Origin of the sequence: Halopseudomonas sp. MFKK-1 (assembly GCF_027474385.1) — a bacterium.
In the GTDB taxonomy this organism is placed as follows: Bacteria; Pseudomonadota; Gammaproteobacteria; order Pseudomonadales; family Pseudomonadaceae; genus Halopseudomonas; species Halopseudomonas aestusnigri.
Map to the genome: position 1 here is coordinate 2,970,232 of NZ_CP114836.1, position 115,343 is coordinate 3,085,574.

The window sequence follows — 115,343 nt, forward strand, 5'->3', positions numbered from 1 at the left end:
TGACTTCGGCTTCTTTGACCCGCCCGCCGTTGCTCAAGCGTCGGACGAGGCCGGCTGGGGCCTGTTCGAGGCAGCCGATACCGACACGGCCGCGTTGAGCGCGGCGCAGGTGGCAGGCGCGTCGGGAAGGGATGGCAACCCGGTCAAAAAGGCTGCAGCAGGTGAGTCGTCCACCATTCGCGTCGATGTGGAGAAGGTTGATTCATTGATCAACCTGGTCGGCGAACTGGTTATTACCCAATCGATGCTCAAGGTACTCGGCGACGATCTGGGTGGCAGCAATTCGCGCCTCGGCTCAGTGCTGGCGGAGCTTGAACGCCATACCCGGGAGATACAGGAGTCGGTCATGTCCATTCGGATGATGCCGGTTTCCTTCGTTTTTAATCGGTTTCCGCGGGTGGTGCGTGACCTTGCCCGAAAGCTGGAAAAACAGGTTGAACTGGTGCTGGAAGGCGAGCACACGGAACTGGATAAGGGGCTGATTGAAAAGCTGGTAGATCCGCTTACCCATCTGGTGCGCAACAGTATCGACCATGGCATTGAACGACCGGATGTGCGTCGCGATCGTGGCAAGCCGGAAACCGGCACCATCACCATTAGTGCAGCCCAGCGGGGCGGCACAATTCAGATTTGCATTGACGACGATGGTGCGGGGCTGAATCGCGAACGGATTTTGGCCAAGGCTCGCGAAAACGGTCTTAGCGTCAATGATGACATGAACGACGCCGATGTCTGGGATCTGATATTCCAGCCCGGCTTTTCTACCGCCGAAGTCGTTACCGATGTGTCCGGTCGTGGCGTCGGTATGGACGTGGTTCGACGCAATATTCAGCAACTGGGTGGACGGGTCAATATCGCCAGCCGTGCCCTGCAAGGTTCCACTATCACCATCACTCTGCCGCTGACGCTGGCGATTGTCGACGGCATGGGCGTCATGGTTGGTGACCAGACCTTCATCATTCCTCTGGTCAGCATCATCGAGTCCATGCGTCCCTATCCTGAAAACATCGAACAGCTGGCCGGTAGCGCGCTACTCCATGTGCGTGATCAGTTTTGGCCGGTGCTGCCGCTGTATCAGGTTATGGACGCCGTGCCGCAGCACACCTCACCGGCAGACGGCATTGTGGTACTGATCGAAACCAGCAAGCGGCGCTATGGCCTGCTGGTTGATGAGCTGGTTGGCCAGCAACAGGTTGTGATCAAGAGTCTCGAGCAGCACTACAAGCGGGTTCCTGGCGCGGCCGGAGCCACGATCATGGGCGACGGCAGCGTCGCGCTGATTCTCGACGTCGAGTCGCTGGCCGATGTCGTACCGACACTGGACGAGGAGATCGCATGAGCGGGCAGAAAGATCAGGCTGCTGGCAAGGCGGACAACGACGGTCCTGCCAGCGAGTTTCTTACCTTCGTGCTAGGTGACGAGCATTACGCCATCGACATCATGGCAGTGAAGGAAATACGCGGATATGAGTCCGTGACCAAGATTGCCAAGGCCCCGGCCTACATCAAGGGGGTCATCAACCTGCGCGGGGACATCGTGCCCATCGTTGACCTGCGTATCAAATTTGATGTCGGTGAGGCGACGTACAACGAGTTCACCATCGTCATTGTTCTGCAGATCAATGAGCGAATGGTTGGCATCGTCGTCGACAGCGTATCGGACGTCATTGCGCTGACCGCATCTCAGCGGCGGCCGCCACCGGAGTTTGGCGTTGCCTTTGATAGCCGCTTTCTGATGGGGCTGGCAAAGGTAGGCGGCCGTATGGTCATTCTCGTCAATATCGAGGCCCTGGTTACCAGCAGCGAGCTGGGACTGGTCGATGCTGCGCTGAAGAAAATGGAAACCTGAAACAACGATTGCGTCTGCCACAACCAAGGAACAGGACGTCCGGGGCATTGCTCGGTAAGCCTGGCACCTGGAGGAGAGTTACATGCAACAGTTACCTTCGTTTCGCGTTGTCATGCTGTCAGCGGTACTACCCAGTGCTGTGACAGCCGTTGCCGCCTTGCTGGCGCTGGCAGGCGTCGGTGGGCCACCTGCGCTGACCGCCTGGTTGGTGATCGCATTGGTTGGTGGGTTGGCTGGTATTGCCGTTGGGCTGGGCGGGCTAAACAGCATTCGCATGAAGCTGGGTGCTGAGCCGAGAGAGCTACGCAGCTTGATCTGTCAGATACTGCAACGGGTTCAGGCCAGTGCAGAGGCGTCTGACAGCGTCATGACCTTGCTTGAACGCTTGCAGGAAAACGTCGCTGCGCGGGTTGATCGGGACTCGTTCAACACGCGTATCCGTCAGGCGGTTGATAATGCCAACACCAACATCATGATTGCTGACGGCGAGCGCAACGTGGTGTACATGAACGATGCGGTGCTGCAGATGCTGCGTGATGCCGAAGACGAGATCCGCAAGGACCTTCCCGGCTTTTCCGCCGAAACCGTGCTGGGTGGCAGCATCGACCGCTTTCACAAGAATCCGGCACATCAGATGGGCATGCTCAGTCGTTTGCAGGACACGCATCGTGCGCAGATTACCCTCGGGCGTAACACGTTTGGTCTGATCGCCAATCCGATTTTCAGCGAAACCGGCGAGCGTCTGGGGACGGTGGTTGAGTGGAAGGATCGGACCCGGGAGCTGGAGGCCGAGAAGCTGGCCATCTTCAACACCCGCATTCGCCAGGCGGTAGATAATTCCAGCAACAACATCATGATCGCCGATGAGAACCGTGATGTTGTGTACATGAACAAGGCTGTGGAATCGATGCTGCGGCGCTCTGAAGCGCAAATAAAACGCGACTTGCCAGCCTTTGCTGTTGATAAGGTACTTGGGGGCAGTATTGACCGCTTCCACAAGAATCCGTCACATCAGATGCATCTGCTCAGCAGCCTCCAGGGCACGCATCGCGCACAGATAGAGCTTGGTGACAACACCTTTGGGCTGATAGCCAATCCGGTCTTTGCTCCGGATGGCAGTCGCCTTGGTACGGTAGTGGAGTGGCTGGATCGAACAGACGAACTGAAAGCCTCTGATGCGGTAACCAGTCTGGTGGCTGCAGCCGCTGCCGGCGACTTTTCCCAGCGCATTGCCAGCGAGGGCAGGCAGGGGTTTTTCCTCGAACTGGCCAACGGTCTGAATCAGTTGATGGAAACCTCGGACAAGGGCCTGAAGGATATTGCCCGGGTACTGGGCGCCATTGCCGAAGGCAACCTCACCGAGAAGGTCAGCGCTGAGTACGAAGGTACCTTCCTTGAACTGAAAAACTTCTGTAACCGCACAACAGACAACCTGTCCGCCATGATTGGCGAAATTCGCGGCGCCTCGAGCACCATCATGACTGCCTCAAGTGAGATTGCCCAGGGGAACGCCGACCTGTCGAGCCGTACCGAGCAGCAGGCATCCAGCCTGGAGGAAACGGCGTCCAGCATTGAGCAACTGACCTCGACGGTCAGGACCAATACCGACAATGCCAAGCAAGCCAATGTGCTGGCCGAGCAGGCAACTGATATTGCGACTGAAGGCGGTGACCTGATTCGTCAGGTAGTCACCACCATGGAATCCATCAACGAGTCGGCGCGCAAGATCAGTGACATCATCGGGGTCATCGACGGCATTGCCTTCCAGACCAACATCCTCGCACTCAATGCTGCTGTCGAAGCTGCGCGAGCTGGCGAGCAGGGCCGTGGGTTCGCGGTGGTCGCCACCGAAGTGAGGACTCTGGCGCAGCGCTCGGCTGAAGCGGCCAAGGACATCAAGCAGCTGATTTCCGACTCCGTGTCCAAGATCGAAGGTGGTAATACCCTGGTTAACAAGTCCGGTGAAACGATGACTGAGATCGTAACCGCCATCAAGCGGGTTAATGACATCATGGCGGAAATCGCCGCGGCCTCGGTAGAACAGGCCAGCGGGATTGAGGAGGTCAACACGGCGGTTAGCCAGATGGACGAGATGACCCAGCAGAATGCCGCGCTGGTCGAGCAGGCCGCGGCGGCCGCCGAGAGTCTGCGCTCGCAGACCGAGGGGCTGCAGCGTCAGATCGGTGCGTTCAAGCTTGACCAGAACGAGAGTGATCAAGCGCCTTTGGTGCACATAGCGCCGGTGCGTAAGGAAATGGCCGCGGGCAAGCAGTCCAAGGTTGCTGCTGAACGCAAGACCGACGACAGGAGCAGCAAGCCCAGATCCGGGAAAAAACTGAATGCACCGGAGCGCGATGATGACAGCGACTGGGAATCCTTCTGACAGGGTGATGCGCCGTGACGACAAGGACGGATCAACCCGAGCGCGAGTTCGAGTACTGCCGGGAGGACTTCGAAGCTGTGCGCAAAATGCTGTATGCCCGAACTGGCATCAGTCTGGCCGACAGCAAGTTTCAGTTGGTCTACAGCCGCCTGGCCAGGCGTTTGCGTGCGCTGCGGCTGAATTCGATAGGCCATTACTTGCGTTATCTGCAAGCACATGACGAGGAGCAAGAGCACTTCGTCAATGCCCTGACCACGAATCTGACGTCGTTCTTTCGCGAGCCGCATCATTTTGTAGTGCTGGAGCGTTTTCTGCGTGAGAAGGCCGGGCAGGGGCGCCGCTTCAGGCTGTGGTGCGCGGCTGCCAGCACAGGCGAGGAAGCATATTCGATGGCGATGGTCGCGCTGGAAGCGCTGGGCAGCAATCCGCCGGTTTCGATTATTGCTACCGATATCGACAGCCAGGTGTTGCAGCACGCGCAGCTGGGCATATACACCCAGGAGCGCTGTGCCGGCTTGTCGGCCGAGCGACTCAAGCAGTTCTGCCTGCGTGGCAAGGCAGGTTCAGGGCAGGCCGGGATGGTCAGGATGCGCAGGGAGCTGCAGCGCCTTATTGAGTTCAGGACACTCAATTTGCTGGCTAGCCAGTGGTCGGTTCAGGCGCCATTCGACATTATTTTCTGCCGTAATGTGATGATTTATTTTGATAAACCAACGCAGGGAAAACTGCTGGAGCGGATGATCCCCATGCTCACCGATGACGGGCTCTACATAGCCGGCCACTCGGAAAGTTTTACTAATGCAGGCAGCCTGGTCAGGCTGGTGGACAGGACCGTTTACGCTCCGGTTGGGAGAAGCCGATGAGTTTGGCAGAGATGGCGATAAATCAGTATTACGATCGTCATTTTGAGCGGCAGGCGACCAAGATTCTGCCGGGAGAGTATTACTCTACCAGCCAGCCTGAGGTGATTGTCACCGTACTGGGCTCCTGCGTCGCCGCATGTATCAGAGACCGGGTCAACGGTATCGGCGGCATGAATCACTTCCTGTTGCCTCTGGATGGCTCGGCCGAGCCTGGCAACCCCACCCAGTCGGCTCGATATGGTGCCTATGCGATGGAGTTGCTGATCAATCAGCTCCTCAAGCTGGGCGCCAGGAGGGAGCGTTTGGAAGCCAAGGTCTTTGGCGGTGCCGCTGTGCTGCGCGGGATGAAGCTCAACGACGTAGGCAAGCGTAATGCGGAATTTGTAACGCGCTATCTGGATAACGAGCGCATTCCCGTTATCGCCTCCGATCTGTTGCAGGATTTTCCACGTAAGGTCTATTTCTTTCCGGAGACCGGGCAGGTCTGGGTCAAGCGGATTGTCACCATCAAGAACGATACGATTTTCGAGCGGGAGCGTGAGTACCGTATGCGGGTCAAGCAGGAAGTAGCCTCAGGCAGTGTGGACCTGTTCCGGGAGTAGATGATGACGATATCGGTTCTGGTGGTCGATGATTCTGCGCTGATACGCCAGGTCCTCGGTGAGCTGATTCGGACCGCGCCAGGTTTCAGGTTGGTCGGGACCGCAAATGATGCCTACGCCGCGCGTGATCTGGTTAACCAGTTCGCGCCGGATGTGATCACCCTCGATATCGAGATGCCGCGGATGGATGGTCTGACCTTCCTGTCCAAGCTGATGAAAGCCAGGCCGACGCCGGTGGTGATGGTGTCTACGCTGACCGAGGATGGGGCTGACGCGACCCTGCGGGCACTTGAGCTGGGGGCGGTGGATTTTATTGCCAAACCCAAGCTGGATATCCGCAAGGGGCTGGAAGAGTACCGCGACACCTTGCTGGACAAACTCCGGGCCGCTGCGCAGGCTCGGGTGAAGCGGGCTGGCCCGGCCTCCAGCGGCAAGGCGGCCTTGCCCAAACAGATTGACTATCAGGGCACCGAGCATGTCATCGCCATTGGCGCATCCACTGGCGGTACCGAAGCTATTCGTGCGGTCCTCGAACGGCTGCCAGTGGGGATGCCGGGTATCGTGATGACCCAGCACATGCCGCCTGGTTTTACCACCTCCTACGCGGCCCGCCTTGACCGGCTTTCTCGCCTGCGGGTCCAGGAGGTAAAGGGTGGCGAACGGATTTTGCCAGGGCATGCGTATCTTGCGCCCGGTGACAGGCACCTGCTGGTCGAGCGTTACGGGGCGGATTTGGTGTGCAAGCTTTCTGACGCCGAGCCGGTGAACCGGCACAAGCCATCGGTCGATGTGATGTTCGACTCGGTGGCGCAGACCTGCGGTGCCAGCGCCACCGGCGTGTTGTTGACTGGAATGGGCAAGGATGGAGGGCAGGGGATGTTTACCATGCAGCAGCGCGGCGCGCTGACCATCGCTCAGGATGAGGACAGCTGTGTGGTGTTTGGGATGCCGAAGGAAGCGATTCGGCTAGGGGGCGTCACTGAGGTTCTGCCTCTAAATGACATCGCCGAACGCCTTGTTGCTCATGTCAAACAGGTAGGGCGTGGCAACCGGGTATAACGCCAGGCTGTCGCGCATTACAGAGCGCCGAATACCTTGCGTGCCATGCTGGTGGCCGCCGCTGCCGGGTTGCTGCGAATAGTTGCTTCCTGTTGGGCAATCATCTCGAACAGGCCGTCCAGCGCCTTTTCGGTGACGTAGGTCTCGACGCTGGTCGCGTTGGCGTCGACAACGCCAAACCCTGCTGCCTGAGAGGCAAATGCGTTGTATTGCTGGGCTACGCCAACCTGGTCGGTGGCCTGCTTTACCACCGGAAGGAACAGGGCGCGAATTTCTTCTCGGCTGCTGCGTTCGAGATACTGGGTTGCCGAGTCGTTACCGCCGGTGAGGACACTCTTGGCGTCTGTCAGGCTCATCCGGCTGATGGCGTTAACCAGAATGGATTGCGCCTGGGGCACCGCGGCCTCTGCGGCCTGATTCATGCTGTTTTCCAGCGCGATGATCTGGTTCCCCATTCCCATCATTTTCAGCGTGCGTGCAGCGCTACCCAACTTGCCGGGCAGTTCGATGCGCACATCCGGGTTGTTGCTGAACCCGCCGGGCTTGCCAAGTTCGCTGACGGCCAGCTGCGCGCCTTGGGTCAGCGCCTCCTTCATGGCGGTTGCGGTGTCCTGTTGGGTAAGGTCGGACAGCGACAACGCCATGGCCTGAGCCGAAAGAAACAGGCTGGTGAGCAACAAAGCAACGTGTTTCATGGCTGTCTCCGCTCCAGTGGTGTTCCTTCACTCTAGACGATGTCTGCCAGTGTGGGCGTTTTCCGTGTATTCAAGGCTTACTGCCCAGGGCGTGTCTTTAGTCTAATAGGTTGGTCATTTTTATTTCTTTATTTATTAAAGACAATAAAAATCAGTGCTTTATATTTATAAGTTTATGTGTTTTCAAGGTTATGTTTTGCGATCCTGAACGTCCGTTCTACCAAAGTCTTACTCTTCACCAGCGCATCCCGGTGCTACCGTTACTGGCGTAATAACAACAATGGAGACGCTAATGTCCATGTCAAAAGAAGAGGCAGCGCGCGGTTACTGGCGTGAAAACCTCAAACTCATGCTGACCCTGCTGGTCGTCTGGTTTGTGGTTTCCTTCGGTGCCGGCGTGCTGTTCGTAGACCAGCTCAACGCCATCCAGTTCTTCGGCTTCCCGCTGGGGTTCTGGTTTGCCCAGCAGGGTTCCATCTACGCCTTCGTGGTGCTCATCTTCGTGTACGTCTGGAAGATGAACCAGCTCGATCGCAAGTACGACTTCCACGAAGAATAAGAACAGGATCCCTGCGATGGATACCCAAACTCTGATCTATCTGTTCGTCGGCGCGACCTTCGCGCTGTATATCGCCATTGCCATCTGGTCTCGTGCGGGCAGCACCAGCGAGTACTACGTGGCGAGCAAGGGCGTGCACCCGATTGCCAACGGTATGGCTACCGGGGCTGACTGGATGTCTGCGGCATCCTTCATCTCCATGGCCGGTATCATTTCCTTCACCGGCTTCGATGGCTCGGTCTACCTGATGGGCTGGACCGGTGGCTATGTGCTGCTGGCTATGTGTCTGGCACCCTACCTGCGCAAGTTCGGCAAGTTTACCGTGCCGGAGTTTGTTGGCGAGCGGTACTACTCACAAACCGCGCGGGTGGTGGCGGTGATCTGTGTGATCTTCATTTCCTTTACCTACGTGGCAGGCCAGATGCGCGGTGTTGGCATCGTGTTCTCCCGTTACCTGGAAGTGGATATCAACACCGGCGTCGTGATCGGCATGGCCATCGTGTTCTTCTACGCCGTTCTCGGCGGCATGAAGGGCATCACCTATACCCAGGTGGCGCAATACTGCGTGATGATCTTCGCCTACATGGTTCCCGCCATCTACATCTCCATGCTGATTACCGGCAACCCGATCCCGCAACTGGGCTTTGGCAGCGAGGTTACCGGAACCGGGCAATCGGTGCTGGAACGCCTGAACGGTCTGGGCGCTGAGCTGGGTTTTGGGGCATACACTGACGGGTCCAAGTCGACCATTGACGTGTTCTTCATCACCATGGCGCTGATGGTTGGTACTGCCGGTCTGCCCCACGTTATCGTTCGTTTCTTCACCACACCGACCGTGCGTGATGCCCGTAAATCGGCCGGTTACGCGCTGCTGTTCATCGCGATTCTCTACACTACTGCGCCGGCGGTTGCTGCGTTTGCTCGCACCAATCTGCTGACCTCGGTGCCGAACGTCGCTTACGAACAGGTGCCGACCTGGCTCAAGACCTGGGAAAATGCCGGTCTGATCGCGTGGCAGGACAAGAACAACGATGGCGTGATTCAGTACGGCCCGGGCGCGCCGTTCGTTGGCGCTCCTAAGTTTACTGATGAGCGTGGTGCCAACGGTGAGCGTCTGATCAGCAACGAGCCGACTGCTGCTGCCACCGAGCTGTACGTGGACCGCGACATCATGGTTCTGGCCAACCCGGAAATTGCCGATCTGCCCGGTTGGGTGGTTGCGCTGATTGCAGCGGGTGGTCTGGCTGCGGCGCTGCCCGGGTTGCGGCGGGTGTCGCCATCGCCATTGCCGGTCTGTTCGGGATCTACCCACCGGCCTTCGTGGCGCAGGTGGTCGCCTTCGCGTTCGGCCTGGCGGCGGCCTCGTTCTTCCCGGTCATCGTCATGGGTATTTTCTCGAAGAAGATGAACAAGGAAGGCGCTATCGCGGGGATGATTGTCGGTCTGACCTTCACCTTCAGCTATATCGTCTACTACAAGTTCATCAACCCGACTGCGACCGCAGACGACTGGTGGTTCGGTATTTCTCCGGAAGGTATCGGTACCCTGGGTATGATCTTCAACTTCGTCGCTGCAGTACTGGTTGCATCCGTAACCAAGGCGCCGCCGGAGAAGATCCAGCACCTGATCGAGGATATTCGTATCCCGCGTGGAGCAGGCGCTGCGGTTGATCACTGATCAGCAGCACTGAAACAAAAACGCCCCGCATCATGCGGGGCGTTTTTTATTGCCTGTCGATCAGAAGCGCCAGGTGGCCTGAGTTGCCAGGCCGTGTGCCTGGTTGCGGAACTCGGCGGTGTAGTCCGCGGTGTTGATCTCACCCTTGGCTTCACGCAGGTAGGAGTACGCGATATCCAGCGTCAGGTCTGGTGTAACATCCCAGCCGGCGCCTACCGAGAAGACCTTGCGGTCCGATACCGGGATACGCACGGTGCGGTGGGTGTCGTTGGTTGGTGACGGATCGGACGTGAAGCCGGCACGCAGAACCCATTGCGGGTTCAGTTGGTAGGATGCACCAACCGCCCAGGAGACGATGTCGTCCCACTTCATTTGTTCTTCAATGCTGCCGAAGTTAGGCTGGTAGGGTGCCAGCAAACCGCTGTTCTCAACCACGATCTTGTCCAGACGGCTCCAGCGGGTCCAGGTGCTGCCGGCGTAAACGGTCCAACGGTCATCCAGTTCCCAGGTGATGGAGGTGTCGATCGATTCGGGCATGGTGATGTCCAGCGCGGCGTCGTAGCTGCCGTCAGGCCCGATTTGCGGGTTGAAGCCGCTGAACCGAGTGCGGCCTTCGAGGCCGAAGTCGATGGCCGAGTGGTAAGTCAGGCCCCAGCGCACCTGATCGGTAACCTGCACCAGCACCCCAGCGTTGAAGCCGTAGCCGGTGTCATCACCCTTGATGTTGACTTTGGCATCGCTGCCCAGCGCCGCAAGCGGTTGGCTGGTCAATTTGCCACTGATACGGTTGATGGTCGGGCCAAAGCCGACGGATACACGGTCGTTGACCTGGTAGCTCAGAGTGGGCTGCAGGGTAACGACCTGAACCATGCTATACAGACCATGCGAGCGTCCCTGGAAGCCTTTCTCATAATCGCTGATCACGCCGAAGGGGGCGTAAACGCCGATGCCGGCGTGCCAGTGGTCGTTCAGCGGGGTTACCAGGTAGGCGAACGGAATGGTTGCCGTCGGAACCATGTCGCCCTTATTGGTGCCCGAGGCGAAACCCTGAGCGTCATCAATATCGGTAGAAGCGAAAATGGTAGCAAAGCCACCACTGACCTCGGTTCTGTCCAGCCTGGACATGCCGGCCGGGTTACCAAACAGGGTGCTGGCGTCTTCGGCGGCGGATGAGCGTCCTGCAAATCCAGTTCCCATGCCGCTGGCGCTTTGTTCGTTGATGCTCAGGCCATTGGCGCTGACGCTGCTGGCGGCGAGGGTGACGGCCAAGGCAACAGATGACTTCAGCCAGGCGTGTCTGTTCATGGAATGCTCCGGATAGGGATGGGTGATTCGGTGAGGGCGCGCACGCTATCAAGAATCAGTGCCATTTGCCAGAGCTGCTTGTCGATAAAAGCGGATTTAGTGGCGCAAAATGACGGCAAAATACCGGTTGTCGCGCTACATCGCGCCGATTCGAGCCTGTCGCAAGCGGCGCCAGTGACGCAGGCGGGAATCCAGGTCTGCCAGGGTTTCAAGTTTTTCCCGGCGTGCCAGTGACAACAGAATCAGCATCAACTCGGCCGTTGCCAGTGCATCAGCAGCAGCATGATGACGTTGCTGATTGACGACCTTGAAGTGCTGTTGCCACTCGTCGAGGCTTTGCCTGCGCCCCCCGGCAGGGCAGAGCATGGGGGCCAGCTCGGCAACATCAACAAAGCGGTGTCGCAACCGGTGGCCCAGCTCGTCACGCAGGCCGCGCTGCAGCATGCGATGGTCGAAGGCGGCATGGAAGGCCACGAAGATGCAGGTGCCGGCAAAGTCCATGAAGTCCAGCAGGGCGTCAGCAGGCGCTACGCCGTCTGCCACCGCACTGGGGGCGATGCCGTGAATCAGTACCGACTCGGTAACACGGTGGTTTTCCTGGTAGAGGGTGCATTCGTACTGGCTGCCCAGGTCAATCAGGCCATGTTCGATCACCACTGCGCCGACCGACAGAATACGGTCGCGGTTGACGTTCAGCCCGCTGGTCTCCAGATCCACCACCACAAAGCGACAATCATCCAGCGGGGTATCATCCAGTGGTTGCGGGGCAGGCAGTGCGTCGAGCCGCTGCTGCTGTGCTGGCGATAGCCCGCGGCGGCGAATGCCCAGCCAGGAGAGAGGGTTCACAGGTTATACCTCAAGGCCAGACTGGCCTGCAGCCGCTTGGCCTGGCGGAACGATTCACGAAGAATGCGACGGTCGAGCTGGTTGAGCGTGTCCGGGTCCAGCCGGTTGCTGAATGTCTTGCCATCGCGTTCCTGCTGCTGGTGCTGCTGCATCCGTACCAACTGAATGAACTGATAGCCCTCGATATAGGCGTCGGCATCCTGGGGGTCGAGCACCCTGCGTTCGCGCAGTTGCTGCAGGCGCTCAAGGGTGTTTGTGACGCTGATACCATTGGCCAGTGCCAGCAGTCGGGCGCCATCCACAAAGGGACTCAACCCCTGCACCTTGGTATCCAGCGTGTCTTTCTCGGCGCCGCTGCGCGCCACTACAAAGTCACGCAGGCGGCCAATAGGTGGCCGGTTGAGCAGGGCGTTTTGCGCCATCTGCTGTTGGAACAGCGTGTTGCCGCCGATCTGGCGCAAGACTTCGGCAAAGAGCTGTTCCGGGCCGCGTTTATCGCCCCATACGACCCGGAAATCGAAATAAATCGAAGAGCTAAGGAGGTTGGCCGGCGTGGTGCTGCGTACCAGACGTGAAAACTTGTCCCGCCATTCCTGGGCGGACAGACACAGCTCCGGATTGCTGGCCATGATGTTGCCCTTGCACAGGGTAAAGCCGCATTCGGCGAGTGCATTATTGATATGGCGGGCCAGCGGCAGCAGACGTTCGCGGTGCGCATCGGCCTCTGCGCCCGATGCTGCGCTGAACAGCATGCCGTTATCCTGATCGGTATGCAGGGTCTGCTCCTGGCGTCCTTCGCTGCCAAAGCACAGCCAACTGAACGGTATACCAGGATCGCCGTGTTCCTCCAGGCTGAGCTCGATGACACGACACACCGTGTGATCGTTGAACAGGGTGATGATGCGGGTGATCTGCCCGGAGGATGCGCCGTGTGCCAGCATGCTGTCGACCAACTGGTGAATGTCGCTGCGCAAGTCACGCAGCCGTTGGATGCTTTCGGCCTGACGCAGCGTGCGGGCCAGGTGCACCAGGTTGACCCGTTGCAGCGAGAACAGGTCCCGCTCGGAGACAACGCCAACCAGCTTGCCATCATCGACCAGACAGATGTGTGCAATATGCCGTCTGGTCATCGCGATGGCTGCGTCGAACGCGCTGGCGGAGGAGGGGAGCGCAGCTGGTTGCGGTGTCATCACGGTCGCAATGCTGTTGTTCAGGTCAGCGGCATCATTGGCAATCAGTGCGCGCAGGTCGCGCAGAGTGAAAATACCCGCCGGCGCCTGCTGCGGATCTATGATGACGATACTGCCGACCCCGGCTTCATGCATCTGCTTGACTGCATTGCGAATGCTGGTCTCTGGTGGGCAGCAGATAGGTTCGCGCCCGATCAGGCTGTCCAGCCTGGTATCCAGGGAGTAATGCGCTCCCAGGGTTTCGCTCGCCTGTTTCTGAGCCTGTTGATTCACCTGTTCAAGCAGGCTGCTGACACCGCGCAGGGCGAAGTCCCTGAACGGCATTGACTGGCTGAAAAGGGTAACGAAGTCGTCGCGGTTGATCGTCAGACAGAAACTGTCCTCTGCTGCGCGGTGAAGGGTGCGCGTAGCCCGCTCCCCCAGAAGGGCCGCCAGCGGAAAGCACTCGCCGGTACCGATTTCAAATGTGGTATCGGGCTCGTCGTTGCCGGAGATTACGCGTTCACCGCGAATCAAACCCTGCTTGACGATGAAGAAGTGTTGAACGGGGCCATCCTGGGGCTGGAGAATGGGGTCGCCAGCGGCAAAAAAACGCAGCTGGGCGTGCTCCACCAGCCAAGCCAGATGACCCTGCTCCATCAGATTAAAGGGCGGGTAGCCAAGCAGAAAGCCGATGATGCCCTGAATGTTCTGCATGACCGCTGTTTTGCCGGCCTGGGTAAACTTGTCGTTTTGGTTCATGGGCTATGCGCCTGTTGTTTGCCGCCAGTGTTGCGTGCAGTACCCAAAACGTCCATCAGACCATGGTAGCTGAGTCATTGGACAGGTACCGGCAGTTCGCGCAGCTGGACAAGTGATTTCATCTGGCTGGTCGTTTTGGTATCGTTGCGCCTAAAACACGTCGATCATTGTCTGACAGAGCATTTCCTTGTCGGGCAGGATGGTGCGTTCGCCCATTATAGTAAGGCTGCGTGTCGGGATGCTGCCTCCGCTCCCGGTGGGATAGCTCGGTTCGGTTTGTTCAAGGGGTAGGACTTGATCAAGGTACTGGTAGTCGATGACCACGACCTGGTGCGCACAGGCATCAGTCGCATGCTGAGCGATGTCCCGGGCCTGTCTGTCATAGGCGAGGCCGATAGCGGAGAGACTGCCGTTGTTCGCGCCCGCGAGCTTAAGCCTGACGTCATCCTGATGGACGTGCGCATGCCGGGTATCGGTGGCCTTGAAGCTACCCGCAAGCTGGTCCAGCATGACAAGCACATAAAGGTGATTGCCGTAACCGTTTGCGACGAAGAGCCCTTTCCGACGCGTCTGATGCAGGCTGGGGCCGCCGGTTACGTTACCAAGGGGGCGGCGCTGGACGAAATGGTGACGGCAATACGCCAGGTTCACGCCGGACTGCGCTACATCAGCCCTGATATTGCGCAACAACTTGCCCTGAAGCAGTTCAACCCGGGCGGCAATTCGCCCTTTGATTGCCTTTCCGAGCGCGAGATGCAGATCGCCTTGATGATTGTCAATTGCGAGAAGGTGCAAAGCATTTCCGACAAGCTTTGCCTCAGTCCGAAAACCGTCAACACCTATCGCTATCGCATTTTCGAGAAGCTGGGCATCACCAGTGATGTCGAGTTGACCCTGCTGGCGGTGCGCCACGGCATGGTTGATCCGTCCCGACAGTGAGCAGCTCACCCGTATTCGATGCCAAGGCCTTTCTGGCCTCGGCCAGCAGCAAGCCCGGCGTGTATCGCATGTTCGATGCCGACGGCGAACTTCTGTATGTCGGCAAGGCCGGCAATCTGAAAAAGCGCCTGTCCAGCTATTTCCGCAAGACCGGGCTCAGCCCCAAGACCGAAGCGCTGGTCGCCCGCATTCAGCAGATCGATACCACGATCACAGGTAATGAAACCGAAGCGCTGTTGCTGGAACAGAGCCTGATCAAGGCTAACCGTCCGCCTTACAATATTCTGCTGCGGGATGACAAATCCTACCCTTACGTGTTTCTCTCCAGTAACGATGACTTTCCTCGGCTGGGCCTGCACCGTGGCAGCAAGCGCGCCAAGGGCCGTTATTTCGGCCCGTATCCGAGCGCCGGTGCCATTCGCGAGAGCCTCAACCTGCTGCAAAAAACCTTTCTCGTGCGTCAATGCGAGGACAGTTATTACCGTAACCGCACGCGGCCCTGCCTGCAGTATCAGATCAAACGCTGCAAGGCGCCGTGCGTTGGGCTGGTCGATGCGGCGGAGTATGCCGAGGACGTTCGCCATTCGGTCATGTTTCTGGAAGGACGCAGCAACGCGCTCAACGACGAACTGACCGCGGCGATGGAGAAGGCAGCCACCGCACTGGATTTTGAGCGGGCCGCTGAATTGCGTGACCAGATCGCCTTGCTGCGCCGGGTGCAGGATCAGCAGAGCATCGACACCGAGCAGGGGAGCGCCGATATTGTTGCCGCAGCGGTCGCCCCGGGTGGCGCCTGTGTGCACGTCATCATGGTGCGAAACGGTCGAGTGCTTGGCAGCAAGAACCATTTCCCGCGGGTGCCGATCGAGCAGCAGCCTGGTGAGGTGCTCGCTGCGTTTTTGCCGCAGTATTACCTGGGCAGTGCCGAGCGCGAGGTGCCGGCGGAAATTATCGTTAACGCCGAGCACGAGGACTTTGCTGTCATTACCCGTGTGTTGAGCGAGGCGCGCGGCTTCAACGTCAGCATCAGTCCGCGGGTACGTGGTACTCGGCGACGTTGGCAGGAGTTGGCAAGCAGTAATGCCGAGCAGTCACTGGCCAGCCTCCTGAGCAACCGTCAGCATGTCCAGCAACGATTTGAAGCCTTGCAGCAGGCGCTGCAGCTTGACGACATGCCGACGCGGCTGGAGTGCTACGACATCAGCCACTCCAGCGGAGAGGCGACGGTCGCTTCCTGTGTGGTGTTTGGGCCCGAGGGGCCGATCAAGAGCGACTACCGCCGCTTCAATATCGAAGGTGTTACCGCAGGCGACGACTATGCGGCAATGCATCAGGCTCTGATGCGCCGTTTCTCGCGGATCAAGGACGGTGAGGGCAAGATGCCGGATATCCTGCTGGTCGATGGCGGCAAGGGCCAGATGAACATGGCGCGTGATGTGCTGCAGGAGCTGGCTATCCATGATCTGACGCTGGTTGGCGTTGCCAAGGGTGTAACGCGCAAGGCAGGCATGGAAACCCTGTTCCTCAACACCCCGGACAATGAACTGGTATTGCCCGGTCACTCGCCTGCGCTGCACCTGATCCAGCATATTCGTGACGAGGCACACCGTTTTGCGATCACTGGCCACCGCCAACGGCGGGGTAAGGCCAGAACCAGTTCCAGTCTTGAAGGTATCGCGGGCGTCGGCCCCAAGCGCAGACGAGAGCTGCTTAAACATTTCGGCGGTCTTCAGGAGTTGAAGCGCGCCAGCGCAGCCGAAATTGCCAAAGTACCGGGGATCAGTAAAAAACTCGCAGAACAGATTTATGCTGTTCTGCATAGCGATTAGAATGGCCTTTCGTCCAAGGCTGCGGAACCCATGAACATTCCAAATATCCTGACCCTGCTCCGGGTCGCGCTGATACCCATTTTTATCCTGCTGTTTTACATGCCGTTTCACTGGAGCTACCTTGCGGCAGCACTGGTCTTTACCATGGCCAGCGTGACCGATTGGCTGGATGGCTATCTCGCGCGAAAACTGCAGCAAAGCACACCATTTGGGGCTTTTCTGGACCCGGTTGCTGACAAGCTCATGGTAGTTATCGCGTTGGTCCTGCTGGTTCAGCACCATGCCAACTTCTGGGTTACCGCTCCGGCCGCCATCATCATCGGTCGTGAACTGGTGATTTCTGCATTGCGTGAGTGGATGGCGGAAATGGGCGCGCGAGCACATGTCGCGGTGTCCAAGCTCGGGAAGTACAAAACAGCGCTGCAGATGGTGGCGCTGGTTGTGTTGCTGGCCAACCCCCCGGAGCTTACGCTGTGGGTTATTGTGGGCTACATATTGCTGGCGATGTCGGCGGTGCTGACCTTGTGGTCCATGGTGGTCTATCTGATCGCGGCATGGCCCCATCTGCGCCCGGACAGTGATCAAAATTCCTCCAAATAACTTTTTTTGAATCAATAACTTGACAGGCCGGCGCAGATGGATAGAATGAGCGCCGTCCGATGCAGTGAGCAGTCTGGCAATCTCAGGCAGCAAGCGTTAAGGCATTGCAAGGCATTTAGCGGGATCAGCTCAGATGTTAGAGCACGACCTTCCGAGGTCGGGGCGGGGCGCGTAGCTTCGCGAGGTCTCGCGACCAGATGGTCAAGTAGTAAAGGTTTTTAAGCGGGAATAGCTCAGTTGGTAGAGCACGACCTTGCCAAGGTCGGGGTCGCGAGTTCGAGTCTCGTTTCCCGCTCCAGTTTTTGTTGCGCTGACGTCATCCACAGCGCAGCGTATCTCTTTTGAGGCCGGGTGGCAGAGTGGTCATGCAGCGGATTGCAAATCCGTGTACGCCGGTTCGATTCCGACCTCGGCCTCCAACTTTTCTTTCGCCCGGATGGCGAAATTGGTAGACGCAAGGGACTTAAAATCCCTCGACCTTTAGGTCGTGCCGGTTCGACCCCGGCTCCGGGCACCAGTTTCCATGCGGGCTTGCGTGATACGTAAAAACCTCCTCTGATCTGTAAGCCGGTTGCGGTCCTTGATGGTTTGCACTCCTTTTCTGTTCTCGTTATTGCGTCCCTATGTCGATGCGTTTGCGCGAGCGTTCATCTGCGCATGTTCGAGTTAATCGGTCATTTGCGCACTAGCCAATCTGATTTACTCCCGTTGCCAAAACCTTTCTCAGCGAATTGCGTTTCACGCTTTGCGCTCTCCGCAAGATTGCGTTTGCACAACCTCCTGTCAGCTGATGTGAATCAGGATTGCCGGGGTTTGTCCTGCGATATACTCCCAACAAATCAACGCAGGAGAGCGCGCATGAGCGGTGAACAGTTCTGGGTCACGGTAGCCATCTTTACGTTGGGGGTCCTGCTTATCGGTGGCGGCTTCTCTCGCTCACAAACGCCGACCGGCATGGCGTTGATCTGGGGTGGTGCGCTCTGCATGCTGGCTCTGGTTTTCTACTATATTCCCCGAAGCGTTGCGCTCTAATCGGTCGCAGGGATCTGCGAGCGTATTTCCCCGCTATAGGCAACCACTCGGTTACGCCCGCTTTTTTTGGCCTGATAGAGTGCGATATCTGCGCACCTAAGCAATTTGTCTGCATCCTCAGCCTGCTCGGGAAAGCTCGCGACACCGGCGGACAAGGTTGCGCTGATCTGCTGGCCTTGCCACCGAGCGCCGGCATCGGAAAACCCTCTGGCATATTCCTCGGCACGAGCTGCTGCGGTGGCACAGTCGGTGTCCGGCAGTGCAATTAAAAATTCCTCCCCGCCAAACCGGCAAATAATGTCACTGCCGCGAGAGTTGCGTTTGAGCAGGTCAGCCAGTGATATCAGTAGTTGATCGCCAGCCTGGTGACCGTAGGTGTCGTTGACTGATTTGAAGTGATCGATGTCGATCAGAATTAGTGCCAGGGAGGTTCCGTGGCGTCTGCAGTAGCTCAACTCTCTTGCAATGGTGACGTCGAAGTAGCGGCGGTTGTATGTGCCGGTGAGCGGGTCCCGGTCGGCGAGCTCGCGCAGCTGGTTCTGCAACTCGGTGTTCTCCTGCAGTTGCTGCTGGAGTGCCCGGTTGACCTGCTGCAACGTCTCCTGGCTTTCGTGCAGTTGATCGCGTGCTTCGCGGATGCGCTGATTTCGCGTAAATGCCACGTTACCGACCATCATCAGATAAAGACTCAGACCGGTGATGCAGAGGAGGTTGGATATCCAGTTGCTGTACAGCGTGAGGTGCAAAGGCTGCAGCCAGGCCGAGAAGGCGATGCCGCAAGCTAGCGCGAAGAGCGACTGCAATAGCCCTCTGGGCCCGCGAAACACCATAAGGTTAATGGTGACGCCCATTAGCATGGTGTAGCTCAGCCACAGGGGGAAGCCAAGCCAGCCTATCCAGACTCCAAACAGCACAGAATCACATAACAGACTATTCAGCTCTGTTGCCAGGGGAGCGTCAGAGCGCCTTGCTCGCAGGTACATCAGGTGTGGATACAGCAGGAACTGGAGAGCAAGCAGTGTCCAGGCGAGCCATCCATGCTCAAGCCCTGCAAAGTGAACTCCGATGGCCGCGAACAGCAGTGCGAACGAGCCGGTACGATTGCGGTAATTGAGTTGCACGATCCAGTGCGAATTTTCCGGCGTAGTGCCTTTCATGGGGTCTGCCGCTGGTGGAGTGTCCTGCACCGATTGTAGCCTGCACGTTGCCATGGGGGTAGGGCGTGTCGTGGTAACAATGCTGGCACGTCATCAAGGCTTAACCTTGGAGTAATCCGTCTGTCACGCCGTCATGGCGCAATCCTCGTTGCACATCATTGAGGAGACGGGTATGCAGATCACGGTTATTGGATGCGGCTATGTTGGTTTGGTGACGGCTGCCTGTTTTGCCGAAATGGGTAATCGGGTTGCGTGCGTGGATGCTGATGAGGAGCGTATTGCGGCGCTTCAGCGTGGAGTATCACCGATCTACGAACCCGGAATAGAAGGGTTGCTGCAGACCAATCAGCGTGCGGGACGGCTGACGTTGCACCCTCAACTGGGCCCAGGGCTCAGCCACAGTGACGTTGTCTTCATTGCGGTTGGCACACCTCCGGCGCTGGACGGCTCTGCCGACATATCCCAAATTCTTGGGGTGGCAGCGCAGCTCGGGGCGCTCTTGGACAGCCCGTCCATCGTTGTCTGCAAATCAACGGCGCCGGTTGGTACGGCCTGCCGGGTGCAAGCGATTCTAGACCAGCTTTGCCAGCGCCGAGGGTTGGGCTGGCAGCATCGTGTGGTGAGTAATCCGGAGTTTCTCAAGGAGGGGGCCGCCATCGACGACTTCATGCGGCCTGACCGGATTATCCTCGGTACCGAGGATGCCGGCGCCGAGCGAACCATGCGCCAACTGTATGAGCCGTTTGTCCGCAACCATGACCGCATTCTTTGCATGCCGCGGCGTGCGGCGGAAATGACCAAGTACGTGGCCAATACCTTCCTGGCGACCAAGATTTCGTTTATCAATGAAGTCGCCAGCCTGTGCGAGCTGCTTGGTGTCGACGTAGAGGAGGTGCGCAAGGGGATTGGTGCTGATCCGCGTATCGGCCACCATTTCATTTATGCCGGTTGTGGCTATGGCGGATCGTGCTTCCCGAAGGACATCCGCGCGCTGCTGCACATGGCGCGGGAGCATGATACGGAGTTGCCGATTCTGACCGCTGTTGAACAGCGAAACCAGGCGCAGAAGGGCTGGCCGCTGCGCATGTTGCGCAAGGTCTATGGTGAGCGTTTGACCGGTTGTACCGTCGCTGTTTGGGGGCTGTCGTTCAAACCTGGCACTGATGATATTCGCGATGCGCCCAGTCGCGAGCTGATTGATGAGTTGCTGGCCGCCGGCACGATGGTGAAGGCGTTTGATCCGGTAGCCGGTGACAACATCGCCCGAGCCTATCCGGCAGCTATTGCAAGGGGTCAGCTGCAATTGTTCTCCGACCCCTATGTCGCGCTAAACCAAGCTGATGCGTTGGCGCTGTTGACCGAGTGGAAGCAGTTTCGGCAGCCGGATTTCGCACTCATGGCCCAACTCATGCGTGCACCTGTCATCATTGATGGCCGAAACCAGTACGATCCGGCAGTGGTCGGAGCGCACGGCTTTCGTCATCTTGGTGTCGGCCGCTTGCCGGTAGACGCGCCTGCGCCACTGCTGCGCAAGGTAGTCTGAGCCAATGCCTGTTTTGGGGTATGCTTGAGCAATTACTCAAGTCCAGGCAGGAATACAGCCCATGTCCCAGTATGATTTTGATCTCTTCGTTATTGGCGCCGGCTCCGGCGGTGTGCGTGCCAGTCGAATGGCAGCAGGATTCGGAGCCAGGGTGGCTGTAGCCGAGGATCGCTATCTGGGCGGGACCTGCGTCAACGTAGGCTGCGTGCCGAAGAAGCTGTTTTCCTATGCGGCACATTTTGCCGAGGACATTGCCGACGCGGCCGGGTATGGCTGGGATGTTGCTGCCCCCGGTTTCGATTGGCCGCGTCTGGTCGCCAACAAGAATGCCGAGATCAGTCGGTTGAACGGCATCTACCGCAACCTGTTGCTATCCGCTGGCGTGCAGTTGATTGAAGGACGGGCAAGATTCATCGACTCGCATCACGTAGAGGTAGATGGTCGGCGTTACAGTGCCGAGCGTGTTCTGATTGCAACAGGAGGGTGGCCGCACGTGCCGGACTTCCCGGGCAACGAGCACGTTATCAGTTCCAACGAGGTGTTCTTCCTCGATGAGCTGCCAAAACGGGTGCTGGTCGTTGGGGGTGGCTATATTGCCATCGAGTTTGCCGGCATTTTCCATGGTCTTGGTTGCGAAACTACCCAGCTCTATCGTGGGGAGCTGTTCCTGCGCGGCTTTGATCGCAGCGTGCGGGAACACATGGCCTCTGTGCTCGCCGAGAAGGGAGTCAGGCTGCGGTTCAACGGCGACGTCGCCCGCATTGAGCGTAATGCTGATCAGTCACTGAGCGTGACCCTCGCCAGTGGTGAGCAGATGGAAACGGATCTGGTGCTCTATGCCACGGGGCGGCGCGCGCACACCGATGATCTGGGGCTGGAACACACAGGTGTGGAGCTGGACGATAAAGGCAACATTCGGGTGGATGAGCACTACCAGACTACCGACCCGGCGGTGCTGGCGATTGGGGATGTGACCGGCACCGTGCAGTTAACACCGGTGGCGTTGGCGGAAGGCATGGCGCTGGCGCGTCGGTTGTATCGGCCGGAGGAGTATGTACCGGTTGACTATAACGACATTCCGACGGCGGTGTTCTGCATTCCCAATATCGCGACGCTTGGTCTATCGGAAGAGCAAGCCCGTGCCGATGGGCATCGTCTGCGTATCTATGAAAGCCGTTTTCGTGCCATGCGCAACACTCTGGCTGGCCGCAGCGAGCAGAGTCTGATGAAACTGGTGGTCGACAAGGACACCGATCGGGTGCTCGGGGTGCATATGGTCGGGCCCGAGGCGGGCGAGATCGTGCAGGGGCTGGCGGTTGCGATCAAGGCAGGCGCAACCAAGGCGGTGTTCGATGCCACGCTGGGTATTCATCCCACAGCAGCCGAGGAGTTTGTGACCATGCGCACTCCCAGTCGAGAGGATTGATCAGGGCCACTTCGGAGTGCTGCCTGAATGAGCTGGTTCTACGTCTTCGATCTGTTTGGTGTAGCGGTATTTGCCATTACGGGCGCGCTGATGGCCGGGCGCAAGTCGATGGATCTGTTTGGCGTGCTGGTCATTGCGATCATCACTGCCCTGGGTGGTGGCACTCTGCGTGACGCCATACTCGGTAATCACCCGGTAAGCTGGATTCGCGACGACGTATACATCCTTGTTGCCACGCTGGCAGCTGTCGGCACGGTGATCTGGGTCCGACTGACCCGGCCCATCAATGAAACGGGGCTGCTGGTTGCAGATGCATTCGGCCTGGCAGTATTTACCGTGATAGGTACTCAGGTCGCGCTAAATTGTGGCGTGCCGGTCAGTGCTGCCGTGATCATGGGGGTAATGACCGGGGTCGCAGGTGGGGTCATGCGGGATATCATCTGTAATGAAATCCCGCTGATCTTTCAAAAGGAAATATACGCCACTGCGTGTATTGTCGGTTCCCTGGCTTATATCGGCCTGCAGTCATTGGGATTGCACGAAGACCTCGGCATCGCCATCTGCATTGCTCTGGTGCTGACGATCAGGCTGGCTGCCATCCGCTGGCATCTGGAACTGCCGCGCTTCCATCTGCTTGATCGCGATCGCCCCGATCAGTGATGCATGTGACCCGTGTCGGCGTTCGAGGATGCTGGCTCATCCTCTGCCTGTACATTCACCATTACTTGTACGTCGCCGGCCCGATCAAAGTGCAGGGTTAACGGAAACTGCTCGCCTGCCTGCAAGGGTTGCTTCAGATTGAACAGCATCAGGTGGTACGAGCCGGGCTTGAAGAGAACGGTCTGACCGGGGGCAAGCTCCAGGTGATCAACACGCTGCATTTTCATCAGTCCGTCAGCGTGGACGTGTTCATGAATCTCCACTTTTTCTGCGGCCGGGGTATCGGCACCCAGAAGCGTGTCACTTTGCTCTCCCTGATTGCTGATCTGCAGGTAAGCGGCTCCGGTTGGTGCAACAGGCGGCAGAGCGCGCGACCAGGGGTGGTCAATGTGTAACGATCCGGCTTCAAACTCGTGGGCATTTACCAATTGGGCCATTGCGCAGCCGATCAGGAGCAAGGAGAAACGATTGAATCGCATGTCAGATTCCTTGGTATACGGGTGTGGTATCAGAACAATACCCCGAAACAGCAGGTTGCATGAAGTGACAATGCGCCGCTGGTGGCTTCTTCAGGAACAATGATGGAAATGTGGATTGGTTAGATAAAATGGGTGTCGATATAGCTTTTCGCCACTATTTTTTTCCCGCAAACTGGGCTTGCTGAAGTGACCTTGTCACCGGCAGTCTCCCCTGAGAAGTTGAGTACGACATGACAGAGCGAAGGCGATTGGAACGGCATCAGATGAGCAGCAGTCTGGAGGTTTTTGACCTGGATACCGGAGACCACCTTGGTCGTGTGGTAGACCTTCATGAGGAGGGCCTGATGCTGCTCAGCAATCGTCCGGTTGATCTGAACCGGGCCTTTTCTCTTCAGGTCAATCTGCCGATGACCCTTAATGGCGTGAATGAATTTCTGCTTGATGCTGAAAGCCTGTGGAACCGTGTCAGCATCAACGGCGAGCAGTTCTGGACCGGTATGCACTTTATCGACCTGCCGGAGGAGTCCCGGCAATGTATATCCAAAATGGTCGCCAGCCGCTGAGCGGTGGCGACCGGGTTTCTTCTGGTCAACTTGCCAGGTACTGCCCCGGCGTGAGGTGATTGTCCCAACGCATGGGATAGGTTCCACGCAGCAGTGCCTGATCGCTGTCTGCCGAAAGCTGATATACGCCCCCCATCCCTGAAGATACGATAAATCCGTTCTTGCCGTGGGGCAGGGCACCTGCAACGTCCGTCACCGGTATGCGCTGAATGACCTTGCCCGAGTGGTAGTCAATGATCAGCGCCAGGCCACCGAGAGGGGCCGTGACAACGGCACAGGGGCTTTGCCGACTGATTGCGATGCTGGCGGTATAGTTCCTGAGTGGCAGCAGTTCCTCTACTGGCCAATCCAGTTCGCTGAAGACGCCGGTGGCCGTGTCGAGACGTGCGACCAGCGGGGGTGACTCCCATTCCGGCCCTTCATACTGATAGCCGGCGATGACGATACCATCAGGGCTCACATCCAGATGTCGGCAGCTGAGTTGATGATGTGAGGGGGTGTAGCGTGCGCTGATTGCTCCGGTACGTCGGTCCATCAGTATCAGCGCGGGCGCCATTCGGTCGAGGTTAAGCTTGATGCGGTCGTAGTCCGGGTGGGTTTCGATACCGCCAAGGGCGACAACCAGCGTAACGCCATCAGGATGCAGGCGCAGCTCGTGCGGCCCGATGCCGGCGAGGTCGTAGTCGGCTACGGCGCTGTAGCCGTCAAACGCATCGTAGACTCGTACCAGACCCGCAGCGGTGCGGTAATTGTTCATGGTGACATAGAGGTAACGTGCATCCTGGCTATACACACCATGGCCGTAGTAGTGGTAGCCGTCGCCTGCCTCAATGGTGCGCTCCAGCTCGCCCCGGCGCGTGTTGAGTACATGCATCAGTCGTCCGGGCCGGCGGGCAAAAACGACGACATGATCTCCGTGTGGCTGCGCACATCCGCCGTGACAGCGCTCTGGAACAGGTATCTGCAAGCGAGCCTGGCCGGCAGCATCGACGGCGCCGATATAGTGCTGCCCGGCTTCATCGTCTACGGCACTGACCAGGGTCAGCGGCGGCGCATTGTTTGATGGCCAGCGCGTGCTGCAGGCTGTCAGTGCTGCGAATGAGCCGGCTGCCAGGGACGCTTTGAGAAAGCGGCGTCGATCAAGCATCGATCAGTCTCCATCACTGGAGTTGAACCCGCGTACCACATTGAGTTCGGCGGCGATCGGCCCGGTCAATAGTTGGCCGGTCGCACGTACGTCGGCCAGCAGCGCGTTCAGACTGGCGATCCCTTCCTCGCTTTCAAGCAGCGGTGTGATATCGGCAGGCAGAGTGTCGAATCGGGCCAGGGTTCGGTTCAATTGAGCACTGAATTGTTCGGCCAGAGGCAGGGCATCATTCTCGGCCATCAGGGCATTCAGCCCGGGAACGAAATAATCGGCCAACCCCTGCAGTGACGCCTGGATCATGTCCAGTGATTGCCCCGAGCGCCAGGCGTCTGCCAGGTAGGGGTTGGGCTTGCCGTTGCCTCGTGCCCCCAGGGGCGCTGCCAGACGCCAGTCGGCCATGATCTCCAGGGCGTGCATGGCTGCAGTCAGGGTGCCGTTGTCATAGTCCGCGACCTGCAGATAACGCGCCTGCAACTGTTGCCAGTCACTGCTGAGGCCGCTCGCGTTGGTTTGCAGGTTGTGCGCGATTGCCGTCAGTAACTGACAGGAGCGCGCATCTGGCAGCGCTTGCTCGCCATCGGCTACCTGGGCATCGAACAGCAGATACTCGGCGGCCGGAAAGCCCTGGATGGCAACGCTGTCGCGGGCAAGCGCCTGTTCGGTAATTTCACCACGCTCGGGCTTGAGCCAGTAGCGGGCCTTGTTCGCGGTCAGATTCTTGGGGTCGGGCCAGAATTGGAACTTCCAGGCACGAGTGTTCTGCTCAATAGGGCCAAAATCCACGAAGCGAACCGACTGCCACGCTGCAAAGGCGCTGCTCCATGCGGCCTTGACCTCATTGAGGTCGTCGCTGCCGGGCGCGGCGCAGTATATGTCTGCCCGTTGGGCGAATTGTTCAGTCTGGCTTGCCAGCTGTTGGTAGCCATGCCCAATCTGGGCATGCCAGGCTGCTCGGGCGGAGGTGTCCTGCGCCTGCGCTGCGACGCTAATGCCCAGGGTGGCAGTGGTGGCCAGAAGTAACCGGGAAAGGGTCAAGGTCATGTGTTGCCTCACAGGGAGTTGAGGAAGCGAATCAAGGCGTCACGCTCATTCTTTGGCAGTTGACGGTAGCCGTCGGCGGCTGCGCGCGCCTCGCCGTCGTGCCAGAGAATAGCGTGTTCAATGGTCTCCGCCCGGCCATCGTGCAGAAAGCCGGCCTGCGGGTTGACCACCTTGGTCAGGCCAAGCCCCCACAGCGGCGGTGTGCGCCACTCGTTGCCATCGGCGAGAAATTCCGGGCGTCCATCTGCCAGCCCCGGCCCCATGTCATGCAGAAGAAAGTCGGAGTAGGGCCAGATGATCTGGTTGCTCAGTTCCGGCCGCGTGACCTGACCGGTGGTGTGCCTTGGGGTATGGCAGGCGGCGCATGTCAGGTCATTGAACAGTTTTGCACCCTGCTTCACGATCGGATCGTCCATGTCCCGGCGGGTCGGGACAGCCAGACTGCTGGCGTAAAACTCGATAAAACTGGCGACTTTGTCGGTTACCTCGGGCTGGCCGCCATCGGGGAAGCGTTCGCATTCCTGCTCTGAGGTGCAATCGGTGGATGGGGCGACGGTGGAGGTCAGACCCATATCACCGGCAAAGGCGTCCATGCTTTGCTGCAGGATGGAGGGTTGCCCGGCCTTCCAGCCAAACCGGCCGACAACCGTCTGTTTGCTGGTACGGTCCCAGACCCGGTTGGCGCGTCCAGAAATACCGTCGCTGTCAGCGTCGTTCGGATCTTCGTTTGCCAGCAGGGCGGACTCGGGAATCGCCTCGACCAGGCCCAGCCCGATCATGGGCGACGCCACCCTGGGTGAGGTCAGAAGGTTGTCCGGCAGCGGGCCGTAGTTGGGGTTTTCGATATGGTAAACCGGCTTGCGCATGACGATCTCTGTGCCGTCTGCAAGTGTCTGGGTGACGGGTTGCCACTCAACGATCATATCTGCTTCCGGCTTCATGTCGGGAATGGCTGAGGTTTGCAGCTGGCCGCCATACACGGGTGCAGGTTTGAGGCCATGTTCGCGCAGCAGGTCTGCATCCTGTGCCGGGTCCGCCGGAACGGAGAGGCGCAGGAACAACGACACCGAGGGCATATCGATGGACGCGGGTGCGTGCCCACGCCCGTCCTTGAGGTGGCAGCCCTGACATGAGTTGGTGTTGAACAGCGGCCCGAGGCCGTCGCGGGCATCGGTGCTCGCAGGAGCAACAACCCAGGGGTTGCGGAAAAAACTGTTGCCTACGCTGAAGTCCAAACGCCTGGTCATCGACATGTTGGCCAGCGGCAGGGAGTATGCGTTTTGGTCGTGTTGGCTGACACTGCCGGCACCACCGGTGAGCGGCGTGCTCTGAATCGGGTAGGGGGCTTCAGTGGCCTGGATCAGGTTGGAGAAGAGTACCGCAGGTACCAGTAGGGCGCTGGCACGCAGAAAAGAATGAAGCATGGATTGCGTTTCACTGTGCCTGGAGTAAGTATCAGCAGGGATCGTTTCTGTCAGGACGCCCGGCGGGCCAGCCGCCGGGCTCCGAAGCTACGCCAAATCAGAACTGGTGGCCGGCATCGTCGGGTTCGAGAGCGTCTACGCCAACAACAGCCGCTACCTGCTCAATCGAACCGGTTTGTTCGACCAGAGCACTAATGGCGTTGTTGATAATCTCTGCACCTTGGGTGTTTTCGGGTGCAATCATCATATCAAAGGCAACCGGGTTTTCCGCTGCCTCGGCGATCTCCTTCATGTGACCCAGTGCCGCAACGCTGGCGTCCAGCTGGCCGATCAGCTGCTGATTCAGTTCAGGTTTGATCTCGCCAACCAGGTCAGCCAGCGATGCGCCGCTCAGCTCGGTACCGTCCACCCGCTTGTAGTTGCCGGTATAGACATTCTGAATGCCGAGCGCGTTGTAGTAGTGGGAGTTATGGGTGTTGTCACTGAAACAGTCGTGCTCGTCCTCATAGGAGTTGGCTTCCAATGCGACCTTCATGCGCTCACCGGCCAGCTCACCCAGTGACAGCGAGCCCATGCCGAACAGCATTTTCTGATAGACAGCTGTAGGCTCCAGTGCTGTCAGTTCGGCACGGTAGTTACTGTCAACTCCGGGTTTCCATTGATCCACCATCCAGTTGAGATCTGACACCAGCAGATCGGTGACCGCATCGAGGTAGGCTGCGCGGCGGTCGCAGTTGCCGTTTGTGCAGGCCTCTCCGGTTGCGTAATCGGTTGCCTTGCGCTCGCCGGCGCCTGCGCCAAAGCCGTTCAAATCCTGGCCCCAGAGCAGGAACTCGATAGCGTGGTAGCCGGTAGCAACATTGGCCTCAGAACCGCCAACCTCGTTCAGGCTGGCAAGCAAGTCCGGTGTGATCGTCGTCAAGTCCAGGGTTTCACCGCCGACGTTAAGCTCTGTGCTGGCAATGATGTTGGCGTTGGCGCCTTCGTTACCCAGAGCATGCTGATAATCGTCTGCCTTGACGTAGTCGATCAGACCCTCGTCCAGTGGCCATGCATTCAGCTGACCTTCCCAATCGTCAACCACGGCGTTGCTGAAGCGGAAAACCTCAGATTGCTGGTAGGGAACGCGCGACTGCAACCAGGCCGCCCGCGCGGCAGCCAGATTCTCTTCGGTAGGCTCGGCAATCAGGGCGTCGGTGGCCGCGTCTAGCGCTTTCGCGGTTGTCAGTGCGTCCTCGAAGGTTGCCAGCGCCAGGTCTGCGTAATGATTGACTATGGCGGCAGGGGCAACGGCTGGAGATTCAGTAGCACTTGCAGGAGATTGTTCAGCGACCGGCGCTTCAGGTGCGCTCGCTTCTGGAGCGCTGGTTTGCTTGTCGTCGCTGCATGCGGTTAGAAGGAAAGTAGTCGAAATTGCCAGCGCAAGCGCCTGCAGAGGAAAACGCACGGCCATGTAAAGCTCCCTTTGGATTGCGATCAATCAAATAATGATAGTGATTTGCATTTGTGATTATATGCGGATGACAGCATATTGCAATGCAGCGGGACTTGGCGGGCGAGACCGGCAACCCTTTGCCATACTGGGGGGCACCCATGACAAGAAGGCGGAGGTAAATCATGTCCAACCATCATGTCTACAAGAAGGTGGAAGTTGTCGGCTCGTCCCCAAACAGTATCGATGATGCCATTCGGGTAGCGATTGCAGAGTGCGCAAAGACCATTCGCTACATGGAGTGGTTTGAAGTGAAGGAAACCCGCGGCCATATTGCGAACGATCAGGTCGCGCATTTTCAGGTGGTTCTTCAGGTCGGATTCAGGATTGCCGGCAGCTGACGCCACCGGCGGTGTGACCGGTGTTCAGCTGTTCAGTACCTGCCAGCGCAGCGCCATGGCACTGTCGGCAGCGGCAGCGAGCTCTTTGCCCTTGGTAACAAAATGAGTGCGATAGTAGCTCTGGTGCTCGGCGTGTTCGTGGAAGTGGTGAGGCGTCAGGACCGCGGTCAGTACCGGCACTTCGGTTTCCAGTTGAACCTGCATCAGGCCGCTGATTACTGCGTTGGCGACAAAGTCGTGGCGGTAGATACCGCCATCGACCACCAGCCCCGAACAGGCGATCGCGCCGTAGCGCCCGGTTTTGGCCAGCAGCTTGGCTTGCAGGGGGATTTCGTAGGCACCGGGAACGGCGATCACATCAATCTGTTCCGGATGGTAGCCCCGCGTTGCCATTTCCTCGCGGAATCCGTCCAGACAACGCAGTACGATGTCGGTGTGCCAGGACGCGTGAATGAAGGCAATGCGCTGTTGCGAAGGTAGAAATTGGGTCATCGTCTTGCTCTGATTCATGGATAAATCCTGTGAGATTGAATCAGGGCGAACGGGCAGCGCCACGTCAACTCGCGTCGACGCGGGTGCTGTCGCGTTCTCTCCTGTCCGGACTGTAACCGTCGGCTCTGGCATCTCACCAGATCTGCTGACCTCTGCATTTCAGAGCGCTCGCGGGCTTCGGAGCCAGGCTCCGTTACCGCCGGTGGGGAGTTTCACCCCGCCCCGAGAACGATGCCGCAGTGGCTGCGGCGGCGGACAATATAGGGAAGCTTGTCGCGCCGGTCAAAGCCAGTGGTAGCTAAAGTCCTTCGATAAACGACCGATATGAATGGATATCCATCACTGCGAGGGGCGCAATCATGCGTATCGGCGATCTCACCTGGACTGATCCTGCTACCCGCAGTAACGGGACGGGCGGCGTTACGGAGCGGTCGCCGGAGGCTGTGCCGCAAAGCAATCGGGAAATTGCAGAAAGCGTCAAGGTCGCGCTGTCGGAGCGGGCTGAAAAGGCGTTGAAAAGCAGCAGCAATCAGGATATCGACGACAGTGATTTGCCTGAAGTCATCAAGCGGCTGCTCAAGCACATTCGCGAACTCAAACAGCAGATTGCCGAGGTACAGCAGCAAATCACTGAGTTGGCGCGTCAGCAGGGGCTACCGGACGAGGAGCGCAGCACCCTGATGGATGGGCTGCGCAGCCAGCTCGCCAGCCTTTCCTCTGCATTGAGTACGGCCTATGCCAGTCTTGCCAAGGCAATGAAGCAGCAAGCGCTCAGCGATGAGCAACGCGCCAGCATGCTCAAATTGCTTAATGAATGAGCGTTGTTTGATTGCTGCAACAGTCTGTTCACGACGTCCGCGACTTTAGTTCGACAAAATACGAATAAATAGGCGTAGTATGGCTTCCCCTGCACACTAGGTATCGAGAGTTGCCATGCCAGACCTATCCGACAATACCCGCAGCATTGCCAGTGGACTGATGTTCTTCCTGGCTGCCTGCTGCGGCCTTATCGTCGCCAACCTGTATTATTCCCAGCCTTTGGTGGGGCCCATCAGTGCGTCGCTGGGCATGAGCCCTGAAGCCAGCGGCCTGATAGTGACGTTGACCCAGATCGGTTATGTCGTCGGCCTGCTGCTGGTAGTGCCTTTGGCCGATCGTCTGGAAAACCGGGCGCTGATCAGCGCAATGGTGTTGCTGCTGGCTTTGGCGCTGGTTGGTACGGCGTTATCCGAGAGTGCACTCGAGTTTTTGTTGTGTTCGCTGATAATCGGCATTGGCGCGGTTGCGGTGCAGATTATTGTCCCGCTGGCGGCCCACCTTGCTTCGCCGGAACGACGCGGGCAGGTGGTCGGTAATGTGATGGGCGGACTGATGTTCGGCATCATGCTGGCCCGACCGATATCGAGCTTTGTTGCCGATCTGTCATCCTGGCGCTGGATGTTCTTCATCTCGGCCGCTCTGATGGTGTTGCTGGTACTGGTGATGCATCGCCTCATTCCGCGCCGTATTCCGACCGCCAGCATGGGGTATCTGGCGCTGCTGCGCTCGATGGCAACGCTGGCGGCACATACTCCGATACTGCAGCGTCGGGCGCTTTATCAGGCGATGATGTTTGGCGCCTTCAGCCTGTTCTGGACAACCACTCCGCTGCTGCTGGCGGGGCCTGACTTTGATATGTCGCAGTCAGGTATAGCACTGTTCGCGCTGGCAGGCGTCGCTGGCGTGGTATCTGCGCCTGTTGCCGGCAGGCTGGCAGATCGTGGGCTGACCCGTGTGGCTACGATCAGCGCGATGCTTTGCGTGATGGTTGCCTTTGCCATGACGCATATCGTCGCGCCCGGCTCAGCGCTGTCACTGCTGTTACTCGTTGCCGCTGCGGTGCTGCTTGATCTCGGAGTATCCGGTAACGTCGTGCTTGGCCAGCGTGCGATTTACGCACTGGGTGAAGCCGAGCGCAGCCGATTGAATGCCATTTATATGGCGACATTCTTTGTTGGCGGAGCGGTGGGTTCCGCCGCGGGGGCGTGGGCCTATGTCAGCGGCGGTTGGCTCGTGGCCTCCCTGCTGGGCGGCGCAATGCCGCTGTTGGCCCTGATCGTGTTGCTGGTCTTTGATCCGGATAAACCCTGCCAAACCGAGGTTCAAACTCAATAACGGCCTGGTGGCTTGGCCAGACGACCTCGCCACCGAAATGCTTATGAGGGAAGCGTCAGCCTGACGATCTCATCGATGACCTCCAGCCCCGGCTCGACGAGGAAGTCCGGATCAGCGTAGGCCGGGTTTGGATACTGATAGTAGCCACTGCCGGTCTGTAGTCCGAGCTTGCCCTGATCGAGAAAGTGGCGCTTGATGTAATCCGCGTTCTTGAGCGCCTGCTCGTCTTGATTAAGGCTTCCCCAATACTGGGTGATGTCGTAGACGGTCTTCATGCCGACGACGTCGATCACGCCAAACGGGCCCATGCTCGCTCCGCGGTTCATCACCATGTAGGTTCGGTCGACGGTTTCCGGTGTGGCAACGCCGTTGGTTACCAGGGTTTGTGCGGCCGAGAGCAGCGGCACCAGCAGCGAGTTGATGACATAGCCGTTCTGCGGTTTGCGTACCGGCACCGGAATCATCCCTATTTCAATGGCAAAGCGCGTGATGCTGCGCAGGGTATGCTCGCCTGTCCCTGCGTGAGCCATGATCTCGGCAAGGTTGATCGACCAGATCAGGTTGGCGAAGTGCAGCGCGCAGTAGTTGGCAGGCCGCCCGGTATCCTCGGCAAACTGGCTCGGCAGCAGCGTCGATGAGTTGGTGGCAATGAGGCACTCGGCGGGCAGCAGGGGAGCCATGTCACGATAGACCTGTGACTTGACCTCGGGAATCTCGGGCACGGCTTCAATCACCAGATCGGCAGCCCCGACCGCATCTGCCAGATCAGTGCTGTAACGCAAGCGGGCGCGAGTCTGTTCAATTTGCTCGTCAGTAGCGCCAAGGTCTTTCTGGTAAATGGCTGCATACTGCTGATGTGCGATCTTGCAGCGCTCCAGCCCTTCATCGAACAGGTCATAGACCACAACCTGTTTGCCCTTGTATGCGCTGTGCCAGGCGATCTGGCCGCCCAGTACGCCGGCGCCCAGTACTGTCAGGTTTTGTATTGAGTTGTTCAAAGCATTATCCCCATTGTTATGCTGCCCGGCTGTTGCTGCCTGCTGTCTTGTTACCGGATTCTGAGTTGCGCGGCAGGAATTCGAGGTTGTCGTCCTCAAGCACCTCGTCGAGCAACATCACACGATCTTGTTCATAGGCATTGAGCAGACGCCATGGCAGGCTCCGACCCTGGCGGGGCAGAATCGCATTCGCCCGCTGCACGTAGCCCGACTCCAGTGCGCCCATGACCGACATGTCCGCAATTGCGCAGCCCTGATGGTCCCGAGGTGTAACCACTTGCATTCCTGTTGCCTGCAGGTGGTTGATCAATCGGCAGACGTAGCGCGCGGCAATATCGGCTTTCAGCGTCCAGGGCGCGTTGGTATAACCGAAAATCCATGCCATATTCGGTACGTTCTGCAGCAACACGCCCTTGTAGGTCATCTGCTGCTGCAGATCGAACGGCTTGCCGTCGATCAGAAGCTGCGTGCCCCCCAGCAGTTGCAGCTTCAATCCGGTGGCGGTGATGACAATGTCGGCTTCCAGCTCCTTGCCGGAGGCGAGTCTGATGCCGTGCTCGGTGAAGCGGTCAATGCGGTCTGTCACCACCGATGCCTTGCCGCTGTTGATGGCTTTGAACAGATCACCGTCCGGCACCGCACACAGGCGCTGGTCCCAGGGCATATAGCTGGGAGTGAAGTGTTTCATGTTGGCCTGATCATCCAACTGTTTGGCGACCTGTCTGAGCAGATAGCTGCGCATACGCTCCGGCCACCGTTTGGCGGCCTTGAACAGCCAGCGCTGGATCAGGATGTTGCGCTTGCGTGCCAGATCATTGGCCCACCGCTCGGGCATGATCTTGCGCAGAACTTCGGTCAACTTGTCACGTGCCGGTACGGTCATCACGTAGGATGGAGAGCGCTGCAGCATCGTGACGTGGGCTGCCTGATCGGCCATGGCGGGCACGACTGTGACAGCAGTGGCGCCGCTGCCGATGACAACGACCCTCTTGTTCCGATAGTCGAGATCGGCCGGCCAGTGCTGGGGGTGAATGCATTGCCCCTGGAATTGCTCCACGCCCGGAAAGACGGGCAGATAGCCGGTTTTGTGATCGTAGTAACCGGTGCAACTGATAAGGAAGTCGCAACTGAAGTGGCGGGCCAGACCGGTATCCAGATCCCGGGCGCTGACGATCCATTGCTGCTGCTCGCTGCACCACTGAGCCTGCTCGGTTTCGATCCCGAAGCGGATCAGTTTGTCGACGCCATACTCGCTGGCGGTTTCACTGATGTAGCTACGAATGGATTGGCCGTCGGCGAGTGTATTCAGGTCATTCCACGGCCTGAAATCGTAACCGAAGCTGAACATGTCAGAATCGGAGCGTATTCCGGGATAGCTGAACAGGTCCCATGTACCGCCAACGCGCTGGCGGCGTTCGAGGATTGCCAATCGTTTGCCGGGGCATTCCTGTGATATGTGCACAGCCGTACCGATACCGGAGAGGCCGGCACCGATAATCAGCACATCGAAGTGCTCATTGGTCATCGTCTTGTTCTCTTTTTATTTTTGGTGCGTACGGACGACTATAGACTGCCAGCCAAGCCCCATGGCTGGCTGGTTCAAAACGGCAAATTAATCGGCATTTAGTGTCAAAGAGGGAGGCAGGTGCGCAGCCGTGCGGCACGGCTGCGCGGTTGATTAGCCGGCGAGTTCGGGCTTTCTGGCAGGCAGCAAGAGGGCGAAAAGTACGCTGACCAGTGCCGAGGCAGCCAGGGCACCGAGAAACGGCGGCAGGGTCGGAACGGTGTCCGGGAAGCTGGCAAGCAGCAGCCCCTGAAGCGCGCTGCCAGTTGCAATCCAGCCGGGCAGCACTGCGCCGACCAGCCCTGCCAGTGCACCCGCTATCGCAGCTGCCGGTGACATCCGTTGCCACAGGCCCAGCAGGACCGGCACAACCGCAGTGGCGCAAAGCAGATCGGCAATCAGAAACAGCCGCAGAACCGAGATGCCCTGCAGGGCGATAATCACCACCGGAATCATCAGAACAAAGGTAAACCAGCGAGCAGCGGCAAGACTCAGTCCTTTTCGCTCTGTGACCGCCAGCGACACGATAGCGTTCTGCAAGGTATCGACCGAGGAGGCAACCAGGGTGATTGCCAGCACCAGCGCCGGCAGCGCCAGCCAGCCGGGGGCATCACGCAGCATCGCGAAGAACGGAATGGGTGGGGAGCCAACATCTGCACCGCTCATGACCGTCATGATACCGAGGCCGCCAACCAGCGCGACAACCAGAATGGTCGCCACACCGCCAATCAGCGCGCCCTGGCCCAGTGCCTTTTCGTCCTGCGCGGCCCAGAGCCGTTGCCAGTAGCCTTGATGGAACAGGTTGGCTGCAGTGACGGCGATGACAAGGGTTAGCGCAACGCCGAGTGCGGCTGACGGGGGTATGCCGGGAAGCGCTGTATCCGGGCTGAACGCGGGCAGCCGCGTCGCAGCAACGCCGCCGACCAGCAACATCAGCGCAATCAGCAGCCATCCCTGCCAGCGGTCGGTTGTCATGCTGGCCCGCAGACCGCCCCAGGCCGTATAGATCAGCGTGGTTACGGCAACGCCGATGACAATCAGGCTGCCATTGATGTCGGACAGCATCGCGGTAATGGCGCCGATGGCGGTCAATTCCGCGACCAGAAAACAGGCCATGTACAACAGTGATATCAATCCGACCCAGCGGCGTACGCCGCCGCCATAGCAGTGCTCGGCGAACTCGCCAATACTTCGCCCTGCCGGCAGTCTTCGACGAATAGCGGGCCCACACAGGGCAAACACGATAAAGGGCAGGGCGGCGCCCAGCGCATACCCGGCCAGACCAAGGGGACCGACCAGTACGCCGACTTCCGGTGGAGCAAAGAGGATCCAGCCACCCATGCCTGAGGCCAGAAACGATAGGCCAATGGCCCAGCGGTTCTGGCTATTGCGCGCCGTAATAAAGTCGTCGAGAGCCTCGTTTCGGCGGGTTCGCAGACCAACCCAGACAAACAAAAGCAGAACCGCAGCCAGGGCTGCAATCGTCATATACAACATGTCGCGCTTCCTCCGCCGGTATGATCCGGATCAGGTTCCAGGGTTTGGCCAGCCTGGGCTTGGCGTGTTCTCAGCCCGATGCATGGCACCGGACACCCCTGGCGACAAATAAAGTGGGATAGATGTTTAACGGCAAGATGATGTCACAGATTGGCCAGACCACGTAAGCTGCCGCATAATCGGATTGCACACAGTCTGACCAGCAGACGCGATTCGCGTACTCATTGCAACACCGCCAACAGTGTGCAGGTGACGTTGCCGGCCGGAGTTCCGCAGACAAAAAATGCCAGACAACCAGAATGTGGACAGGCTTGCCATCGAGACCGTGCTCGACAGTCTTGATGCGCTGGTCTATGTCGCCGATATGGATACCCACGAGCTTCTGTTTCTCAACGCCTACGGGCGTGAAAAATGGGGAGAGCCGGGTGCGCGAAAATGTTGGCAGGTACTGCAGAAGGGCCAGACAGGGCCGTGCGCGTTTTGCACCAACCCGTTGCTGCTGGATGAAGAGGGAGTTCCAACCGGCGTCTATCGCTGGGAGTTTCGCAATACCCTCACGGGCCGCTGGTATCAGTGCCGTGATCAGGCAACCCGCTGGCCGGACGGGCGTCTTGTCAGAATCGAAATCGCAACCGACATTTCCGACATCAAGGACTTGCAGGACCAGCTCACACAAGCGCAACGCCAGGCAGAACAGCTCGCCAATGAAGACGCGCTGACCGGGTTGGCCAACAGGCGAGCGCTATTTGCCCTGGGGAACGCAGCGCTTGAGCAGGCGCGCAGGCAACGGCACCCGGTGGCGCTTATTTCGCTGGATGCCGATCACTTCAAGCAAATCAATGATCGTTTTGGCCATGCTGGCGGTGACGCTGTTCTGCGTGCGCTTGCCGGCGTGCTGAAGCAGCATACACGGGCCGCTGACGTTGCGGCTCGGCTCGGAGGAGAGGAGTTTGCGATTCTTCTGCCGGCGACGGGGCTGGATGAGGCGAGGGAGCTTGCGGAGCGCTTGAGAGCGAAGATCGAAGCGCTGAGGTTGAGCCACGGTAAGGAGACCATTCAGGTTACTTGCAGTTTTGGGGTTACAGCGTCGCAAAACGGTGAAGCCAGCCTGGATTTGCTGCTCAATACCGCTGATATCGCAACCTATCGAGCCAAAAGCACGGGTCGCAACCGGATTGAGGATCAGGGTTGGGTACAGATTGGCTCTTGAGGCTGTCGGGGTCAGACCGTTGCATCGACCGGAGTTGCCCGCAAGACGCATTGTTGCGATAGGGATGTTGCCAGACGATGGACAGTAACAAGACTCACTCTGCCCGACACCTTGCCCCTGAACCGCCGCTGTGGCGCCTGCTGCTTCCGCTGGTTCTTGTTCTCTCGGCCGTCGCTGTCTGGTGGTTTACTGCCGGGGAAGCCGAGCCCCCTTTGCAGGCGCCTGCTCTGACCGCCGAGCAGCAAAATGTGCCCTTCGTTGACGTTACCACAGCCGGCAGTCGGCACTATGTTGGCCGTCAGAGCTGTATCGCCTGTCATGTCGAGCAGAGCGCCGACTTTGTCGGGTCGCACCACGATCAGGCCATGCAGGAAGCAAATGCCGATACCGTGCTTGGCGATTTCAATAACGCCAGCTTCAGCTACGGCGGCGTAACCAGTACCTTCTTCCAGCGTGACGGCCAGTTTCTGGTCAATACACTCGGTCCGGATGGCCGCCAGCAGGTCTATGTTGCCGAGTACACCTTTGGGGTCTATCCGCTGCAGCAGTATCTGCTGGCGATGCCGGGCGGCCGTTATCAGGCGTTCAGTGTTGCCTGGGATGCACGGCCGGCTGGGGAGGGCGGCCAGCGCTGGTTCCAGCTCAACCCTGATGTCAATGGCGACGACCCGGTCAAGGCGCTGCACTGGAGTGGGCGTCAGTTCAACTGGAACCTGATGTGCGCCGAATGCCACTCGACCAATCTGGAACGCAACTTCAATGCCGCAACCAACCGTTATGACACTCGCTGGGCCGAGATCGACGTGTCCTGCGAGGCGTGCCACGGACCGGCTTCAGACCACCTGAAGTGGGCCGCTGCTCCTGACGCTAATCCAGATATGGCCAAGACCCTTGGGCTTGCGGTGCGCTTTGATGAGCGTGAAGGTGTGACCTGGCAGCACGACGACAACGGCACGCCCGGCCGCAGCAAGCCGCGCGACAGCGAGAAGGAAATTCAAGCCTGCGCTGCCTGCCACTCCCGCCGTGCGCAACTGTTTGATGACCCGCAGGATGCCGGTTTGCTGGTGGAAAATTATCTGCTCGCAACCCTTGATCAGGGTCTGTATCACCCGGACGGTCAGATTCAGGACGAGGTGTTTGTGCATGGCTCGTTCCTGCAGAGCAAAATGTATCAGGCCGGCGTGACCTGCAGTGACTGCCACAACCCGCACTCGCTGGAGCTCAGGGTCCCTGGCGATGGTGTCTGCCTGCAGTGTCACCAGGCCGACCAGTACCAGACGCCGAAGCACCACTTTCACAGCAGCTTGCAGGGCAGCGCCTGCGTGGACTGCCATATGCCGACCACCACCTACATGGAAGTGGATCCTCGGCGCGATCACAGCCTGCGTATCCCGCGCCCCGATCTGAGCGTCAGCCTCGGCGTGCCCAACGCCTGTAATCAGTGTCACAGCGACGAAACCCCCGAGTGGGCAGCAGAGCACGTCGAACACTGGTATGGCCATGTGCCGCAGGGGCTGCAGCAGTATGCGCACACTCTGGCAGCGGGCCGAGCAGGCTCTGTTGGCGCCCGGCAGGATCTGCTGACGCTGTTGGCCGACGAAGGCCAGCCAGCGATCGCCCGCGCGACGGCCGCCAGCTTGCTGCAGGCCTGGCCGGGGCCGGAGGTGGCACAGTCGTTGTTCGTTGCCCTGCGCGCGAAGGACCCGATCATTCGTCTGGGCGCGCTGGAGGCAATTGGCAGCTACCCGCCGGTAACCCGCTGGCAGCTTGCCAGCCCGCTGCTGGATGCGCCCGAGCGGGTGGTCAGACTGCAGGCAACCGCCCAGCTGCTGGACATTCCGCCGGAGCAGATGCGCGGTGACGACGTTGAGAAGCTGCGCCGGGCTCAGCAGGAATATCTGCAAGCACAACAAGCCAACGCCGATGACTCTTCGGCACAGTTGAACATCGGCCTGTACCATCAGGCGCGTAACCAGCTTGCGCTGGCGGAAGATGCCTACGCGCGGGCCTTAGAGCTTGATCCCTATTTCATCGGTGCCTACATCAATCTGGCCGATCTGTATCGCGCGTCGATGCGCGACCCTATGGCCGAAACACTGCTTAACAAGGGGTTGGAAGCGTTGCCGGAGGCTGCCCCGTTGCACTTCAGCCTGGGGCTGCTCAAGGTACGCAGCAAGGATATGGCCGACGCCCTGATCGAGTTGCGCCGCGCAGTTGTGTTCGACCCGCAGAATGCCCACTATCGATACGTGCTGGCCGTCGCGCTCGACAGTGCCGATCAGCGCGACGCTGCCCTGGTGCTAATTGCCGAAGGGCTTGATTTGACCCCTGCCAACCAAACCCTGTTGACACTGCAGCAACAGCTTCAGAACAAGGATGCAACGCAATGACTTTGGAAGTGATCGTCGGCGATCTTGGCGACGAAGTACATGCTACGGCGTTGAAGTCGTTGCTCGCTGAATATGCGCTTGACCCTATGGGTGGCGCTGCGGCGCTTGCCCCTGAGTTGCTCGAATCACTACCGGGCAAGCTGTCCTCACGGACGGACTACCTGTTTGTGCTCGCGGTTGCCGACGGCCAGTATGTTGGCCTGGTCAACTGCTTCGAGGGGTTTTCCACGTTCAAGGGCAAGCCGCTCATCAATATCCACGACGTGATTGTGTCACGCCGTTGGCGAGGGCAGGGCATTGCTCGGCAGATGCTGACTCAGGTCGAGGACATTGCCCGCCAGCGAGGTTGCTGCAAGCTCACCCTTGAAGTGCTGGAGGGCAACAAGGCGGCACAGCGTTCCTACCGGGGTTTTGGCTTTGAGGGTTACCAGTTGGTGCCGGAAATGGGCCGGGCAATGTTCTGGGAAAAGCCCCTCTAACGGCTATTGCTGCGCCTGACGCATCGCCTGACTGGCCTGCACCACCCGGTTGGCCGGCACGCGCAGTTGCTCCAGCAGATAGCTGGCAAATGCGGGAGAGTAGGGCTGCTTTGCTATCGCCCGCGCCATGCACTCCAGCCACTGGTCACGGAGCTCCGGGCCTACATCCCATTTGGCGTGAAAGGCGGGAATGCTGATGCCGCCATACTGCTGCTGAAACAGTCGCGGGCCGCCCAGCCAGCCTGACAGAAATGCGCTCAACTTGGCCCGAGCCGATGCCAGGTCAGGCGCGTGCAGAGCGCGCAGTTCCTGTGCCCCCTCCCAGCTGTCCATCTCCTGGTAGAAATCATCGACCAGCCGACGTATGCCGTCGATTTCGCCTGCGGCCTGATAGGAAGCATCTGCTGTGCCATAAGCTGGCGTGGATTGAGTCATGTTGAGCACCTCGCGTTAATGCCATGATGGTACGCCTTCGACACATTTTCTCCAGGAACCGTGCTGCGACCTGTCGCCGCACGCCACTCACTGCGCTTACCTGTCTTCCAGCGCGGCACATTGCCGCACCCCTGCAACAGCTGTTGCGGGGACCTCGCTTGAGGCTTGAACCCCGCGCCATGCGTGACTTGCGAGCATTTCTCATTTGTCTTCAGAGAATGCTTTGGTCGCAAATATGAAGTGCTGCATTGACCTGCGTCACTACTTGTTACAATTGCGCGGCTTCCGGAAATACTTTGTAATACTTTCCGCAACAGGTTCCAGGCGTCGCTCTGGTTCCCCACGGAAGGCGCCGCTCCCGCGGCCAGTTTGGCGATTGATGCTGTACGCCGTCTCAGTCTGCACAAAGACATTACGCTGACCCATAAAAACCACACGGCAGCACCTGACACGCTCATGCGGGAGCGTCACGGGGTGCTGTTGCGTGGGCTATTGGTCGGCTGGTGGGTGCACATCACTGGGGCCTGTTGCACCTCGTTCCCTGTCGGGCGCGAGGGCCTGTTCAACGACTAAGGCTGCAACATGAACCCGAAGCAGATAACTTCAATCCTGAAACGGCTCGCCTGGTTGCCGCTGCTGATGCTCGGCGGCTGCAAGATGGTGTTGCTGGACCCGAAAGGGCAGGTCGGCGTCGACGAAAAGTCGCTGATCATCACCGCCACGCTGCTGATGCTGATCGTGGTAATCCCGGTCATCGTGATGACCCTGGTGTTTGCCTGGAAGTACCGCGCAAGTAACACCAAGGCGACCTATCGACCCAACTGGTCTCACTCCACCGCGATTGAACTGGTGGTCTGGATCATTCCCTGTGTGATCGTCGCCATCCTCGGCACCATCACTTGGAAGACCACCCATGAGCTGGACCCGTACCGCCCGCTCGACTCGGACGTCAAGCCGATCGAAGTGCAAGTGGTATCGCTGGACTGGAAATGGCTGTTCATCTATCCGGAGCAGGGCATCGCCACCGTCAACGAACTGGCCTTCCCGGTCGACACCCCCGTCAACTTCAAGATCACCTCCCAATCGGCGATGAACTCTTTCTTCATCCCGGCGCTGGGCAGCCAGATCTACTCCATGGCCGGCATGCAGACCAAGCTGCACCTGATCGCCAATCATGAAGGCAGCTACGACGGATTCTCCGCCAACCTCAGCGGTGAAGGCTTCTCCGACATGAAGTTTCAGGCCATCGCCACCGATGAGCAGGGCTTCAACGACTGGGTCAGCCAGGTCAAGGCCAACACCGAGACGCTGGATCTGAACAGTTACCCGACGCTGGCTGCGCCGAGCAAGGCCGACCCGGTCCGTTACTACGGCAGCGTCAGCCCGATCCTGTACGAGACCATCCTCATGCAATACCACAACGGCGGTAAGCACGCGGCCGGCCACGAAGACCACGCCGGTCACGCAGGCCATGAGGCTCATGCAGGCGCCGAAATGGCTGGCATGCCCATGAACGCTGCCGAGGAGACCCACTGATGTTTGGCAAGCTGACACTCGAGGCCGTGCCGTTCCACGAGCCGATTATCATGATCACCCTGGCGGTCGTTGCGATTGCCGGTCTGGGGATCTTTGGCGCCATCACCTACTACCGCAAGTGGGGCTACCTGTGGACCGAGTGGCTGACTTCGGTTGACCACAAGAAAATCGGTGTGATGTACATTCTGGTTGCCTTGATCATGCTGCTGCGCGGCTTTGCCGACGCCATCATGATGCGCGGCCAGCTGGCGATTGCCGAAGGCGCTTCGCAGGGCTACCTGCCGCCTGAGCACTACGACCAGATCTTCACCGCGCACGGCGTAATCATGATCATCTTCATGGCCATGCCGTTCATGGTTGGTCTGATGAACATTGCGGTGCCGCTGCAGATTGGCGCCCGTGACGTTGCCTTCCCGTTCCTCAACTCGTTGAGCTTCTGGCTGTTCGTGGCCGGTGCCATTCTGGTCAACGTGTCGCTGGGGGTAGGGGAGTTCGCCCGCACCGGTTGGGTGGCCTACCCGCCGCTGGCCGAGCTGGGCTACAGCCCGGGCGTGGGGGTCGACTATTACATCTGGGCGCTGCAGTTATCGGGGTTAGGGACGCTGCTTACCGGCGTCAACTTCCTGGTGACCGTGTTCAAGATGCGCGCACCCGGCATGACGCTGATGAAGATGCCGGTGTTCACCTGGACCTGCACCTTCACCAACATCCTGATCATTGCGTCCTTCCCGATTTTGACCGCCACCCTGGCGCTGCTGAGTCTGGACCGTTATCTGGACATGCACTTTTTCACCAACGAGCTTGGCGGCAACGCCATGATGTACATCAACCTGTTCTGGGCCTGGGGTCACCCCGAGGTGTACATCCTCATCCTGCCGGCGTTCGGTATCTTCTCTGAGGTGATTTCGACCTTCTCCGGCAAGAAACTGTTCGGCTACACCTCGATGATCTGGGCCAGCGGAGCGATCACCGTACTGGGCTTCGTGGTCTGGCTGCATCACTTCTTCACCATGGGCTCGGGTGCCAACGTCAACGCGTTCTTCGGCGTGGCCACCATGATCATTTCGGTGCCGACCGGGGTGAAGCTGTTCAACTGGCTGTTCACCATGTTTCGCGGCCGCGTGCAGTTCACCACGCCGGTGCTGTGGACCCTGGGCTTTATGGTGACCTTCACCGTGGGCGGCATGACCGGCGTTCTGCTGGCCGTACCGGGTGCGGACTACGTGCTGCACAACAGCCTGTTTTTGATCGCTCACTTCCACAACACCATCATCGGTGGTGCGGTATTCGGTTATTTGGCCGGTTTTACCTTCTGGTTCCCGAAGGCTTTCGGTTTCAAACTGGATGAGCGTCTGGGCAAGGGGGCCTTCTGGTGCTGGATCACCGGCTTCTTCGTCGCCTTTATGCCGCTCTATGTGTTGGGCTTCATGGGCATGACGCGCCGCCTGAACCACTACGACAACCCGATGTGGCAGCCGTACCTGATCGTTGCCTTCTTCGGTGCCGGCCTGATTCTGTGCGGCATTCTGTTCCAGCTGGCACAGCTGGTGGTCAGTCTGCGCAACCGTGAATCGCTGCGTGACGTGACCGGTGACCCGTGGGGCGGTCGTACCCTGGAATGGTCAACCAGTTCGCCGCCGCCGTTCTACAACTTCGCGGTTACGCCGACCGTGCGTGCACTGGATGCCTTCCAGGACATGAAAGAGCGTGGCGAAGCCTATCTGCGCCCTGATCATTACGCGCCGATCCACATGCCGAAGAACACCTCGGCCGGCCTGATCATCGGTCTGCTGGGTGCGGTATTCGGTTTTGCGCTGGTCTGGCACATCTGGTGGCTGGGCGCGGTCAGCTTCATCGGCATGATCGCTACCTTCATCGCGCGCAGCTACAACGAAGACGTCGACTACTACGTGCAGCCTGACGAAGTAGAGCGCATCGAGAACCTGCATCACGCCAACTTTGAAGCGCCGCGTCAGGCGCTGAACACTCAACCCGTTGCGGAGCAGATCTGACATGTCGAGCACTGTAATGCACTCCAACCACGCCGTGGCGCATGACGACCACGCGCACCACGACACTGGCGGCAACACCGTATTCGGCTTCTGGCTGTACCTGATGACCGACTGCATTCTGTTCGCTTGTGTGTTCGCCACCTACGCCGTGCTGGTCAACCACACGGCCGGTGGCCCCAGCGGCAAGGACATCTTCGAGCTGCCCTATGTGCTGGGTGAAACCGCGCTGCTGCTGGTCAGTAGCTGCACCTACGGCTTTGCCATGATCGCAGCGCACCGCGGCTTCAAGGGCCAGACGCTGGCGTGGCTGGCGGCGACCTTTGTGCTGGGCGCGGGGTTTATCGGGATGGAACTCAACGAATTCCACCACCTGATTGCCGAAGGCTTTGGCCCGGACAAAAGCGCGTTCCTGTCGTCCTTCTTCACCCTGGTCGGCATGCACGGTCTGCACGTGACCGCCGGTCTGGTGTGGATGATCGTCATGATGCTGCAGGTCAGCCGGCGCGGTCTGACCGACCGTAACAACACACGCCTGATGTGCCTGAGCCTGTTCTGGCACTTCCTGGACATCGTCTGGATCTGCGTGTTCACCATTGTCTATCTGATGGGGACTATCTGATGAGTCATGCGCATTCCGACGCCGGTGCCGGCCACGGCAGCTACGGCTCTTACGCTATCGGTTTCATCCTGTCGGTGATCCTCACTGCCATCCCGTTCGCGATGGTGATGAGTGGGCAGTTCAGCCAGAGCGTCAACCTGATCAGCATGCTGACCATGGGTGTGATTCAGGTCGTGGTGCATCTGGTGTGCTTCCTGCACATGAACACCTCGTCCGAGGGCCGCTGGAATCTGGTGGCCTTCCTGTTCACCGTGCTGATCATCGTCATGCTGGTAGGTCTGGCCATCTGGATCATGGTCAACGCCGACATGCTGATGATGCCCTGGATGTTCCAGTGAAACTCAAACGCTACCTGCTGGTCACCAAGCCGGGCATAATCTTTGGCAACCTGATTGCGGTGGCGGGGGGGTACTTCCTCGCCGCCCAGGGGCAGATCGATCTCGGTCTGCTGCTGGCTACCGTGATCGGGCTGTCGCTGGTGGTTGCCAGTGGCTGCGTGATGAACAACTGCATCGACCGCGACATTGATCGTCATATGGAGCGCACGCGGGGCAGGGTGCTGGTCACCGGTCAGATCTCGCTGCCGGCGGCGCTGGCGCACGGTGTGGTGCTGGGCCTGGCCGGTTTCGGTCTGCTGTGGTGGTACACCACACCGGTGGCCACGGCGCTGGCGGCCTTCGGCTTCTTTATCTATGTGGGCGTGTACAGCCTCTGGATGAAGCGTCGTTCGGTATACGGCACGCTGGTCGGCAGCCTGTCAGGCGCCATGCCGCCGGTGGTGGGCTACTGCGCCGTGACTGGTCAGTTCGATACCGGCGCCGCGCTGTTGCTGCTGATCTTCTGTCTGTGGCAGATGCCGCACTCGTACGCGATTGCGATCTTCCGCTTTGATGACTACAGCGCAGCCGGCATCCCGGTACTGCCGGTCAAAGAGGGTATTCGGGTCACCAAACAGCACATCGTCTGGTACATCCTCGCCTTTGCGGCGGCAGCACTGATGCTGACGCTGTCCGGGTTTGCCGGCTACGGTTATCTAGTCATCGCGCTGCTGGTCAGCATCTGGTGGCTGGTGATTGCGCTGTCCGGTTACCGCGAAGAGGTGGATGATCGGTTGTGGGCACGCAAGCTGTTCGGCTTCTCGATCATCGCCATCACCGCGCTGAGTCTGATGATGTCGATCGACTTTCGGGTCATGCCATCGCCAACGCTGTTTGCCGGTCTTTGATTGAATGCGCCTGAGCTTAATGCTCAGGCGCATTTCCCCGCCTTAAGGCTGCTGGAGAAAGCGCAGCATCGCCTCATTCACAGCCTCGGGCGCCTCATTCTGAAGCCAGTGGCCAATCTTCGGCAGCAACTCAATCTGCAGGCTGGGTATACGTTTTCCCATCATCGCACGCAACGCGGGCTCATCGGCGCCCTGAATAACGCTGTCGGCCTCTCCGGCAATAAATAGCACCGGGCAGGTTATCTTGCTCTCACGCAATGGCAGCAAGCGGCGCCAGTTCTCATCCAGATTGCGGTAGTAGTTGATACCGCCGGCAAACCCACTATGCCGATAGGCATTCAGACAGTAAGCGAGCATCTCGTCGGTGAGCCAGGCAGGTTGCTCCTTCGGTACACCCAGGCGGCCAATCCAGCCACCGCCTTCGGAAAGCGACTTGCCCAGCAGAGGAGGGTGGCGCGGGGTCTCCGGTGAGCAGTAGAGTGCGCGCAAAATGCCTTCCGGGTCAGCGTCAAACTCGGCTTCGGCAACACCCGGGTCCTGAAAGTAGATCTGATAGAAGAACTGATCTTTGAAATAGCCGCGCAAAAACTCGATTGGCGGGACGTCAGCAACCGGGCGCAGTGGTACGCTCATAATGATCAGCCGCGCAACGCATTCGGGGTGCAACTGCACAAACTGCCAGCTGTTGATCGCACCCCAGTCGTGGCCGATCAACAATACCGGCGCGTCCGGGCTGTAGTGCGCGACCAGTGCTTGCATAAAGCCGGCAATGCGGGTGACGTTGTAATCATCAATTTGCGCTAGCGCCTCGGTTTCGCCGAAGCCGGGCATGTCAGGGGCGACCGCGGTGTAGCCCGCATTGGCCAGCGCTACCATCTGCTGTCGCCAGGAGTACCAGCACTCAGGCCAGCCGTGAATAAACAGTGCAACTGGGCCGGTTCCCACCCGTGCCATGCGGGTGCTCAGTCCGCTGATCTGTTGTTGTTCGAAGCGGATATCGTCCAGGCAGTACATTGTTCTTCCTTATATAGAGTAGGGCATGCGGCTTGAATACCGCCTAATCGGCTAGACAATCAAGCACGACCGTCATAGTACATGCTGACGTATTCAACGCCTTGATGCCCAGGCTGACTGGTGCGTGACTTTTTTGAATTAAATGTTATGTTATAACCAGTGTTAAAATCCGAGATTAACGTCATGCCTGAAAACCTACCTGTCACTGTCCTGTCCGGCTTCCTGGGTGCTGGAAAAAGTACCTTGCTTAACGCCATTCTAAAAAACCGTGACGGCCTGCGCGTTGCGGTGATCGTCAACGACATGAGTGAAATCAATATCGATGCCAGCGAGGTCCAGCGGGATGTCACCCTGAATCGGGCGGAGGAACGGCTGGTTGAGATGAGCAACGGCTGTATCTGCTGCACCCTGCGTGAGGACCTGCTGGAGGAAGTCGGCCGGCTGGCGAAAGAGGGGCGATATGACTACCTGCTGATCGAGTCCACCGGCATATCCGAGCCGCTGCCGGTCGCAGAGACCTTTACCTTCAGGGATGGGGAGGGCACCGCTCTGGCTGATATGGCCCGACTCGATACGATGGTTACGGTCGTCGACGGGGTCAACTTCCTGAACGACTATGAACAGTCCGCCAGTCTCGCCAGCCGCGGCGAAACCCTGGGTGAGGACGACGAGCGTTCGATTACCGACCTGCTGGTCGAGCAGGTCGAGTTCGCTGATGTCATCCTGATCAGCAAGAGTGATCTGATCAGCCGAGACGCGCTCGCGGAGCTGACGTCTATCCTGCGTAACCTCAACCGACACGCGAACATCCTGCCAATGGTGATGGGTAACGTCCCGTTGCGCGAGGTACTCAATACCGGCCTGTTCAATTTCTAGCGGGCTGCCGAAGCGCCGGGTTGGCTGCAGGAACTGCGCGGCGAGCACATTCCGGAAACGGAGGAATACGGTATTGGCTCTACCGTGTACCGAGCGAACCGCCCGTTTCATCCGCAACGTTTTTACAGCTTCATAAGCAGTCCGTGGCGCAACGGCAGGCTGCTGCGCTCCAAGGGGCTGTTCTGGCTGGCCAGCAAGTGGACTCTGGCGGGCAGCTGGTCCCAGGCGGGCAGCTTGATGCGGCATGGGCTGGCGGGACGCTGGTGGCGGTTTGTTGATCGCGAGCATTGGCCGACCGATCCAGACTTGCTCAAGGAGATCATGCAGCAATGGCGGCCAGAAAGCGGCGACTGCCGACAGGAGTTGGTGTTCATTGGTCAAGGCCTGGACGCCGACCAGTTGCGGCAGGATCTGGACAGTTGCCTGTTGTCCGATGCTGAAATGCAGCTAGAGCCGGCATATTGGGCGGCCCTTGGCGACCCATTTGGTTCATGGGTTGTTGAGGCGCCCGAGCCGGCCTGACAAAACCCGCGCTCTGGCCCGGTCGTACAGCCAGTTGAACACCAGGGTGTATGGCAGAAATAGTAGAATGAGGCCAATATCCAGCAGCAACGCCTCCATCAGCCTGACCTGCAGCCAAAGTGCGATGACCGGGACCATCACCACTACCAGGCCGCATTCAAACAGGCTGGCATGAAGGAGCCGAACCCTCAGGGTTCGGCGCCAGCCGCGCTGGCGCTCGATGTGTTGAAACGCGGCGGTAAATACCATATTCCACAACATCGCGATGCATGAAAGCGTCAGCGTCAACGCGCCGGCCTGGTGCAGCGGCTTGCCCGTTACCCAGGTTATCAGCGGTGCAAACACCATGACTGCAATCAGCTCAAAGAGTCCTGCGTGGAGCATGCGCTCGCGCAGAGACATTCCACCATTGGCAACATTCGCGGTCATGAAAACTCTCCGGTTATTCGACAGATGCATTCTCATAGGTTTAACCTGATGGACGAAGTTAGAATCCATCGGTGAATCCGATATGAAGTTGTCTCCTGAATCACTCGAAGCCTTCGCCCACGCTGCCAGCCTTGGCAGTTTCAGTGCCGCCGCGCGCCAATTGGGCAAAAGCCAGTCAACTGTCAGCGAAGCGATTTCACGGCTGGAGATTGATCTGGGGCTGACCCTGTTTGACAGAACCGGAAAGTCGCCCGTCCTGTCCGCTGCAGGGCAGGCTTTACTGGGCAGGGTAGAGGAGGTGCTGTCGGCGTCTGACCGACTGCAGCGTACTGCCAGTGCGCTGGCCGGCGGGCTGGAGTCACGGCTGACGCTGGTACTGTCCGATGCCTATCAGTCGGAGCATTTCAAGAGTCGGATCATGCAACTGGCCGAACGCTTTCCAAAGCTGGAGTTTGAATGCATATTTGCCGAAAATGCCGACATTATCAGCCTCATAAGCAGTGGCCGTGCCACGTTGGGACTGTTGCCGGTTGAGGGTCAGCTCCTGCCGGAAATAGGCCGCGCGCCGGTCGCCGAACGGGCCGAGTTCGCCGTTTATGCAAGCCCCGGGCACCCGCTGGTGCAGCAGGGGGACATTGAATCGAGCCAGCTCGCGCAGTGGCGACACCTTGGATTGAATACCTTGAGCGGATCTGCCCAGGGGCCGGAGTGGAAGCCAGTCAGCCAGATTCGCAGCTGGTCTGCCCCCAACTATCTTATTTTGCTGGATCTTGCGGTTATGGGTTTTGGCTGGGCGGTACTGCCACGGTGGCTCGTTGATGCCTATGCCGCCGACAAGCTGGTCGAGTTGACGCTGCCAGACTGGCCAAGATTCCAGGCGCTGGAGGTTGTCTGGTCTCGCAAGCGACCCTTGGGGCCAGCCGGGAACTGGTTGCGAGACGCGTTGGCCAGCCATCCTTGATATCGCATCTGCTGCTATGCTGCAGATATTGGTAAGCGGCTGATGTTGGAGCTATCGCTTGAACCTGCGCACCTGGCTTTATATTCCGCTGATTCTGGCAGTCACGGCCCTATCACCGGCGCTCGCCGCAGGTGAGCAGGCGTCGGCGCAACGCACGCTTAAAATCACCGCACTTGATTGGGAGCCTTATACCGGGTCCTCTATGGTCCATGGCGGTAATGCCATCCAGCATCTGCGAACCATTCTCGGCCAGTGCAACATTGACCTGCAGGTCGAGTTTTATCCCTGGCGGCGCGCCCAGCAGATCGCGCATCAGCCAGGCTATCTCGGTTTTTTCCCTGCCTGGCCGATAGAGGTGGGAGATGGCTTTGTTTCCTCAGGCGAGGTGACGCCATCACATCTGGCGCTGATGGCAATGGCCGATAGCGATGTCCAGGTTGACGAGATTGACGAGGCTTTTGCCAGTCACCGCATCGGTATTGTTAAAAGCTACATCTACCCGGAGCGATTTCAATCATTGCTGCAGCGTTTTCCTGACAGCATTGACCGTGGAGCCAGCAGTGAACTGTCATTGCTGAAGATGTTGAGCATGGGGCGATTTCATCTGGCTGTGTCGGACCCGACAGTGATGGAGTATCTGGCTATCAGACATGGAATAGACGATGTGCGGGTTGCCAGGATGCTATTCGAAGAGCCGCTGGTCATTGCGATGCGCGATGAGCCCGACAATCAGGAGAATATCGTCCTAGTCAGGAGGCTGCTGCAAGCACAAACTGCAACGCCGCCAGAGGGCGATCTGTGTTTGGTTGCTCGGTAAGTCGGTCGCGGAACAAGTCGAGCACAGTGGTGCGGGTGGCGGGCATTCTGACCAGCGCGTTCATTACGCGTTAATCGTAATACGCTATTTAACATAATATATATTATGCGAAGTGATGATTGCGAGCGCTACCAGTACTGCCAGCATCGAATCCTCCAGGCGTCCAACCTAGGCAATGCTGCTGTGAGCCTTGGCAAATTCGAGAAACCGGTCCGCTTCCACTGGTCTTGAAAACAGATAGCCCTGCGCATGATCACAACCCAGCGACGTGAGGATGCGTTGCACCAGTTGATGCTCAATCCCCTCGGCAGTCACTTCCAGCTTGAGGCTGTGCGCCATCTGGATCACTGCTGTAACGATGGCGCGGTTTTGTTCGTTGCTACCAATATGACTGACAAAGGATTTGTCGATCTTGAGCCGGTCGACCTGAAAGCGCTGCAGATACGACAGATTCGAATATCCGGTGCCAAAGTCGTCAATGGCGAGCTTTACACCCATCTGCTTGAGGCTGCGCAGCAGCTGCAGGAATTGATCCGACTTCTCCAGCAGCATGGATTCAGTCAGCTCCAGTTCCAGCATTGCTGCGCCCAGACCGGTGCTGGCCAGCGCGTCGGCCACAACCGACTCAAGGTTGTTCCGCCGCAGCTGTACCGCCGACAGATTGACTGATACGCCCAGACCTTTAAGCCCCTCGGTCTGCCAGCGTACCGCTTCTTGACAGGCTTGGCCGAGTACCCACTCGCCGATCTCGACAATCAGCCCTGACTGTTCCGCAACGTCCATAAAACGGTCTGGCCCAAGCAGTCCATATTCAGGGTGGCGCCAGCGCAATAATGCCTCTGCACCAATCAGCCGGTCTCCGCGCAAGGCAATGATCGGCTGATAGAAAAGTTCGAGCTCATCCCGAGCGATGGCATGCCGCAGTGCTTGCTCGATATCCAGTCGGTCGTGATTGTCCGACGCCATATCTGCCTGATGCACGATGTGGGTGTTGCGCCCTGCTTTCTTGGCCTGAAACATTGCAACCTCGGACTTCCGTACCAGAGTGTCGACGTCCGTGCCGTCATCAGGAAATACCGCAATACCGACCGACAGCGAGGTAAACAGTTGCTTGGCGTTGACCTCGAAAGGCTGCGATATGACCGACTGCATGCGCTGAGCTACACGGATTGCCGTTTGCAGGTCTTCGACATCTGCCAGGGCCATGACAAACTCGTCTGCGCCGTGCCGGCTGAGGGCATCGGCATCCCGCACTACCTGCCTGAGGCGCGAGGCTATTGCCTGTATCAGCTCGTCCCCCGCTGAGTGGCCAAGTGAGTCGTTGATGGTCTTGAAGTTGTCGATGTCCAGATAAAGCACCGCAATGCAGCCTTTACGCTGGCCGGCCATTTCGATCATCCGTGCAACGTGACTGTTGAACGATGCCCGGTTGCTCAGTCCGGTCAGGGCGTCGTGGCCTGCCAGATGGGTAAGCTTGGCCTGGGAGCAGCGCAGCCGCTTTACCTCCGATTCCAGCGAGCGCCGCATACAGCGCATCTCTCTCATCAGCCAGACTATGGTGCCGGCTGACAGCAGCAGAATGCTGCTCACCACCATCCAGCGCTGGAGCCCCATCGGCAAGGGGTGAAAAGAGTGATAACCGAGGGCTGCAGCTATGCTGATCACCGCCACGGTGATCAGCATTAGCGTCAGCAGGCCCCAGAACAGACGTTCTGATGTAATCAGGCCGGCAATGACAAGGATGGTCGGAAAGGCGATGAGCGCGCCGCTGTAGAGGCCCTGGTTGGACCACATCGAGTATCCCAGCAGCGCGGTAAGCGATACCAGTGCGAAGGCTGCAGCGTAATCCGGGCCGGGTTTTGCGTTGAGTCTGAGAGTCAGCAGGATACTGCTCAAGATGATCGCTACCAGGGCTGCTGCGACGTATTCGCCAGTCACCAGCGCGCGAGTTTCGACTGCAAGCAAGATCAGGATGACCAGATGTGATACCAGACGCAGTCGCCGGTGTTGGCGTTCACGCATGCGCAGAGAGAATGCCTCCCCTTCACCTTTTTCTATAGCTGCCGTTTCCATGGTCAATGTTTCCCGATCTGCAGCTCCAGGCTGCTGGTTAGCGGGGGCGCGTGAATGCACCCGCGAGCTGATTTTGCGCACATGCCGTCACGCTGAACGCTCTGATGAGGTTCAGGTGATAACCTACTCTTGGAAGTTGTGTGGCGCCAATAAAAAGGCGCCAATTTATCACGCTTTGTGGCGACTATGTTGCCGAAAGGTTTGTCTCAGGCGGTTTGGCTGACCTGACGCTATGCAGGCAGGAATCTAACCCATTATGCTTTGCACAGCCAAATTGGGCGAGTCCCACTCTTCACCGGATACATGGATGACTGAACTCAAGCAACAACAAGCCCGTGTTGGCGTCTCAAATGCTGCTTTCAGCCGTCAAAATGCGCTGTCGTGGCTAGTTCTCGGGATTGGTGTACTTGCGACCCTGTTTATCTGGTCCTATCTGGTCGACCGTGAGGAGCGTGCGGCGCATCGTGAGTTTGTCCTGATTACCGACGACATCACCTCGGCGATACACAAACGCATGATTGACCACGAGCAGATTCTGCTCGGCGGTGCAGGTTTGTTTGATGCTGCCATTGAGGTTGATCGATACAAGTGGCGCATACTGGTCGAGCGCCTCCAGTTGGCGGACAACTATCCCGGCATTCTTGGGGTCGGCTTTGCTCAGGTCATACGTCCCGGCTTTCTTGAGTCATTTGAACAGCAAGTTCGTGCCGAAGGCTTTCCCGACTTCCGCGTTCACCCTCAGGGTGAGCGCTCTCTCTATACCTCTATCGTCTACCTCGAGCCATTTGAAGGCCGGAATCTCGCCGCGTTCGGTTTCGACATGTATTCCGAACCCACCCGCCAGGCTGCCATGCAGGCTGCGGCCGAATCGGGGAAGTCCTGGGTAACTGGGCCGGTCAAACTGTTGCAGGAGACCCACGGCGTTGTTCAGGCCGGGATTCTGATGTACGTGCCGGTCTATTATGGCGGTTTGCCGGTCTCGACTACCGAGGAGCGGCTTGCAGCATTGAGGGGCTTTGTTTATAGCCCCTATCGTATGGGGGACCTGCTTGCCGGTATTCTCGGGTCGTTGACCCCGGGTGTCGGCTACCGGCTGCTCGACACTGCCCCCGGGCTAGACAACCCGACCCTGTTTTCCGATATCGACGATACGACCACCTCTCCCGCTCTGACGCGTACCGTGCAGCTGAGCCTCTACGGGCGCGACTGGCAATTGGAGTTTGAGAGTACGCCCGAGTTTGATGATCGTTACAACAACAGTGGCTGGGTACCTTTTGCCGGGCTGGGTATCAGTCTGTTGCTGTTTCTGATGGCTACCCTCCTCGTCCTGCGCCGCGATCAGGCGGAGCTATTGGCTCACGCAATGACCCAGCAACTGCGCAGCAGTAATGCCGCGCTGCGTCAAAGCGAGGAGCGCCAGCGCCTTGTGCTCAAGGGCAGTAATGATGGCTGGTGGGATATCTATCTGAATGACATGCGCTTCATTGCCTCCCAGCGCGCCTGGGAAATGCTCGGCTACCCTCCTACCTCCGATTTTCAGTCGCTGCATCGCTGGCAGGCTCTGGTGGCGCCGGAAGAGAGGCACAAACTGATAAAGCTGTTGCGTGAGGCATTGCAGTCGGACCAATCGGCGTTCTCGATTGAAACTTCACTGAGTCATCAAGCTGGCCATCGAGTTCCGGTCCTGCTCCGTGGCGCGATCCAGAGAGATGAAAGCGGCTTGGCTGTACGCGCAAGTGGAACAATGCTGGACTTGACCGAGCAGAAGCGGGTTGAGCAGATGAAAAGCCAGTTCGTTTCCACCGTCAGTCACGAACTTCGTACCCCGCTTACCTCCATTTCTGGTGCGCTGGCGATCGTCAACAGCGGCTCGCTCGGTGAGGTGCCTGCGCCCATGCGTAAAATGCTGGAAATTGCAGAGACCAATAGCCAGCGCCTGAACCACCTGATCAACGACCTGCTGGATATGGAGAAGCTCGCTGCAGGCAAAATGAAGTTCGAGCTTCGCACTTGCAGTTTGAAAGAACTGATCGACGAGGCTCTTTCAGCCAATCAGGCCTATGCCCAAAGCCGTGGAGTAAATCTGGTATCCCATGGCTGCCATGACATTCTGGTTCGGGTCGACAGCATGAGATTGCACCAGGTGCTGAACAACTATCTGTCCAACGCCATCAAGTTCTCTCCGCAGGGTTCGCAGGTCGTGATCGATGTAGCAACCGATCAGGATACCGTGCGGGTAAGCGTTACCGATCAGGGTGAAGGCATTCCTGCCGAGTTCCGGGATCAGGTGTTTGCAAAGTTTGCCCAGGCTGATGGTTCAGACAAGCGCAAACAAGAAGGTACTGGCCTGGGGCTTGCCATCTCGCGAGAGTTGATGGCGCAAATGGATGGCTGCGTCGGTTTTGACTCTGAGCCACCGAACGGCGCCACGTTCTGGTTGAGCTTGCCGATTGAAGCGCAGGCTGAGGTGCAGGCCGAGGCGACTGCCCAGGTGCAGACACCCAGCGTTCTGGTGGTTGATGATGACCCGATGATCGCAGACTTCATTGCACTGGTACTGCGAAAGGCCGGCTATCTGCCAACAACCAGTGTTACGTTGAAAGGCGCTCAACAGCAATTGCAGGAAACACACTACGACGCAATGGTGACGGATTTACGCTTGCAGGACGGACACGGCCTCAACCTGATTCGTGAGGTTCGGGCGCAGGCAGCGCTGGCACACATGCCGATTCTGGTTGTTTCCGCCTACTGCGACGAGGGACAACGACTGACGCACGGTCAGGTTGACGAGTTCCTGGCCTGGCTCGACAAGCCGGTTGATGAAAAGAAACTGCTGAGCATGCTGGACGCCGTCATGAACCGCGCCCGGGCAAAGTGAGGGATACCGTTTGTGGCGATTTTCACATGAATGGTAATAGTTGGACGCTTTCGGCGGCTTGATTTGCTGTGATCAAGCCGTATGATCAGGGTCTACCAACGGATTTTCGATTTCCGATACAGGAGCTGTACATGAACATGCAGGAACACAATACGACCCTTCAACATGCTGGCGTCAGCGAAGCGGAAGTCAGCAAGCTGTTCCGCAACACCTATTCGCTGCTGGCCATGACGCTGGCGTTCAGCGCCGTGGTGGCCTTCGTGTCCATGAGCCTCAATTTGCCGTACCCCGGCATCATTGTGACTCTGGTCGGCTTCTACGGCCTGCTCTTTCTGACTACCAAACTGCGTAACTCCGGCTGGGGACTGGTCAGCACCTTTGCCTTTACCGGTTTTCTTGGCTACACGCTTGGTCCGATTCTGAACGCCTATCTGTCGTTGCCGAATGGCGGCCAGCTGGTATCCATGGCACTGGGCATGACTGCGGTGGTCTTCTTTGGCCTGTCCGCCTACGCGATCCTCAGCCGAAAGGACTTCAGTTTCCTGTCAGGCTTCATCATGGCGGGCTGTATCGTTCTGATGTGCGCAGTGGTTGCCAGTTTCTTTATCCAGATCAGCGGTCTGCAACTGGCGATTTCCGCCGGGTTCGTCCTGTTCTCTTCGGCGGTCATCCTGTATCAGACCAGCTCCATCATTCATGGTGGTGAAGATAATTACATCATGGCGACCATTACCCTGTTCGTCTCGATTTACAACCTGTTCCTCAGTCTGCTGCAGTTGCTGGGTATCTTCAGCGACGACTGAATAAACCCGCTGCGTTATACTCAATGGCCCGCCTTCAAGGCGGGCCATTTTGTTTATGAGCGTGAAACCATGAAGTTTGCGATTGCCTTGCTGGCTGGTCCGCAGGATCCTGCCGCACGCAGTGCTCTGATGTTTGCCGAGGCTGTGTTGGCCGGCGGCCACCAGATCAGTCGACTGTTTTTTTACCGTGACGCGGTACACCTTGCTTCCACGCTAGGCGTGCAGCCGCAGGACGAGTGCGATCTGGCGCGGCGCTGGAAGGCCTTTATCAACGAGAATGGCCTCGATGCAGTCGTCTGCATCGCCGCCGCCCTGCGTCGAGGGATACTGGATGCCGCCGAAGCAGATCGCTGGGAGCGGCCAACGGCGAATACCGGAGAACCCTGGGTTCTTTCCGGGCTCGGGCAATGGGTCGATGCGCTGCAGACGGCAGACCGGGCGGTGACCTTTGGAACCTGATCTGAAAAGCCTGCTGGTCATCAGTCGCCAGCCGCCGACATCGATCGCCGCCCGGGAAGCATTGGACCTGGCACTTGCTGCTGCGGCTTTCGGCGTGCCGGTGAGCATGTTGTTCATGGACGCCGGCGTTCTGCAGTTGCTGCCGGGGCAAGAGTCCACACTGATTGAGCAAAAGCCGGTTGCATCCAACCTTCAGGCCTTACCGATGTTTGGTGTGGAAGACCTGTTCGTGTGCCAGCATTCGCTTGCCGAGCGTGGCCTGCAGCCGGGGCGATTCATCATTAACTGCAAGGCCGTTGACAGTGCCGAGATCGCGACCTTGCTGGAGCATCACGACCAGGTGGTAGCCTTATGAGGTCAACACTTCTGCACCTGCTGCGCCATGCCCCCCAGGATGACACCCATTTTGCCACCAGCCTGCGGGTTATCGGGCCGGAGCAAGGGTTGCTGCTGATCGAGGATGCTGTCTATGCGCTGCTGCCTCGCACCAGCGCGGTTAACGCCATGCAATTGTTACCGGCCAGCATCAGGTTGTTTGCTCTGGAGTCCGACGTTCTGGCCCGCGGCCTGGCGATAGATGACCTGCCGCAGCGAGTTAGTCTGATCGACTATCCGGGTATGGTCGAGCTATGCACCCGGTATGACAAGGTACTGAGCTGGTGACACAGACTATCCATGCAGATGGCCGCGACATTGCGGTCGACAAGGAAGGCTTCCTGGTATCGCTTGGCGATTGGTCCGAAGCCGTCGCACATGAACTGGCCCTGCGCGAAGGTATTGAGCTGACCCCCGCGCATATGGAAGTCATCCTCCTGCTGCGCCGCTTTTACCAGACCTTTCAGCTCTCACCGGCAATGCGTCCGCTGGTCAAGTTTGTTGGCCAGGAACTGGGTAAGGACAAGGGCAACAGTATGTATTTGCTGACGCTGTTTCCAGGCAGCCCGGCAAAGTTGGGCAGCAAGATCGCCGGGCTGCCCAAACCGGAAAACTGCCTCTAGCCGTCTGGTGTTCAGCGGCCTGCTAGGTCGCCTGGGGCAAGGTGGTCAAAACTACCAGCTGGTCGCCTTCGGCCAGCCGCAGAGGCTTGTCACGCTGCGGATTCAGCTGCAGCCGTCTGCCCTGCTCATCGGCCTTGAAGCGAAACACGCCCAGCGCAGTATCCCCGTGCAGTGCGACGATCGCTTCAAGGTCAGCGAAGGTGGTAACACTCTGCATCGGATAATGCCGCGGATCGAGGAACACCAGCTCCGGACCACCGGTGGTCAGCAACTCCTCGAACATCAGCCCGAGCTCGCGGCGCTGTGCTATCTGTGCCATCAGGTGACTCAGAATCATGGGGCTGACGATAGTCTCGCCGCGCTTGCGCACAACCAGGCTTTCGTTGGCCGGGTCGCTCAACTCGAGCAGAATCTGCGGACGGATGGCACGCTGGCGCAGCAGCTCGTCGACAATCAGATAACCGACCATGGCGCGGGCATCCGCTTCCTCTCCACTGTCCAGGCGATCGGACGACACCAGGATGATGCTGTCGAAACGCTGCGTCATCAACTGATCCAGCGCCCCTTCGACCATGTAATCCGCCTCTGTAAACTGGCAGTCGACACGGGCTGTCGCCGGGCTGTAGCTGCTGATCATAGCGGCCCGCTCGTCTGCGTTGACCACGGCAACATTGTGCACATCGAAGCGATACTCCCGATACCCTGCAAGCTCGTGGATCAACGCCGGGACACGCCGGTTCCAGCCGAGCACCAGCAGTCTGCGCATGCCACCCGTGCTGACTGGACGTGACGGACCGGATGCCGGACGCTGCAACGGGCGCATGCTGACTTCGACCTGTTCCCCCTGTGGCGCAGCATGCTCGTAGGCGCGAGCCAGCATCACCAGCTTGTCTCCGCTCCTGATCGTTTCTCCGGTCGGTGCGTTCAGCCAGGTTCGCCAGCGCTCGCCATCCGGGCGCATGAGGCCGCACACGATGGCATCAGGTGTACGGCTGCCTATGTCGGCCAGGGTCTGTCCTACGCAGTTATCGGTAGACCGGATATAAAACTCGTTGCCTTCATGCACCGTCATCACCTCGCCAAACAACTCCGGCAGCCCGGGATGAATGATCGATTGAGCAAACAGACGACTGACCAGAGCCTCGCTGGCGAGCACCTCCAGCGGGCCGGAGTAGGCGCGCTGCATGACCGCCATCTTGCGACTGTCATCAACCTCGGCAACGACGTAGGGTGGCGTTACTCCGCGCTGGTGGGCCTGCGCCTGCAGGGTAAGCAGTGCCTTGATAGCCTCCACATCGCTGCCGACCAGTGAGCCGGCGGTCTGATTGCGTCCGGGAATAAGGACGACCGCCGCTTGCAGGCAGGCGGCTCGATCCAGGTCTTCAGGCTGCAGGGCGGTGCCCGAGCGCAGAATGATGTTGCCCATGTGCTTGCGAATCAGCGGGACTGCGCGCAGCTCATGGACATGCTCTGCCGTAACGTCCTCAGCCAAAATGACCAGACGAAGGCGTTTGGTCAGACGCGCCTTGAGCAGGCGCTGAATCCCACCATTAACGTCCAGGATCTCCTGTACGAGCGGGATGGTGCGGTTGGTCCAACCGAGGATGACAATGTGGCCGCTGACGGTGACAGGCGTGAGTCCCTGTTCAAGCTTCACCATCATCGCAATCAGCCAGCGCGTCATGATCGCCACCAGGGCACCGAGAAAGACAACATAGCCGCTGAGCGTCAATACCGTGGAAACGATGCGCCGCCAGGTGCCCTCGTCATCGCCGAGATAACCCGGATCCGTCAGCCGCAGAAATGCCCACCAGACCGAGTCAGCAAGACTGGCCTCCCCGCCGGTTGGCCAGACCAGCCAGCCGCCAATCAGGGAGATAAGGGCAATGAAGGCAGCGACCACCAGCAACTGATAGTGCGCGCCCTTGATGAACTGACGTTCGACCAGATAACGCAGGCGGTCAACAAAGGAAAATGGCAACATGCGGTGAAGATCTCGCGGCGGCTTGTTCTTAACGGTGCGGGTAAATCCTGCTAGATTGCTGCATTGGACGTCTGGACAGGTACTCTGTTCAATCCGCATGAGCTACATCGAACATATCATCGGCATCGCCCTGGCGGTACTCTACTGGCTTTTTACCGCCGTGGTCACCTTCCGGGTCATTGGCCGCCGCAATCCGGTCAGCGTGACGCTATCCTGGCTGCTGGTTATCTATATCCTGCCGTTTGTGGGCGCCCTGCTCTATCTGATGCTGGGTGAACTCAACCTTGGCCGTCAACGTGCGCGTCGGGCCGAGGCGATGCTGGAACCCTTTCTCGCCAGCATTGCAGAGGACTTCAAAACCCAAAAGGCCCCCTTGCCCGGCGGGCAGCTGGTGCAGGGGATTCGCCAACTGATCGAAACTCGCCTCGGCATTGGCGCGTTGGGCTACCAGCAAATGGACTTGCTGGAGACGCCCGAGCAGATCTTCGATCGCCTGTGTCAGGATGTGCGTGAGGCCAAAAGCAGTATTCACCTGGAAACCTATATCTGGTTTCCCGGAGGGCGCATCGACACCTTGAGCGAAGCGCTGATCGACGCCGCCGGACGCGGTGTTCAGGTTTCCCTGCTGATCGATCACGCCGGCAGTCGTCCATTCTTTCGCTCGCGCTGGCGCAAGCGTTTCATCGATGCCGGAATCGAAGTGGTGCCGGCCCTGCCGGTGCGACTCTGGCGGGCACTGGCGCAGCGCGTCGACCTGCGTCTGCACCGCAAGCTGGTTGTCATCGACGGGCATATTGCCTATACCGGCTCGATGAATATGGCTGACCCATCGCACTTCAAGAAGGAGGCCAATGTAGGACAGTGGGTCGATATCATGCTGCGGCTGGATGGCCCTGCAGCACGAGGTCTGGACAAGGTATTTGCCTGGGACTGGGAGGTCGAGACCGGTATCCGTCGTCTGGCCCCTGCGCCGCCCAGCCCGCCAACCTGCTATAAATGGCTGTCCATTCTGCCGTCAGGTCCGGGCATGGGCGAAGATCTGATCACCCAGGCGGTGCTGTCCAGCATCTATCGCGCCAATGAAAGTATCACCATCAGTACGCCCTACTTCGTACCATCAGAGGCGATATTTGACGCGCTCTGCCAGGCTGCGCGGCGTGGTGTGCGGGTCAAGGTGCTGGTACCCGAGCGCAATGACTCGCATCTGGTTGGCTGGGCCAGCCGCGCTTACTATGAGCGTTTTCTCGAAGCAGGTGGATCAATTTATCTGTTTCGCGGCGGGCTGCTTCACACCAAGGCAATGCTGATGGATGGCCAGCTTGCGCTGGTTGGCAGCGTGAATCTGGACATCCGCAGCCTCCAACTCAACTTTGAACTCACAGTCCCGCTTTTTTCGCCAGAAGGTTGCGCTGTCATCAAGCGCCTGCTGGACGGCTATATATCGGATAGCGTTGAGCTTGAATTGGCGCAATGGCGGCAGCGTTCGCGTGGGGCGCGTGTGCTGGAACGCCTTATGTTCTTCCTCAGTCCCTTGCTCTAAATCAAGGAAACTGCTGCAGCGCTATTGCTTTCATGGCAATTCCGGCTAGAATCCAAATGAGATTGAATATCATTTGAGAGATTTGCCATGAAAATGTATCTGGTTCCAGTAAGTCTGACGGTCAGCATGATGGCGCCCGGAGCTCTGGCCGGCGCCGGTACGATTTCCGGCGCGAGCGGTCACCCTGCTGTCTTGCAGCTCCAGGCGCACACCCTGTCACTACAGCAATTGCTGGAGCAGCCGCTGGACCAGAGCGCGCTCAGCCTCCTGGAGGACCTCAGTTATCAGCTGGAGAGCGATCTGTTGCAACTTGGTTCTCCAGCTGCGCCGGTTGCCGACCCGCTGGAATCCCTGCATCGGGCGGTAGAGCACTGTGATGCCAGCGAGGTAAAGCGCTGTGCAGGTCTGTACCTTGCTGCTGCCCGGCGCTGGCTGTCAGGTCTCGCATGACTTGCTTATAGCTGTCCGGACAAGGGCAGCCAGCCCAGGCTCCAGCTCATGAATCGACGGAATCGGCTGGCATCAGGTTCGGCTTCCCAGGTTCGTCCCTCGGCCCTCCAGCGCAGATCACCCCGGCGATCCAGTTCGACCCTGAAGGCGTAGTCGTCCGAGGTCCAGCGCTCGAACAGCTCGACCATCTCCTGCGCCAACTCGGGATTCTCGATGTAGACGCCTGCCTCGGTATTGATTTTGATGGATCGCGGATCCAGGTTCACCGAGCCAATAAAAGTTGCCTGGCGGTCAAACACAAAGGTTTTCGCGTGCAGGCTGGCAAGTGATTCACCTAGGAATGGGCTGGCCCTTTCCTGCTGTCCGGCAATCGGTCTCAGCTCCCAGAGCCTGACGCCACCTTCGAGCAGCGGACGACGCGATTTGACGTAACCACTGTGTACCGCCAGTACATCTGTGGTTGCCAGCGAGTTGGTCAGTATCGAGACATCAACGCCACGCTCAACCAGCCCCAGAAGCAGCCGTTTTCCGCCGGTGCGCGGGACAAAATAGGCGGATGTCAGCAGCAGCTCTTCCTCGGTCTGTCTGATCGGCTCGATCAGGCTGCGGCCGAGGAAGGCGACCTCCTTCCCATCGCTGCGCGGGTCCGACTTGGACGGGTCATCATAGAACCAGCTCGCCTGGCCCCAATGCCATGAGAGGGCGTTGCCACCGAGATCACTGAGGAAACGCGACTCTGCAACCGCCCTTATGTAGGGATTGCGCGCAGCCTGGCGCGTCGCTGATCCGAGCTTTGCGCGCATTCCGGCAAGTTCCTCTGCCGTGCGCTCGCCAGTCATCATTGTGATCGGTATGGCGATACCGCTGTTCCAGTAGTTGTCAAAACTGTCAGCTGCGCTTTCGGCGATCGGGCCGATGGCGATGACATCGACGTCCTGAAAGTCGATATCGGTCAGAGAAAAGTACTCATCACCGATATTGCGCCCGCCGGTGATCAGCGCTGTGCTATCGGCAACCATCAGCTTGTTGTGCATGCGGTAGTTGATGCGGCCGAACTCGATTACCTTGCCCAGCAGCTTCATCCAGTTGCTGCGCAGGCTGACCGGGTTGTACAGGCGCACGTCGATATTGGGATGCAGGCCCACGGTAGCAATACCGACATCATCGACGTTGGCACCGACGTCATCTATCAGCAGACGTACTCGTACACCGCGATCAGCCGCGGCCATCAGCCGCTCAGTGATCAGCCCTCCGGTAATATCGGTGTTATAGATGTAGTACTGGATATCCAGGCTGTGCTCGGCCATGTCAATCAGCCGAATCCGCGCAGCGAGTGCATCTGCACCGTCATGCAGGAGGATGAATCCGGACTGCGTCGGGTCCGTAGAGCGTTGCTTTGCCAGATAGCGACCCAGCTTGGTTGATGTGTCCGCGGGCAGATAATAGGTCGGCAGCTCGCTGTGAGACATGCCGGCAGTCGCACAGCCTGTCATCAGACAGGCTGTGATCATCAGGCAGAACAGTCGTAACATGAAGGTATCCCGTTCAATGTAGCCGCCCTGCCCTGTACCGGCCCACGGCTAGGGGTTTTGCTCCTCGTACTGATCGCTTACAACCAGCTGGTAACTGACGCGGCGCACGCCTCGGTTATCGATCACGACATAGCCGGTTTTGGCCGGATTCAGACCCTGAGTATAGGCCGCGCTGTAGAGCGCCCGCCATGCAGCCTCGACCTGATGACGCTGCGGGTCGAAATCCAGGCTCAATACCTGCTGCTCCGGCTGTTGCGAGACACGATACCCCGCTTGAGGTACCGGCGAGCCGCTGACAGGGAAACTGACCTGGAAGCGCAGCAGATCGGGCGAATTGGCGCCAAGATCGTCGAACAGCAGATTCAGCGGTCCAGTCACCCTGACCTTCGCACGCCGGGTTGCAGTCGTGGCAACGTTGATCGCCATAGGGCCGATGTCTTCGGTCAGATCCGCCGGCGGCATTTCAGTCGGTCTACCGAACAATGTCATTGCAGGTCGACGAATCAGCTGGATCGGATAACTCTGACCGTCTTCACGGATAATCAGTTCATCGCCGGCGCGTATATCAATCGGCTTCTGGGCACTGACAGGCAGGGGTGCGTAAGTCGAGGCGCACAGTTCGGAAGCCTTGAAGCTATCGCGCTGATCGGTTGTCAGCGATTCGTTGGTTGATACTGCCCGGCAGATGGCCTGGTCGTAACCACGCCAGGCCTGACGCATGGCACCGGCATCCATCAGCGCTCTGATGGTCGCCTCGTCGCCGCTGGCTGCGGCGAGTAGCAATGCGGTCTGTCGACCGGTGGCCGCTTCTTGTCGATCCGGACCACCAACACCGGCATTTTCTACAGCGCGTGTTTCGGCATACAGGTCGGCCCCGGCTGCCAGCAATCTGCGTACCGATTCACTCTGCCCGTTCTGGGCTGCAGCCATCAGCGCGGTTCGCCCCCACTGGTTGCGTGCATTAACGTCAAATCCGCGCTGCAGCAACAGCGATACAGCATCCGGGGTCGCAACGGCAGCCATCAGTGCGGTGTCACCATCAGGACCGATCCCCCGATTTTCGCCCAGCACCTCGGTTTCATAGGCAATAAAATCGGACACCACATTCAGCGGCGCACCATTGAGTACGACGCTGTGCAGCGTGGCAAACTGCCTGCCTTGCTCAAGCGCGCCGGGTTGAGGGGCGATCGCATAACGCGCCTGATAGCGTGCAAAAGGTTCCGCTGGCAGCGCAGGCACCTGCTCCGGCAGTTCCAAGTTCTCCATGCTGCGGGCAAAGGTCTCGTGGAACAGCAGGTCGGCGGCGATGCCGGCCTCTGCTGCCGTCAGTCCCTGACCGACAAACATCGCCTGCAGCTCCTGATGCGCCGGAGCCAGCATCGGCATCAACCGACGGTAGCGTTGCTTGTTGCCGATATTACGCTCGGACCAGAGGAAGAACTGCTCCATGGCTGCGTCGTTACGCGCGGCGATGGCGCCCTGGCGACCACTGCGCTGGTATTCGTCAACACCCAGCAACGGCAGATTGAGCAAGGTCCACTGACGCTCTTTCCAGCGCTGAAACAGGTCGCGGCGTTCGCTCTGGGCATAGCCCGGCAGCGGGTCACCTGCGAGTTGCTCGAGCGCACTGTTGAGCTGTGCGTAGGTGGGTAATCCGCGCAGGTTGTCTGTACGCGGCGGTGTGAGATAGCTCTGGAACAGGCACAGTGGCTTGATGTCGCTGCCCAGTGCGTATACGCCGGCATAGGCTGACTCCCCGCGCGCAGCCGGCGAGTAGAAGCCCCAGGTTTCGTTGACCAGGGCAAACGACTCGCCCTGGTAGCTGAACAGATCAATACTGCCGTAATCCCCGGTTTGCGACGAGGATGCGTTGGCCCGACCACCATAGCCTGGTTGCTTGGCAATCCAGGCGGGCATGGTCCGATGATCCATCACCACCCGGTCATCGATCAGCAGCCCCCGCGCCCGTTGCTGGTAACCGGCGTACAGGCCCGGGTTGTAGAGTTCCACCCGATAGCGATGGCCGCCGACGCTGGCCTCACGATCCCCTTTGCGGCTGCCTGCCAGCAAGGTGGCGCCGGGCAGCGCGGTAATGTCTGCTTCGCCGTCTGCTACCAAGGAGCGGTTGAGGGCCGCGCCGATGGCGCCGCAGAATCCGGGTCTGAGCTCTTCAGCCACTCTGAACTCGGCATAGCTGGACCAGGCATGGCGCTGTGATGACGTGAACGCTGGTGGCGTCGGCCAGTTACGCAGCGCGTTGATGCGCTGGCGATACAGGGCGTCCAGGCACGCTTGCGCTGCCGTATCTGGTTGCAATGCGGTGCCAGCCTCGGTCCCCAGGCCGCAGGCTCCGGCACGCGACAGTTGCCACTGACGCTGATTGGCCTCCAGCAGCAGCGCACCGGGAAGATCCAGTGCGTTTACACGCTGGTGCAGCAACTCGGTCAACTGCCGATCCCGGGCCGCCAGGCTGTCGCTGGCGCAGATCTGCCGATGCACCTCCGGCAAGGCACCGCTGCAATCAAAGCCTGCCCTTCCGGCATCCGGCAAAGCTGACAGGCGGGGTGTCAGATCCGGTTTGGGTTTCGGCGGCACCGGTGCACTGGCACAGGCCGTCAGCAAGATCACACTTGAGGCCAACACAATACGCGTGGGGATAAACATGCCAGTACTCCGTAATCAGTCCAAAAAGATCGCTGTGCCGTAAATGGTGTAGCGCCCTTCACCGCCGCCGGGTGGCGGGGGGAACGGGCCTGACCGCCTGATGGCCTCACGCGCAGCCTGATCCAGCAATGCATCGCCACAGGGGTCGATCTCGAACCCGACCATCTGGCCTGCACCATCCACCGTGATTTCGTAGGGGATGTAGCATTGCCGCTTGAAGTCGTTGGGGTCGCCCCGATAGCCTGGCGGCGGCTTGTAAACAGCGCCCTCGGGCCGCTGCAGGTTGGCCGTTACTCGCCCCTTAACCGTGTTGGCATAGCCGGACGGTGCCATTCTCCCGCGTGTGCTGGTGGCTGCCGGTGGCGGCGTCGGTGGTGCTGCCCATTGCTGATTGGCACCAAAGCTGTGAACCGGCGGGCCGCGGGGCGTCGGCGGTGTTGCGGGCGCCGGGGGCGGCCTGCGAACGGTCGGTTTTGGCGGCTCGGGTTGCGGCTCCGGCTCGGGGGCTGGTGGCTCGGGCTCGGGTTCCCGCTCGGGTTCAGGTTCTGGCTCCGGCGGCGGTGGCGGCGGCACGTAAAGATCAACAGCCACCACATCCGGGCCGGCCGGCAGTGCCTGGTGGCGGAACTCCGCGCTCTGCAACCACGCCAGCAGTCCGATATGCAGGCCCAGGGCAACGATTGCCACCAGTATCCGGAACGGCCAGCTACTGCGTTCTCGGTAGGCGCTCATCAGGGCTCCAGTTCTTCCGAGGCGACCAGACTGATCTGTCCGTATCCGGCCTTCTGCAATGTATTCATGACCTGCATGAGGGTTCCGTATTCCACCGCCTTGTCACCACGCAGAAACAGGCGCGTTCGCACATCCCCGCCGGTCAGCTGGTTGACACCGGCGGCAAGGCCGGCCAGTACTACCGGCTGCTCTTGCACGAACAGCATGCCGTCGGCCTGCACGCTGACATAAACCGGCTCGTCCGGTGGCGGATTCGGTGTTGCGGCGTTGCTTGGCAAATCAACCGGGACGTCCACCGTCGCCAGAGGCGCTGCGACCATGAAGATAATCAGCAAAACCAGCATCACATCGACAAAGGGTGTGATGTTCATCTCGGCGTTCTGCTGGTAGTTGTGCCGCTTCACCAGCGGCCCGGAGTTCAGCTGGATGCCCATATCAGCGACCTTCATCCAGCTGACGTGAGACGCCGGCGATCATCTCTGCCGAGAAATTGTCCAGCGAACCGACAAAGCCGTTAATGTCACGGGCAAACTTGTTGAAGATCATCACCGCGGGAATTGCTGCAAACAGCCCCAGCGCCGTTGCCAGCAGTGCTTCAGCGATACCGGGCGCAACGACGGCCAGGCTGGCAGATTTAAGGGTGGCGATACTGGCGAAGCTGTTGAGGATCCCCCATACGGTACCGAACAGGCCGATAAAGGGAGCCGTGGCGCCGATGGTCGCCAGTACGCCCATCATGGTTCCCATCCTGGCCAGATCGCGTTCCTGAACAATGCCGGCGGTCAGCGCAATGCGTTGCAGCAGACGGTTGAGCCGGTCGGCATCGTTGCCCTCGGCGGGCAGCGTGCGGTAGTGACTCAGTTCGGCCTGGGCCACCTTCCACATCCGTCCCATGGCGCTGCGCTCAAGCTGCTCTCCGAGCTGATCAGCCTGACCGCCACGATAGGCCTTGAGGAACTGATTATTGCGGCGTTTGGCCGCACTGAAGACGAACAGCTTTTCGAGCAGCACAGCCCAGGTCAGCACGGAACAGAACACCAGCAGGATCATGACCGATTTAACCAGCGGATCGGCTTGCAGGTACATCTCACGCACGCCAAATGAGGTGTGCGCGACTGCCGGCTGGGCTTCTGGTGCTGCTGCCTGAATCGCCGGTACCGTTTCACTGACAGCGGCTGTTGCGGCGCTGGCTGCGGTTGCTTCAGGCGGCTGGTTATCGGCCTGGGCCAGTACCAACCCGGTTGCGCCGCCACCGGCGACAAGCAGCACCAGCAATGACAGGGTACGCAGACGCTGTTGCCAGCGGGCCGAGGTCGAGATAAACGAACGAGTGTGCATGCCAACTCCAGATTGTTGATGTTATGAGTGAGTCAGGTGCGATGCCGTATCAGGTGTCCAGGTTCTGGGGCGCCAGAATGGCGTGCAGTTCGGCGACATACTGACCGAATGCAACACGCCCCTTGGCGCTCAGGCAGACCCGCGTGCGCGGCTTCTTTCCTGCAAAATCCTTCTTGATTCGAACGTATTCGGCAGCTTCAAGGGTATTGAGATGTGCGCCAAGATTGCCATCGGTGGTATCGACGATGGACCTGAGCGAGACAAACTCCAGCCATTGATCGGATGCCAGCGTGTTGAGCGCGGCCATGATCTTGAGCCGCACAGGCTGATGGATGAGGTCGTTTGGCGACTGCATCAGCACCTCCTCAGCCAGAGGCCCGAGACCACAAAGGTGCCGCCCCAGCTGAGTGCAAGCCAGTACCAGTAGACATCACCTGCAAACAGGAAGCTGAGCATGCTGAGCACCGCCAGCAAGGCGCCAACGGCGATGTAACGGGGCCGTGACTGTGCGCCTCGAACGATGTAAATGGTGGCAACAAACAGGGGGACGATCATGCTGCCCTGGCGCGGAGACACAGGCCAGAAAATGACGTGCAGAATGACGTCAAACAGCAAAATGGAGAGAATAACCAGCAGATAGCGCCAGATTACGCCGGGAACTCGGGGGGCGCTGTGGACCGCCATGAATACACCGAGCAGCAGGCCGACAACCACCACACCCAGCCAGATTGGAAGCAGGTAGCCAGCGAACAGAGCGCTGCCGACGCAGCCGATGATATTGAGCAGCCCCCAGAGAATCAGTTGGCTTGCTTCAAATCGATAGTCCTGAAATCCGGCGACACGCGCCTGCACATTGCTGATCTCGCGCAGGGCCTGCGCCGCTTCCTCGCGTGAAGGCGGCATACATCATATCCAGCTTGTTTTATTCTTGTGCAAAGCACTCTATTGAACAGAGTTCGGAAACGCAATACATGATGAAGAAAAATGGTGCGGGCAGATTGCCCGGGGCAATGCCTGTTGGGTTATTCCGGAGAGCCGAGTTGAACAAAACTCCGTTGTTCGCCTTCTCGGCAGGCAGCGTCGTCAGCGGTGAGTGGCCAGCTGCAGCAGCGGTTGCGCCCGCTCTGCTTGGCCTGGTACAGCGCCTGATCGGCTCGTTCGACCAGCTCGTGCAGGGACAATGTGGAACCCGCCGGAACCGGCGTCAGCCCGATTGATACGGTATTGCTCAGCGTTAGCCTGCCTACCTGAACCTGCTGACGTTGCCAGGTTTCGCGAATCCGTTCGGCAAGCTGTCTTGCCTTGTTCATATCCGTGTTGGCTACCATCAACAGAAATTCCTCTCCGCCAAAACGGCAGATCAGGTCCCGTGTCTGTGAAGAGTCCTGCAATAACTCTGCAAATCGGGCCAGCACTGCATCGCCTGCGGCATGGCCATGGCGGTCGTTGATTGCCTTGAAACCGTCCAAGTCAAGCAACAGCAGCGCTGCGCTCTCCCCTGTCCTGCGGTTGCCTTCCAGATACCGCAGTGCCGCCTGTTCAAAAGCTCTGCGGTTGAACAGGTTGGTCAGCGGGTCGTGCATGGCCTGAGTCTTGAGTTCGTCCTGAAGGCTGCGCAGCAGGAACATGATGCAAATCATGGTGAAGGCATAGATGAATACGATGCCCTCAAGGTAATTCAGCGCTTCGACCGACTCGCCTTGCTCAAAGGTGGTGACGTTTGCATACGCTGGATCAAGCCCGTATAGCATCAACCGACGCAGATACAGGCCTGCATGAACAAGCCAGATGGCGCACCAGGCGTAGGTCAGGGTACGGGGTCTTGGTCGTACCCGGATAATTTCGTAGACCATGAGACCGGCGACCACGACTACAATCGCGCTGTGGGTCATGATGCTGAAACGAAGGGAATCCCTGAGCAGGAAGAAGGCTGCACCCTGCAGAGCTAGCAGAGTCGCCATGGTTGGCCAGAAATGGGGGGCAGCCCACCCCTGCTGGTGGCAGCGCGCTCCCCACCACAGTACAAAGTAGCCCTGGGTAATGACGATGGCGCTGAACCAGATCGGTATGTAGGCGCGTGCCGACTGTAAAAGAGCCCCGAAAACGACCATGCTGAGGCCAATCGCCCAGAAGCGAATGGACGGAACCCTGGGATTCAGTGCGGCGGCAACCAGCAGGCAAATCACCGCTGTGGCCGTGGTTAGCGCCAGCACCAGCATCAACGTCGTCAGATCAAGCACGCAACGGCCTCAGCCTGTAATTATTCTTGGAGCCAAAGAGTATCCTGTGCCGCCGCGAAAGGCTACGAGACCGTGCATATTTTCGAACACGTCTAGCTGCAGCGGCTGTCGCCCTGCTTGACCCAGATAAGTTCGTCGACCGCAAAGCCAAGCTCCGCAGCCCGCTTCACGAACTGCTGGCGCAGTGCTGCGTCCGGTTCGGGGTCACGCGACAAGAACCAAAGGTAGTCGCGATTGGGGCCGGAAACAAAGGCATATTGATATTCGGGATCCAGTTCGAAGATGGCATAGGTGCCGTAAAACGGCCCAAAGAATGATACTTTCAGGAACCCGGTATTCGGGTCGTCGACAAAGCGGGCACGCCCCTCAGCCTGGTTCCAGGATCCGCTTTGAGCATCACAGCCGCGGTTGATTACCTTGATCTCGTTGCTATCTGCGCGCGAGTACTCGGCACTGACCTGACTCAGCCCGCGTTCAAAACGGTGATCCAGCCGCGCGATTTCATACCACTGTCCGAGGTATCGGTCAGCCTGAAACGGCGTTACCGGCTCAATGCCATCCGGGAGTTGAACACAGCCCCCCAGCAGCGCCAGCCCGGTAAGGGCAAGCAATCCGTAAATACGGTGTTTCATACAGCCTCCGTCAGATAGGTCAGTACGTGATCCAGCAGTGCTGCGCTGCGGGTCAGGGTCATATCATCCACACTGAGAATCTGCCCGGCAGTTTGGACCCAGCGTTCCGGAGAAAGTGCCTGTGCGTCAGCGGTGACAAAGCGTTCAAGCAATGCGCGATCGGCTTCCAGATGAAATTGCAGGCCGATAACCGAACGCCCCAGCTGGAAAGCCTGGTTTTCGCAGGCATCGCTGGACGCAAGCAAAATGGCGCCCGGAGGCAGATCAAAGGTTTCACCATGCCAGTGCAGTGCGTGGAATTGACCGGGGAAGTGAAAGGCCGCGCCGTTATGATGGGTATTGCCCGTTACCCTGAACCAGCCAATTTCGCGTTCTGAATTGGCATACACCGGCTGGCCCAGCGCTGCGGCAATCAGTTGTGCACCGAGACAAATACCCAGCATCGCCTTGTCGGCGGTCAGCGCACGTCGAATGAACGCCTTTTCTTCCCGCAGCCACGGCAGGGCCTGCTCGTCGTTCACGCTCATGGGGCCTCCCATGATGATCAGCAGGTCAACCGACTCGAGCTCGGGGAGTGCGTCACCGGCATACAGCCTGCTGCCGCTTAGCGTATGACCGTGAGCGGTCAGCCATTGTTCGATCAGGCCCAGCCCTTCGAATTCCACATGTTGCAGATAATGCACATGCACTCGCCCGTCCCCCTTGCTGAAAAGTCCGTCCAAACTTGTCTATAAACAGCCCGGCGGCCAGAAGGTTCCCGATTAACGAGGCGCTGCCCGGCGCCAGGATTGGCTGCCAGGGACAGTCGTTTGGCTACACTCGGCCGCAGCGCCCGCGATAGCGCTCCCTATACTCGGTTGCACATAACCACAAAAAACCGGGACTTTATCATGCACCGCCCGCTCCTTCGCCTGCTTCCTGCCCTTGGCTTGAGTATCCTGCTGCCGTTCAATACCGCCAGCGCGGACTCGCGTCCCAACATTCTGCTGATTGTCGCCGATGATCTCGGTTTCAGCGATCTGGGGGCGTACGGCGGTGAAATCCACACGCCCAACATCGACCAGCTGGCTGCCAGCGGGGTCCAGTTCACCAACTTTCACGTGGCCGCAACCTGCTCGCCAACCCGGTCAATGCTGATGACTGGCGTGACCAATCACCTGGTCGGCATGGGTAACATGAAGGAGATCATGGCGGACAACCAGAAAGGTCAGCCGGGCTACGAAACCTGGTTGAACGACAGCGTTGTGACCTTGCCAACCCTGCTGCAAGATGCAGGTTACAACACCTACATGGCCGGCAAGTGGCATTTGGGCGACCGCCCGCAGAGTCAGCCGGTTGCGCGCGGTTTCACGCGCTCCTTTGCACTGATGGAAAGCGGTGCAGACAACTGGGAGGCCAAGCATTATCTACCGGGCGGCAGCGCCACCTGGATTGAGGACGGCAAACCGGTGAACCTTCCCGAGGGCTTTTATTCCTCGTTCACCTATGCCGACAAGCTGATCGACTACATCGACAGCGGTCGTGCGGACGGCAAGCCGTTCTTCGGCTATCTGGCGTTTCAGGCCGTGCATGCACCCCACCAGGTTCCTGAAGACTATGTTCAGCGCTATGCCGATATCTACGATCAGGGCTGGGATGCAATTCGCCAGCAGCGCTACCAGCGCCAGTTGGCGAGCGGGTTGTTGCCGGATACCGGTGAGAACGCTGTTACCGACGATTGGGGCACCTTCTATGCTCGTCGCCATATTGACTGGGCCAGCCTGAGTGATGAAGAGAAGGCCTATCGGGCACGGCAAATGGCGGTCTTTGCCGGCATGGCTGAAGCGATGGATACCAGCGTCGGCAAGGTGCTCAGCTATCTCAAGGACACCGGTCAGTACGACAATACCCTGATCCTGTTCATGAGCGATAACGGGGGAGAGTCGACCGTATTGCGTGAGGTCGCCCCGCTGTTTTACCGCCTGCGCTATGACACCGATATCGATGCGCTCGGCGCGCCCGGCAGCTACAGCGAATACGGCCCGGGCTGGGCCTATGCGTCCAATACTCCGTTCTACTCTTACAAGGGCTCGCCGTTTAGCGGTGGGATGCGCGTGCCGTTGATCGTCAGTCAGCCGGGTCGAGTCGCCGCCGGCACTCGAACCAACAGCTTTGGCTATGTGACCGACATCACCCCAACGCTGCTCGACATTGCCGGTGTCACGCCGCCCGGCGACCGCTACCGGGGCAGGCCTGTTCATCCGATCATGGGTGAAAGCATGCGCGCCCTGCTCGAAGGTCGGCAGGAACAGGTTCACGACGCCAGCCGCACGACCGTCTACGAACTGGCTGGTGGAATCGCCGTCTGGCGTGGCAATTACAAACTGGTTACCTCAAGCACCAATGCCATCCCGGCGCGTATCGGGCCGCAGTTGTTCGATACCGCCAATGATCCGCTGGAGCGACACAATCTGGCGCAGCAGCACCCAGAGATCGTGTCCGAGCTTTATCAGGCCTATCGCGACTACGTCGAACGCTACCGGGTGATCGAAGTACCGCCCGACTATCGCGCCTGGGAACAGGTCACGCGTAACGGCCGTGAACAGTTTATTGCCAAGAACCGTGTTGCTCTGGCATTGGCCGGTCTGGTTCTGCTGTTGCTGGTGGCAATGGCTGCGCGCTGGCTGCTGAAACGCCGTCGGCGCTGATGCCACCATCACCGGCAGCGATGGTGGCCGATTCCGGGTGTGATTTCATCTCGCTAGCCGGAAGGGATGCGAGCTAGGGTTGGCACCCGTGTCTGCCAAGGAGAATGACGTGAGTCTGGCCAAAGCCTTTTTTGATGTCGGTCTGTTTACCAATCAGCGCGATGCACAGCAGCGCTTCTGGAGCGAGCAGGTTGGCTTGCCCTTTGACCATACGCTGAAACTGGGTGGTGGCATTCTTCAGCACCGCTACTCTGCTGGTGAAGCGGTATTGAAACTTAATGACGCACGAGACCCTCTGCCCTCACCCGCTGCCATGCCCATCATCGAAATGCTGGTTGGCATTGACGGGCTGACACAAAAGCGCGCCCTGCAGGACCCGGATGGCAACCGCATCACGTTGCTGCCTGCCGGAACCGACGGCATTACCGGGCTGGCAGTGCGCCTGCGGGTAGCTGAGCTTGATCGCAGTCAACGGTTTTACACCGACGTGCTGGGCTGCGATCTGCTTGCCCCGGGTATGCTTCGCTGCGCAGATGCACGGATTCTGCTTGAACAGGGAGATACGCCCGCGTCGGACGATCAACCGGCGCTTGCCGCGCTTGGGCTGCGCTACCTGACCCTGCAGGTGTTTGACTGTGATCTCGCCTACGCACAGGCTATGGCCAATGGTGCCAGTGGGGCCCGTGAACCGGTGACCCTTGGCAGCACCGCGCGTATTGCCTTTATCCGCGACCCGGACGGGGTCTGGATTGAACTGTCGGAGCGCGCCTCGGTGACCGGCAAGCCGGTCGCCTGAGCCACGTCCTGGCTGTTACCCGCAAAGATAGGTGCCGGTGCCGACGGCAATCAGGGTACCGTCGTCGGCATGCAACTCCGAGCGTACCACCCCGACCTTATTGCCCGAGCGCAACAGGGTTGAGGTACAAACAAACTGTTTTCCGCGCCCCGGACGCAGATAATCGACACGCAAGTCGATAGTGCCCAGCTTCGACAGGCGCACCATTCGTTCCTGGACAGTGAGGTGGGCGTGACGATCAAAGGCTCCGATCAGCGCCATGGCGCCGCCACAGACATCGATCAATGAGGAAATGGCTCCACCGTGGAGGATACCCTGGGTAAAGTTGCCGACCAGATCTGGTCGCATCGCCAGACTCATTGCTACGCAGTCGCGTCGCACTTCGTCAATTTCGATTCCAAGCAGGCGATTGAACGGAATCCGATTGAAGAAGCCGTAAACGGCCTGGGACAGCTCTTCCGGCAGCGCGTCGGCTTCCAGGTCTTCTGACGGGGTAAGGTTGGCAGAATCGGTCATGATGTACTCCTGAAACAGAGGGTAAACCCTGCCCTAATTGCTTACCCGACGCCAGAGCGCCGGCAGCGCCTGTCCGGCATTTGGCGTTTTAGCCTTGTTCCGTACCCAGCACACCCTGCACCGGTGGCAATGCATCGGCCCTGAACCATTTAAGCTTGTCGTGCAGCGATACCACTTCGCCGACTATCAGCAGCGTTGGTGGCTTGATCGTTTCGCCTGCAACCCGTTCGGGCATATCGGCCAGGGTGCCGATCAGGACCTTCTGATTGCTCGTGGTGCCCTGCTGAACCAGTGCGATGGGCGTCTGGGCGCTGCGGCCATGGGCAATCAGCTGGCTGCAGATATCCGGCAGGCCGACCAGCCCCATATAGAACACCAGCGTCTGGCCAGTGGCTACCAGCTCACTCCAGGGCAGATTGGTGGTGCCATCTTTCAGGTGTCCGGTGACGAAGCGCACCGACTGGGCGTAATCGCGATGGGTCAGCGGAATACCGGCATAGGCCGAGCAGCCATTGGCTGCGGTTATGCCCGGCACGACCTGAAATGGCACGCCATGGGCTGCCAGCTCCTCGATCTCCTCGCCGCCGCGACCGAAGATGAACGGATCACCGCCCTTGAGGCGCAGCACGCGCTTGCCCTCCTTCGCCAGCCGCACCAGCAACTGATTGATCTCTTCCTGCGGCACAGCGTGATCGCTGCGCGCCTTGCCGACATAGATACGGTCGGCATCACGACGACACAGATCGATGATGGCCGGTGCTACCAGGCGATCATGCAGTACCACGTCGGCCTGCTGCATCAGCCGCAGAGCGCGGAAGGTCAGCAGGTCCGGGTCGCCCGGGCCGGCGCCGACCAGATATACTTCGCCGCGATATACCTGTCCCTGCTGACCGCTCAGCTCGGACTCCAGCAGTTGCGCGGCCTCGTCGTCCTGCCCGGCAAACACGCGCTCTGCCACCTCGCCCTGGAAGATGTTTTCCCAGAACGCGCGGCGCTGGTTGATGGTCGGCAATGCCTCCTTGACCTGCTGGCGGAAGCGTTTGGCCAACTGGGCCAGTCGACCGTAGGCAGCAGGGAACAGAGTCTCGATTCGGGCGCGGGACAAGCGAGCCAGCACAGGAGCGTGACTGCCGCTGGAGATCGCAATCAGCAGCGGCGAGCGGTCGACGATTGCCGGGAAGATGACGGTGCACAGGTGCGGGGCATCCACTGCGTTGACCGGAATACGCAGCGCCTGAGCATCTGCCGACACCCGGGCGTTGAGTGCTTCGTCATCCGTCGCGGCAATTGCCAGCACGGCTGCGTCCAGATCCGATGGCTGATAGCCACCCTCACGTATCGAGCCATTGCTGCCGGCAACCAGCTCGCGCAGCGCCGGCTCGACCTCGGGCGCCACCACATACAGCGCAGCACCCGCTTCGCTGAGCAAGCGAGCCTTGCGCAGGGCAATTTCACCACCGCCAACAACCAGCACGCGGCGGCCGGTCAGATTATGAAACAGGGGCAGGAATTCCATGCTCGCTTCCTCGGCATACATCATTAAAAGGCAAAGCGGGAGCCATTGGCTCCCGCTGTTGGTGAGGCTGGAGTCGTCGGCTTAGCCGATGCGCTCCAGTCCGCCCATGTAGCTGCGCAGGGCCTGCGGCACTTCAATGCTGCCATCTGCCTGCTGGTAGTTTTCCAGCACGGCCACCAGGGTGCGGCCCACCGCAAGCCCCGAGCCATTAAGGGTATGCACCAGTTCCGGCTTGCCGGTTTCCGGATTGCGCCAGCGCGCCTGCATGCGACGGGCCTGGAAATCACCACAGTTGGAGCAGGAGGAGATCTCGCGATACTTGCCCTGACTCGGAATCCATACCTCAAGATCGTAAGTCTGCTGGGCGCTGAAGCCCATGTCGCCGGTGCACAGGGCCATGGTGCGGTACGGCAGCTCCAGACGCTTGAGTACGTCTTCAGCGTGACCTGTGAGCTCTTCCAGCGCGGCAGCAGAGTCTTCCGGGCGAACGATCTGCACCATCTCGACCTTGTCGAACTGATGCTGACGAATCATGCCGCGGGTATCGCGACCGGCGGAACCGGCCTCACTGCGGAAACAGGGGGTGTGTGCGGTCAGCCTGATCGGCAGCTCCTCGGCGGCAACGATGCTCTGGCTGACGATATTGGTCAGCGAGACCTCGGCAGTCGGGATCAGGTACAGGTCGCGCTGGTCTTCACCGCGCTTGATCTTGAACAGGTCTTCTTCGAACTTGGGCAGCTGACCGGTGCCTTGCAGGGCTTCGGCCTGCACCAGATACGGTGTGTAGGCCTCTTCGTAACCATGCTCGTTAACATGCAGATCCAGCATGAACTGGGCCAGCGCGCGGTGCAGACGGGCAATCGGGCCGCGCATCAGGGCAAAGCGGGCACCAGACAATTTGGCGGCCGTTTCAAAATCCAGGTAGCCGTGCTGCTCGCCCAGTGCGACGTGGTCCTTGACCTCGAAGTCGAATGCACGCGGCGTCCCCCAGCGGCGCACTTCGACATTCTCGTTTTCATCCTTGCCTACCGGGACTGTCTCGGCCGGCAGGTTGGGCATGCTCAGCAGCATGGCGTCCAGCTCGACCTGGATTGCCTCGAGCTCCTGTTTGGCTTGAGCCAACTCGTTGCCCATGCGGTCGACGTCAGCCAGCAGCGGCTGAATATCTTCGCCACGCGCCTTGGCCTGCCCGATCGACTTGGAGCGACTGTTGCGTTCGGCCTGCAGACTTTCGGTGCGGGTCTGAACGTCCTTGCGCCGGGACTCCAGCGCCTCGAGCTGAGCGAGGTCCAGCTCATAGCCGCGGGTGGCAAGGCGCTCGGCGAGCAGTTGCGGTTGGGTACGAACGAGTTTTGCGTCAAGCATGGGTCATCATCTTCAACAGTTTCAGGTGGCAGCCGGTCAGCGCGCGAGCGACAGGCCGGCCCAGGTGGCGAACAAACCAACGCACACACTGAGCAGAATGTAAGCCAGAGCCAGCAGACCTTCACCGTTCTCCAGCATCCGGAGGGTATCCAGCGAGAAGGTCGAGAAGGTGGTAAAGGCACCAAGGAACCCCACTACCAGCGTTTGGCGCAGTATGGGGGACAGGTCCGGGCGATCCAGCCAAAGGCCGTATAGTACACCGATCAGCAGGCATCCGAGCAGATTCACGATCAAGGTCGGTAACGGGAACAGCTTGGGCCAGTGGGCAGCTGACCACTGCGCCACGCCATAACGTGCCGCCGCTCCCAGCGAGCCGCCCAGCATGACAGCCAGATACAGCTTAATCATCCTTCCTCCGTTGCCTGCTGCTCGCCGCATCCAGTGATCGCAAGTGCTGCAGCTTCTGGGCGATTTTCAGTTCAAGTCCGCGCGGGACCGGCTGGTAATAGCGGCGAGGCTCAAGCGCCTCGGGGAAATAGTCTTCACCGGCGGCATAGGCTTCGGGCTCGTCGTGGGCGTAGCGATAGCCCTCGTTGTAACCCAGGTCTTTCATCAGCTTGGTCGGCGCATTACGTAAATGCATCGGCACGTCCAGCGACCCCTGGCCGGCAACATCACGCATGGCGGTGTTGAATGCGTTATACACCGCGTTGCTCTTCGGCGCACAAGCCAGATAGGTGATGGCCTGGGCCACCGCCAGCTCGCCTTCCGGGCTGCCAAGGCGCTCCTGGACATCCCAGGCGTTGAGGCACAGCGTCAATGCGCGCGGGTCGGCGTTGCCAATGTCCTCGCTGGCCATGCGCACGACGCGACGGGCGATATACAGGGGATCACAGCCGCCATCGAGCATACGCGCGAACCAGTACAGTGCGGCATCCGGATTGGAACCTCGCACCGACTTGTGCAGCGCGGAAATCTGATCATAAAAGGCTTCGCCGCCCTTGTCGAAACGGCGGCGGGTATCACTCAGCAGCTCGCCAAGCAGATCGGCTTCAATCACGCCGCCCTGCTCCACCAGATCGGCAGCGATCTCCAGCAGGTTCAGCAATCGGCGGGCGTCTCCATCGGATGCATCCAGCAGCAGCTGCCGGGCCTGCGGCGCCAATTGCAGTTGCAGTGCGCCGAGCCCACGCTCGCTGTCTGTCAGGGCGCGATCAAGCAGACCACCCAGCGCGTCTTCATCAAGCCCCTTGAGCACATACACCCGGGCACGGGACAGCAGCGCGTTGTTCAGTTCAAAGGAGGGGTTTTCCGTGGTGGCGCCAATAAACAACAGCGTACCGTCTTCAACATACGGCAGGAAGGCGTCTTGCTGGGCCTTGTTGAAACGATGGACCTCATCGACAAACAGGATAGTTCGGCGGCCATTTGCGGCGTGGTTCTGGCGGGCAATGTCCACCGCCTGGCGAATGTCCTTTACCCCGGCCAGTACGGCAGACAGGGTCTCAAAGTGGGCGTCACTCACGGTGGCGATCAGCCGTGCCAGGGTCGTTTTGCCGACGCCCGGCGGGCCCCAGAAGATCATCGAGTGCAGAGCGCCCTGCTCAAGCGCGGTGCGCAGCGGGCGACCGGCCCCGAGCAGATGCTCCTGGCCAGCGTATTCATCGAGCGTGCGCGGACGCATTCGCGCTGCCAGCGGCTCGCGCGGCGCCGGCGGCGCAAACAGGCCGCGGTTATTCACTGATGACGTCGACTCCGTCCGGTACCTCGAAGGTGAACTGTGACCCGGCTACCGGTGCATTCAGCGCAACGTTCTGGAACAGGATATTGGTGCGCTGGCCTATCGGGTCATTGAGCTGCATGTCGTTGATCAGTCCGTCACGGAAAGACAGCCTCAGAGTCTCAAACATGGTGTCACTGGCCTTGGGCGTCAGCACAAAGTCATCCACGCTGCCACCCTGAGTCCAGCGGATGCTGAAATTGTCCGTGAGGGTGCTGACATCGCCCGACAGCAGCAGTGCCGGCGTGTGGGTCAGGCGCTGATCCAGCTTCTGAATAGTGACCTGCATGAGGTCCGGGTCATACAGCCAAACCTGTTGGCCGTCGGAGACCAGCACCTGCTCCAGCGGCGGATCGGTATGCCAGCGGAACTTGCCGGGACGCTGCAGGGTGACCTGGCCGCTGGTTTCCTGCAAATTGGAGCCGTTGGAGCTGAGCGTCATCTGGGAAAAGTTGGCGGTCAGGGTATTGGCTGCCGAGAGCAGCTCGTTCAGGCGCTGCGCTGCTGCGTCTGCATCGTCCTGCGCCAGTGCCGGCGTACCGAGCAGCGCCGCACACAGCCCCAGCCAACGCCAGCCAGACAGAAAATTCAACATAATAGTGCGTTTCTCCACTCAGTCGCGGATCGGCGGCGGTGCGATGACCTCGCGCGAGCCATTGGTATTCATTGAGGTAACCACGCCGGCCATTTCCATGGCTTCGATCATGCGCGCGGCGCGGTTATAGCCAATCTTGAGCTTGCGCTGTACTGCCGAGATGGACGCCCGACGGCTTTCGGTAACGAAGCGCACGGCTTCGTCGTACAGCGCGTCCTCCTCGCTGTCGTCGCCGCCGCTGCCGCCATCATAGCTGCCGCTGGTTGCGGAGTCGTCGGCACCGTCCAGAATGTCCTGGATGTAATCCGGCTCGCCACGCTGTTTCCACGCATCTACCAGGCGATGGACCTCATCATCGGAGACAAAGGCGCCGTGCACCCGCACAGGCAGGCTGGTGCCGGGAGGCATGTAGAGCATGTCACCGTGCCCCAGCAGTTGCTCTGCCCCACCCTGATCCAGGATGGTGCGCGAGTCGATCTTGCTGGATACCTGGAAGGCCATACGGGTCGGAATATTTGCCTTGATAAGACCGGTGATCACGTCCACCGATGGGCGCTGCGTTGCCAGAATCAGGTGAATGCCGGCAGCACGCGCCTTTTGGGCAATACGCGCAATCAGTTCCTCGACCTTCTTGCCGACGATCATCATCATGTCAGCAAATTCGTCGATTACCACTACGATCACCGGCAGCGCCTCAAGTTCCGGCGGCAGGTCATCCATGCTTTCGCGGCGATACAGCGGATCGGTCAGCGGTGTGCCAGCCTTGGCCGCGTCTTTAACCTTGCGGTTGAACCCTGCCAGGTTGCGCACGCCCATTGCGGCCATCAGCTTGTAGCGACGCTCCATCTCGGCGACACACCAGCGCAGCGCGTTGGAGGCCTCCTTCATATCGGTCACGACCGGTGCCAGCAGGTGCGGAATCCCCTCGTAGATGGACAGCTCGAGCATCTTTGGGTCAACCATGATCAGACGCACTTCCGAGGGCGTGGCCTTGAACAGGATGCTCAGCAGCATGGCGTTAACGCCAACCGATTTACCTGAGCCCGTGGTGCCTGCGACCAGCAGATGGGGCATTTTGGCAAGGTCCGCCATCACCGGGTGACCGCCGATATCGTGCCCAAGGGCCAGGGTGACCGGGGACTGGGCTTCGTCGAACTCGCGGGTTTCCAGCACTTCGGACAAGCGAACGATCTCGCGATCCTCGTTGGGAATCTCGATACCCACCGTGGTCTTGCCCGGAATGACCTCAACCACACGCACACTGATGACGGCAAGCGAGCGAGCCAGATCCTTGGCCAGGTTGGAAATCTTGCTGACCTTCACGCCCGGGGCAGGCTGAATTTCAAACCGGGTGATAACCGGCCCAGGCTGCACTTTCTCGACCTGAGCGTCGACGCCAAAGTCCTTGAGCTTGATCTCAAGCAGGCGAGACATCCCTTCCAGCGACTCTGCAGAGAAGCCCTTGGTTTTCTTGCTTGCCGGGTCCAGCAGCGAAATGGGCGGCAATGAGTCAGGGTCGGCTGTGTCGGTAAACAGGCGGACCTGTTTTTCCTTCTGGGTGCGAACGCTGGCCTCCACCGGTTTGGTATCCAGCGGGACAATTTCCGGCGGAGTGCGGTTTTCTTGTGAGGCCACATGCCTGGCCAGCGCTTCCTGGCGCTGAGCACGTGATGCGTCCGCCCGTTTCTGTTCCTCCGCGCTGAATGAGGGCTCCTTGCGCGGTCCGGGTGCCGGGCGCGGCTCGCGCGCCGGAGCAATCGCAACAGACGATACCCCGCGTCGGCCCCGCCACCCGGCCCAGGCGCGCTTGAGCAGATCAAACAGGTCCAGCGTAAGCCGCCCGGTAATATCCATAACCCGCAGCCACGACAGGTTGGTGAAAACGGTCAGCCCGAACAGAAACAGGGTCAGATACAGCAAGGTGCTGCCCTGCATGTTGAGCGCAGGGTAAGTCAGGTCGCGCAACAGTTGGCCCAACACACCTCCCGCGCCTGCGCCTTCGGGGAAGTGGGCACCCGGAGAGCCATGCAGCGCTGCCAGCGCCGTACCGGCAAACAGCGTCAGCACAAAGCCGATCAGCCGCCAGGAAAACAGCCAGCCGTTCCAGATCATGGGCTCATGGCGCCGACGGAACATCTGGTACACCTTTACTGCGACGATGAGCGGGAACAGAAATGCCAGGTAGCCGAGCGACAGCAACAGCACGTCGGCGATCCAGGCCCCCATGGCGCCCCCTGCATTCTGTACGTCGGCACTGCCGCTGCTGCGGGTCCAGCCCGGATCACTCGGCTCGAAGGTAAACAACGCCATGCACAGGTAGAGGCACAGGGCTATCATGGCCAGCAAGGCGCCCTCACGCAGGCGCAACGCCAGCTGCTCACGCCACGGCATCGACATTTTCTGGGCTGCAGTTTCCTTCAAAACAACGCTTCCATTTGGATTCAGGCGGATATTGTAAGGCTTGATCAGGCCGATTTCATAACCGCGTGGCACATTGATCGGACAGCAGACAGTCAGGCGCTCTGAATGTTCCGCCCCGGTGTACTGCTTTATTCATTCAGGACAATAGCTTATAACCCGAATCTGATAAACCATTTGAATTACTGAAGCGGACCTGGAGCACGTATGGCGCACCTGATCTGGTTAACTGCAAAGGACCTTGCCTTTCCGTCTGCCGATCATGCGATGGAAGAACCAAACGGGTTGCTGGCTGCCGGCGGCGATTTATCGGTTCCACGCCTGATCACCGCCTACCGGCATGGAATCTTCCCGTGGTACGCCCCTCGCCAGCCGATCCTGTGGTGGTGCCCTGATCCCAGAACGGTTCTGCGGCCGGACGGCCTGCATGTCTCGCGCAGCATGCGCAAGCTGATCCGCCAGCAGCGTATGCGGGTCACCCTCGACCAGGACTTCTCCTCCGTCATTCGCGCCTGCGCGGAGCCCCGGCACTACGCCGACGGCACCTGGATCACTCCGCAGATGCAGCAGGCCTACATCGATCTGCATCGTGCGGGCATCGCCCACTCGGTAGAAGTCTGGCAGGACGGCCTTTTGGTTGGTGGCTTGTATGGCGTTGCGCTGGGCAAGGTGTTTTTTGGTGAATCCATGTTCAGCCGAGCGAGCAATGCGTCCAAGCTGGGGTTCATAACGCTGGTTGAACAACTCGGGCAATGGGGCTTTGAGTTGATCGACTGTCAGATGCCAACGGACCACCTGTTCAGTCTGGGGGCCGAAAGCATGCCGCGAGCAGCCTTTTTGCATGAGCTGGCAAGGCTGTGCCCTCCAGATGCAGCAGACGCATGGCGACAGCACGCGCTTTGAACCCGCGCAAGGCTCGCCGTATACTCGGGCCAGTGCTGTCCGGGAAGACCCCATGACCGACCTGTCGCAACTCAAGTTTTACGCCACGCACCCTCATTCTTGCAGCTATCTGCCGGATCAGCGGGCGACGACGTTGTTCCTTGATCCGCAGCAGCCGATCAACCTGGAAACATACAGCCAGCTCTCTGATCTCGGGTTTCGGCGCAGCGGCGATCATCTCTATCGTCCGCATTGCAAGGACTGCAACGCCTGCATTCCTGCGCGTATTCCTGTCGATACCTTCACTCCCACCTCGGCCCAGAAGCGAATACTCAAGCGAAATCGTGACTTGCAGGTATTCGAGCTCAAGCCTGAGCTGACCGACGAGATCTACGCGCTATACGAGCGCTACATTTGCGCGCGTCATGCAGATGGCGACATGTATCCCCCCAGTAAGGATCAGTTCGCCTCCTTTCTTGCCAAGAATTGGGAGTTCTGCCGCTTTTATGCGTTCCGGGATCAAGAGGATCGCTTGCTGGCTGTAGCGGTTACCGATCAACTGAATAACGGATTATCGGCCGTCTACACCTTCTTTGAGCCGGATGAAACCCGTCGCAGTCTCGGCCGTTATGCCATCCTCTGGCAGGTCGAGGAGACTCGCAGACAAGGGCTCGCAGCGGTTTATCTCGGCTACTGGATCCGAAATTGCCGAAAGATGAACTATAAAACCGAGTACCGACCACTCGAGATGCTGGTGAATCAGCAATGGGTTCGCCTGACCTGAAACGACATAAACAGTAAAAATATCCAGCCAAACTTGGCTCAAGTGCGGTTTTCAGGCACAATTGGCCACCTTTTTTGTGGGTAACCAACCAATAGCCCACCCAGAATCCACCCCGAGAGGTCGTTGCTTAATGGCAAAAGAAGACAGCATTGAAATGGAAGGCACCATCATCGACACCCTGCCGAACACCATGTTCCGCGTTGAACTGGAAAACGGCCATGTCGTGACTGCCCACATTTCAGGCAAGATGCGCAAGAACTATATTCGCATCCTGACTGGCGACAAGGTACGCGTTGAACTGACCCCCTACGACCTGACCAAAGGTCGCATTACCTACCGCGCCCGCTGATAGTCGCAGTCCCCTGCCGGGCCTCCCTGCCCTCGCCCGGCTGATCGCAACGCCACCCAGACTCTGTCTCATCCGAGCAAATCGGGTGTGCGTTGTTGCGCCCGCCAAATCAGACCCCGATGCCCGACCGGCTTCCGACTCAAGCAGGTCAATTCGCCATAGTGCCCCGTGAGGCATCAGCCGACATTAAAAAACCCGCTGCGAGAGCGGGTTTTTTAACAGCCGGAAGCTTAGCGCGGCATGTACTTGCCGACTTCCAGTTTGCCGATAGCTGCACGGTGAACTTCGTCCGGACCGTCTGCCAGGCGCAGCGTGCGCTGCATGGCATACATGTGAGCCAGCGGGAAGTCGTCTGAAACACCCGCACCGCCATGCATCTGAATGGCGCGATCAATGACGTTCAGCGCAACGTTCGGTGCTACCACCTTGATCTGAGCGATTTCGCTCTTGGCGACCTTGTTGCCTACGGTATCCATCATGTAAGCGGCGTTCAGGGTCAGCAGGCGAGCCTGATTGATCTCGATGCGCGATTGGGCGATCAGGTCGATGTTGCCACCCAGTTGAGCCAGGCGCTTGCCAAAGGCTTCACGCTCGACGGAACGCTTGCACATCAGCTCGAGCGCACGCTCTGCCGCACCAATGGAACGCATGCAGTGGTGGATGCGGCCCGGGCCGAGGCGACCTTGAGCGATCTCGAAACCGCGACCCTCGCCCAGCAGTACGTTGGAGTATGGTACGCGGACGTTTTCCAGCACTACTTCGGCATGACCGTGCGGCGCATCGTCGTAACCAAACACTGGCAATGGGCGGATTACTTTCAGGCCGGGGGAGTCCATCGGCACCAGAATCATGGAGTGCTGCTGGTGACGCGGCGCATCAGGGTTGGTCAGACCCATGAAGATCATGATCTTGCAGCGCGGGTCGCAAGCACCGGAAGTCCACCATTTGCGGCCGTTGATGACCCACTCGTCACCTTCGCGGCGCGCATTGGCTTGCATGTTGGTGGCATCAGAGGAAGCAACGCCCGGCTCGGTCATACCGAAGCAGGAGCGGATCTCACCGGCCAGCAGGGGCTTGAGCCACTTTTCCTTGTGCTCTTCGGAACCGTAGCGAACGATGGTTTCCATGTTGCCGGTATCGGGAGCGCTGCAGTTAAAGGCTTCAGACGCCAGGCCGGAACGGCCCATCAGTTCGGCCAGCGGTGCGTATTCCAGGTTGGTGAGGCCTGCCCCAAGGTCGGACTCCGGCAGGAACAGGTTCCACAGTCCGGCTGCGCGCGCCTTGACTTTCAGCTCCTCAACGATGGCAGTGGGCTGCCAGCGGTCGCCTTCCGCTACCTGCTGGTGAAAGATGGGTTCAGCCGGGAACACATGCTCCTGCATGAAGCTGTCTACGCGCTCGCGCAGCTCTTTAACCTTGGGGGAGTATCCGAAATCCATAGTGGTTGCCTTTGGTTGGTTTGGTATCGACGATCAAAATGCTAGATGACGCTAATGGATTTATCTAACCTATTTTTGCCGTGTATTAACATTCATAAGCGATATATACTTGGCCCTTGTGCTGAACTGCCTTGTCTCGACGTGAGTCATTTAACTAAAGGAAGTTGCGATGAACCTCAGTAAGGTCGACCTGAATCTGTTCATTGTCTTTGACGCGATCTACACCGAAGCCAATCTGACAAGGGCTGGCCAGATCGTCGGCATCACTCAACCTGCGGTCAGTAACGCGCTGGCTCGATTGCGCGAGACCTTCAACGATCCGCTGTTCGTGCGCACGGCCCAGGGCATGGTGCCGACGCCAATGGCGCAAAATATCATCACGCCTGTTCGCAACGCCCTTCAGCTGCTGCGGGTGTCGGTGCAGGAAAGTCGCAGTTTCGTTCCCGAGCAGGCAACCAAAACCTATCGCATCAGCATGACGGACCTCACCGAGGCGGTCATTCTGCCGCATCTGGCCTCTCGCATTCGCCGGTCTGCGCCCAACATCAACATTGACAGTTTCCTGATCAAGCGCCGCGAAACCACCAAGGAGCTGGCCGCCGGGCGACTGGATTTTGCCATTGATGCGCCGCTGAATACCGATACTCAGGTTCGTCACGTCAAGTTGTTCGAAGATCGCCATGTCTGCGTGATGCGCAAGGGGCATCCGCTGGCCAAGAAAGACAAGATCACTCTGGACGATTATCTTGCCCAGTCACACATACATATCTCCAGCCGTCGCAACGGCCTGGGTCATGTGGATCTTGCCCTGGGCAAAATGGGTATTCAGCGCCGCGTTGTCATGCGTTCGCAGCATTATCAGATGGCGCCACTGGTCCTTGAGTCAACCGACCTGATCATGACGGTGCATGAGCGGTTCGCGCAGCGACATAACCTTCACTGGACGACGCTGCCAATCGATGATGTGCCTGCCATCGAAACCCACCTGTTCTGGCACGAGAGCACTGATCAGGATCCCGCCAACCGCTGGATGCGCGAGCAGATCATCGAACTGTCGCAGAAGCTGACCCGGGAACACCAAAAGCTGCGTGAAAGTGCCAGCGCTGCCACTGCCCAATAGCGTCAGACAGAACCAAAAAAGCCTGCGCATGCAGGCTTTTTTACTTTAAATACATGCATTAACTGTTTGATTTAAATTGCTATTTTTCTTGGACTCTCTGCTCTGGACTGTTCTGTTTCAAGAATCAACTGACGTGCCAGTACGCCAAGCGTCATGACCGCCTGCTCTGTCGCCCGATTCCATGGGATGCCGCAGTTCAGGCGCAGGCAGTGGTTGAACTGGTCGGAGTTGCTAAAGACCACTCCCGGGGCGATGCTGATGTTGTGGGCCATTGCACGGTTAAACAGCGTCAGCGTGTCTACGCCGCCCGGCAGGCTGACCCAGAGAATGAAGCCACCCTTTGGCCTGGTGATCTGAGTACCCTCGGGGAAATATTGCTGGACCGCAAGCTGGAACTGGCTAAGGTTTTTGCAATATTCCTGACGAATATGCCTCAGGTGCCGGTCGTAACCGCCGTTCTCAAGATAGGCCGCAACCGCCATCTGGCTGACACTGCAAGCCGACAGCGTAGTAAAAGTCTGCAGCTGCTCAATGGCCTCCTGATAGCGCCGCGTAACCAGCCAGCCGGTGCGCACTCCGGGTGAAATGGTCTTGGAGAAACTGGAGCAGTAAATCACGGTGTCCGAGCAGTCATAAGCCTTGAGTGCCTTGGACTGGCCATGATCAAACATCAGCTCGCCATAGATGTCATCTTCAATAATAGTGAGCTGACGCTGCGCCATCATTGCCACCAGCTTGCGCTGGCGCGCCTCCGGCATGGTAGCCCCCATCGGATTGCCCGCTCTTGCGGTCATCACCAGCGCCTTGATCGGCCACTTGTCCAGAGCACGTTGCAGCGCTTCCAGACTTAGTCCGCTGTCGGGGTCGGTAGGGATCTCGACGACCTTAAGGTCCAGTAGCTGGCACAGCTGCACCAGACCGTAATAACTGGGGGACTCGGTTGCAATCAGATCGCCTGGCCGAGTGACTGCACGCAAAGACAGTTGCAGCGCCTCCACACAACCATTGGTAATGACGACGTTGGCCGGATCTACCATCGCTCCGGCATCGCGCATGCGTATGGCCACCTGGCGCCGCAGCGGCTCAAATCCGGGACTGAAGGTGTAGCTGAAGGCCTTCTGGCTGTGGAAGCGCGTCACCTTGCTCATTTGCTGGTGCAGCGCCCGCAGTGGCAGGTATTCACTCGACGGCACTGCCGCTCCAAGCGGAATGGCGCCTTCACGACGCGCCTGCGACAGAATCTCGGTAATGATGCTGCTGCGCGTCACCGCGTAGGGCGCTTCAACCCTGGCAATCTGAGGGGTTGGTGCGGTCAGTGCCGGAGTCTGATGAACGTAGTATCCGGATTGTGGGCGAGCATGGATCAGCCCCTGATCCTCAAGGGTTGCATAGGCCTGCAGCACCGTGGCGTGGCTGACACCCTTCTGGGTGCTCAGCTTGCGTACCGAGGGGACTCGCTCGCCGGGACGGTATACGCCCTTCTGGATGTCTTCTGCCAGCTGCCGCGCAATTTTTTGATAGAGCAGACTGGTCATACTGGCTTCCTCCGACAGAGTGGTGACTGAGCGCGAAGACTAACTCGCAGCACTGCCGCTGCAAAAGCTACAGATACAATACAGTTGACCAGTACAGATCAGCCGTCAAGCATCTGTGTGCTGGCGGCCTGGTGGTTATTCGGCGACAGGTATGTCCGCAGCTTCGGTCGCCGGCCGAAACGGGGCCGCCCAGAGCTGGCGATACTTGTCGAGCAGCCTGCCCGCCTCGTTTCGCTGAGCCAGCTCCTGCATGCCCAGGGCCAGTGCAGAGCGCAGAGCTGGTGAATTGCACACCGAATTGTGGGAGACCGCGAGGTAAAGCGGCGCGTTGATAAAGGAGCCCTCAAGGGTATCGAGCTGCGCATCAACGCCCATCTGCTGGGCCAGAGCCAGCCCCTGATAACGCTCAAGCACTACATAGTCGAGCTTGCCGTCCAGCAGCTTGCGCAACGCCGCCTCACCGGTACTCAACCGCTCAAGCGCGAGATTGTCTGCTGCATAGGTGTCGAAGGACAGGCCGAAACGGCTGCCCTGCTGCGCAGCCCCGCGGCGGCCCTGAAGGTCTTGCCAGCCGCTGTAGGGGAACGCCGCGCCGCGCCGGACGAAGATGACGCTTGGCACATCGATGATCGCCGGGTAGACGAAATCCAGGGTCTGCAATCGCTCGCGCGACAGGTAAAGGCCAGCCATCACGTCAACCTGCCCTGCCTCGACCGCCTCCAGCGCCTTGGCTCGGGACCCCAGGTCCAGTACTTCGATGCGGATCCCCGAGTCTTTGAGCGCCAGTTGCAACATTTCAATGGCGACACCGGTCAGCGCCTTTTCACCTTCGGGCGCCCAAACCAGTGGGGGGTAGTCGGGATTGCCAGTAGCGACGATGCGCTCGCAGCTGTTCTCGACTGCAGCCAGCGTATCACCGCCAATCAGCAATCCGGCGCCAAGCGCACATAGACGGGTAAATTGCTGCAGGCTCGACAACCTCGACATGCTCATTCCCTTGCTCCGAAATGGATGTGGTACCACGACAGACTCTTCGTCGCAGTCTGAGTTCGGTGATCAGGCTGCAACACCACTGTGGAACCGAAAGTCGGCATCATCAGCGAAAATGGCGTCACGCTCAACCGCGGCAAAGCGGGCAATATGTTCGTCAATAGGTTCGCCGGCGTAGTTTTTGGCCAGGCGCAGGTAGTCCTGATAGTGGCGGGCCTCCGACTTGAGCAGCGAACGATAGAAATCACCCAGCTCCTCATCCAGATGCGGTGCCAGCTTGGCAAAGCGTTCACAGGACCGCGCCTCGATAAACGCACCAACAATCAGGGTATCGACCAGCCTGCCTGGCTCGGTAGTGCGCACGTGCTGGCGCAGACGCTGGGCATATTGGCTGGCAGACAGCCCTCGATAGCTGATGCCGCGCTTGTTCATGATGCTGGTAACCTGCTCGAAATGGCGCAACTCCTCACGCGCAAGTCGGGACATTTTTTGCAGCAGATCCGGTTTGTCGACGTAGCGAAACATCAGCATCAACGCAGTTGAGGCGGCCTTCTTCTCACAGTTGGCGTGGTCGATCAGCAGCTCTTCGGGATGGTTAAGTGCCTGTTCGATCCAGGCATCCGGGGTTCGGCAAGGCAGAAACGCGAGCAATTCTTCGGGCAGCATGGTGTCCGTCACAGGTCAGTTCTTAACGCCCGGCAGTATACCTGCTGAGAGTCTCTATCAGCAGCCCGAATAGACTTGGATCAACACAAGCCGGGTGAAAAGGGGCTACATTTAAGTCAACGTTCAAACACGTTAAAAAAATCAAGACAGGGAGAACCGCATGCAAGCCGTCAAACGCATTCTAGTAGTTGTCGACCCATCCCAGCAGGAGCAGGTTGCGCTGACCCGTGCCAGCCTCATTGCAGGTTTTATTGAATGCGAACTGCATCTTTTGGTCTGTGAGGACCGCCAGGACTACAGCGATCTGCTGGCACGCCTGCGAGTGGAACAGGATGCCAAGGGCATTCGCTGCAGTGTTACCCAGGACTGGCACAACAACCTCACCGACACCATTTGTCGCGCGGTTACCCGTGAGGGCTGCGATCTGGTGGTCAAGCAGCACCGCCCCGACAATCCGCTGCGCAAGGCGCTGCTGACCCCGGATGACTGGAAGCTTCTGCGCTACTGCCCTGCCCCCGTTCTGATGGTCAAGAATGGTGACAGCTGGATGAAGGGCAACGTGCTGGCGGCGGTCGATGTCGGTAATCACGACGACCAGCACCACGTGCTGCACGACACCATCGTCAGTCACGCAGCGGACATTGCCGAGATGGTCGGCGGCCAACTGCATCTGGTCAGTGCTCACCCTGCCCCGATGTTGTCGTCTGCAGATCCGGATTACCAGTTGAAGGAGCGTATCGCCGCCGACTACCTGGAAAAGGCCGGCCAATACACAACGCAGTACGGCATCGATTCGGCGCACCTGCATATTGCAGAAGGTCCGGCCGACTTCCTCATCCCCCAGGTTGCTGGCCAGCTGGGTGCCAGCGTTACGGTGATTGGCACCATTGCCCGCAAGGGGCTGGCTGGTGCGCTCATCGGCAACACTGCCGAAGTGGTACTGGATCAGCTCGACAGCGATATTCTGGTGCTCAAGCCGGAAGACACTCTGGCGCACCTGGAAGCGTTGCTGGAAAAGTAGCCCTGCATCATGCGACCGGCGGCATACGCCGGTCGTAATAGGCCTGCGACAAGACGAGAAACGTTTGATCTATCTCGTCTCGGAGCTGCCGGGTTGAGAGCCCTTCCCACCGGTCCCGTAGTCTCAGTCCAGCCGTTTGAAGCGGCAGATCTCCCGCCCGTGCCAGCCAACGCTGCACCTTGACGCCGAGCGGCATCGCCGCATCCACTGCCACTCTGGAGCACTCCAGCGCCTGATCCAGCTCAAGCGTAGAGACCAGCTCGAGCCGCGCCCAGACAACCTGATCAAGGAGCTGCTCAAGACGCTGCCAGACGGCCTTGCGCGCCGCCACATCGTATCGATTCCAGGCCACAATCTCATGGCTGAATCGCTTGCAGCCCCGGCACACCTGATCGCCGTATACCGTCGAACACAGACCGATACAGGGTGTTTTCTCGTAGTAAAGAGGTTGATCCGCCATAGACTCGAGTTGCCAACGCTTAAAATGCGCATGATAAAGGACCGGCCCTACCCGGAACAGCTGATTGACTCAGTGGGGATACAGCTGCGCTGCAACTTAACTTTACGTTCGGCATCCTGTAGAATCGGCCCGCCGTTAGGGCTGTGTTTCAGGCGTCAGCCCGCAACCCGTTACGTATCTGCCACCAGTTACCCCAGGTTGCCCCCCACCAGAACGGGTAGACGTCTGTCACAGTCTTATTGTCGCCACACTTTAGGGAAGCACTGAATAACTCCCTTGTCCAAGATGCTTATTCAGTGCTTCCCGGAGTCCGAGAGGATGACCGTTCCGACACGATCGGAACAGACTGATGAGGGTAATAACTGTGCTTGAAGCCTATCGCAAACACGTTGAAGAGCGCGCTGCTCAGGGCGTCGTTCCTCAGCCGCTGAACGCCGAACAAACTGCAGGTCTGGTTGATCTGCTGAAAAACCCGCCGGCAGGTGAAGAAGAGTTTCTGCTTGACCTGCTCACCAATCGCGTCCCGCCGGGCGTAGACGAAGCCGCCTACGTCAAGGCCGGTTTCCTCTCCGCTATCGCCAAGGGCGAAGCCACCTCGCCGCTGCTGACCAAAGAGCGCGCAGTTGAGCTGCTGGGTACCATGCAGGGCGGTTACAACATCGCCACTCTGGTGGAGCTGCTGGACGACGCAGCACTGGCCGCCACTGCTGCCGAACAACTCAAGCACACCCTGCTGATGTTTGACGCCTTCCACGACGTTGCCGAAAAAGCCAAGGCTGGCAACGTTCACGCCAAGGCGGTACTGCAGTCCTGGGCTGACGGCGAATGGTTTGTCAACAAGCCTGCTGTGGCCGAAAAGATTTCCCTCACCGTATTCAAGGTGCCGGGCGAAACCAACACCGACGACCTGTCTCCGGCTCCGGATGCCTGGTCCCGCCCCGACATCCCGCTGCACGCTCTGGCCATGCTGAAAATGGCCCGTGACGGTATCGAGCCGACCGAGCCGGGCGTTGTTGGCCCGCTGAAGCAGATCGAAGCAGCCAAGGCCAAGGGCTTCCCGGTTGCCTACGTAGGCGACGTTGTTGGTACCGGCTCTTCCCGCAAGTCTGCAACCAACTCGGTTCTGTGGTTCTTCGGCGACGACATTCCTTACGTTCCGAACAAGCGTGCTGGCGGCTTCTGCTTCGGCACCAAGATCGCTCCGATCTTCTACAACACAATGGAAGACGCCGGCGCGCTGCCGATCGAGTTCGACTGCACCGACCTGAACATGGGCGACGTCATTGACGTGTATCCCTACGAAGGCAAGGTCTGCAAGCACGGCACCGACGACGTCATCACCACCTTCGAGCTGAAGACTCAGGTGCTGCTGGACGAAGTTCGCGCTGGTGGCCGTATCCCGCTGATCATTGGCCGCGGTCTGACCGAGAAGGCCCGCACTGAACTGGGTCTGGGCGCTTCCGACCTGTTCCGCAAGCCCGATCAGCCGGCTGACACTGGCAAGGGTTACACCCTGGCACAGAAGATGGTCGGCAAGGCCTGTGGCGTTGAGGGCATCCGCCCCGGCACCTACTGCGAGCCGAAGATGACTACCGTAGGTTCCCAGGACACCACTGGCCCGATGACCCGTGACGAACTGAAGGACCTTGCTTGCCTGGGCTTCTCTGCCGATCTGGTCATGCAGTCGTTCTGTCATACCGCGGCATATCCCAAGCCGATCGACGTGACCACTCACCACACCCTGCCCGACTTCATCCACAACCGTGGCGGTGTTGCACTGCGTCCGGGTGACGGCATCATCCACAGCTGGCTGAACCGCATGCTGCTGCCTGATACCGTTGGTACCGGTGGCGACTCTCACACCCGTTTCCCGATGGGCATCTCCTTCCCGGCCGGTTCCGGTCTGGTTGCCTTCGCAGCAGCTACCGGCGTTATGCCGCTGGACATGCCGGAATCCGTTCTGGTTCGCTTCAAGGGCAAGATGCAGCCTGGTATCACCCTGCGTGATCTGGTCCATGCCATCCCCTACTACGCCATTCAGCAAGGCCTGCTGACTGTCGAGAAGAAAGGCAAGAAGAACATCTTCTCCGGCCGTATTCTCGAGATCGAAGGTCTGGATCACCTGACTGCCGAGCAAGCGTTCGAGTTGTCTGATGCGTCTGCCGAGCGCTCTGCTGCCGGCTGTACCATCAAGCTGAGCGAAGAGTCGGTTGCCGAGTACCTGAAGTCCAACATCGTCCTGCTGCGCTGGATGATTGCCAACGGCTATCAGGATCCGCGTACCCTGGAGCGTCGCGCCAAGGCTATGGAAGAGTGGCTGGCCAACCCGAGCCTGATGGCTGCCGATGCTGACGCCGAGTATGCCGCCGTGATCGAAATCGATCTGGCCGACATCAAGGAGCCGGTACTGTGTGCACCGAACGACCCGGACGATGCCCGTCTGCTGTCTGAGGTTGCCGGCCAGAAAATCGATGAAGTCTTCATCGGTTCCTGCATGACCAACATCGGCCACTTCCGCGCTGCCGGCAAGCTGCTCGAGAAGAATAAGGGCGCTATCCCGACCCGTCTGTGGCTGGCTCCGCCGACCAAGATGGACCAGTACCAGCTGACCGAAGAAGGCTACTACGGCATCTACGGCAAGGCCGGTGCGCGCATGGAAATGCCGGGCTGCTCGCTGTGCATGGGTAACCAGGCACGTGTTGCTGCCAAGTCGACCGTTGTCTCCACCTCCACACGGAACTTCCCGAACCGTCTGGGTGATGGTGCAGATGTGTTCCTGGCGTCCGCCGAGCTGGCCTCGGTTGCATCGATCCTGGGCAAACTGCCGACTGTTGAAGAGTACATGGAATACGCCGCGCAGATCGACAGCATGGCTGCCGACGTATACCGCTACATGAACTTCAACGAAATCGAGTCCTACCAGAAAGCCGCTGCGTCCATCCCGGTCGCTCAGCTCTGATAGCTGCCTCGTAAAAAACCCCGCCTCGTGCGGGGTTTTTTATTTTGCAGAATCTCAGGGCATACGGAAGAATATCTGTCCGAACTCCGATACTGCCCTGGCGGAGAAATCGTTGGCTTACCGGCCTACGACAACTCTGCGTCAGCCTGTGGGACGGAGTAAGAGCAGCGTCTCCGCGGTGTCCCAGCTAGTACCGATACTTTCGGCAGATGGCTGCATGAGAAGATAGAGTCAGATGCTTCGCTTGCCCTGGCCGGAATGCTGTCGGCGCATTGCAGAGCTTTTCAGGTTGACGCCCCCGCCTCGGGTGCGCAAAACCGGCGAACCCTACTCCAGCAGCGATGCTCCCAGCTTGAGTGCTGTCTCGGTGACCGCTTCCACCGAATGCCGGTAGCCGCTTTCCATCCAGTACAGAGCAATATGAATCACCCCGCCAAGAATACCGGCCTGCAGCATCTCGTCGAAGTGCTGACCGGGCTGTGCCAGTGCGCGGGTCATATCCTGGCTACTGGCTCTGAGGGAGCGGTCTATGGCTTCGTCAACTGACGGACTGATTCCCCGAATGTCGACCAGTAACAGGCGTGCCTCCTGGGGATGATCCCTCAGATAGGTGAAGTACGCCTGCAGCATTGCCCGGCTGCGGGCCGAACGGTCATCTCCGGCAGCTTCGGCTGCAGCCATATTCAGCTCGCGGACCTTGCGTGCGGTCTGTTCATAGCAGGCAATCAGCAACTCGTCACTGTGCCCGAAGGACTCGTAAAAATAGCGCTGGGTCAACCCTGCGGCGTCACAAACCTGCTTGACGCCGGAGTGCCGGTATCCGTGTTCGCCGTAAATACGTGTTGCGGCGTCGATCAATTGCTGCCGGCGCTGCGCCCTGCGCTCTTCGGTTGAGGAGCCACGATAGCGGCGTTTGACTGAGGTAGCTGTATTCATTCGGTGAATTCTGACAACGGGGATTGCCAAAGAGTATATGACAATCTAGATTGTCACCACTACCCACGTGACGGGATACCACAATGACACAAGAACAATATGCATTTGAACCTGTACCACTGGATGTTCTTATCATCGGCGCAGGCCTGTCGGGCATCGGCGCCGCACATGCACTGAGCAGTCAATGCCCCGACAAGCGCTATCTGATACTGGAGCGCCGCGCGGCGATCGGCGGAACCTGGGATCTGTTCCGCTACCCTGGCATCCGCTCCGATTCGGACATGTATACCCTCAGCTACAGTTACAAGCCCTGGGCCAACCGCAAGTCCATCGCCGACGGCGCGGACATCAAGCGCTATATCGAGGAAATTGCCGAAGACTCGGGCGCCATTCATAACATTCGCTTCCAGCGTCGCGTGGTATCCGCCAACTGGTCCAGCGAACATGGGCGGTGGGATGTGGTCGCGTTGCTTACCGACGCAGAGGGTAATGAGCAAGAGGAGCATTATCAGGCACGTTTCCTGTTCTCTTGCTCCGGCTATTACAGCTACGACGAAGGCTACCGCCCTGCATTTCCAAACGAAGAGGCATTCAAGGGGCAGATCATTCATCCGCAGTTCTGGCCTGAAAACCTTGATTACACTGGCAAGCGCGTCGTTGTCATCGGCAGCGGTGCAACGGCAGTTACTCTGGTTCCCTCGATGACGGCGAAGGCTGCCCACGTAACCATGCTGCAGCGCACTCCCAGTTATGTGGTTGCCCGGCCGCAGCGTGACGGCGTTGCTCAGACGCTGCAGAAATGGCTGCCACTGCAGGCTGCGCACTCATTGACGCGATGGAAGAACGTGTTCCTCACCCAGTTCTTCTACCGTATCGCCCGCAGCCGACCGGAGCAGTTCAAGGAACGAGTGCTGCACATGGTCAAGACGCAGATCGGCGATGTTGACATGAAGCACTTCACCCCGAATTACAAACCGTGGGACCAGCGCCTCTGCGCGGTACCGGATGGCGACCTGTTCCGCGACGTGCGCGCCGGTCGCGCCAGCGTCGTGACCGATACCATCGACAGCTTCACCGAGAATGGCATCCGCCTGAGTTCTGGTGAAGAGCTGGAGGCCGACATCATCGTGACTGCGACCGGGCTCAAGGTGAACGCCCTTGGCGATGTGACTGTGTGTGTTGACGGGCAGCCGATGCGCTTCAATGAACGCATGTCCTACAAGGGCATGATGCTCAGTGACGTACCCAATATGATAGTGACCTTTGGCTACACCAATGCTTCCTGGACGCTGAAAGCCGAGCTGACTGCCAACTACGCCTGCCGCCTGCTGCGCTATATGGACAAGCACCACTACCGTACCGCCGTTGTCCGCCGCGACCCGTCGGTGCAGGAGCAACCCTTCCTGGACTTCACTTCCGGTTACGTTCAGCGCGCTGCCAATGTGCTGCCCAAACAGGGGGATCGTGCGCCCTGGCAGGTGCATCAGAGCTACCTGAAAGACAAGCTGACCATTCAGTACGGCCGTATCGACGACGACGTGATGCAGTTTCAATAACAAGGAAAACAGACAACATGCAGATCAAGGATTGTGTAGCAGTACTGACAGGCGCCGGCAGCGGCATCGGCCGGGCTCTGGCAGTGGCGCTGGCCCGTAGTGGTTGCCATCTGGCACTCGTGGACCTCAACCCCGATTCTCTGGCGGAAACCGCGACACAGGCTCGGGCGCTTGGTGCCAGGGTCAGCGAGCATCCGACAGATGTATCGGACCGGTCAGCCGTTGCCGCATTACCGTCAGCGGTCGTTGCAGAGCATGGCAGTGTTGATCTGCTGATCAATAACGCCGGCGTCGCACTGGGCGGCACCTTCGATCAGGTCAGCGAGGAGTACTTCGACTGGCTGATGTCGATCAATTTTGACGCGGTAGTAACCCTGTGCCGGGCATTTCTGCCGCTGCTCCGACAGCGGCCTGAGGCACGTATCGTGAATATCTCCAGCCTGTTCGGGCTCATTACCCCCGCCGGCCAGACCGCGTACTGTGCGAGCAAGTTTGCGGTACGCGGATTCTCCAACGCCTTGAGACTGGAGCTGACCAACACCAATGTTGGCGTCACCGTGGTGCACCCGGGAGGCGTCGCCACTGCTATCGCGACCAGTGCCCGCTCTCCTGACAGTGAAAGTGACGCAGAGAAGCAGAGGAAACTGGCGCGTGCCAACCGACTGCTGCGCATGCCACCGCCCAAGGCGGCACAAATTATTCTCAGGGGCATCGAGCGCAACAAGCCACGGGTTATTGTTGGCAACGACGCCCGCATCCTGTCATGGCTGGAGCGTCTTATGCCGGTCAACTACTGGCGCCTGCTACCAGGGCTGGCCGACAGCGACGCGTGACGGATCATACGAGGAGATCAACGTGAATTATCTGTTCAGTATTGTGCTGATCGTGCTGTTGCTGGGGATTGCCGGGCTGTACCTCTACACCCTGTTCATTGCCAAGCGCGTAGAGCTGGGGATGCCGCCAGAAGGCAGTTTCATTACCGTGATGGGAAATCGGATCCATTACATCGAGCAAGGCAGCGGGCCCGATTCCATTTTGCTGATCCACGGGCTCAGCGGCGTAGCGCAAAACTTCGGTTATGGGGTCATCAGCGAGCTGGCCAAAACGCACCGGGTGATCGCCATTGACCGTCCGGGTAGTGGCTATTCGATCCGCCCTGCCCGCTCGTCCGCCTCGCTTGCGGTGCAGGCCGATGTGGTAGCCGGGGTTATCGATGCGCTGCATCTGGGCAAGCCCTTGCTGGTCGGTCACTCGCTGGGAGGTGCTGTTTCGCTGGCAACGGCGCTGCGTCATCCCGACAAGGTAAGTGGTCTGGCGCTGGTCGCACCGCTGACCCACATGCCAAGCAAGGTTTCGGCTGCCTTTGCGGCGTTTTCGATACGCCAGCCCTGGCTGCGCGCGCTGGTCGGCTGGACGCTTGCCGTGCCCTTGTCCATCCGCAAACGCGAGCAGGTCATGGATATTGTGTTCGGTCCCGAAGCCGTTCCTGCGGACTTCCCGATCCGCGGTGGCGGCCTGCTCGGCCTGCGTCCCAGCCACTTCATCGCAGCCTCGAGCGATATGAACGCGCTGGAAAGTGTGATGCCGCTGATGCAGATGCGCTATGACGATCTGAGTCTTCCCATCGGGGTGCTGTATGGCCGCCACGACCGCATTCTTGACCCGCAGGAACAGGGGCAGGCTCTGGCCGACCGGTTGTCGATCGTGGAGCTGGAGCTAATCGACGGTGGGCACATGCTGCCAATCACCCAGCCCGACACGACGATCGATTTCATTCGTCGCCAACTTCAGCGTCAGCAGGCCGCCTGACGTTTTCCAGCAAGCGGCGCCGTTCTGGCGCCGTGATCCAGGTCACAGCCTCCAGGTTCATTCTGAACCCCTCGCACCTCCCCCGGTCACAGCCAATGTGTTTACTGAAGGAGGAACCACCGATGAAACACTGGAAAGTGCTTACCCTTGGCCTGCTGGGCCTGTTCATTCTTGCCGGTTGCGGTAATGACTATCTGGTTCGCACTACTGATGGCCAGATCATGGAAGCTGAAGACAAGCCGGAGATTGACGACGAAACCGGCATGATCGAATTTGAAGATGCGACCGATCGCGATCGGCAGATGCAGCAGCAGGATGTCGAGGAGATCATCGAGCGCTGAGTCACGATGGTGATCGCGCTAAATAGCTCCACCAGGCCCTCCAGCAAAATCGCCCCAGGCTGGAGGGTCGACGCGGCGGGCTCATGCTATGCCCCTTACCAAGGACTCCCGGCACCCTGCCAAGCTGCTCCAGCACCGGCCCTTTGATCCACGGGAACAGGCCACAGCACATTGCCCGGCCAACTCTGTCGCGGTAGTGAAGCTGCCGCCAAGCAGCCCGTCGGCTATAGCAGGTTGAGATCAACGCAAGGCTGGCAGCCTAACTTTCGGGCGGATAAACTACGCGGTTTCCAACGACAGGCAGTTACTGCCAAGGTTTTCCGTGAGGTCCCTGATGTCCACCCCGTCCAACGCCCCCAAAGTTGGCTTTGTTTCACTCGGCTGCCCGAAGGCATTGGTCGATTCCGAGCGCATTCTGACCCAGCTGCGCACCGAAGGTTATCAGGTGGTCCCCACCTACGAAGACGCTGATGTGGTGGTGGTCAACACCTGCGGTTTTATCGATACCGCCAAGGCCGAATCGCTGGACGCTATTGGCGAGGCCATCGCCGAGAACGGTCGCGTTATCGTCACCGGTTGCATGGGCGTCGAAGAAAGCGCGATCCGTGACGTGCACCCGAGTGTGCTCGCCGTCACCGGTCCTCAGCAGTATGAGCAGGTAGTCAATGCGGTGCATGAAGTCGTGCCACCGAAACAGGATCACAATCCGCTGATCGACCTGGTACCGCCACAGGGCGTCAAGCTGACTCCCCGCCATTATGCCTACCTGAAGATTTCCGAGGGCTGCAACCACAGCTGCAGCTTCTGCATCATCCCATCCATGCGCGGCAAGCTGGTCAGCCGTCCGGTGGGTGAAGTGCTGAGCGAAGCCGAGCGTCTGGCCAAAGCCGGTGTCAAGGAGGTGCTGGTCATCTCCCAGGACACCAGCGCCTATGGTGTCGACATCAAGTACCGCACCGGCTTCTGGAACGGTCGCCCGGTCAAGTCGCGCATGACCGAAATGTGCGAAGCGCTCAGTGAACTGGGTATCTGGGTGCGTCTGCACTACGTCTACCCCTACCCGCACGTGGATGAGCTGATCCCGCTGATGGCCGAGGGCAAAATCCTGCCGTATCTGGACATCCCGTTCCAGCACGCCAGCCCGACCGTACTCAAGGCCATGAAGCGCCCGGCATTTGAAGACAAGACCCTCGCGAGGATCAAGAAATGGCGCGAGATCTGCCCCGAGCTGACTATCCGCTCAACCTTTATCGTCGGCTTCCCGGGTGAAACCGAGGAAGACTTCCAGTACCTGCTGGACTGGCTGACCGAAGCCCAGCTCGACCGCGTTGGCTGCTTCAAGTACTCCCCGGTCGAAGGCGCGCCGGCCAATGATCTGGGGCTGGAAGCGATTCCGGAAGATGTGCAGCAGGATCGCTGGGAGCGTTTCATGGCGCACCAGCAGGCGATCTCCACTGCACGCTTGCAGCAGAAGATCGGCAAGACCATGCAGGTCATCATCGATGAAGTTGACGACGAAGGCCCTATCGGCCGCTCGATGGCCGATGCGCCGGAGATCGACGGTAACGTGTACCTCGACACCGACGAAGACCTCAAGCCGGGCGATATCGTCAGCGTTGTAGTCACCGACGCCGACGAGTATGACCTCTGGGCGCAGCTGGCCTGAAGGATCACTTACGCCGCAGGCCTGCTTTGCACCTGGCTGCGGCGTAGTGGCCCAAGATATTACGCAAGCAGCTGGCGGTGCCGGTACAGTTGCTGCCAATGTTCGCCGGGTTTGCTGCTTACCTCGGTATCGAAGTAGTGGCCGACCCGACGCCGATCCTGCGGGTTGTCTTTCAGCGCCGCACCGATCATGAAGTGCAACAGGTCTTCCGGCGCCATCTTGCCGTCCCGGTAGTACCAGGCGTAGACCATCAGCGCATGCGCTACCGCTACCGCTTCTGCCGTTGACATGACCGCCGCCGCAAGCCGGTCGGTACTGCGCCCGCTCAGCGTCTGACCACTGCGCAGTTCATGAAAGATGGTAACCAGCATCTCCACAATGGAATGGTCAGGTGCCATATCTACACCCGACTGGCGCGCCAGCATGGTTGCCTCGCGCAGCACGATATCCATTTCTGCGTCGATATCGTCAATCGGCTCAATGGTTTCAAAGTTCAGCCGGCGCTTGAGCGCCGCACTCATATCAAACAGGCCACGGTCCAGCGAGTTTGAAGTTGCAATGACGTTAAACCCTTCCCGGGCATAGAGCACGCCATCCTCGCCCTGCAGTTCAGGAATCTGCAGCTGACGTTCGGACAGAATCGACAGCAGTGCATCCTGAACCAGCTGCGGGCAGCGGGCCAGCTCCTCGAAGCGAACCAGCTTGCCCTGCTCCATACCGATAAACAGCGGGCCGGGAATCAGCGCCTCGCGACACGGCCCGAGCTTGTCCAGCAAGCTGGTATTCCAGTCGTAGATCAGTTGTCGATAGTGGGAAATGGTGCCGCCCTGAATGGTCAGCCGTGATTGGCCAGAGACACCGCAGGCGATCAGCTCCGACAGCCAGGACTTGGCGGTACCCGGCTCACCGATCAGCATGGCGCCCCGGTTGGTGGCCAGTGACACGATTACCCGACTGACCATCTCGCGCGGCGCAACAAACTTGCGCTCGATACCCAGTGCCTCGTTGCCGAGCACAAAGTGCTCGATGGCGGTTGGCGACAGCAGCCAGCCTGGTGGGACCGGCCCGTGATCCTCCTGCTGCAGCATGACCAATTGATCGTGAAAGCGGTCTTCGGCGGCCGGCCGCTGGATAGCCTTGTCTTTCATGTCCATTCTCCTCAGGCCTTCCATTGACCGCGTTTTTCCGGTGCCATGCGTTCCTGTGGCAGGATACGCGGCAACTCGCTGAGCGGAATATTGCCCTGGATAACGTGATCCAGGGCGCTGTCACGCATCGTGTACAGGCCCGAATCGAGGGCCAGCGCACGCAATTCGCCGACCGGCGTATGGCGAGATACCGCATTGCGCAACTCACCGTTGAACTGCAGATACTCGATAACCCCGACCCGGCCACGGGTGCCGGTGCCATTGCACTGTGGACATCCCTTGCCGCGATAGCAGCGAAAACTCCGGGGGATTGCCTTCGGAAACAGCTCCTTGAGAATCTCCGGGTCAGGGTCATCCTCGATCTTGCAGTGCTCGCAAACCCGTTTGGCCAGTCGTTGGGCAATAACCGCCAGCAGCTCACTGGCCAGCGAGTTCGGATGGACGTTGAGATCGAACAGGCGCTGCACCGCATCTACCGCGTCGTTACAGTGAAGGGTCGACAGCACCACGTGGCCAGTCTGGGATGCACGAATAGCTTCAAGCGCGGTTTCATGGTCGCGAATCTCGCCAACCAGAATGACGTCCGGGTCCTGGCGTACGAACGAGCGCATGGCGTCAGCGAAATTGAAGCCGATGTCAGGGCGTACCCGGGTTTGCTGAATGCGGTCGATGGAGTACTCGATCGGATCCTCAACCGTGATTACCTTGCGCGTCGTATCCTCAGCCAGCAACTGCAGGCCGGCATTGAGGGTCGTGGTCTTGCCCGAACCGGTCGGGCCGACTACCAGCACCAGGCCGGCAGGGTTACGCAGCAGGCGGCGATACGCGTTGGCGATATGCTCCTGCATCCCCAGTTTCTCGATGCTGATCAGCGAGGAGTTCTGTGGCAGCAGACGGATTACAACGTGCTCGCCATGCAGCGACGGCTGAACCTGAACGCGCAGATCGAAGCGCGCGTCACCTACCCGCGCCTGGGAACGCCCGCCCTGCGGCAGTCGCCGCTCGGCGATGTTCAGCTCGGAGCGCAGTTTGATCACGTTGATCAGCCCTGCATACTCGGTCGGCGTGATGTAGTAGTGATTAAGGTCGCGCAACTCGCCGTCGACACGCAGCCGCACACGAATATCAGCGCCATATCGCTCCAGATGGATATCACTGGCCCGGTCTGCAACGGCGTCCAGCAGTAATGCCTCATACAGATTGACCAGTTTGGCTTCGCTGTTCTCACCTTGGGAGACGAGCAGGTCGCTGTCGCCGCCCTTTACTGTCGTTTCGTCGATACGGTCGAGGGTCTTGCCACCGCGCTCAAGCGCTCCCCAGATGCGCCGGTAATCAACCGGCGTGACCAGAACCCGGTCAATCTTCAGCCCCGGGAACAGTTGCTGGACTTCATCCATCGACGCATTAGGGTCACGGCAAGCCACTATTACCGTCTTGCCATCGGACTTGATTGGAATGATGTGCTCGTGACTCAGGTAGGCGCGTGAGATGTTGGCATGCAGTTGCGGATCAATCCGGGCCATGACCTCACTGGCACTGAGCAGTGGCAGGCCATAGCGTTCCGACAGCGCTCTATACAGTTTTTGCGCGTCCAGATTCTGCAGGCGGCTGATCTCGTCAACCAACAGGGTACGATTGCGGGCGGCCTGGGCTCGCGCCTCGCGCAGCATGTCTGGCGACACAAAGCCCAGTTCGACGTAAATGTCATCGCCGTTGGTAACAAACTCGACATAGCCATGTTCGCTGCGCGCTATGCGCTTGTTGCCGCGATTGATGTATTTCACCAGCATCTGGCGTGAGGCGTCACCGATCTCGACGCAGATGAATTCGCCGCGTAATGCCAGTTGGTCCCAGAGCGGTTCTCGAGTAGTAATCTTGGGTGTGGAAACTACGATCAGGTCGAATGGGGCCAGATCCGCAGCCCCCAGGCTGGCATCGGCGCAACGGACTGTTACGTTCGTCAGCCCCTGGGCAGCAAGCGTCTGGCGAGAAAAGTCCGCCAGTTTCTGCAGCCGCTCAATTGCTATGACCTCTTTGGCCAGCATGGCCAGCACCGCAGTGAGATAGCCAGAACCCGAGCCCAGATGCAGTACCCTGGCATCCGGGCCGAGATGACATATCTCAAGAATCTGCGCGACCGTTTTTCCCGGCGGAATTCCCCTGCCGGATACCCGATGCTCCCCATCACCGAGGACAAACGCCCCGCGGTCAACACTGGCCAATGCATGTGCGTTACGCTCAATCCGATCCTTGCTCTGCAAATCAGCCCCCTTGTGACCGGTCCCTACGTTTGCTCGTGACATTTTATCTGACTGTCACTGGTACATTCTAATACGCACCTATGACCGACAAACTGATCATGGTCAACTGCTTTATGCCACTGCATGCGGCGCCAGGCCAGCAGGGTATTTCCTCCAGCCGGATATTGACATGGCGTGGGGCCTGAACCATTTTGATTGGAAACGGAAATGTCCGTCATATCTCAGAGACACGTCCATGAAAGCGGAATCTGGCCTTGGTGAAGATACCACCATAAAGCTGCACTCCCTGTTCGATGCAGTGGGTGCCTATGTTTACGCCAAGGACCGCAGCGGCCGATACCTGTATGTCAACAAGGCGGTATGCGATCTTTACCAGCGCCCCCTGGAAGACATTTTGGGTCATGACGATAGCACCTTCATGGATATATCTCTGTCGGCGGGCCTGGTTCGCAATGATCGCCATGTAATCGAATACGGGGCAGAAGTTCACGAGGAGGAGCAAATGCTACTCCTGCATGAAAGCAGGCCGCGATCGTTCTGGACCATCAAGGTTCCGATCCGCGACGCCAGCAACAACATTATCGGGCTCAGTGGCATTTCATCGGAACTCGACAATATCTACGCCAACACCTCCGACGCCATCCGTCACAACCGACTGCTAAACACCATTCTGTCCAACGTCGACGCCTATATTTATGTCAAGGGAGCGGATGGCACCTACTTGTATGCCAATCAGCAGGTTTCCTCGCTCTACGGGCAGAATAACGACGATGTAATCGGTTTGAACGATATCGATATTCACGGACCTGAAGTCGCCGAACGGCTGATGAAGCTCGATCGCCGGGTGCTCGACTCGCAACAACGCCAGGCCAGCGAGGAAGTGTTGCTTGACCCCAGTGGCGCTGCCAGGCACTTCTGGTCGGTCAAGATGCCAATCAGTCTGCCGGGACACCCCAATGCATTGATAGGCTTTTCATCGGACATCACGGAATTGCTGACGTTGCGCCAGGATATCGCCCTGGCCAAAACCATCGATCCGCTGACCGGACTGTTCAATCGCGATGCACTTGAAGACATTTTGAACCGCAAGATCAGTGCTGCCGACCAGCGCGCAGATACCCTGGCCGTGATCATGCTCAATCTGGACCAGTTCAAATACCTGAACAACACCCTTGGCCACGCTGCCGGCGACGACATTCTGCGGCAGACAGCACAGCGTCTGGAGACGGCCAATTGGCTGAATGGACACCCGGCCCGTCTGGTGGGCAACACCTTTGTCGTGGTCCTGCCGAACCTGGCCGCCGGAGCCGGCGACGCAGCCTCAATGGCCGAGCGTATTCGGCTACTGATCGGCATGCCCTATGTGCTCAATAACCAACCCTTTCACCTGACGGCGAGTCTGGGCGTCAGCCTGTATCCCGAAGACGCTGATCACGCTCAGGCGCTGCTGGCAAACGCCGAATCGGCCATGTATCACGCCAAGGAGCTGGGCCGGGATCGCTGGTGCTTGTATTCATCCTCGCTGGGAGCTGCGGTCAGTGAGCGACTGGATCTGGAGCGGGACCTGCGTGCGGCGCTCGCGGCCAATCAGTTTGAACTTTACTACCAGCCCAAAATATCGGCCCGCAATGGTCAGACCGTCGGTGTAGAGGCACTGATTCGCTGGGATCGTCCTGGCTACGGCATGATGGCACCTGACCGGTTTATTCCGCTGGCCGAACAACTTGGTTTGATTGTTCAGATCGGCGACTGGGTTATTGATCGAGCATGCGAGCAGGTTGCCAATTGGGCGCGCGAGGGGCTGGCAATCTCGATTGCGGTAAATCTGTCTCCTGCACAACTGGTCGAGAGGACCCTGGTCGATCGTGTGGCTGGATTCCTGGAGCGGTACCGTATCGGTGCGGACATGATCCACATGGAAGTGACCGAATCGATGATGCTCAACGATCCGGAAGAGGCCATCGTGCACCTGCAGCGGCTGCGCAATCTGGGCCTCACTCTCTCGATTGATGACTTCGGAACAGGTTATTCATCGATGGCCTACCTCAAGCGTTTACCGGTAAACCGGATCAAACTCGATCGCAGCTTCATCCAGCAGATTGCTACTGACCCTCGTGAGGCTGATCTGTGTGCGGGCATTATTGCTCTGGCGCACAAGCTCGGATTGTCGGTCGTGGCCGAAGGCGTAGAAACCATAGAGCAAAAACAGATTCTGGCAGCCATGGACTGTGACCTGTTTCAGGGCTACCTGTTCAGCAAGCCGCTGCCCGGTAACGAGGCGACCCGTTATCTCAGGGCTCAGGCCCAAATCACAGAAGCCGCCCAGCTTGTTTAGGCAGGCAGGTCTGCGGGTAGCGCTCACAACAGAGGAATAAGGCCTATGGATAACCTGGCGCTACAGTGTCAATGCGGTACCGTCAGGGGCCGCGCAATCCGGGTCTACCCTGTCGATGGTACCCGTGTGGTCTGTTACTGCCGGGACTGTCAGGCATTTGCCCATGCACTCAATGCTGCCGAGCGCGTGCTGGACGCCCAGGGCGGCACGGATATTTATCAGTTGCCGCCAGCGAGGCTGCAGATTCATCAGGGGCATGACCAGATCCGCTGCCTGCGTCTTAGCTCCAAGGGGCTGTACCGCTGGTATGCAGGCTGCTGCAACACGCCAATCGGCAATACGCTCGGACCCGGGGTTCCACTGGTCGGGTTGATTCACAGTTTTATCAGTGACCCCTTTGCCGAGCAAAAGATCGGACCCGTGCGCGCACGAGTCAACCTCAAGGGTGCCACGGCAGAGATCCCCAGAGACAGTGTCAAGACCGCGCCAGGCCAGGTATACATGCGCAAGTTGCTGTTGCGGATGCTGTTGTGGAAACTGACCGGCAAGGCTCGCCCCAATCCTTTCTTTATGGGCAAGAGCCCGAGCGTAACGCCAATAATTCTCTCGCCAGGCAGCGCTGTCGAACACAATGGCGCCACCGACTGACAACAAGCCCCTTCCGCGTCTTGTTGCGATTTTCGCTGCCGCCTGCGGCCGGAGCCATTGGTAACAGCGCTGCTGTGGGTTAGTATTTCGCGCAAAGGCGGCACAATACGCCGGCATTTACCAAGGACGGACCTAGTGCTTTTCACTCGTACCCGGCAGATGGTTTTCTGGCTGCTGCTGAGCTGCTTCGCTTGCTTTGCCGAGGCACGAATCGTAATCGAAGCACTGCCGGTCAATTTGACCGACTTCCGCATCGACTACTACATCGACGATTCGCAGAATCTGGATTATCCCGAGGTCCGCGGCAAAACCTTCAGTGAAACCGCCAGTAGCACGTCCCTTGGCACCAATGCACGCGTTGCCTGGTATCGCCTGTCGCTTGAAAACCGGGCAAGCCAGAGGTTAGATCTCAATCTGCATTTACCCCATGCCTACCATGTGCAATCCATTCGGTTTTATGAAGAACGTGATGGCACGCTGGTGCGCAGTGAAAGGCTCAACCTTGATCAGCCTGCAGATACCGGGCTGATGTTCCGCGGCAGTGCCATCTATCAGCTCACACTGCCCGCGGCAAGCAGCACGACGCTATATGTGCGCAGCCACGCCTATTCGCACCAATGGTTTGCGCTGAACATATACGACCTTGAGCATTCCCGACGAGCGCTGGTGGGCGTCTCAAACGACATTGCCCTTATGGTCGGAATGATGCTCGCGCTGGTGTTTTACAATCTGCTGCTTTACTTCGCCACCAGCAAGATCGAAAACATTTACTACTCCTGCTACCTGATCTCCGGTCTGGTCTGGATTGCCCTGTCATATGGTCTGGTTGCCAGCCTGTTCGATCTCTATGGTCAGGCTGTGTTCATGCTCAATCTGTCGCTGATCACCATGCCCATCTTCCTGTTGCTGTTCATGATGGCCATCTTTGAGACTCGCCAGCACTATCCGCTTGAGCACCGTTGCCTGCAGTTCGTTCTGGTACCGCTGTGTGGCATGTTCATCTGGGGGTTGTTTGACATTTCCGCCGCGCTGAAGCCGGCCAGCAGCGTGGCGCTGGTGATGATGATCGTCACGCTGTCGGTCAGTATCTCACTGCTTCGCAAGGGCAACCCGCTGGCCAAGTATTTTCTTCTGGGACACCTGCTGTTCGTGTTGTTCAACACACTGGCGGTGCTGTTCTACAAGGGACTGATTGAGCCGAACTATGTCGCCAGTCATGGCGTAGGCATTGGTATCGTGCTGGAAGCACTGATGCTGGCGTTCATTATTTCCCACCGCATCAGGATACTTGAGCGCATTCGCGCCTCGCAGGATGAGCTGAAACGTCAGGCCGCGACGGATCCGCTGACCCGGCTGCATAATCGCCGGTATTTCGCTGCAACGGCGGAGGCCCTGCTGAATCAGTGTCGTGCTCAACAGCAGCCTGTGGCCATGGTGATGGCCGATATCGATCATTTCAAGGCCGTCAACGACACCTGGGGCCACGCGGCTGGCGACAAGGTGATCGAACACATCGCCCGGATTCTGAAAACCTGCAGTCGCAACCGCGATCTGCCGGCACGCTTTGGTGGCGAGGAGTTTGTCATCCTGCTGCCGGATGCTGACCTCAATCAGGCTCTGCAGTGCGCGGAGCGCATTCGTTCGGAGGTCGAACGCAGCCGGTTTGACATTGGAACTGACGCTCCGCTGCATGTCACGCTCAGCCTGGGCGTGACGCAGCTGGATACCGCCCACGACAGCATTCAATCAGGCTTGTCACGTGCCGACGAAGCACTTTATCAAGCCAAGCACGCCGGCCGAAATCGAGTCTGTTTCGCGGACACGCCTTCGCGCACGTCAGACTAGATCGTTACATTATCAGGCTACCAATCAGGCCAACCGCCGAAGACTGTTTGATCGCCTTGAGTCGACAATCAAACTGGACCAACTGATGAACCGAATCAAACTTGTGCTCTTGTTCCTGCTGGCTCTCATTACCGCAGCCTGGCTGGCCGCGGACACGCTGATGCCTGACCCGTTTGGCTATTTCACCTTTCGCAGCGTGTTCGTTCAGTATTCCGGCCTGCTGGGTATCGCGATGATGAGCGTTGCAATGGTTCTGGCTACCCGCCCACGCTGGCTGGAGCGCCATCTGAACGGCCTCGACAAGATGTATCGCCTGCATAAATGGCTCGGCATTGGCGCGCTGATCGCCAGCACCGCGCACTGGTGGTTTGCCAAGGGCACCAAATGGATGGTTGGCTGGGGCTGGCTAACCCGGCCCGAACGCAAGCAGGATGGCGCCGCACAGGTCTTGCCTAGCATTGAACAGTGGTTCCGTGACCAGCGCGGACTCGCCGAGTCGATCGGCGAATGGGCGTTCTATGCGGCCGCCATCCTGATCATTCTGGCGCTCATCAAGACGTTCCCTTACCGATGGTTCAAGAAGACCCATAACTGGCTGGCGGTTGGCTATCTGGCGCTGGCCTGGCACAGTCTGATACTCGTGAAATTCAGTTACTGGAGCCAACCGGTTGGCTGGTTGACGCTCATACTGCTGATCGCCGGCAGCGTCTCGGCCGTTATGGTGATAACCGGACGCGTGGGCAGGGGTAACCGTGTCGTGGGGCAGATTGAGGAGCTGACGCATTATCCGGGCCTGGACGTTATCGAAGCCAGGATCGCGCTGCGCGAAGGATGGCACGGACATGCTCCGGGGCAGTTTGCCTTTGTTACGTCCAAGAGCGGTGAAGGCGCCCATCCTTATACCATTGCCTCGGCCTGGAACCCGTCAACGCCAACAGTCACCTTCGTGGTAAAGGCGCTTGGCGACTGGACCTCGAAGCTAAAGACCTGGCTCAAGGTTGGCATGCGGGTGAGCGTTGAAGGGCCTTACGGCTGTTTCGACTTTTCCGATCCGGCGCCGCGACAGGTGTGGATCGGCGCGGGTATTGGCGTCACGCCTTTCATCGCACGTATGCACTCCCTCGCACAGCAGGGCGGCGAGCATAACGTCGATTTCTTTCATGTGACCCGCGATGTTGACCAAATGGCACTCGACAAACTCACTGCGGATGCCGCTGCGGCCGGTGTCCGCCTGCATCTGCGCCTGTCCTCCCGCGATGGGCACCTTACGGCGGAGCAGATCAGGACCGTGGTTCCCGAATGGCGCCAGGCCAGTGTCTGGTTCTGTGGGCCGACGGAGTTCGGCCAAACGCTGCGCCGCGACTTTGTCAGTCAGGGCTTGCCTGGCGCACGGTTTCACCGGGAGCTGTTCGAAATGCGCTAGCCCTACCGAGTGCTCTCACTGATGCATTCAGCGTGGCGACTGTCTCGCTTCCCGCCCGAATTGAGTGTTCAGGCGGCACTACCGGAAATGTGCTGTTGCAAATTCCCCGCGACGTGCTCCGCCCTGCCCCGGTAAAACTGCTCCCGATCAGTCATTGCCGGCGCGGCGCCGAGTATATTGATCGGCAACAGCATCGTCGGACCGGTTAGCCTGCACGCTGTTTAAAGCAGCGTCGGCAGCCCGCGTCAGGGAGTCAGGGAGCAAGGCATGGACGGGAATATTTTCGTACAGATCGGCATTCTGCTGGGGTTGTCTGTTCTCGGCGGCGCCCTAGCGCAACTGCTGCGCCAACCGCTGATCGTCGCCTTCATTGCGGTTGGCATTCTGGCCGGCCCTTCCGGGCTGGAACTGGTTGCCCAGAGCAGCGAGATCGAGCTGTTCGCCCGCCTCGGCATCGCCCTGCTGCTGTTTGTGGTCGGCCTGAAACTGGACCTGCATATCATTCGAACAGTCGGGCCGGTAGCACTCGCTTCTGGTCTCGGTCAGGTTGTCTTTACCTCTGTTGTAGGGTACCTGCTTGCCCTGCTGCTCGGTCTGTCGCACGTGGCGGCTATCTATGTTGCGGTGGCGCTGACTTTTTCCAGCACCATCATTATCGTCAAGTTGCTCTCCGACAAGCGCGAGATTGATGCCTTGCACGGCCGCATCGCGGTCGGCTTTCTGATTGTCCAGGATATCGTGGTGGTGCTTGTCATGATCGGTCTTACCGCATTCGGCAAGGCCGATAGTCAGGTAAGCCTTGGCTGGGAAGCGCTGCAGGTTATGCTCAAGGGGATGGCAATGCTGGCCGTGGTCGCCTTGCTGATGCGCTATGTGCTGCCCGCGCTGCTGCAACGCCTGGCCCACTCGTCCGAACTGTTGATGCTGTTTGCCATCGCCTGGGCGGTGCTGGGCGCGGTGGCAGGCGACGTGCTGGGGTTCAGCAAAGAGGTGGGCGCCTTCCTCGCCGGTGTATCGATCGCCTCTACTGCATTTCGCGAACAGATAGCGGCGAGACTGGTCAGCTTGAGGGATTTTTTGCTGCTGTTCTTCTTCATTGAACTGGGCGCTGCACTGGACCTCGGCATGCTCGGCGGGCAGATCGGCGCATCAGTGGTGTTTTCGCTGTTCGTGCTGATTGGCAACCCGATAATCGTCATGATCATCATGGGCGCAATGGGGTATCGCAAGCGGACCGGCTTTCTTGCCGGGCTGACAGTCGCCCAGATCAGTGAATTTTCATTGATTCTCGCGGCGCTTGGCTACAGCCTTGGGCATTTGCAACAGGAAACTGTCGGGCTGATAACGCTGGTCGGCTTGATTACCATCAGCGTCTCCACTTATATGATTCTGTACTCCCACGCGATATATGAGCGTTTGGCGCCCTGGTTATCAATTTTTGAACGAAAGGTTCCTTACCGCGAGCGCGATGGTTTGCCCGATGGGCAGGATACTGTCGACGTGCTTTTGATTGGTCTTGGGCGCTACGGTGCCGCGCTGGCTGATAACCTTCGGCGCCGCGACTGCAGGCTGCTCGCTGTGGATTTTGATCCAGCAGCGGTTCAGCAGCATGTGCGTGACGGTTATCAGGTGCGTTACGGCGACGCTGAAGATCCGGAGTTTATCGCCACCCTGCCGCTGGGCAGCACCAGTTGGGTTGTGAGCACTGTCCGTGAACGCAGCGTCAACCTGATGCTGTTGCATGGCTTGAAACAGAGCAACTATCGTGGCCAGGTGGCCATAGCCAGTTCCGCTAGACACGACAGCAAGGTGTTGGCAAAGGCTGGCGTGGATCTGTTGCTGATCCCCTACGCCGATGCGGCCAAAGAAGCGGCAGACCAATTGCTGGCACGGACGGCAGCGCGAGATTCCGCACCGGCTGCCATGCCGCAGTGAGATATCTGCCACGGCCGATGGCACGCTGTAACCTGCGGTAGCAACAGCCGATACGTTGACGCAGACTTGCCAAGGCGCCTGCCAGGCGCGAATATGCCGCGGCATTCAACTCGGCGCTGCCTGCGCCCGCCTATCCCTACTTGTCGGAGCGCCGGTCATGCATCCTGTGCTGATCTCCATTTCGCTGCTGGTGTGCAGCAATATTTTCATGACATTCGCCTGGTATGCCCACCTCAAGGAACTCAATAACAAGCCCTGGATCATCGCGGCCCTGATCAGTTGGGGTATTGCCCTGTTCGAGTACCTGCTGCAGGTGCCCGCCAATCGCATCGGTTATACCGCGCTGTCGGTCGGTCAGTTGAAGATTATTCAGGAAGTCATCACCCTCTCGGTGTTCGTCCCCTTCTCGGTCATGTATCTGAAGGAACCGTTGAAACTCGATTACCTGTGGGCAGGTCTATGCCTGCTGGCTGCGGTCTACTTCATGTTTCGGGACAAACTGGCTTAACTGCCGAGGCAATTCGGGTCATGCTGCACAGGTACATTCCCCCCGTCTGCAAGGAGCGCACGTGCTGATCCCGCTGTTGGTCAATCTGATGATGCTATTCGGTAGTCTGGTACTGTTTTTCGCCGCTGCCGGTATTGCCAACAATTGTGACAACCTGACAAAGCTGGAAGAGCGCATTCTCAACAGCAGTCTGTTCGTACCTGGACCGCTGCACCTTGTTGCCCTGATTGCCATAGCCCTGGCCGCCATGGGCCTGATCCCGATAGACGATCCAGCCTGGCTATACCTGCCGGCTCTGGTAAGCACCGGCTACTGGGTATGCCTAATCGCCATCAATGCCCGGAAAAACCGGTATCTTCGGGCAGACTGATCTGTCCTGACCGCCTGACTGCCATTATCCGGAGTTACTGAAGCGCCGGACCTTCACGTGTTGCCAACACCATCGCGTGCCCAGAGCAGCGCTTTGTGCAAGCTGGCTCGCTCGGGCTACAGGCGCGTTTGTTAATGAGAGATATATGGGTCTTTACACTGTACGCACATACAGTAGAATGAGCGGCAAAACCGGCCAAGCCGGTCACTCCACTCGCCAACAAGCCAGAGGTGCGCATGGCCGTTGAAATTGTTTATCGCAGCAGCAGAGACCCGGAGCAACTGTTCATGGATAAAGCCCAAGCCGACCGTCATGACAAGATGCTGGAGCTGGCCGAAAATCTGGGCGAGGTACTGCAGCGTGCCGTTCCGCAACTGGGAGAGCAACTGGCTGAAGAAATCAGTATCTACATGGCGCGCAACCGCGAGGTCTTCGCCAAGGCTTTCAAGAGTAACCCCGAGGCCCTCGCCGAACTGGATGCGTCCGGCGCGGCCTGATGCCGTTACTGGTACATCCAGAAGTTCGGATGCGCTTGCGCAACCTGAACAGGACGGACTGAATCACGACGGCTGATGATGCGTTTGATCATGCTCATGGTGTAGCTCCTTTGCTTGCTGTTTCGAACATGGGAGGCATCATGAGTCATATCGCACGATACTAAAAACGAATTAGATCTATTTGATTTATTGAGAAAAGCAATTAACTGCGCAGGCACGGCCGATGTCGCTGGCCAGCCCTTTGCTGCTCCTTTCCCAACCTGCGCTGACACTAGGCAACCACACCTTCCAGTGCTTTAGCCCTTCCCACCACTCCGTTGCCCTGTTTCCTCCGGCAACTGCTACGCTGACAGAAACGAACGCAATATCGTTAAGCCACACCTGAACGTCACCGTTGTGCCAATCGCATCTCGCAGGGGGCTTTGGCTATGAACCTGCTTCGCCGTTTCTCCATACTTCAACGCCTGGTTACTGTGACCTTGCTGGTGTTGATCATAGTGCTCGGGCTGGTGACGGCCTTCGCAGTTGACTACCACAAGACGCTGCTTGATGGTCGGGCAATAAAAACCCAGCACCTTGTTGAGTCCGGGCTGGGCGTCCTCCAGTATTTCCATCAACGGCAACTGGGCGGCGAGCTGACCGAACAACAGGCGCAGCAGCAGGCCGCCGCCGTTCTGCAAGGGATGCGTTACGACGGCAATGAGTATTTCTGGATACATTCCGATGACCTGCGGATGATCATGCATCCCTTCAGCACGCAGCTGGTAGGTAACAGCGTCGCCGACATCCAGGACCCCGATGGAAAATACCTGTTTCGGGAAATGGTTGCGGTGGTGAACACGCAATCAGCCGGCTTTGTCGACTATATGTGGCCCAAACCCGGCGTTACTGATCCAGTACCGAAAATCTCCTACGTCGCCGGCTTTGAACCCTGGGGCTGGATCCTTGGGTCGGGCATCTATCTTGACGATATCAGTGAGACCTTCTGGGCCGATATGCTGCCCAAACTTATGGTTGCAGCGCTGGGTCTGATGTTGCTGGTGGGTGTCAACCTCCTGATCGCCCTGAGTGTCAACCGCCCACTCGCCCAGGCAGTGGCGGCAATGAACGACATTGCAACCGGCGACGGAGACTTGTCACGCCGCTTGGACGCCAGCGGCTTTGATGAAATCAGCGAACTGGCGGCAGGGTTC

Annotated in this window: 103 protein-coding genes, 3 tRNA genes, 2 pseudogenes and 2 riboswitches (2 of these 110 only partly in view); of the genes and pseudogenes, 64 read left to right on the plus strand and 44 right to left on the minus strand. The window is 59.0% G+C overall.

Features of this window, described 5'->3' with window-relative positions; translation table 11 throughout:
- From O5O48_RS13830 to O5O48_RS13855, 6 genes are all read left to right on the plus strand, one after another.
- On the plus strand, window positions 1-1,339 hold the 3' portion of the coding sequence (locus O5O48_RS13830) for a chemotaxis protein CheA (RefSeq protein WP_269687312.1). 464 nt of this gene lie to the left of the window's left edge; only the last 1,339 of its 1,803 coding nucleotides appear in the window; its start codon lies beyond the left edge, outside the window; the stop codon is at window positions 1,337-1,339.
- Window positions 1,336-1,848, plus strand: a complete 513-nt coding sequence (locus O5O48_RS13835) for a chemotaxis protein CheW (protein ID WP_269687313.1) — start codon at window positions 1,336-1,338, stop codon at window positions 1,846-1,848. Before O5O48_RS13830 ends, O5O48_RS13835 begins: the two co-directional genes overlap by 4 nt.
- Window positions 1,849-1,930: 82 nt before the next feature.
- Window positions 1,931-4,231 carry a methyl-accepting chemotaxis protein gene (locus tag O5O48_RS13840; RefSeq protein ID WP_269687314.1) on the plus strand — a complete coding sequence of 767 codons (2,301 nt, stop codon included), beginning with the start codon at window positions 1,931-1,933 and terminating at the stop codon, window positions 4,229-4,231.
- Between the two features lie 14 nt (window positions 4,232-4,245).
- Window positions 4,246-5,094, plus strand: coding sequence for a CheR family methyltransferase (locus O5O48_RS13845; RefSeq protein ID WP_269687315.1), 849 nt, complete (start codon window positions 4,246-4,248; stop codon window positions 5,092-5,094).
- Complete coding sequence (gene cheD / locus O5O48_RS13850) at window positions 5,091-5,696, plus strand: chemoreceptor glutamine deamidase CheD (protein WP_269687316.1); 606 nt, start codon at window positions 5,091-5,093, stop codon at window positions 5,694-5,696. The genes O5O48_RS13845 and cheD overlap by 4 nt, the downstream gene beginning before the upstream one ends.
- A gap of 3 nt (window positions 5,697-5,699) precedes the next feature.
- Window positions 5,700-6,755, plus strand: a complete 1,056-nt coding sequence (locus O5O48_RS13855) for a protein-glutamate methylesterase/protein-glutamine glutaminase (RefSeq protein WP_269687317.1) — start codon at window positions 5,700-5,702, stop codon at window positions 6,753-6,755.
- Between the two features lie 17 nt (window positions 6,756-6,772).
- Here the strand turns inward: O5O48_RS13855 and O5O48_RS13860 are convergent, their stop codons facing one another.
- The gene (locus tag O5O48_RS13860; protein ID WP_269687318.1) at window positions 6,773-7,450 is read right to left on the minus strand and encodes a DUF4197 domain-containing protein; all 678 of its coding nucleotides are present in this window, start codon (window positions 7,448-7,450) and stop codon (window positions 6,773-6,775) included.
- 292 nt (window positions 7,451-7,742) lie between these two features.
- Here O5O48_RS13860 and O5O48_RS13865 point away from each other — a divergent pair, with 292 nt between their 5' ends.
- A complete protein-coding gene (locus O5O48_RS13865; protein WP_088274190.1) occupies window positions 7,743-8,009 on the plus strand; it encodes a DUF4212 domain-containing protein in 267 nt (88 codons plus the stop codon).
- Between the two features lie 16 nt (window positions 8,010-8,025).
- Window positions 8,026-9,686 (plus strand): annotated as a pseudogene (locus tag O5O48_RS13870) (sodium:solute symporter family protein).
- 60 nt (window positions 9,687-9,746) lie between these two features.
- Here the strand turns inward: O5O48_RS13870 and O5O48_RS13875 are convergent.
- The 3 genes from O5O48_RS13875 to O5O48_RS13885 form a co-directional block, all read right to left on the minus strand.
- Entirely contained in the window at window positions 9,747-10,991 is a 1,245-nt protein-coding gene (locus O5O48_RS13875) for an OmpP1/FadL family transporter (protein ID WP_269687319.1), read from the minus strand.
- 135 nt (window positions 10,992-11,126) lie between these two features.
- Window positions 11,127-11,837: a 3'-5' exonuclease gene (locus O5O48_RS13880; protein WP_228244864.1), complete on the minus strand. Its 711-nt coding sequence runs from the start codon at window positions 11,835-11,837 to the stop codon at window positions 11,127-11,129.
- The gene (locus tag O5O48_RS13885; RefSeq protein ID WP_269687320.1) at window positions 11,834-13,768 is read right to left on the minus strand and encodes a DUF294 nucleotidyltransferase-like domain-containing protein; all 1,935 of its coding nucleotides are present in this window, start codon (window positions 13,766-13,768) and stop codon (window positions 11,834-11,836) included. The genes O5O48_RS13880 and O5O48_RS13885 overlap by 4 nt, the downstream gene beginning before the upstream one ends.
- A 294-nt stretch (window positions 13,769-14,062) precedes the next feature.
- Between O5O48_RS13885 and gacA the strand changes: the two genes are divergently transcribed.
- The 7 genes from gacA to O5O48_RS13920 all read left to right on the plus strand — a co-directional run bounded on the left by gacA (window position 14,063) and on the right by O5O48_RS13920 (window position 18,168).
- The gene (gacA, locus tag O5O48_RS13890) at window positions 14,063-14,707 is read left to right on the plus strand and encodes a response regulator transcription factor GacA (RefSeq protein WP_269687321.1); all 645 of its coding nucleotides are present in this window, start codon (window positions 14,063-14,065) and stop codon (window positions 14,705-14,707) included.
- Window positions 14,704-16,536 (plus strand): excinuclease ABC subunit UvrC, encoded by a 1,833-nt coding sequence (uvrC, locus tag O5O48_RS13895; protein ID WP_269687322.1) that lies wholly within the window; start codon window positions 14,704-14,706, stop codon window positions 16,534-16,536. Before gacA ends, uvrC begins: the two co-directional genes overlap by 4 nt.
- Before the next feature lie 30 nt (window positions 16,537-16,566).
- Window positions 16,567-17,136 (plus strand): CDP-diacylglycerol--glycerol-3-phosphate 3-phosphatidyltransferase, encoded by a 570-nt coding sequence (gene pgsA / locus O5O48_RS13900; protein ID WP_269687323.1) that lies wholly within the window; start codon window positions 16,567-16,569, stop codon window positions 17,134-17,136.
- A 222-nt stretch (window positions 17,137-17,358) separates the two neighbouring features.
- Window positions 17,359-17,434, plus strand: a tRNA-Gly gene (locus O5O48_RS13905).
- A 47-nt stretch (window positions 17,435-17,481) separates the two neighbouring features.
- Window positions 17,482-17,555, plus strand: a tRNA-Cys gene (locus O5O48_RS13910).
- Between the two features lie 11 nt (window positions 17,556-17,566).
- Window positions 17,567-17,653, plus strand: a tRNA-Leu gene (locus O5O48_RS13915).
- Window positions 17,654-17,994: 341 nt separating this feature from the next.
- Complete coding sequence (locus tag O5O48_RS13920; RefSeq protein WP_233049688.1) at window positions 17,995-18,168, plus strand: hypothetical protein; 174 nt, start codon at window positions 17,995-17,997, stop codon at window positions 18,166-18,168.
- Here O5O48_RS13920 and O5O48_RS13925 read toward each other — a convergent pair.
- Window positions 18,165-19,289, minus strand: a complete 1,125-nt coding sequence (locus O5O48_RS13925) for a sensor domain-containing diguanylate cyclase (protein WP_269687324.1) — start codon at window positions 19,287-19,289, stop codon at window positions 18,165-18,167. The two genes, O5O48_RS13920 and O5O48_RS13925, sit on opposite strands and share 4 nt — an antisense overlap.
- A 208-nt stretch (window positions 19,290-19,497) precedes the next feature.
- On the opposite strand from O5O48_RS13925, the gene O5O48_RS13930 reads away from it, so the two are divergent.
- From O5O48_RS13930 to O5O48_RS13940, 3 genes are all read left to right on the plus strand, one after another.
- Window positions 19,498-20,868 (plus strand): UDP-glucose dehydrogenase family protein, encoded by a 1,371-nt coding sequence (locus tag O5O48_RS13930; protein ID WP_269687325.1) that lies wholly within the window; start codon window positions 19,498-19,500, stop codon window positions 20,866-20,868.
- A gap of 61 nt (window positions 20,869-20,929) precedes the next feature.
- The gene (gene gorA, locus O5O48_RS13935; protein ID WP_269687326.1) at window positions 20,930-22,294 is read left to right on the plus strand and encodes a glutathione-disulfide reductase; all 1,365 of its coding nucleotides are present in this window, start codon (window positions 20,930-20,932) and stop codon (window positions 22,292-22,294) included.
- Window positions 22,295-22,321: 27 nt separating this feature from the next.
- Complete coding sequence (locus O5O48_RS13940; protein ID WP_269687327.1) at window positions 22,322-22,954, plus strand: trimeric intracellular cation channel family protein; 633 nt, start codon at window positions 22,322-22,324, stop codon at window positions 22,952-22,954.
- Here the strand turns inward: O5O48_RS13940 and O5O48_RS13945 are convergent.
- The gene (locus tag O5O48_RS13945; RefSeq protein WP_269687328.1) at window positions 22,948-23,433 is read right to left on the minus strand and encodes a copper chaperone PCu(A)C; all 486 of its coding nucleotides are present in this window, start codon (window positions 23,431-23,433) and stop codon (window positions 22,948-22,950) included. The two genes, O5O48_RS13940 and O5O48_RS13945, sit on opposite strands and share 7 nt — an antisense overlap.
- A gap of 263 nt (window positions 23,434-23,696) precedes the next feature.
- On the opposite strand from O5O48_RS13945, the gene O5O48_RS13950 reads away from it, so the two are divergent.
- Entirely contained in the window at window positions 23,697-23,996 is a 300-nt protein-coding gene (locus O5O48_RS13950; protein WP_233049683.1) for a hypothetical protein, read from the plus strand.
- 25 nt (window positions 23,997-24,021) lie between these two features.
- Here the strand turns inward: O5O48_RS13950 and O5O48_RS13955 are convergent, their stop codons facing one another.
- Window positions 24,022-24,957, minus strand: a complete 936-nt coding sequence (locus O5O48_RS13955; RefSeq protein WP_269688707.1) for a DUF1513 domain-containing protein — start codon at window positions 24,955-24,957, stop codon at window positions 24,022-24,024.
- On the opposite strand from O5O48_RS13955, the gene O5O48_RS13960 reads away from it, so the two are divergent.
- Window positions 24,865-25,059 (plus strand): hypothetical protein, encoded by a 195-nt coding sequence (locus O5O48_RS13960; protein WP_228245062.1) that lies wholly within the window; start codon window positions 24,865-24,867, stop codon window positions 25,057-25,059. The two genes, O5O48_RS13955 and O5O48_RS13960, sit on opposite strands and share 93 nt — an antisense overlap.
- An 87-nt stretch (window positions 25,060-25,146) precedes the next feature.
- Here the strand turns inward: O5O48_RS13960 and O5O48_RS13965 are convergent, their stop codons facing one another.
- The 3 genes from O5O48_RS13965 to O5O48_RS13975 all read right to left on the minus strand — a co-directional run bounded on the left by O5O48_RS13965 (window position 25,147) and on the right by O5O48_RS13975 (window position 29,061).
- Window positions 25,147-26,184: an imelysin family protein gene (locus tag O5O48_RS13965; protein ID WP_269687329.1), complete on the minus strand. Its 1,038-nt coding sequence runs from the start codon at window positions 26,182-26,184 to the stop codon at window positions 25,147-25,149.
- A gap of 8 nt (window positions 26,185-26,192) precedes the next feature.
- Window positions 26,193-27,608 carry a di-heme oxidoreductase family protein gene (locus O5O48_RS13970; protein WP_269687330.1) on the minus strand — a complete coding sequence of 472 codons (1,416 nt, stop codon included), beginning with the start codon at window positions 27,606-27,608 and terminating at the stop codon, window positions 26,193-26,195.
- Window positions 27,609-27,705: 97 nt separating this feature from the next.
- Window positions 27,706-29,061 carry an imelysin family protein gene (locus O5O48_RS13975; protein ID WP_269687331.1) on the minus strand — a complete coding sequence of 452 codons (1,356 nt, stop codon included), beginning with the start codon at window positions 29,059-29,061 and terminating at the stop codon, window positions 27,706-27,708.
- 164 nt (window positions 29,062-29,225) lie between these two features.
- On the opposite strand from O5O48_RS13975, the gene O5O48_RS13980 reads away from it, so the two are divergent.
- Complete coding sequence (locus O5O48_RS13980; RefSeq protein WP_228244876.1) at window positions 29,226-29,441, plus strand: dodecin; 216 nt, start codon at window positions 29,226-29,228, stop codon at window positions 29,439-29,441.
- Window positions 29,442-29,465: 24 nt separating this feature from the next.
- Here the strand turns inward: O5O48_RS13980 and O5O48_RS13985 are convergent, their stop codons facing one another.
- A complete protein-coding gene (locus tag O5O48_RS13985; protein ID WP_228244877.1) occupies window positions 29,466-29,951 on the minus strand; it encodes a 6,7-dimethyl-8-ribityllumazine synthase in 486 nt (161 codons plus the stop codon).
- A 71-nt stretch (window positions 29,952-30,022) separates the two neighbouring features.
- A riboswitch (FMN riboswitch) is annotated at window positions 30,023-30,167 on the minus strand.
- A 125-nt stretch (window positions 30,168-30,292) separates the two neighbouring features.
- Here O5O48_RS13985 and O5O48_RS13990 point away from each other — a divergent pair.
- Together O5O48_RS13990 and O5O48_RS13995 are read left to right on the plus strand one after the other, a co-directional pair.
- Window positions 30,293-30,751, plus strand: a complete 459-nt coding sequence (locus O5O48_RS13990) for a hypothetical protein (RefSeq protein WP_233049679.1) — start codon at window positions 30,293-30,295, stop codon at window positions 30,749-30,751.
- A 115-nt stretch (window positions 30,752-30,866) separates the two neighbouring features.
- Entirely contained in the window at window positions 30,867-32,087 is a 1,221-nt protein-coding gene (locus O5O48_RS13995; RefSeq protein ID WP_088274212.1) for an MFS transporter, read from the plus strand.
- A gap of 41 nt (window positions 32,088-32,128) precedes the next feature.
- On the opposite strand, the gene O5O48_RS14000 is transcribed toward O5O48_RS13995, so the two are convergent.
- From O5O48_RS14000 to O5O48_RS14010, 3 genes are all read right to left on the minus strand, one after another.
- Window positions 32,129-33,085 carry a 3-hydroxyacyl-CoA dehydrogenase gene (locus O5O48_RS14000; protein ID WP_233049677.1) on the minus strand — a complete coding sequence of 319 codons (957 nt, stop codon included), beginning with the start codon at window positions 33,083-33,085 and terminating at the stop codon, window positions 32,129-32,131.
- A 16-nt stretch (window positions 33,086-33,101) separates the two neighbouring features.
- Window positions 33,102-34,610, minus strand: coding sequence for a flavin-containing monooxygenase (locus tag O5O48_RS14005; RefSeq protein ID WP_269687332.1), 1,509 nt, complete (start codon window positions 34,608-34,610; stop codon window positions 33,102-33,104).
- A gap of 153 nt (window positions 34,611-34,763) precedes the next feature.
- Window positions 34,764-36,146 carry a sodium:solute symporter family transporter gene (locus O5O48_RS14010; RefSeq protein ID WP_269687333.1) on the minus strand — a complete coding sequence of 461 codons (1,383 nt, stop codon included), beginning with the start codon at window positions 36,144-36,146 and terminating at the stop codon, window positions 34,764-34,766.
- Window positions 36,136-36,256: riboswitch (TPP riboswitch) on the minus strand. It overlaps the preceding gene by 11 nt.
- A gap of 173 nt (window positions 36,257-36,429) precedes the next feature.
- Between O5O48_RS14010 and O5O48_RS14015 the strand changes: the two genes are divergently transcribed.
- From O5O48_RS14015 to O5O48_RS14025, 3 genes are all read left to right on the plus strand, one after another.
- Window positions 36,430-37,356 (plus strand): GGDEF domain-containing protein, encoded by a 927-nt coding sequence (locus tag O5O48_RS14015; protein WP_269687334.1) that lies wholly within the window; start codon window positions 36,430-36,432, stop codon window positions 37,354-37,356.
- A gap of 77 nt (window positions 37,357-37,433) precedes the next feature.
- Window positions 37,434-39,746 carry a multiheme c-type cytochrome gene (locus tag O5O48_RS14020; RefSeq protein WP_269687335.1) on the plus strand — a complete coding sequence of 771 codons (2,313 nt, stop codon included), beginning with the start codon at window positions 37,434-37,436 and terminating at the stop codon, window positions 39,744-39,746.
- The gene (locus O5O48_RS14025) at window positions 39,743-40,225 is read left to right on the plus strand and encodes a GNAT family N-acetyltransferase (protein WP_088274218.1); all 483 of its coding nucleotides are present in this window, start codon (window positions 39,743-39,745) and stop codon (window positions 40,223-40,225) included. Before O5O48_RS14020 ends, O5O48_RS14025 begins: the two co-directional genes overlap by 4 nt.
- A gap of 3 nt (window positions 40,226-40,228) precedes the next feature.
- On the opposite strand, the gene O5O48_RS14030 is transcribed toward O5O48_RS14025, so the two are convergent.
- Complete coding sequence (locus O5O48_RS14030) at window positions 40,229-40,660, minus strand: group II truncated hemoglobin (protein ID WP_088274219.1); 432 nt, start codon at window positions 40,658-40,660, stop codon at window positions 40,229-40,231.
- Between the two features lie 582 nt (window positions 40,661-41,242).
- Here O5O48_RS14030 and cyoA point away from each other — a divergent pair.
- The 5 genes from cyoA to cyoE are packed head-to-tail and all read left to right on the plus strand — an operon-like array spanning window position 41,243 to window position 46,052.
- Window positions 41,243-42,196 carry a ubiquinol oxidase subunit II gene (gene cyoA / locus O5O48_RS14035; protein ID WP_269687336.1) on the plus strand — a complete coding sequence of 318 codons (954 nt, stop codon included), beginning with the start codon at window positions 41,243-41,245 and terminating at the stop codon, window positions 42,194-42,196.
- Window positions 42,196-44,208 carry a cytochrome o ubiquinol oxidase subunit I gene (cyoB, locus tag O5O48_RS14040; protein ID WP_269687337.1) on the plus strand — a complete coding sequence of 671 codons (2,013 nt, stop codon included), beginning with the start codon at window positions 42,196-42,198 and terminating at the stop codon, window positions 44,206-44,208. The genes cyoA and cyoB overlap by 1 nt, the downstream gene beginning before the upstream one ends.
- A 1-nt stretch (window position 44,209) precedes the next feature.
- Window positions 44,210-44,827: a cytochrome o ubiquinol oxidase subunit III gene (locus O5O48_RS14045; protein ID WP_228244886.1), complete on the plus strand. Its 618-nt coding sequence runs from the start codon at window positions 44,210-44,212 to the stop codon at window positions 44,825-44,827.
- Window positions 44,824-45,165: a cytochrome o ubiquinol oxidase subunit IV gene (cyoD, locus tag O5O48_RS14050; protein ID WP_349361843.1), complete on the plus strand. Its 342-nt coding sequence runs from the start codon at window positions 44,824-44,826 to the stop codon at window positions 45,163-45,165. The genes O5O48_RS14045 and cyoD overlap by 4 nt, the downstream gene beginning before the upstream one ends.
- Entirely contained in the window at window positions 45,162-46,052 is an 891-nt protein-coding gene (gene cyoE, locus O5O48_RS14055; protein ID WP_269687339.1) for a heme o synthase, read from the plus strand. Before cyoD ends, cyoE begins: the two co-directional genes overlap by 4 nt.
- Window positions 46,053-46,094: 42 nt before the next feature.
- Here cyoE and O5O48_RS14060 read toward each other — a convergent pair whose 3' ends face one another.
- Window positions 46,095-47,066: an alpha/beta fold hydrolase gene (locus O5O48_RS14060; protein WP_269687340.1), complete on the minus strand. Its 972-nt coding sequence runs from the start codon at window positions 47,064-47,066 to the stop codon at window positions 46,095-46,097.
- A 183-nt stretch (window positions 47,067-47,249) separates the two neighbouring features.
- Between O5O48_RS14060 and zigA the strand changes: the two are divergent.
- Window positions 47,250-48,464, plus strand: a pseudogene (gene zigA, locus O5O48_RS14065) (zinc metallochaperone GTPase ZigA).
- On the opposite strand, the gene O5O48_RS14070 reads toward zigA, so the two are convergent.
- Window positions 48,432-48,893: a multidrug/biocide efflux PACE transporter gene (locus O5O48_RS14070; RefSeq protein WP_269688708.1), complete on the minus strand. Its 462-nt coding sequence runs from the start codon at window positions 48,891-48,893 to the stop codon at window positions 48,432-48,434. The pseudogene zigA and the gene O5O48_RS14070 sit on opposite strands and share 33 nt — an antisense overlap.
- Before the next feature lie 82 nt (window positions 48,894-48,975).
- Between O5O48_RS14070 and O5O48_RS14075 the strand changes: the two genes are divergently transcribed.
- Both O5O48_RS14075 and O5O48_RS14080 read left to right on the plus strand, forming a co-directional pair.
- Entirely contained in the window at window positions 48,976-49,854 is an 879-nt protein-coding gene (locus O5O48_RS14075; protein WP_269687341.1) for a LysR family transcriptional regulator, read from the plus strand.
- Window positions 49,855-49,912: 58 nt separating this feature from the next.
- The gene (locus O5O48_RS14080) at window positions 49,913-50,671 is read left to right on the plus strand and encodes a hypothetical protein (RefSeq protein WP_269687342.1); all 759 of its coding nucleotides are present in this window, start codon (window positions 49,913-49,915) and stop codon (window positions 50,669-50,671) included.
- A gap of 168 nt (window positions 50,672-50,839) precedes the next feature.
- Here O5O48_RS14080 and O5O48_RS14085 read toward each other — a convergent pair whose 3' ends face one another.
- Window positions 50,840-52,744, minus strand: a complete 1,905-nt coding sequence (locus tag O5O48_RS14085) for a putative bifunctional diguanylate cyclase/phosphodiesterase (protein ID WP_269687343.1) — start codon at window positions 52,742-52,744, stop codon at window positions 50,840-50,842.
- A gap of 307 nt (window positions 52,745-53,051) precedes the next feature.
- On the opposite strand from O5O48_RS14085, the gene O5O48_RS14090 reads away from it, so the two are divergent.
- The 6 genes from O5O48_RS14090 (at window position 53,052) to O5O48_RS14115 (ending at window position 57,882) form a co-directional block, all read left to right on the plus strand.
- On the plus strand, window positions 53,052-55,622 hold the full coding sequence (locus O5O48_RS14090) for a hybrid sensor histidine kinase/response regulator (RefSeq protein ID WP_269687344.1): 2,571 nt from the start codon (window positions 53,052-53,054) through the stop codon (window positions 55,620-55,622).
- Between the two features lie 137 nt (window positions 55,623-55,759).
- A complete protein-coding gene (locus O5O48_RS14095) occupies window positions 55,760-56,425 on the plus strand; it encodes a Bax inhibitor-1/YccA family protein (protein WP_228245055.1) in 666 nt (221 codons plus the stop codon).
- A 69-nt stretch (window positions 56,426-56,494) separates the two neighbouring features.
- Entirely contained in the window at window positions 56,495-56,884 is a 390-nt protein-coding gene (gene tusD / locus O5O48_RS14100; RefSeq protein WP_228244895.1) for a sulfurtransferase complex subunit TusD, read from the plus strand.
- Window positions 56,874-57,239 (plus strand): sulfurtransferase complex subunit TusC, encoded by a 366-nt coding sequence (tusC, locus tag O5O48_RS14105; RefSeq protein WP_228244896.1) that lies wholly within the window; start codon window positions 56,874-56,876, stop codon window positions 57,237-57,239. The genes tusD and tusC overlap by 11 nt, the downstream gene beginning before the upstream one ends.
- Window positions 57,236-57,547: a sulfurtransferase complex subunit TusB gene (gene tusB / locus O5O48_RS14110; RefSeq protein WP_228244897.1), complete on the plus strand. Its 312-nt coding sequence runs from the start codon at window positions 57,236-57,238 to the stop codon at window positions 57,545-57,547. Before tusC ends, tusB begins: the two co-directional genes overlap by 4 nt.
- Window positions 57,544-57,882: a TusE/DsrC/DsvC family sulfur relay protein gene (locus tag O5O48_RS14115; RefSeq protein ID WP_269687345.1), complete on the plus strand. Its 339-nt coding sequence runs from the start codon at window positions 57,544-57,546 to the stop codon at window positions 57,880-57,882. Before tusB ends, O5O48_RS14115 begins: the two co-directional genes overlap by 4 nt.
- Before the next feature lie 22 nt (window positions 57,883-57,904).
- On the opposite strand, the gene O5O48_RS14120 is transcribed toward O5O48_RS14115, so the two are convergent.
- On the minus strand, window positions 57,905-59,866 hold the full coding sequence (locus tag O5O48_RS14120) for a CASTOR/POLLUX-related putative ion channel (protein ID WP_269687346.1): 1,962 nt from the start codon (window positions 59,864-59,866) through the stop codon (window positions 57,905-57,907).
- A 97-nt stretch (window positions 59,867-59,963) separates the two neighbouring features.
- Between O5O48_RS14120 and cls the strand changes: the two genes are divergently transcribed.
- Together cls and O5O48_RS14130 are read left to right on the plus strand one after the other, a co-directional pair.
- Window positions 59,964-61,406, plus strand: coding sequence for a cardiolipin synthase (gene cls / locus O5O48_RS14125; RefSeq protein ID WP_228244900.1), 1,443 nt, complete (start codon window positions 59,964-59,966; stop codon window positions 61,404-61,406).
- An 87-nt stretch (window positions 61,407-61,493) separates the two neighbouring features.
- Window positions 61,494-61,856: a DUF6746 family protein gene (locus tag O5O48_RS14130; protein ID WP_233049649.1), complete on the plus strand. Its 363-nt coding sequence runs from the start codon at window positions 61,494-61,496 to the stop codon at window positions 61,854-61,856.
- 5 nt (window positions 61,857-61,861) lie between these two features.
- On the opposite strand, the gene O5O48_RS14135 is transcribed toward O5O48_RS14130, so the two are convergent.
- The 10 genes from O5O48_RS14135 to O5O48_RS14180 form a co-directional block, all read right to left on the minus strand.
- Window positions 61,862-63,388, minus strand: coding sequence for a phospholipase D family protein (locus O5O48_RS14135; RefSeq protein WP_269687347.1), 1,527 nt, complete (start codon window positions 63,386-63,388; stop codon window positions 61,862-61,864).
- Window positions 63,389-63,436: 48 nt separating this feature from the next.
- Window positions 63,437-66,052 (minus strand): ankyrin repeat domain-containing protein, encoded by a 2,616-nt coding sequence (locus tag O5O48_RS14140; protein ID WP_269687348.1) that lies wholly within the window; start codon window positions 66,050-66,052, stop codon window positions 63,437-63,439.
- Window positions 66,053-66,067: 15 nt separating this feature from the next.
- Entirely contained in the window at window positions 66,068-66,784 is a 717-nt protein-coding gene (locus O5O48_RS14145; RefSeq protein WP_269687349.1) for a TonB C-terminal domain-containing protein, read from the minus strand.
- A complete protein-coding gene (gene exbD, locus O5O48_RS14150) occupies window positions 66,784-67,218 on the minus strand; it encodes a TonB system transport protein ExbD (RefSeq protein ID WP_269688709.1) in 435 nt (144 codons plus the stop codon). The genes O5O48_RS14145 and exbD overlap by 1 nt, the downstream gene beginning before the upstream one ends.
- A 1-nt stretch (window position 67,219) precedes the next feature.
- On the minus strand, window positions 67,220-68,122 hold the full coding sequence (locus O5O48_RS14155; RefSeq protein WP_228244905.1) for a MotA/TolQ/ExbB proton channel family protein: 903 nt from the start codon (window positions 68,120-68,122) through the stop codon (window positions 67,220-67,222).
- Window positions 68,123-68,171: 49 nt separating this feature from the next.
- Window positions 68,172-68,477, minus strand: coding sequence for a winged helix-turn-helix domain-containing protein (locus O5O48_RS14160; protein WP_088274242.1), 306 nt, complete (start codon window positions 68,475-68,477; stop codon window positions 68,172-68,174).
- Window positions 68,477-69,025, minus strand: coding sequence for a hypothetical protein (locus tag O5O48_RS14165; protein WP_269687350.1), 549 nt, complete (start codon window positions 69,023-69,025; stop codon window positions 68,477-68,479). The genes O5O48_RS14160 and O5O48_RS14165 overlap by 1 nt, the downstream gene beginning before the upstream one ends.
- A gap of 119 nt (window positions 69,026-69,144) precedes the next feature.
- Window positions 69,145-70,362, minus strand: coding sequence for a GGDEF domain-containing protein (locus O5O48_RS14170; protein WP_269687351.1), 1,218 nt, complete (start codon window positions 70,360-70,362; stop codon window positions 69,145-69,147).
- A 92-nt stretch (window positions 70,363-70,454) separates the two neighbouring features.
- The gene (locus O5O48_RS14175; RefSeq protein WP_269687352.1) at window positions 70,455-70,994 is read right to left on the minus strand and encodes a lipocalin family protein; all 540 of its coding nucleotides are present in this window, start codon (window positions 70,992-70,994) and stop codon (window positions 70,455-70,457) included.
- Window positions 70,991-71,677, minus strand: coding sequence for a type 1 glutamine amidotransferase (locus O5O48_RS14180; RefSeq protein WP_269687353.1), 687 nt, complete (start codon window positions 71,675-71,677; stop codon window positions 70,991-70,993). Before O5O48_RS14180 ends, O5O48_RS14175 begins: the two co-directional genes overlap by 4 nt.
- 207 nt (window positions 71,678-71,884) lie before the next feature.
- Here O5O48_RS14180 and O5O48_RS14185 point away from each other — a divergent pair, with 207 nt between their 5' ends.
- A complete protein-coding gene (locus O5O48_RS14185) occupies window positions 71,885-73,681 on the plus strand; it encodes an arylsulfatase (RefSeq protein WP_269687354.1) in 1,797 nt (598 codons plus the stop codon).
- Window positions 73,682-73,790: 109 nt separating this feature from the next.
- Window positions 73,791-74,477 carry a VOC family protein gene (locus O5O48_RS14190; protein ID WP_269687355.1) on the plus strand — a complete coding sequence of 229 codons (687 nt, stop codon included), beginning with the start codon at window positions 73,791-73,793 and terminating at the stop codon, window positions 74,475-74,477.
- A gap of 15 nt (window positions 74,478-74,492) precedes the next feature.
- Here the strand turns inward: O5O48_RS14190 and O5O48_RS14195 are convergent, their stop codons facing one another.
- The 7 genes from O5O48_RS14195 to O5O48_RS14225 form a co-directional block, all read right to left on the minus strand.
- On the minus strand, window positions 74,493-74,993 hold the full coding sequence (locus O5O48_RS14195; protein WP_228244910.1) for a thioesterase family protein: 501 nt from the start codon (window positions 74,991-74,993) through the stop codon (window positions 74,493-74,495).
- A gap of 88 nt (window positions 74,994-75,081) precedes the next feature.
- The gene (gene cysG, locus O5O48_RS14200; protein WP_088274343.1) at window positions 75,082-76,509 is read right to left on the minus strand and encodes a siroheme synthase CysG; all 1,428 of its coding nucleotides are present in this window, start codon (window positions 76,507-76,509) and stop codon (window positions 75,082-75,084) included.
- Window positions 76,510-76,590: 81 nt separating this feature from the next.
- A complete protein-coding gene (gene serS / locus O5O48_RS14205; RefSeq protein ID WP_088274248.1) occupies window positions 76,591-77,874 on the minus strand; it encodes a serine--tRNA ligase in 1,284 nt (427 codons plus the stop codon).
- A gap of 36 nt (window positions 77,875-77,910) precedes the next feature.
- On the minus strand, window positions 77,911-78,282 hold the full coding sequence (crcB, locus tag O5O48_RS14210) for a fluoride efflux transporter CrcB (protein WP_269687356.1): 372 nt from the start codon (window positions 78,280-78,282) through the stop codon (window positions 77,911-77,913).
- Complete coding sequence (locus tag O5O48_RS14215; RefSeq protein ID WP_269688710.1) at window positions 78,275-79,558, minus strand: replication-associated recombination protein A; 1,284 nt, start codon at window positions 79,556-79,558, stop codon at window positions 78,275-78,277. The genes crcB and O5O48_RS14215 overlap by 8 nt, the downstream gene beginning before the upstream one ends.
- Window positions 79,559-79,607: 49 nt before the next feature.
- Window positions 79,608-80,249 (minus strand): outer membrane lipoprotein chaperone LolA, encoded by a 642-nt coding sequence (gene lolA, locus O5O48_RS14220; RefSeq protein WP_269687357.1) that lies wholly within the window; start codon window positions 80,247-80,249, stop codon window positions 79,608-79,610.
- 18 nt (window positions 80,250-80,267) lie between these two features.
- Window positions 80,268-82,670: a DNA translocase FtsK gene (locus O5O48_RS14225; RefSeq protein ID WP_434006944.1), complete on the minus strand. Its 2,403-nt coding sequence runs from the start codon at window positions 82,668-82,670 to the stop codon at window positions 80,268-80,270.
- Window positions 82,671-82,874: 204 nt separating this feature from the next.
- Here O5O48_RS14225 and aat point away from each other — a divergent pair, with 204 nt between their 5' ends.
- The 3 genes from aat (at window position 82,875) to infA (ending at window position 84,682) form a co-directional block, all read left to right on the plus strand.
- Entirely contained in the window at window positions 82,875-83,570 is a 696-nt protein-coding gene (gene aat / locus O5O48_RS14230) for a leucyl/phenylalanyl-tRNA--protein transferase (protein ID WP_269687358.1), read from the plus strand.
- 52 nt (window positions 83,571-83,622) lie between these two features.
- Window positions 83,623-84,333, plus strand: coding sequence for an arginyltransferase (locus O5O48_RS14235; protein ID WP_269687359.1), 711 nt, complete (start codon window positions 83,623-83,625; stop codon window positions 84,331-84,333).
- 130 nt (window positions 84,334-84,463) lie between these two features.
- Window positions 84,464-84,682, plus strand: coding sequence for a translation initiation factor IF-1 (gene infA / locus O5O48_RS14240; protein WP_080050557.1), 219 nt, complete (start codon window positions 84,464-84,466; stop codon window positions 84,680-84,682).
- A 230-nt stretch (window positions 84,683-84,912) separates the two neighbouring features.
- Here infA and O5O48_RS14245 read toward each other — a convergent pair whose 3' ends face one another.
- Entirely contained in the window at window positions 84,913-86,121 is a 1,209-nt protein-coding gene (locus O5O48_RS14245; protein ID WP_088274254.1) for an acyl-CoA dehydrogenase, read from the minus strand.
- 169 nt (window positions 86,122-86,290) lie between these two features.
- Between O5O48_RS14245 and O5O48_RS14250 the strand changes: the two genes are divergently transcribed.
- On the plus strand, window positions 86,291-87,241 hold the full coding sequence (locus O5O48_RS14250) for a LysR family transcriptional regulator (RefSeq protein ID WP_228244915.1): 951 nt from the start codon (window positions 86,291-86,293) through the stop codon (window positions 87,239-87,241).
- 71 nt (window positions 87,242-87,312) lie between these two features.
- Here O5O48_RS14250 and O5O48_RS14255 read toward each other — a convergent pair whose 3' ends face one another.
- The 3 genes from O5O48_RS14255 to O5O48_RS14265 all read right to left on the minus strand — a co-directional run bounded on the left by O5O48_RS14255 (window position 87,313) and on the right by O5O48_RS14265 (window position 90,432).
- On the minus strand, window positions 87,313-88,776 hold the full coding sequence (locus tag O5O48_RS14255) for an aminotransferase-like domain-containing protein (RefSeq protein WP_228244916.1): 1,464 nt from the start codon (window positions 88,774-88,776) through the stop codon (window positions 87,313-87,315).
- Window positions 88,777-88,911: 135 nt separating this feature from the next.
- Window positions 88,912-89,763, minus strand: a complete 852-nt coding sequence (locus O5O48_RS14260) for a substrate-binding periplasmic protein (protein ID WP_228244917.1) — start codon at window positions 89,761-89,763, stop codon at window positions 88,912-88,914.
- Between the two features lie 69 nt (window positions 89,764-89,832).
- Window positions 89,833-90,432: a tRNA-(ms[2]io[6]A)-hydroxylase gene (locus tag O5O48_RS14265; protein ID WP_088274345.1), complete on the minus strand. Its 600-nt coding sequence runs from the start codon at window positions 90,430-90,432 to the stop codon at window positions 89,833-89,835.
- Between the two features lie 160 nt (window positions 90,433-90,592).
- Here O5O48_RS14265 and O5O48_RS14270 point away from each other — a divergent pair, with 160 nt between their 5' ends.
- Window positions 90,593-91,453: a universal stress protein gene (locus O5O48_RS14270; protein ID WP_269687360.1), complete on the plus strand. Its 861-nt coding sequence runs from the start codon at window positions 90,593-90,595 to the stop codon at window positions 91,451-91,453.
- 7 nt (window positions 91,454-91,460) lie between these two features.
- Here the strand turns inward: O5O48_RS14270 and O5O48_RS14275 are convergent, their stop codons facing one another.
- On the minus strand, window positions 91,461-91,913 hold the full coding sequence (locus O5O48_RS14275; protein ID WP_233049644.1) for a DUF1289 domain-containing protein: 453 nt from the start codon (window positions 91,911-91,913) through the stop codon (window positions 91,461-91,463).
- Between the two features lie 364 nt (window positions 91,914-92,277).
- Between O5O48_RS14275 and acnB the strand changes: the two genes are divergently transcribed.
- Window positions 92,278-94,872 (plus strand): bifunctional aconitate hydratase 2/2-methylisocitrate dehydratase, encoded by a 2,595-nt coding sequence (gene acnB / locus O5O48_RS14280; protein ID WP_269688712.1) that lies wholly within the window; start codon window positions 92,278-92,280, stop codon window positions 94,870-94,872.
- 327 nt (window positions 94,873-95,199) lie between these two features.
- Here the strand turns inward: acnB and O5O48_RS14285 are convergent, their stop codons facing one another.
- Entirely contained in the window at window positions 95,200-95,808 is a 609-nt protein-coding gene (locus tag O5O48_RS14285) for a TetR/AcrR family transcriptional regulator (RefSeq protein WP_088274261.1), read from the minus strand.
- Between the two features lie 83 nt (window positions 95,809-95,891).
- Between O5O48_RS14285 and O5O48_RS14290 the strand changes: the two genes are divergently transcribed.
- From O5O48_RS14290 to rimO, 5 genes are all read left to right on the plus strand, one after another.
- Window positions 95,892-97,364, plus strand: coding sequence for a flavin-containing monooxygenase (locus tag O5O48_RS14290; protein ID WP_269687361.1), 1,473 nt, complete (start codon window positions 95,892-95,894; stop codon window positions 97,362-97,364).
- A 17-nt stretch (window positions 97,365-97,381) separates the two neighbouring features.
- Window positions 97,382-98,197: an SDR family NAD(P)-dependent oxidoreductase gene (locus tag O5O48_RS14295; protein ID WP_269687362.1), complete on the plus strand. Its 816-nt coding sequence runs from the start codon at window positions 97,382-97,384 to the stop codon at window positions 98,195-98,197.
- A 22-nt stretch (window positions 98,198-98,219) separates the two neighbouring features.
- The gene (locus O5O48_RS14300) at window positions 98,220-99,173 is read left to right on the plus strand and encodes an alpha/beta fold hydrolase (RefSeq protein ID WP_233049641.1); all 954 of its coding nucleotides are present in this window, start codon (window positions 98,220-98,222) and stop codon (window positions 99,171-99,173) included.
- Window positions 99,174-99,295: 122 nt separating this feature from the next.
- Window positions 99,296-99,514: a YgdI/YgdR family lipoprotein gene (locus O5O48_RS14305; protein WP_088274265.1), complete on the plus strand. Its 219-nt coding sequence runs from the start codon at window positions 99,296-99,298 to the stop codon at window positions 99,512-99,514.
- 334 nt (window positions 99,515-99,848) lie between these two features.
- Entirely contained in the window at window positions 99,849-101,180 is a 1,332-nt protein-coding gene (gene rimO, locus O5O48_RS14310; RefSeq protein WP_269687363.1) for a 30S ribosomal protein S12 methylthiotransferase RimO, read from the plus strand.
- A 59-nt stretch (window positions 101,181-101,239) separates the two neighbouring features.
- Here rimO and O5O48_RS14315 read toward each other — a convergent pair whose 3' ends face one another.
- Window positions 101,240-102,328 carry an ATP-binding protein gene (locus O5O48_RS14315; protein WP_200818413.1) on the minus strand — a complete coding sequence of 363 codons (1,089 nt, stop codon included), beginning with the start codon at window positions 102,326-102,328 and terminating at the stop codon, window positions 101,240-101,242.
- Between the two features lie 11 nt (window positions 102,329-102,339).
- Entirely contained in the window at window positions 102,340-104,589 is a 2,250-nt protein-coding gene (locus O5O48_RS14320) for an ATPase, T2SS/T4P/T4SS family (protein ID WP_269687364.1), read from the minus strand.
- A gap of 235 nt (window positions 104,590-104,824) precedes the next feature.
- Here O5O48_RS14320 and O5O48_RS14325 point away from each other — a divergent pair, with 235 nt between their 5' ends.
- The 9 genes from O5O48_RS14325 to O5O48_RS14365 all read left to right on the plus strand — a co-directional run.
- On the plus strand, window positions 104,825-106,924 hold the full coding sequence (locus tag O5O48_RS14325) for a putative bifunctional diguanylate cyclase/phosphodiesterase (protein ID WP_269687365.1): 2,100 nt from the start codon (window positions 104,825-104,827) through the stop codon (window positions 106,922-106,924).
- 45 nt (window positions 106,925-106,969) lie between these two features.
- Window positions 106,970-107,572 (plus strand): DUF6151 family protein, encoded by a 603-nt coding sequence (locus O5O48_RS14330; protein ID WP_269687366.1) that lies wholly within the window; start codon window positions 106,970-106,972, stop codon window positions 107,570-107,572.
- 135 nt (window positions 107,573-107,707) lie between these two features.
- Window positions 107,708-109,417: a sensor domain-containing diguanylate cyclase gene (locus O5O48_RS14335; protein WP_269687367.1), complete on the plus strand. Its 1,710-nt coding sequence runs from the start codon at window positions 107,708-107,710 to the stop codon at window positions 109,415-109,417.
- Window positions 109,332-110,840 (plus strand): ferredoxin reductase family protein, encoded by a 1,509-nt coding sequence (locus tag O5O48_RS14340; protein ID WP_269687368.1) that lies wholly within the window; start codon window positions 109,332-109,334, stop codon window positions 110,838-110,840. Before O5O48_RS14335 ends, O5O48_RS14340 begins: the two co-directional genes overlap by 86 nt.
- Before the next feature lie 267 nt (window positions 110,841-111,107).
- Window positions 111,108-112,775 (plus strand): cation:proton antiporter, encoded by a 1,668-nt coding sequence (locus tag O5O48_RS14345; protein WP_269687369.1) that lies wholly within the window; start codon window positions 111,108-111,110, stop codon window positions 112,773-112,775.
- Between the two features lie 157 nt (window positions 112,776-112,932).
- Window positions 112,933-113,283: a DMT family protein gene (locus O5O48_RS14350; protein WP_088274274.1), complete on the plus strand. Its 351-nt coding sequence runs from the start codon at window positions 112,933-112,935 to the stop codon at window positions 113,281-113,283.
- A 61-nt stretch (window positions 113,284-113,344) separates the two neighbouring features.
- Window positions 113,345-113,653, plus strand: a complete 309-nt coding sequence (locus O5O48_RS14355) for a hypothetical protein (protein ID WP_269687370.1) — start codon at window positions 113,345-113,347, stop codon at window positions 113,651-113,653.
- Window positions 113,654-113,889: 236 nt separating this feature from the next.
- Window positions 113,890-114,150, plus strand: coding sequence for a YebG family protein (locus O5O48_RS14360; RefSeq protein ID WP_088274276.1), 261 nt, complete (start codon window positions 113,890-113,892; stop codon window positions 114,148-114,150).
- Between the two features lie 428 nt (window positions 114,151-114,578).
- Window positions 114,579-115,343 carry the start of a methyl-accepting chemotaxis protein gene (locus tag O5O48_RS14365; RefSeq protein WP_269687371.1) on the plus strand. It continues 879 nt past the right edge of the window, so the window shows 765 of its 1,644 coding nt (coding positions 1-765); its start codon is at window positions 114,579-114,581; its stop codon lies beyond the right edge, outside the window.

Coding starts and splice junctions, on each gene's coding strand:
- O5O48_RS14025 (WP_088274218.1), top strand. CDS start 39,743: ATGACTTTGGAAGTGATCGTCGGCGATCTTGGCGACGAAGTACATGCT.
- O5O48_RS13975 (WP_269687331.1), bottom strand. CDS start 29,061: ATGGCCGTGCGTTTTCCTCTGCAGGCGCTTGCGCTGGCAATTTCGACT.
- O5O48_RS14235 (WP_269687359.1), top strand. CDS start 83,623: ATGACCGACCTGTCGCAACTCAAGTTTTACGCCACGCACCCTCATTCT.
- O5O48_RS14160 (WP_088274242.1), bottom strand. CDS start 68,477: ATGCAGTCGCCAAACGACCTCATCCATCAGCCTGTGCGGCTCAAGATC.
- O5O48_RS14095 (WP_228245055.1), top strand. CDS start 55,760: ATGCAGGAACACAATACGACCCTTCAACATGCTGGCGTCAGCGAAGCG.
- rimO (WP_269687363.1), top strand. CDS start 99,849: ATGTCCACCCCGTCCAACGCCCCCAAAGTTGGCTTTGTTTCACTCGGC.
- O5O48_RS14155 (WP_228244905.1), bottom strand. CDS start 68,122: ATGCACACTCGTTCGTTTATCTCGACCTCGGCCCGCTGGCAACAGCGT.
- cls (WP_228244900.1), top strand. CDS start 59,964: ATGAGCTACATCGAACATATCATCGGCATCGCCCTGGCGGTACTCTAC.
- O5O48_RS14090 (WP_269687344.1), top strand. CDS start 53,052: ATGACTGAACTCAAGCAACAACAAGCCCGTGTTGGCGTCTCAAATGCT.
- cysG (WP_088274343.1), bottom strand. CDS start 76,509: ATGGAATTCCTGCCCCTGTTTCATAATCTGACCGGCCGCCGCGTGCTG.
- O5O48_RS14255 (WP_228244916.1), bottom strand. CDS start 88,776: ATGACCAGTCTGCTCTATCAAAAAATTGCGCGGCAGCTGGCAGAAGAC.
- O5O48_RS14060 (WP_269687340.1), bottom strand. CDS start 47,066: ATGTACTGCCTGGACGATATCCGCTTCGAACAACAACAGATCAGCGGA.
- O5O48_RS14165 (WP_269687350.1), bottom strand. CDS start 69,025: ATGCCGCCTTCACGCGAGGAAGCGGCGCAGGCCCTGCGCGAGATCAGC.
- O5O48_RS13930 (WP_269687325.1), top strand. CDS start 19,498: ATGCAGATCACGGTTATTGGATGCGGCTATGTTGGTTTGGTGACGGCT.
- O5O48_RS14250 (WP_228244915.1), top strand. CDS start 86,291: ATGAACCTCAGTAAGGTCGACCTGAATCTGTTCATTGTCTTTGACGCG.
- O5O48_RS14265 (WP_088274345.1), bottom strand. CDS start 90,432: ATGCTGCCCGAAGAATTGCTCGCGTTTCTGCCTTGCCGAACCCCGGAT.
- pgsA (WP_269687323.1), top strand. CDS start 16,567: ATGAACATTCCAAATATCCTGACCCTGCTCCGGGTCGCGCTGATACCC.
- O5O48_RS13860 (WP_269687318.1), bottom strand. CDS start 7,450: ATGAAACACGTTGCTTTGTTGCTCACCAGCCTGTTTCTTTCGGCTCAG.
- O5O48_RS14120 (WP_269687346.1), bottom strand. CDS start 59,866: ATGTTGCCATTTTCCTTTGTTGACCGCCTGCGTTATCTGGTCGAACGT.
- O5O48_RS14070 (WP_269688708.1), bottom strand. CDS start 48,893: ATGACCGCGAATGTTGCCAATGGTGGAATGTCTCTGCGCGAGCGCATG.
- lolA (WP_269687357.1), bottom strand. CDS start 80,249: ATGTTGAATTTTCTGTCTGGCTGGCGTTGGCTGGGGCTGTGTGCGGCG.
- O5O48_RS14075 (WP_269687341.1), top strand. CDS start 48,976: ATGAAGTTGTCTCCTGAATCACTCGAAGCCTTCGCCCACGCTGCCAGC.
- cyoA (WP_269687336.1), top strand. CDS start 41,243: ATGAACCCGAAGCAGATAACTTCAATCCTGAAACGGCTCGCCTGGTTG.
- O5O48_RS14005 (WP_269687332.1), bottom strand. CDS start 34,610: ATGACCAATGAGCACTTCGATGTGCTGATTATCGGTGCCGGCCTCTCC.
- O5O48_RS14130 (WP_233049649.1), top strand. CDS start 61,494: ATGAAAATGTATCTGGTTCCAGTAAGTCTGACGGTCAGCATGATGGCG.
- aat (WP_269687358.1), top strand. CDS start 82,875: ATGGCGCACCTGATCTGGTTAACTGCAAAGGACCTTGCCTTTCCGTCT.
- crcB (WP_269687356.1), bottom strand. CDS start 78,282: ATGATTAAGCTGTATCTGGCTGTCATGCTGGGCGGCTCGCTGGGAGCG.
- O5O48_RS13995 (WP_088274212.1), top strand. CDS start 30,867: ATGCCAGACCTATCCGACAATACCCGCAGCATTGCCAGTGGACTGATG.
- O5O48_RS14145 (WP_269687349.1), bottom strand. CDS start 66,784: ATGAGCGCCTACCGAGAACGCAGTAGCTGGCCGTTCCGGATACTGGTG.
- O5O48_RS14135 (WP_269687347.1), bottom strand. CDS start 63,388: ATGTTACGACTGTTCTGCCTGATGATCACAGCCTGTCTGATGACAGGC.
- O5O48_RS13990 (WP_233049679.1), top strand. CDS start 30,293: ATGCGTATCGGCGATCTCACCTGGACTGATCCTGCTACCCGCAGTAAC.
- O5O48_RS13920 (WP_233049688.1), top strand. CDS start 17,995: ATGAGCGGTGAACAGTTCTGGGTCACGGTAGCCATCTTTACGTTGGGG.
- O5O48_RS14290 (WP_269687361.1), top strand. CDS start 95,892: ATGACACAAGAACAATATGCATTTGAACCTGTACCACTGGATGTTCTT.
- O5O48_RS14045 (WP_228244886.1), top strand. CDS start 44,210: ATGTCGAGCACTGTAATGCACTCCAACCACGCCGTGGCGCATGACGAC.
- O5O48_RS13885 (WP_269687320.1), bottom strand. CDS start 13,768: ATGAACCAAAACGACAAGTTTACCCAGGCCGGCAAAACAGCGGTCATG.
- serS (WP_088274248.1), bottom strand. CDS start 77,874: ATGCTTGACGCAAAACTCGTTCGTACCCAACCGCAACTGCTCGCCGAG.
- O5O48_RS14175 (WP_269687352.1), bottom strand. CDS start 70,994: ATGAAACACCGTATTTACGGATTGCTTGCCCTTACCGGGCTGGCGCTG.
- O5O48_RS14030 (WP_088274219.1), bottom strand. CDS start 40,660: ATGACTCAATCCACGCCAGCTTATGGCACAGCAGATGCTTCCTATCAG.
- O5O48_RS13865 (WP_088274190.1), top strand. CDS start 7,743: ATGTCCATGTCAAAAGAAGAGGCAGCGCGCGGTTACTGGCGTGAAAAC.
- O5O48_RS14020 (WP_269687335.1), top strand. CDS start 37,434: ATGGACAGTAACAAGACTCACTCTGCCCGACACCTTGCCCCTGAACCG.
- O5O48_RS13945 (WP_269687328.1), bottom strand. CDS start 23,433: ATGCGATTCAATCGTTTCTCCTTGCTCCTGATCGGCTGCGCAATGGCC.
- O5O48_RS14345 (WP_269687369.1), top strand. CDS start 111,108: ATGGACGGGAATATTTTCGTACAGATCGGCATTCTGCTGGGGTTGTCT.
- O5O48_RS14270 (WP_269687360.1), top strand. CDS start 90,593: ATGCAAGCCGTCAAACGCATTCTAGTAGTTGTCGACCCATCCCAGCAG.
- O5O48_RS13980 (WP_228244876.1), top strand. CDS start 29,226: ATGTCCAACCATCATGTCTACAAGAAGGTGGAAGTTGTCGGCTCGTCC.
- O5O48_RS14245 (WP_088274254.1), bottom strand. CDS start 86,121: ATGGATTTCGGATACTCCCCCAAGGTTAAAGAGCTGCGCGAGCGCGTA.
- O5O48_RS13835 (WP_269687313.1), top strand. CDS start 1,336: ATGAGCGGGCAGAAAGATCAGGCTGCTGGCAAGGCGGACAACGACGGT.
- cyoB (WP_269687337.1), top strand. CDS start 42,196: ATGTTTGGCAAGCTGACACTCGAGGCCGTGCCGTTCCACGAGCCGATT.
- gorA (WP_269687326.1), top strand. CDS start 20,930: ATGTCCCAGTATGATTTTGATCTCTTCGTTATTGGCGCCGGCTCCGGC.
- O5O48_RS14315 (WP_200818413.1), bottom strand. CDS start 102,328: ATGAAAGACAAGGCTATCCAGCGGCCGGCCGCCGAAGACCGCTTTCAC.
- O5O48_RS13875 (WP_269687319.1), bottom strand. CDS start 10,991: ATGAACAGACACGCCTGGCTGAAGTCATCTGTTGCCTTGGCCGTCACC.
- O5O48_RS14285 (WP_088274261.1), bottom strand. CDS start 95,808: ATGAATACAGCTACCTCAGTCAAACGCCGCTATCGTGGCTCCTCAACC.
- O5O48_RS14295 (WP_269687362.1), top strand. CDS start 97,382: ATGCAGATCAAGGATTGTGTAGCAGTACTGACAGGCGCCGGCAGCGGC.
- O5O48_RS14195 (WP_228244910.1), bottom strand. CDS start 74,993: ATGACCGATTCTGCCAACCTTACCCCGTCAGAAGACCTGGAAGCCGAC.
- O5O48_RS13965 (WP_269687329.1), bottom strand. CDS start 26,184: ATGACCTTGACCCTTTCCCGGTTACTTCTGGCCACCACTGCCACCCTG.
- tusB (WP_228244897.1), top strand. CDS start 57,236: ATGAGGTCAACACTTCTGCACCTGCTGCGCCATGCCCCCCAGGATGAC.
- O5O48_RS14350 (WP_088274274.1), top strand. CDS start 112,933: ATGCATCCTGTGCTGATCTCCATTTCGCTGCTGGTGTGCAGCAATATT.
- O5O48_RS13855 (WP_269687317.1), top strand. CDS start 5,700: ATGACGATATCGGTTCTGGTGGTCGATGATTCTGCGCTGATACGCCAG.
- O5O48_RS14275 (WP_233049644.1), bottom strand. CDS start 91,913: ATGGCGGATCAACCTCTTTACTACGAGAAAACACCCTGTATCGGTCTG.
- O5O48_RS13985 (WP_228244877.1), bottom strand. CDS start 29,951: ATGAATCAGAGCAAGACGATGACCCAATTTCTACCTTCGCAACAGCGC.
- O5O48_RS14215 (WP_269688710.1), bottom strand. CDS start 79,558: ATGCGTCCGCGCACGCTCGATGAATACGCTGGCCAGGAGCATCTGCTC.
- O5O48_RS14325 (WP_269687365.1), top strand. CDS start 104,825: ATGAAAGCGGAATCTGGCCTTGGTGAAGATACCACCATAAAGCTGCAC.
- O5O48_RS14140 (WP_269687348.1), bottom strand. CDS start 66,052: ATGTTTATCCCCACGCGTATTGTGTTGGCCTCAAGTGTGATCTTGCTG.
- O5O48_RS13940 (WP_269687327.1), top strand. CDS start 22,322: ATGAGCTGGTTCTACGTCTTCGATCTGTTTGGTGTAGCGGTATTTGCC.
- infA (WP_080050557.1), top strand. CDS start 84,464: ATGGCAAAAGAAGACAGCATTGAAATGGAAGGCACCATCATCGACACC.
- O5O48_RS14085 (WP_269687343.1), bottom strand. CDS start 52,744: ATGGAAACGGCAGCTATAGAAAAAGGTGAAGGGGAGGCATTCTCTCTG.
- O5O48_RS14260 (WP_228244917.1), bottom strand. CDS start 89,763: ATGTCGAGGTTGTCGAGCCTGCAGCAATTTACCCGTCTATGTGCGCTT.
- O5O48_RS14015 (WP_269687334.1), top strand. CDS start 36,430: ATGCCAGACAACCAGAATGTGGACAGGCTTGCCATCGAGACCGTGCTC.
- O5O48_RS14330 (WP_269687366.1), top strand. CDS start 106,970: ATGGATAACCTGGCGCTACAGTGTCAATGCGGTACCGTCAGGGGCCGC.
- O5O48_RS14185 (WP_269687354.1), top strand. CDS start 71,885: ATGCACCGCCCGCTCCTTCGCCTGCTTCCTGCCCTTGGCTTGAGTATC.
- O5O48_RS14360 (WP_088274276.1), top strand. CDS start 113,890: ATGGCCGTTGAAATTGTTTATCGCAGCAGCAGAGACCCGGAGCAACTG.
- cheD (WP_269687316.1), top strand. CDS start 5,091: ATGAGTTTGGCAGAGATGGCGATAAATCAGTATTACGATCGTCATTTT.
- O5O48_RS13970 (WP_269687330.1), bottom strand. CDS start 27,608: ATGCTTCATTCTTTTCTGCGTGCCAGCGCCCTACTGGTACCTGCGGTA.
- tusD (WP_228244895.1), top strand. CDS start 56,495: ATGAAGTTTGCGATTGCCTTGCTGGCTGGTCCGCAGGATCCTGCCGCA.
- O5O48_RS13960 (WP_228245062.1), top strand. CDS start 24,865: ATGCATCAGTCGTCCGGGCCGGCGGGCAAAAACGACGACATGATCTCC.
- O5O48_RS14010 (WP_269687333.1), bottom strand. CDS start 36,146: ATGTTGTATATGACGATTGCAGCCCTGGCTGCGGTTCTGCTTTTGTTT.
- exbD (WP_269688709.1), bottom strand. CDS start 67,218: ATGGGCATCCAGCTGAACTCCGGGCCGCTGGTGAAGCGGCACAACTAC.
- O5O48_RS13840 (WP_269687314.1), top strand. CDS start 1,931: ATGCAACAGTTACCTTCGTTTCGCGTTGTCATGCTGTCAGCGGTACTA.
- O5O48_RS14305 (WP_088274265.1), top strand. CDS start 99,296: ATGAAACACTGGAAAGTGCTTACCCTTGGCCTGCTGGGCCTGTTCATT.
- O5O48_RS13950 (WP_233049683.1), top strand. CDS start 23,697: ATGAGCAGCAGTCTGGAGGTTTTTGACCTGGATACCGGAGACCACCTT.